The sequence below is a fragment of the Geodermatophilus sp. SYSU D00879 genome, from assembly GCF_054050375.1.
In genome coordinates this window covers 1-112,233 of record NZ_JBJGZF010000004.1, presented here as the reverse complement: position 1 = coordinate 112,233, position 112,233 = coordinate 1, and the positions used below count along the sequence as shown (strand labels likewise).

Here is a 112,233-nt window from a genome sequence, read left to right as displayed (position 1 = left end):
ACGTCCTCCCCGGCGTGGTCACCGGCATCGAGCCGCGCCGGGTCACGTCCTCGGCCGGCAGGGGCGTGCGGTGGACCCGGCGGTCACGACGGCTCCCGGACCGCGAGGCCATCGGGACGGTCACGTCGACCCTCCGGTCCGAGCGGTCCTGCAGCGGGATCTCCACGTCCCAGAGCGCCGCGGCGGTCGCGTGACTGGCCACGGCGCCGGGAGGGGCCGTGAGCAGGACGGCGGCGAGCCGGGACCGCACCTCGCCGGACAGCGCCCGCGGCAGGTAGGTGTCGCGGGAGAGGCGCTCGACGTCGGCGTGCCGCAACTGCCAGTCGCGGATGCCGGCGTCCAGCGCCTGGGCCCGGGTCGCGGGGCCGGTGAGACGGGACCGGACACGTCGGGTGGGCATCCGCGCACTCTGTCCGGGAGGGGGCCCTCCCCGCGCCGGTCGTCCACAGGCCCGCGCGAGATCGGCGTTCTCGTGGCGATCAGCGGCTGATGGCCACGAGACCGCCGATCTCGCGAGGGTGCTCAGGGAGCGAGCAGGCGCCAGACGGCCTCGGGGGCCTCCCAGTGGGCGTTGTGGCCGGCGCCCTCCAGCAGGATCGCGCCGGAGTCGACCCGCCGCATCGCGTCGAGACCGACCATCGGGTCGGCGGAGCCCGCGGCCAGCCGCAGCGGCGCCACCGCGCGCGACAGGACCTCCTCGACCGGCGGGCCGACGGCGCCGAACGCGCGCGGGTCCAGCGCCGGGGCGAACCCGCCGGCGACCTCGCGGACCCCGGCGAGCGCCACCTCGGAGGACGGGTCCACGAGCCCGGTCAGCCCGGCCAGCCGCAGGTGCCGCGCGGCGGCCTCGGCGGCGGTCGGGAACACCTGCGGCGGGCGGGCGGCCATCCGGTGGGCGCCGGCCTCCTCGTCGGGCGTCCAGTCGATCTTCACCCCGACCGCGACGACCCGGACGACGTCGACGCCGTACCAGCCGCCGGCCAGCACCGCGCCGACGACGCCGCCGAACGAGTGCCCCAGCACGGTCACCCGGGTGGCGCCCAGGTCGGCCGCCACCGACGCGGCGTCCGCCGCGTGCACCGCGTACCCGTAGGGCGGCTCGGCCACGGAGCGGCCGTGCCCGCGCAGGTCGGGGACCGCGCAGGACCCGGGCCAGTCGCGCTCGACCAGGGGCACCAGCCGGTCCCACACCGCGCCGGTCGCGCCCAGCCCGTGCAGCAGCAGGAGCAGGTCCCCGCCGGACCCGCCGGCGCGGTACTCGATGCCCGAGCGCGTCCGCATCAGCGGAAGGAGGTGCCGGTCAGCTGCTCGTAGGCGGCGACGTAGCGCTCGCGGGTGGCGGCGACGACGTCGTCGGGGAGCTCCGGCGGCGGGGAGACGCGGTCCCAGCCCGAGGCGGTCAGCCAGTCGCGGACGTACTGCTTGTCGAACGAGGGCTGCGGCGCGCCCGGCGCCCACGACGACGCCGGCCAGAAGCGCGACGAGTCGGGGGTGAGCACCTCGTCGCCCAGGACGAGCCCCTCACCGGAGGGGGCCAGCCCGAACTCGAACTTCGTGTCGGCCAGCAGGATGCCCGCCTCCGCGGCGACCTCCGCGCCCCGCCGGTACAGCGCCAGCGTCAGCTCCCGCAGCTCCTCCGCCCGCGCGGCCCCGACCAGGGACGCCACGCGCGCGAAGTCGATCGCCTCGTCGTGCTCCCCCACCTCGGCCTTCGTCGACGGCGTGAACACGGGGGACGGCAGCCGGGAGCCCTCGACCAGGCCCGGGGGCAGCGCGACGTCGACGATCGCGCCGGTGCGCTCGTACTCCTTGGTCCCCGAGCCGGACAGGTAGCCGCGGGCCACGCACTCCACGGGCAGCATGTCCAGCCGCCGCACGAGCATCGCCCGCCCGGCGACGCCGGCCGGCACGTCGGTGGCCGACACCAGGTGGTGGGTGGCGCCGAACGAGGAGAGCACCGGCGTCAGCTGCTCGAACCACCACACCGACAGCTGGGTGAGCACCCGCCCCTTGTCCGGGATCGGCGTCGGCAGCACGTGGTCGTAGGCCGAGATCCGGTCCGACGCCACGAGCAGCAGCCGGCCGGGCCCGGCGTCGTAGACCTCGCGGACCTTGCCGCGCGCGACGAGGGGCAGGTCGACGGTCACGACAGCGCGGCCAGCCGGTCGAACAGCGGGCCGAGGTTGCGCACGTAGCCCTCGGGGCGGCAGATCTCGTCCAGCCGCGCCTCGTCGAGCGTCACGCCGGAGGCGTCCGCGCGGGACCGCAGCGTCGACCGGAACGGCGTCCCGGAGTTCCACGTCTCCATCGCCGCGCCCTGCACCAGCGCGTAGGCGTCCTCGCGCGAGAGCCCGGTCTCGACCAGCTCCAGCAGGACGGCGGAGGTGTAGATCAGCCCGCCGGTGAGGTCGAGGTTGGCCCGCATCCGGTCGACGTCGACGACCAGGTTCTCCACCAGGCCGGTGGTCAGGTGCAGCAGGTAGTCGGTGGTGATCGCGGCGTCGGGGAGGAACACCCGCTCGGTGGAGGAGTGCGAGATGTCCCGCTCGTGCCACAGCGGGATGCCCTCCATCACCGGGACGACGGCGGCGCGCACCACCCGCGCGAGCCCGGCGATCCGCTCCGAGCGGATCGGGTTCTTCTTGTGCGGCATCGCGCTGGAGCCCTTCTGGCCGGAGCCGAAGGCCTCCGACAGCTCCCGCACCTCGGTGCGCTGCCCGTGCCGGACCTCGAGCGCGATCGTCTCGCAGACGGTGGCGATCACCGCCAGCGCGGCGACCCACTCGCTGATCGAGTCGCGGATGACCACCTGGGTGGAGGCGTCGGCCGGCCGCAGCCCGAGCGCCTCGGCGACGGTGACCTCCACCGACGGGTCGATCAGCGAGTACGTCCCGACGGCGCCGGAGATGGCGACGACGCCGACCCGCTCGCGGGCGGCCCGCAGCCGGTCGCGGGAGCGGGCCATCGCGAACGCGAGGTCGGCGACGCGGTGCCCCCACACCACCGGCTCGGCGTGCACGCCGTGCGTGCGCCCGACCCGGAGGGTCTCCCGGTGCGCCAGCCCGTGGTGGCGCAGCGCGGCGACCAGCCGGTCGGCCTTGGCCAGCAGCACATCGGTGGCCTCGGTGAGCTGCACGGCGAGCGCGGTGTCGAGCAGGTCCGACGACGTCATGCCGTGGTGCACGTAGGCCGCCGCCGAGCGGGGCTCGGTGTTGTCGGCCCACGCGGTGAGGAAGGCGATGACGTCGTGCTGCGTCGTCTCCTCGATCTCCGCGACCCGGGCGGCGGTCGGCGGCGGGGCGTTGCGCACCGGCTCCACGACGTCGGCCGGGACCCGCCCGGCGGCCGCGTGCGCCTCCAGCACCAGCGTCTCGACCCGGCACCACAGCTCGTACTTGTGCTCGTCGCTCCAGACCCGGCCCATCTCGGGGAGCGTGTAGCGGTCGATCACGCGGGTACCCCCGGCAGCCGGTCGAGTCGTCGAAGCACGGGAGCATCCTCCCGCAGCGCTAGCGTGATCGAGAACGGCCCCCACCGACCGCGGAAGGACCCCGATGCTGCGACAGGCCGGCTCCCTGGTCGCCCGCGCGCGCGAGCGCATCCGGGCGGCGGGCGAGCGGGATCCGCACGCGTGGCCCGAGCGGGACGGCGACCGGGCGATCCTCGTGCACGACGACGAGGGGCGCGACGAGGAGGGCGACCCCGCCGACCCGCTCGCCGACGGCGAGCCGCCGCTGGGCAGCCCCGAGCCCGGCGCTCCCGACCTCGACGGGCCGCTGGCCCCGGGCGGGGTGAGCGGCCCCCCGGACGGCGGGCGCCCGCACCGGGCCGCCGAGCGCGGCCGCCGGCTGCTCGGCCCGGGCCGCGAGGCACCGCAGGGCGACGCCGCGGTGCCCGGCGCGCTGCGCACGGCGGCGGCCTGGTCGTGGCGGTTGATCGCCGTCCTCGCGGGGCTGTACGTGCTGCTCTACGCGGCGGCCTACGTCGCGGTGGTGATCGTCCCGGTGATGGTCGCGCTGCTGCTCGCGGCACTGCTGCAGCCGGGTGCGGCCTCGCTCATCCGGCGCGGGTGGCCGCGGTCGCTGGCCGCGATGACGATGCTGCTGGTGGGGCTGGCCGTCGTCGCCGGGATCATCACGCTGGTCGTCGAGCGGTTCAGCGCCGGCTTCTCCGACCTCGCCGACCAGGTCAGCCAGGGCCTGGACCAGATCCGCGACTTCGTCGTCGAGACCTTCCCGGTCACCCAGCGGCAGATCGACGACGCCGTGACCACCGCCCAGGACGCCATCGTGTCCAACCAGGAGACGCTGGCCACCGGCGCGCTGACCACGGCCGCCACGGTCGGCGAGGTGTTCACCGGCATCGTCCTGGCGCTGTTCACGCTCTTCTTCTTCCTCAAGGACGGCCGGTCCATCTGGCTGTGGCTGGTCGGCCTGTTCCCCCGCGACTCCCGCGCCTACCTCGACGAGGCCGCCCGCCGGTCGTGGCGCACGCTCATCTCCTACGTCCGCGCGACGGTCGTCGTGGCCCTGGTCGACGCCGTCGGCATCGGCATCGGCCTGGCGGTCCTCGGCGTGCCACTGGTCATCCCGCTCGCGGCGCTGGTGTTCCTCGGCGCGTTCATCCCGATCATCGGGTCGTTCCTGGCCGGCTCGGTCGCGGTGCTGGTCGCGCTGGTCGCGGTCGGCCCGATCAAGGCGCTGATCGCACTGGCGATCGTCGTCCTGGTCATGCAGCTCGAGGGGCACGTCCTGCAGCCACTGCTGCTGGGCAAGGCGGTGCACGTGCACCCGCTGGCGGTCGTGCTGGCGATCGCCGCGGGCCTGCTGGTCGCCGGGGTCTTCGGCGCGCTGATCGCCGTGCCGGTGGTGGCCTGCACGAACGTCGCCGGCACCTACCTGTCGCGGCGGCACGACGGCCCGCGGCCGCCCGAGCCGCGCCCGGAGCGGGCCCGCCCGGCCGTGGGGGTCCGGGGCTAGAGGGGCGCGTAGGCCCCGGGGGAGCGTCGGAGGTGCTCCCGGAAGGCCCGCTCGATCGTGTCGTCCCACTCGGGCAGCGCGGCGGCGTAGCGGCGGTCCGCGTCGACCTCGAGCCGCTCGGCGGCGTCGAGGTCGTCCTCCCGCAGCCCGGCGGCCTGCCGGGCGACGTCCTCCACGGCGTCCGCGGCCGCCTCCAGCCCGAACAGGCGGAAGCCGGCCACGGCACGCCCGAGCTGTTCGGCCTCCAGGCCCTCCACCGCGTGCAGCAGCCCGCCGTTCACGGCCATCCCGTGGCAGAGGAGGACGGCGGTGAGCGCGGCGTCCCCGGGGTGGGAGGCCGGCGCGGACGGGTCGCAGGCCCGGTTCCACACCGCCTCGGCGGGGTCGGTCACCCCGGCACCGAGATCCGGCCCTCGACGGCGGCCAGGGCGATGTCGGTGCGCCAGTGCGCGCCGGCCAGCCGGACGGCGGCCACCCGCTCGTAGGCGGCCTGCCGCGCGGCGGCGAGGTCGGCGCCGGTCGCGGTCACCGCCAGCACCCGCCCGCCGGCCGAGCGGACGGTCCCCTCGGCGTCGACGGTGGTGCCGGCGTGCAGCACGCCCTCGCCGTCGGCGCCGGTGACCGGGTCGCCCGTGCGCGGCGCCTCGGGGTAGCCGGCCGCGGCGACGACGACCGTGACGGCCGCCCCGGACCGCCAGCGCAGCGGCGGGTGGTCGGCGAGGGAGCCGGTGGCCGCGGCGTGCAGCAGCCCGGCCAGCGGCGTCTCGAGCAGCGGCAGCACCACCTGGGTCTCGGGGTCGCCGAAGCGGGCGTTGAACTCGACCACCCGCACGCCGCGGGAGGTCAGCGCCAGGCCGGCGTAGAGCAGCCCGCTGAACGGCTCGCCGCGGCGGCGCATCTCGTCGACGGTCGGCTGCAGCACGGTGGCCAGCACCTCGTCGACCAGCCCGGGCGGCGCCCAGGGCAGCGGCGCGTAGGCGCCCATCCCGCCGGTGTTGGGGCCCGCGTCGCCGTCGTCGCGGCGCTTGTGGTCCTGGGCGGGCAGCAGCGGCAGCACCGTCGTCCCGTCCGTGACGGCGAACAGCGACACCTCGGGGCCGTCGAGGTACTCCTCGACCAGCACCGCTCCCCCGGCGTCGAGCACCCGGTGGCCGTGGGCGACGGCGGCGTCCCGGTCCGTGGTGACGACGACGCCCTTGCCGGCGGCCAGCCCGTCGTCCTTCACCACGTACGGCGCGCCGGCTTCGTCGAGCGCGGTCTCCAGCTCGGCGGGCCCGCCGACCGGCCACGAGCGGGCGGTCGGCACCCCGGCGGCGGCCATCACGTGCTTGGCGAAGGACTTGCTGCCCTCGATCTGCGCGGCCTGCTCCGACGGGCCGAAGCAGGCGATGCCGGCGTCGCGGACGGCGTCGGCGGCGCCGGCGACCAGCGGTACCTCGGGGCCGACGACGACCAGGTCGGCGGCCCAGCCGGTGGCCAGCGCGGCCACCGCGACCGGGTCGGCGACGTCGACCGCGGCCTGCTCAGCGATGCGGGCGGTGCCGGCGTTGCCCGGCGCGCAGGCCAGCGCGGTCACCGCGGGGTCGGACTGCAGAGCGACGCACAGGGCGTGCTCCCGGGCACCGGAGCCGATCACGAGCACGCGCACGGACCGCGACCCTACCCATGGAGGACCCCGTCCTCCCCACCCCTCGCACGCTCGGGGCGGTGCCCGGGACGGGGCCGGCTACCGCACCCGGTTCGGCTGGGTGCGGTACGCCCGGTGCAGCGCCTTGACCCGCTGGTGCTCGGCGGCGCGGGCGCGGGCGTCGGCCCTCAGCAGCTGGCGGCGCGCCTCGGCCTGCAGCTTGCGCCAGCCGAGCAGGCGGGCCGGGTCGAGCCGGCCGTCGTCGATCGCCGCGGCGACGGCGCACCCGGGCTCGGTGCGGTGCTCGCAGTCCCGGAACCGGCAGTGCGCGGCCAGTTCGGCGACGTCGGCGTAGGCGGTGTCCACGCCCTCGTCGTCGTAGAGGCCGAGCTCGCGCATGCCGGGGGTGTCGACGAGCAGGCCGCCGCCGGGCAGGACGTGCAGCTCGCGGGAGGTGGTGGTGTGCCGGCCGCGGCCGTCGGCCTCCCGGATCTCCCGGGTGGGCGCCACCTCCCGGCCGGCCAGCGCGTTGGCCAGCGAGGACTTCCCGACGCCGGACGGCCCGACCATCGCCGCCGTCACGCCGGGGCCGAGCAGCGCCCGCAGCGCGTCCAGGCCCGCGCCGGTGTGCGCGCTGACGGCCAGCACGTCCGCGCCGACGGCGTCCTCGGCCACCGCCGCGACGGCGGCGGGGACGTCGTCGCACAGGTCGGCCTTGGTGAGGACGACGACCGGCGTCGCCCCGCTCCCCCACGCGACGGCGAGGTAGCGCTCGACGCGGCGGGCCCGAGTGGGGCCGGCGAGCGCGTCGACGACGAGGACCAGGTCCAGGTTCGCGGCGACGACCTGCGCGGCGGAGGTGCGCCCCGCGACCGTGCGGGTGAACGCCGAGGTGCGGGGCAGCAGCGCGACGGCGAGCTCCCCGCGCAGCGCCACCCAGTCGCCGACCGCGGGCGCCGCCACACCGTCGGGGTCGTGCAGCGCGGCGGCGGGGTGCACCCGCCGCTCGCCGTCGGCGGTGAGCACCGTCAGCCGGCCGCGGTCGACCCGCGCCACCCGTCCGGGCTCGGTGCCCGGGGGGAGCTGCCCGAGACGCGCCCGGGACCAGCCGATCCCTGAGAGATGTGTCACGAGGCGGATGGTCCCGCGCAGGTCAGCGCGGTGTCCTCCCAATTCTCAGGGACTCGCCAGTCCGCGTTCGCCATCCCGACACCTCGGTCGGGTGTTCTGGACGGCATGCACGCGATCGAGTCGCTTGCGACTCCCGCCGTGGCCCGGTCCTCCCGTCCTCTCGTGGTGGGGCACCGCGGTGCCTGCGCCTACCGACCGGAGCACACGGCGGCCAGCTACGAGCTGGCCATCGACATGGGTGCCGACCTCATCGAGCCCGACATCGTCGTCACGAAGGACGGCGCGCTGATCGCGCGGCACGAGAACGAGCTGTCGCGCACCACCGACGTCGCCACCCGGCCGGAGTTCGCCGACCGCCGCACCACCCGCCGGGTGGGCCGCAAGCGGCGCACCGGCTGGTTCGCCGAGGACTTCACCCTCACCGAGCTGCGCACCCTGCGCGCCGTCGAGCGGCGGCCGGACCTGCGCCCGCTCAACACCGCCTACGACGGCCAGTTCGGGGTGCTCACCCTGGAGGAGGTCGTCGAGATCGCCCGCCGCCGGTCGACGCCGCTGCGCCCGGTGCGCGTGCTCGCGGAGCTCAAGAAGCCGACCTGGTCGGCCGAGCGCGGGCAGCCGATGATCGAGCTGGTGGCCGCCGAGCTGCGGCGGCTGGACGCCACCGCGCCGGACGGCACCGTCGTCGTGCAGTCCTTCGACGCCGCCGCCCTGCGCCGGCTGCGCGCCGACCTCGGCGACGACGGCCCGACCATGTACCAGCTGGTCGACACCGACGCCGGTGACAAGCACCTGCTCACCAACGCCGGGCTGCGCGCGGTGTCCACCTACGCGCAGGGCATCGCGCCGTGCGTCGACGACGTCCTGCTGCGCGACGCCGAGCAGCGGATGACCGGCGTGTCCGACCTGCTGCCCCGCGCGCACGCCGCCGGGCTCACGGTGGTGCCGTGGACGCTGGCCGCGGAGAACGCGTTCCTCCCGCTGCACCTGCGCAGCAGCGAGGACCCGGCCGCCGCCGGCGACGCGTTCGGCGCCGCGCGGCTGCTGCTCGCCCTCGGGGTCGACGGGATCATCACCGACAACCCCGACGTCGTCGTCGCCGCCCGCGCGGAGCTGGAGCAGGCCCTCCCCGAGGCCGCCTGACCGGAGCCGCCCTGCGGGGCGGCGCGAGGAGCGGGGCCGGAGGCCTCCGCTCCTCGCGTGCCGGGACGGCCCCTGCAGGGGGCCCTCCGTCAGTCGATCAGGTCGTGGACGACGACGTTCTCGTCGCGGCCGGGGCCGACGCCGATGACGCTGATCCGCGCGCCGGAGAGCTCCTCGAGCCGGCGGACGTAGGCCTGCGCGGTGGCCGGCAGCTCGTCGAAGGACCGGCAGTGCCGGATGTCCTCGAACCAGCCCGGCATCTCCTCGTACACCGGCTTGGCGTGGTGGAAGCCGGTCTGGGTCATCGGCATCTCCTCGTGCCGGACGCCGTCGACGTCGTAGGCGACGCAGATCGGCACCGTCTCCAGCCCGGAGAGGACGTCGAGCTTGGTGAGGAAGTAGTCGGTGATCCCGTTGACCCGGCTGGCGTAGCGCGCGACGACGGCGTCGAACCAGCCGCAGCGCCGGTCGCGGCCGGTGGTCACGCCGACCTCGCCGCCCTGCTTGCGCAGGTACTCGCCGTTGGCGTCGAACAGCTCGGTCGGGAACGGGCCCGAGCCCACGCGGGTCGTGTACGCCTTGAGGATCCCGACCACCCGGGAGATGCGGGTGGGGCCGATGCCGCTGCCGGTGGCCGCGCCGCCGGCGGTCGGGTTCGACGACGTCACGAACGGATAGGTGCCGTGGTCGACGTCGAGCAGGGTGCCCTGCGAGCCCTCCAGCAGCACCCACTCGCCGGCGTCGAGCGCGTTCGCGAGCATCAGCCGGGTGTCGGCGATGCGGCCCTTGAGCTGCTCGGCGTAGCCGGCGTACTCCTCGACCACCTCGTCGACGTCGATGGCCTTGCGGTTGTAGACCTTGACCAGGACCTGGTTCTTCTCGACCAGGGTGCCCTCGAGCTTCTGCCGCAGGATCGACAGGTCGAGCAGGTCGGCCACCCGGATGCCGGTGCGGGCCACCTTGTCGCCGTAGGCGGGGCCGATGCCGCGGCCGGTGGTGCCGATCTTGCGCTTGCCGAGGAACCGCTCGGTGACCCGGTCGAGGGCCCGGTGGTGCGGCATGATCAGGTGCGCGTCGGCGGAGATGACCAGCCGCGAGGTGTCGACCCCGCGCTCCTCCAGCCCCGCCAGCTCCCCGATGAGGACCTGCGGGTCGACGACGACGCCGTTGCCGATGACCGGCGTGCAGCCCGGCGTGAGGATCCCCGACGGGATCAGGTGCAGGGCGTAGCGCTCGCCGTCGGGCGTGATGACGGTGTGCCCCGCGTTGTTGCCGCCCTGGTAGCGCACCACGTAGGGGACGCGCCCCCCGAGCAGGTCGGTGGCCTTGCCCTTGCCCTCGTCGCCCCACTGGGCGCCGATCAGCACGACTGCCGGCATCTCGCTGTCGTCTCCCCTGGGACTCGTCACCGGCGGTCGACCGGCTGGCAGGTGGCAGGGTATCGGCATGGCCCTCGTCGAGTTCGACCTGCGCGGTCTCGCGCCCGGACGGGCGCCCGAGCGGGCCGTCCTCGCCGAGGCCCCGGACGCGGACTCCCTGCTGGTGCGCGGGCCCGTGCCGGCGCTCGCGGGCGTGCTGGCCGCGCTGCACGCCGCCGGCCGGACGGCGGAGGTCCCGGTGTCCTGGGACCCCGCCGACGACAGCTCCTCCCGGGGGCTGGCCCGGGACCTGGGCATCGGCAGCGGCGGCGAGCGCGAGCTGTCGCTGGTCCGCGACGACCACGGCGGGGTGCTGCTGCAGCACGGCCGCTACGAGGCGGCCGAGAGGGGCCGGCTGCCGCTGGCCGCGCGGCTGGGCGTGCAGGCCCACCACGACGACGCGAAGGTGGCCAACGGCCTGGTCGCGCGGATCGACGTGCGGCCGGACTGGACCGCCGTCGACACCATCCGCGTGGTCGTCTCCCCGCAGCTGATGCGCCCGCCGCGGCGCAGCTCCGGCCGCGCGCTGCAGCTGGCCAGCGACCCGGCCCAGGTGACCCGCGACGGCGTCCCCTACCCGCGGCCGGTCTCCCGCTGGACCTGGTACGCCGACGACCGGGTGCGCTGGCGGCTGCGCCCGTAGCCGCGCCCGCCTCGCCGGCGTGCCGCCGTCGTGGACACTGGAGGGACTCCAGACCGAGGAGGCCCTCCTGCGACCGTTCCCCCCGGTGGCCCGGTGACCGTCGACCGCCTGCCCGCGTTCCGCGTCGCCCCGCCGCGCCGGCGGCTGCTCGACCGGGCCCTCGCCCGGCCCAGCCTCATCGCGGTCCTCGGGCTGGCGATCGTCCTCGTGCTGTTCGGGCTCCGGACGCCCGACCTGCTCACCCCGGCCGGGCTCGGCGGGGTCCTCGACGCCGCGGCGCTGCTCGGCATCGGCGGCGTGGCGGTGGGCCTGCTCCTGGTCGGCGGCCACTTCGACCTGTCGATCGGCACCGTCACCCTCGGCAGCGCCGTGCTCACCGCGCTGCTCGCCGGCCCCGCCGAGTGGGGCATCTGGCCCGCGCTGGCGACGTCGCTGGCCGCGGCCCTCGCCGTCGGGCTGGTCAACGGCTGGCTGGTGGTGCGCACCGGGCTGCCGAGCTTCCTGGTCACCCTGGCCACCGCGCTGGTGCTGCAGGGCACCACCCTGTCCGCCGTGCCGCTCGTCGTCGGCGCGCCGCGGATCAGCGGCCTGGACGAGGCGCCCGGCTGGTCCTCGGCGTCCGCGGTGTTCGGCGCCACCGCCGAGGTGGGCGGCGGCACCTTCCCGGTGTCGCTACTGTGGTGGCTGGCCGCCACCGCCGGCGCCGGCTGGCTGCTGTGGCGCACCCGGTTCGGCAACGAGGTGCTGGCGATGGGCGGCTCCCGCCGGGCGGCCCGCGAGCTGGGCGTGCCGGTCCGCCGGACGACGCTGGTGCTCTACGCGCTCACCGCGACGGCGGGCTGGCTGCTCGGCACGCTGGCGCTGGTGCCGGCCGCGAGCGTCGGGGCCACCCCGGCGCTGGTGAGCGCGATCGACTACGTGGTGGTCGCGGTGATCGGCGGCTGCCTGCTCACCGGCGGCCAGGGGTCGATGGCCGGCGCCGCGGTGGGCGCGCTGCTCTACGCCGCCGCCCGCGAGGGCGTGGAGCTCGCCGGGTGGGACCCGCGCTGGTCGCAGGCGCTGCTCGGCGTCGTGCTGCTGGTCGCGCTGCTGGTGGGAGGGGTGGTGCGCGGCCGGCTGCGGGCCGCGCCGCGCTCGTGACCGCCGTGCCACCGGTGCTGGAGCTGCGCGGGCTGAGCGTCCGCCACGGCGGCGTGCCGGCGCTGGACCGGGTCGCGGTCGCGCTGGAGGGCGGCTGCATCACCTGCGTGCTCGGCGAGAACGGAGCGGGCAAGTCGACGCTGGTGTCGGTGCTGTCGGGGCTGCGCCGGCACGACGAGGGCGAGCTGCTCCTCGACGGCGTCCCGGTGCACTTCCGCAGCCCCCGGGCGGCGCGGGCGGCCGGGATCGCCACGGTCTGGCAGGACCTCGCCGTCGCGCCGCTGCTGCCGGTGTGGCGCAACCTGTGCCTGGGCGCCGAGCCGACCCGCCGGCCGTGGCCGCTGCGCCGCCTGGACGTCGACGCCGCCCGGGAGACCACCGTGCGCGCCCTGGAGCGGATCGGCGTCACCGGCATCGACCCCGACCAGCCGGTGAACACGCTGCTGCCCGGGTCGCGGCAGAGCCTCGCGATCGCGCGGGCGGTGCACTACGGCTCGCGGGCGCTGGTGATCGACGAGCCGACCGAGCCGATGACCATCGCCCAGCACACGCTGGTCGGGCAGGCGGTGCTCGGCGCGCGGGCGCAGGGTCTCGCCGTCGTCGTCGTCACCCACAACCCGCGCTACGCGCACCTGGTGGGTGACCGCTTCCTGCTGCTGGCGCGCGGGCAGGTGGCCGGGGACCTCACCCGCGCCGACGTCGACGCCGACGACCTGACCCGGCTCATGGCCGGCGGCGAGGAGCTCACCGCGCTGACCACCCGCCTGCAGGAACTGCACCCCGAGCTCGGCGACCGCTAGGCCGCCGAGCCCGGGGCCGGGTCAGGCGAAGATGCTCACCCCGCCGGGTCCCACGAGGAGACCGACGACGATCAGCACGATCCCCCACAGCAGCTGCCCTCGGATGATCGCGAAGATGCCGGCGACCACGAGGACGACGGCGAGGATCCAGAGCAGTGTGGCCACGGCCCACCTCCAGGTGACGGGCGCACCTCACCGGCGCGCTGGTCACGGAGTGTGCTCCCGGTGAGGCCGCCCCGCCCGGTGAACGCAGCGGTGACGGGGCGGCCTCACCCGTCACGGTGACCGTGGGTGAGCCGGGCCGGGTCCCGGGGAAGGAGACCGGGTCAGGGCGCGAGCGAGGGGTCGCAGTCGCGCAGCAGCTGGGTGCAGCGCTCCTGCTCGTCGGTCTCGCCGATCGCCTCGGCGGCCCGGGCGAGCACGGTGACGCAGCGCAGGAAGCCCCGGTTGGGCTCGTGCGACCAGGGCACCGGGCCGTGGCCCCGCCAGCCGTTCTTCCGCAGCGCGTCCAGGCCGCGGTGGTAGCCGGTGCGGGCGTAGGCGTAGGCCTCGACGGTGCGGCCGTCCGCGAGCGCGGCCTCGGCCAGCGCCGCCCACGCCGCGCTGGCCCGCGGGTGGCCGGCGGCGACCTCGGCGGGATCGGTGCCGGCCGCCAGCGCGGCCTCCGCCTCGGGGTCGCCGGGCAGCAGCGTGGCCGGCGGCTCGCCGAGCAGGTTCTGGTGCGCGTGGGTCACGGCTCAGGCGCCCTGCGACTGGCCGGCCGACAGCAGGTCCTCGCACGCGGTGACCACGCGGGCGGCCATCCCGGTCTCGGCGGCCTTGAGGTAGCTGCGCGGGTCGTAGGTCTTCTTGTTGCCGACCTCGCCGTCGATCTTGAGCACGCCGTCGTAGTTGCTGAACATGTGCCCGGCGATCGGACGGGTGAAGGCGTACTGGGTGTCGGTGTCGACGTTCATCTTCACGACGCCGTAGGACAGCGCCTCGCGGATCTCCGACTGCAGCGAGCCCGAGCCGCCGTGGAAGACGAAGTTGAACGGCTTGCCGCCGTCGCCGAGGCCGAACTCCTGCGACACGACCTCCTGGCCCTGCTTGAGGACCTCCGGGCGGAGCTTGACGTTGCCCGGCTTGTAGACGCCGTGGACGTTGCCGAAGGTCGCCGCCAGCAGGTAGACGCCGCGCTCCCCGAGGCCGAGCGCCTTGGCGGTGGCCACGAAGTCGCCGGGGGCGGTGTAGAGCTTCTCGTTGATCTCGTGGGCGACGCCGTCCTCCTCGCCGCCGACGACGCCGATCTCCAGCTCGAGCACGATCTTGGCCGCCGCGGTCTTCTCGAGCAGCTCCTCGGCGATCTGGAGGTTCTCCTCCAGGTCGATCGCCGAGCCGTCCCACATGTGCGACTGGAACAGCGGCGCCTGGCCGGCGTCGACCCGGTCCTTCGACAGCGCGATCAGCGGCCGGACGTAGGAGTCCAGCTTGTCCTTGGGGCAGTGGTCGGTGTGCAGCGCGACGTTGACCGGGTACTTCTCGGCGACGACGTGCGCGAACTCGGCCAGCGCGACGGCGCCGGTGACCATGTCCTTGACCCGGGTGCCGGAGCCGAACTCCGCGCCGCCGGTGGAGAACTGGATGATGCCGTCGCTGCCGGCGTCGGCGAACCCGCGGAGGGCCGCGTTGATCGTCTCCGACGAGGTGCAGTTGATGGCCGGGTAGGCGAAGCCGCCCTCCTTCGCCCGGCTGATCATGTCGGCGTAGACCTCGGGGGTCGCGATGGGCATCGGGGCACTCCTGTCGATCGACGCTGGTCGGCGGTCAGTATCTCCCGGGCGCGGAACCCCCGACAGGCCCCCGTCTCAACCCCTGCGGCGCAGCACCTTGCCGGGGTTGAGCAGGCCGGCCGGGTCGAGGGCGTCCTTGATCCGGCGGTGCACGTCCAGCGACACCTCGCCGATCTCGCGCTCCAGCCACTCGACCTTGATCGAGCCGATGCCGTGCTCGCCGGTGACCGTGCCGCCCAGCGCCAGGCCCAGCTCCAGGATGTCGTCGAAGGCGGCGAACGCGCGCGCCCGCTGGTCGGGGTCGGTGGGGTCGAAGCAGACCGTCGGGTGCATGTTGCCGTCGCCGGCGTGCCCGACGACGCCGATGGTCAGCCCCCGCCGCACGGCGATGCCGTCGCAGCCGTCGAGGAACTCGGCGATCCGCGAGCGGGGCACGGCGACGTCGTCGATGAGCGTGCTGCCCAGCTGCTCGAGCGCGGGCAGCGCCATCCGGCGGGCGGCGAGCAGCAGGTCGCCCTCGGCCGGGTCCGCGGTGGTGTGCACGAGCTCCGCGCCGGCCTCGCGGCACAGCCGCGCCAGCGCCTCGATCTCGGCGAGCGCCGCCTCTCCCCCGGCGTCGGACTGCGCGACGAGCAGGGCGTGCGCGGCCCGGTCGAGGTCGGCGTGCAGCAGGTCGTCGACGGCGCAGATGCAGGTGTTGTCCATGACCTCCAGCAGGCTGGGCACCAGCCCGGAGGTGACCACCCGCTCGACGACCTGGCCGGTCTGCGCGGTGGTCGCGAAGGTGGCCACCAGGGTCACCGGCTGCTGCGGCGCCGGGCGCAGCGCGAGCGTGGCCTCGGTGATGACGCCGAGGGTGCCCTCCGAGCCCACGAACAGCCGGGCGAGGTCGTAGCCGGCGACGCCCTTGACCGTGCGGCGCCCGGTGCGCAGCACCCGCCCGTCGGCGAGGACCACCTCGAGGCCGAGCACGTAGTCGGTGGTGACGCCGTACTTCACGCAGCACAGGCCGCCGGAGTTCTGCGACAGGTTGCCGCCGATCGTGCACCAGTCGTAGCTGGAGGGGTCCGGCGGGTAGAACAGCCCGGACCCGGCGACGGCGTCGCGCAGCTGCTTGTTGACCACGCCGGGCTGGACGACGGCGAGCCGGTCGGCGGCGCTGACCTCCAGGACGGCGTCCATGCGGGTCATGACCATGGTGATCGCGCCGTCGACGGCGTTGCTCGCGCCGGCCAGCCCGGAGCCCGCGCCGCGCGGTACGACCGGGACGCCGTGCCGGGAGGCGACCCGCACGACCGCGGCGACGTCGTCGGTGCACCGGGGGAACACGACCGCGGCGGGGGTGCCGGCCTCGGCGAGCATCGCCTGGTCGCGGGCGTAGGCGGCGGTGACGTCGGGGTCGGTGAGGACGCCGTCGCGGCCGAGTGCGGCGGCCAGCTCGTCGACCCACGCGGTGGCGAGTGTGGTCACCGCCACACCGTACGGCCGATCCCGGGCACGTCCGCGGAGATGTCCCGCGCTTCTCCGCGGGACCGCGCGGCTACGACAGGCCGAGGTCGGACAGCTCGAAGGCGGCGCGGTACTCCAGGCCGGCGGCCTCGACGGCGGCCCGCCCGCCGCGGTCGACGACCACCGCGACGGCGATGACCTCGGCACCGGCCTCCTGCAGCGCCTCGACGGCGGTCAGCGGGCTGCTGCCGGTGGTGGAGACGTCCTCGACGACGAGCACCGCCCGCCCGGCGACGTCGGGCCCCTCGATCCGCCGCTGCAGCCCGTGCGCCTTGCCGGCCTTGCGGACCACGCACGCGTCGAGGAAGCCCTCGCCGTCGGCGGCGGCGTGCAGCATCGCCGTGGCGACCGGGTCGGCGCCGAGGGTGAGCCCGCCGACGACGTCGTAGCGCAGGTCACGGGTGAGCTGGCGCATCACCCGGCCGACCAGCGGCGCGCCCTCGTGGTGGAGGGTCAGCCGGCGCATGTCGATGTACCAGTCGGCCTCGCGACCGGAGGACAGCGTGACCCGCCCGTGGACGACGGCGAGGTCGACGACCAGCTCGAGCAGGCGGTCGCGGTCGGGCTGGGCGGCCCCGTTCCAGGGGCCCGCCCCGAGGGACGAGGGGTGGGGGGGAACGGGGTCCTTCTCCATGAGGGCGACCCTACGCACGGCACCGGCCCGGCTCCCGCGAGGGAACCGGGCCGGTGACCGATCGTCAGGTCGGCCCCGCTGCAGGGGCCCGCGCCGGGCCTGCGCGGCGTGGGGGGCAGCGGAGCCCTCCGTCAGCCGGCGGCGGGCGCCAGGACCTGGTCGACGATGTAGACGGTGGCGTTGGCGGTCTGCACGTTGCCGCAGATCACCGAGGCCGGGGTGCCGGTGACGGTCTGGGCGACGGTGAAGCTCTCGCCCGAGCCCTCGATGGTGACCTCGTCGCCGGCCACGGTGGTGTGCGTGCCGGCCAGCTGGTCGGGCGAGAGCCGGCCCGGGATGACGTGGTGGGTCAGGACCTGGGTCAGCATCGCCTGGTCGGCCAGCACGGCCTGCAGCTGGTCGGCCGGGATGGCCTCGAACGCCGGGTTGGCCGGCGCGATGACGGTGATGTCGTCGGTGGTGTTCAGCGTGTCCACCAGGTTGGCCTGGGTGACCGCCTGCACCAGCGTCGACAGGACCGGGTTGTTGCTGGCCGCGGTGGCCACCGGGTCGTCGGTCATGCCGGCGAAGCTGCCCTCGCCGTCGGCCGGGACCGAGGAGCAGGCGGCGCCGAAGGGCTCGTCGGAGGCCGGCTCGGCCATCGGGCTGCTGCTCTGCGTCGAGTCCGAGCTCTCGGCCGACGACGAGCTGCTGTCGGCGGGCGAGCTGTCGGAGGCCGCACTGGTGTCCTCCGCGCCGCAGGCGCTCAGGGTGACCGCGAGGGTCGAGGCGGAGGCCAGCAGGAGGCCGCGGGTCAGGGTGCTCTTCACGGTGTGTGCTCCTCGGTCGTCGGTCCATGGTCCCCCGGCCCGTTCGAGGGGTCGGGAGAGGCGTCTGCGGCCGGGTGGCCGAGACGGGCTCTGGGGGGTGTGCCGGGTGCCGCCCCGCGGGGCGGGGGCCGCTAGGTCGCGATCACCCGGATCGAGTGCAGGCCGCTGGCCCCGTTCGGGAAGGGCCGGGCGCGTTCCTCGGTCTGCACCTCACCGTCGGCCGTGGTGGCCCGGACGGTGAGCTGGTAGGAGCCGGGGGCGAAGTCGAAGGGCAGCTGCCACTGCCGCCACAGGTCGGCGTCGACCGCCGGGGCGAGCTCGGCCTCCAGCCACTCGCCGTCGTCCACCCGGACCTCGACGCGGGAGATGCCGCGGGTCTGCGCCCAGGCGACGCCGGCGATCGGGCGCCGCCCGGCGGGGAACCGGCGCAGCGGGGCCGGGGTGTCGATCCGGGAGGCCACCTTGATCGGGCCCCGGGCCGCCCAGTCGCGCTCGACCCAGTAGGCGTCGAAGGCGTCGTAGGTGGTGGCCTCGATCGAGGTCATCCACTTGCAGGCCGAGACGTAGCCGTACAGCCCGGGGATGAGCATCCGGACCGGGAAGCCGTGCTCGACCGGCAGCGGCTCGCCGTTCATCCCGAAGGCGATCATCGCGTCCTCGACCTGCAGCGCCGAGCGGGTCGGCGCGCCGATCGTCATGCCGTCGGCGGAGCGGCAGACCAGCTGGTCGGAGCGGTCGGAGACGCCGTTCTCGCGGAGGAAGGCGCCGAGCGGGATGCCGGTCCAGCGCGCGGTGCCGGCCAGGCCGCCGCCGACCTCGTTGGAGACGCAGGTGAGCGTGACGTCGCGCTCGATGACGTCGTCGCGGTCGAACAGGTCGGCCAGCGTGTACGTGCGCGGGGAGTCGAACATCCCGGTCAGCTCGAGCCGGTACTCGGCGGGGCGGATCTGCGGGACGGTGATCGCGGTGTCCACCCGGTAGAAGTCGCGGCCGGGCGTGAACAGCGGCGTCAGCCCCTCGACCCGCTCGGCGAGGTCGGCGCCCGGGGGCAGCGCGGCGGCCGGCGACGACGGCGTCGGCAGGGTGAGGTCGCCGCGGGCGCCGCCGACGTCGAAGCGGCGCTGCAGCAGCCGCCCGCCCCCGCCGGTGACCGCGGCCGCGCCCAGGGCGACGCCGCCGGCGAGGACGAAGCGGCGGCGGTCCAGGCCGGCGCCGTCGCTCCTGGCCGCGGGGGGCTCCGCGGCGACCGGCGGGGTCAGCGGGGCCACCAGCAGGAGGAGGGCGACGACGCCGGCCCCCGCGCCGACGACGGAGGGCAGCGCGTCGAGCGGGCCGCCCGCGGGCCGGGTGGCCGCGGCGAGGGCGCCGATGGCGCCGAACAGCGCGATCCCGGCCACGCCGGCCCGCCGGGAGCGCAGCGACACCAGCCCGACGAGCACCGCGTACAGCGCGACGACGACCAGCGTGCCGACGACGAGGGCGACCTTGTCGTCCTCGCCGAACGTCGCGATGGCGAACTGCTTGACCGGCTCGGGGACCAGGGTGATGACCGTGTCGCCGACCGCCACGACCGGCGAGGACGCCGGCCCCACGAACGCGGCGACCAGCTCGGCCACGCCCAGCGCGACCGCGGCGGCCGACAGCCCGGCGAGCGCGGCGAGCAGCCGGCGCGGGCCGCGGCCGGCGGGGCGGGCAGCCCCGTCCGGTCCGGTGGCCGGCGCGGGGGCCTGCTCGGTGGTGGTCACGTCCGGCGTTCGGCCCGGCCGGGCGAGCGGTTCACCACCGGAGGTAACGAAATGGGAACGACATCAGATCGCGCGCGACGGATCAGCGTCCCTGCGCCCGCCGCCAGCCCTGGTAGCGGTACCAGGCGCTCGCCGGCTTCTGGGCCAGGGCGACGACGGCGACGACCACGAGCAGCGTCTGCGCCAGGTTCAGCAGGGTGGTCAGCCCGCCGACCGACGGCCCGGCCAGCGAGACGAGGCCCCCGACGACGGCCAGGCCACCGAACACCCAGAGCACGACCCGCGCCCAGTTGCGCCCCGTCCAGGCGAACCAGAGGAACAGCGCCTGCAGGCCGAGCAGGACGAGGCTGAAGACGATGCCGACGGTGACCACCGTGGCGCTCGCGACGCCGGAGACACCCTCGTACTCGGCCGGGTCCAGCCCGGCGTCGACCAGCGCCCGGTCGACGATCTCGTCGAACTGCGCGAACGTGACGATCGCGCCGAGCAGGCCGAGGACCAGGCTCGCGACCCAGGCGCCGATGCCGAGCCGGACCGCCGCGGGGCGCTCGACCGGGGCGGGCGCCCCGAAGCCGTCGGGCGCCGCGGGCGCGGGCGCGTACCCGCCGTGGGAGGCCTGCCCGTACACGCCCTGCCCGTACACGCCCTGCCCGTAGGGGCTCTGGCCGTACGGACCCTGGCCGTGCACACCCTGGCCGTGGGGGTCCTGCCCCGGCCGGTCCCAGCCCTGCGGGCCCTGTCCTGCGGTCATGTCCGTCCTCTCCCGTGGCGGTCGCCCGGGGCATGATGATCGACCGGCCGCCGTCCGACCACCCTCGGGCGCGCCGGACGCCCGGCCGGGGGTCAGCGGGCCCGCATGCGCCGGCGCTGCCCCTCGGCCCGGTACCACTCCGAGGCCGGCCGCACGGCGAGCGCGACGAGCCCCACCGCGCTGATCAGGGTGATGAACACCGACAGCGACCCGAGGAAGCCCGATCCGGTCGCCCCGGGACCGGTGAGGCCGGACAGCCCGCCGAGGACGTTGACCGCCCCGAGGACCTGGAGCACCACCCGCGCCCAGTTGCGCCCGGTCCAGGCGAACCGGATGACCAGCGCCTCCAGGACCACCAGCACCGCCCCGAAGCCCGCGCCGACCCAGAACGCGGCCCGCGCCGTGGACTCGGGGACGTCGGCCCCCGACGCGGCCTGCACCTGCGCGACGACCCCGTCGACGTCGGACAGCGTGACCACCGAGGACACCAGGCCGAGGATCAGCGCGGCCATGAACGCGCCGATCCCCACCCGCACCGCCACCGGCCGCTCGGCCGGCGGCGGGGGCTCGGCACCGGGCGCCGACGGCGCGTTCCCGGAGCCCGGGAGTCGTCCTCCTCGTTCCTCGGTCACGTGGTCCCTCTCTTCCCTCGGCGTCCCTGCCGCCATCGTGCCCGTGTCCTGCGCGGCGCCCCGCCGCGTCCCGCCCCGGGGACACGACGGGCCCGCCGCCCCGAGGGGACGGCGGGCCCGGGACGCGGTCCTCCGGCTAGCCGCGGCGGACGGTGAGGCCCTCCTCGGCGAGGTCGTCCGGCGCGTCGACGACGACCTCGTCGCCGTCGCGGATCTCCCCGGCCAGCAGCGCGCGGGCCAGCGGGTCACCGATCGCGGACTGCACCAGCCGGCGCAGCGGGCGGGCGCCGTAGACCGGGTCGAACCCGTTGAGCGCCAGCCACTCGCGGGCGGCCTCGGTGACGGTCAGCGTCAGCCGGCGGGCGGCCAGCCGGCGGGCGAGCACGCCCACCTGGATCTCGACGATCCCGGCCAGCTCCTCGCTGCCCAGCGCCCGGAACACCACGACGTCGTCGAGGCGGTTGAGGAACTCCGGCTTGAAGTGCGACCGGACGACGTCCATGACCGCGGACCGCCGGGCCTCCTCCGGCAGCGACTGGTCGGCGATCATCTGCGAGCCGAGGTTCGACGTCAGGATCAGGATGGTGTTGCGGAAGTCCACCGTCCGCCCCTGGCCGTCGGTGAGCCGGCCGTCGTCGAGGACCTGCAGCAGCACGTCGAAGACGTCGGGGTGGGCCTTCTCCACCTCGTCCAGCAGCACGACGGTGTAGGGCCGCCGCCGGACCGCCTCGGTGAGCTGGCCGCCGGCCTCGTAGCCGACGTAACCGGGAGGGGCGCCGACCAGCCGGGCCACCGAGTGCTTCTCGGAGTACTCGCTCATGTCGATGCGGACCATCGCCCGCTCGTCGTCGAACAGGAACTCCGCCAGCGCCTTGGCCAGCTCGGTCTTGCCGACGCCGGTGGGGCCGAGGAAGAGGAACGAGCCGGTGGGCCGGTCGGGGTCGGCGATGCCCGACCGCGCGCGGCGCACGGCGTCGGAGACGGCGCGGACGGCGTCGGGCTGGCCGACGACCCGCTTGCCGAGCTCGTCCTCCATCCGCAGCAGCTTCGCCGTCTCGCCCTCGAGCAGCCGGCCGGCGGGGATGCCGGTCCAGGCCTGGACGACCTCGGCGATGTCGTCGGGGCCGACCTCCTCCTTGAGCATGGAGGCCTGGGCGGCGACCTCGTCCTCGGCCGCGGCGAGCGCCTTCTCCAGCTGCGGCATCCGGCCGTAGCGCAGCTCGGCGACGCGCGCGAGGTCGCCGTCGCGCTCGGCGCGCTCGGACTCCGTGCGCAGCCGCTCCAGCTCCTCCTTGTGCTGCTGGATCCGGACGATCGCGCTCTTGTCCTGCTGCCAGCGCGCGGTCAGCTCGGCGAGCTCCTGGCGCCGGTCGGCCAGGTCGGCGCGCAGCGCGGCCAGCCGGTCGAGGGACGACGGGTCGTCCTCCTTGGCCAGCGCCATCTCCTCGATCTCCATGCGGCGCACGGCGCGCTCGACCTCGTCGACCTCGACCGGGCGGCTGTCGATCTCCATGCGCAGCCGGCTGGCCGCCTCGTCGACCAGGTCGATCGCCTTGTCGGGGAGGAAGCGGGCCGTGACGTACCGGTCCGACAGCGTGGCGGCGGCGACGATCGCGGCGTCGGTGATCCGGACGCCGTGGTGCACCTCGTAGCGCTCCTTGAGCCCGCGCAGGATGCCGATCGTGTCCTCGACCGAGGGCTCGCCGACGAAGACCTGCTGGAAGCGGCGCTCCAGCGCCGGGTCCTTCTCGATGTGCTCGCGGTACTCGTCGAGCGTGGTCGCGCCGACCATGCGCAGCTCGCCGCGGGCGAGCATCGGCTTGATCATGTTGCCGGCGTCCATGGCCGAGTCGCCGGTGGCCCCGGCGCCGACGATGGTGTGCAGCTCGTCGATGAAGGTGACGACCTGCCCCTCGGACTCGGCGATCTCCTGCAGGACGGCCTTGAGCCGCTCCTCGAACTCGCCGCGGTACTTCGCGCCGGCGACCATGCTCGCGAGGTCCAGCGCCATCAGCCGCTTGCCCTTGAGGCTCTCGGGGACGTCGCCGGCGACGATCCGCTGGGCCAGGCCCTCGACGATCGCCGTCTTGCCGACGCCGGGCTCGCCGATGAGGACCGGGTTGTTCTTGGTGCGGCGGGAGAGCACCTGCACGACGCGGCGGATCTCGGTGTCCCGGCCGATGACCGGGTCGATCTTCCCCTCGCGGGCGCGCTCGGTGAGGTCGACGGCGTACTTCTCCAGCGCCTGGAAGGTGCTCTCGGGGTCGGCCGTGGTGACCTTGCGGTTGCCGCGCACCGTGCGGAAGGCGGCCAGCAGCGCGTCGCGGGTGGCACCGGCACTGGTGAGCACGGTGCCGGCCTCGCCCTCGGAGCCGGCCAGGCCGACCAGCAGGTGCTCGGTGGAGACGTACTCGTCGCCCAGCGCGCTGGCCTGCTCGCCGGCGGCGTTGACCACCCGCAGGAGCTCGCGCGACGGCGACGGCGCGGCGACGGTGGCGCCGCGGACGCTGGGCATGCGGCGCAGGGCGGCCTCGGCCTTGGCCCGGACGTCGGCCGGGTCGGCGCCGACCGCGGTCAGCAGCGGGGCGGCGATGCCGTCGGTCTGCTGCAGGAGCGAGACGAGCAGGTGCAGGGGCTCGAGCGCGGCCTGCCCCCGGTCGACCGCCAGCCGCTGGGCGGCCGCGAACGCCTCCTGCGAACGGGTGGTCAGCTTGCTCTCCATGGTCGGTGCGGTCGGTCCTCTCCTGGGCGCGCCGGGGTTCCCCGGCGGGGGTCGCTGTCGACCGGTCCAACGGACCGGGGGTTGAGTCTGTTCCGCTCAACTTGCGTCATGGTGCAGGAGGTAGCCGAGCAGGTGCACCGGAGGGGTTGACACCCGACACAACTGCATGCCACGCGACCAGGTTGTCCCTACACTCTGGTCATGACGACGACGCACGGGGACTCGCACCTCCCCGCCCCGAGCGTGGCGCTCGACGACCAGCTGTGCTTCGCGCTGTACGCGGCCTCACGCGCGATGACCGCGCGGTACCGCCCGATGCTCGAGGAGCTCGGGCTCACCTATCCGCAGTACCTGGTCATGATGCTGCTCTGGGAAGAGGACCACCAGACCGTCGGCCAGCTCGGCGCCCGCCTGGCGCTCGACAGCGGCACCCTGTCCCCGCTGCTCAAGCGGCTCACCGCGGCCGGGCTGGTCACGCGCCACCGCCGGGTGGAGGACGAGCGGTCGGTGGCCATCGCGCTCACCGACGCGGGCCGGGCCCTGCGCGACAGGGCCTTCGCGATCTCGCAGGACATGATCTGCGCGCTCGACCTGGACGTGGAGTCCTTCTCCGACCTCAAGCAGACGCTCAACGTGCTGACCCAGCGGGTCACCGAGGCGCCGCGCGCGGTGTGACCCGCCCCGGTGGGTTTCCCCCAACCCACCGGGGTAGGGCCGCGGGGTCCCGCGCGCCGGCGAGACGACGCCGTCGCGCCCTCCGACCGGAAGGCAGCCCGATGCCCACCCGCTCCGCCCGCACCGCCTGGAACGGCACCCTCCAGGACGGATCCGGCCAGGTCGAGCTGTCCAGCTCGAAGCTCGGCACCTTCGACGTGAGCTGGCCGAAGCGCACCTCCGACGAGGCCGGTGGCTCCACCAGCCCCGAGGAGCTCGTCGCCGCAGCCCACTCCGCCTGCTTCTCGATGGCCCTGTCGAACGAGATCGCGAAGGCCGGCGGCACGCCGCAGTCGCTCGAGGTCACGGCCGACGTCACGCTCGGCCTCCAGGACGGCGCCACGATCACCGGGATCACGCTGACCGTGCGCGCCGAGGTCGACGGCCTCGACGCCGACGGGTTCGAGAAGGCCGCGCAGGCGGCGAAGGTCGGCTGCCCGGTCAGCAAGGCGCTCGCCGCCGTCGACATCACGCTGGACGCCCGGCTGGAGTCCTGACCCCCAGAGCGCACGACGGCCCGCTCCCCTGCCGGGGAGCGGGCCGTCGTCCGTTCTCTCAGCGGGCGGTGCCGACCGCCGCGTCGTCGGCGAGCGCGGGACGGGACTCGCGGGCCAGCCGCTCCTCGCCGCTCTCGGTGCGCAGGGCCACCTCGCGGATGAGCAGGATGGCCGCCACGGCGACCACCGAGATGACCGCGGAGACGAGGAAGACCCGGCCGGTCGCGTCGCCGTAGGAGACCCGGATGAGCGCCTGGATGGCCGGCGGCGCGTCCTTGAGGCTCGCCAGGCCGACGCTGCCCGAGCCGCCGCCGGCCGCGGCCACCTCCGGCGGGAGGCCGGCGGTGATCAGGGCGGTCACCCGGTTGCTGAGCACCGCGCCGAGCACCGAGACGCCGATCGTGCCCCCGAGGCTGCGGAAGAAGGCCACGGCCGACGAGGCCGCGCCGAGGTCGCTCGCGGCGACGGTGTTCTGCACCGCGAGGACCAGGTTCTGCATGGTCATGCCGATGCCGACGCCGAGGACGAACAGGAAGACGCCGAGCAGCACCATGTCCGTCTCGTGGTCGATGGTCGCCAGCAGGCCGAACCCGGCGACGACGAGCAGCGACCCGGCCACCAGGAACCGCTTCCACCGGCCGTGGCGGGTGATGAGGATGCCCGAGACGGTGGAGGAGACGAGCAGGCCGCCGACCATGGGGATCGTCAGCAGGCCGGCCGCCGTCGGCGAGTAGCCGCGGGAGATCTGCAGGTACTGGCCGAGGAAGACGGTCGACCCGAACATCGCCACACCGATCGCGACGCTGGCCACGATGGCGAGGGTCGTCGTCCGGTCGCGGAACAGCCGCAGCGGGACGATCGGCTCGGCCGCGCGCAGCTCGGTCACCACGAAGGCGACGATCGCCAGCGCGCTGCCGGCGAGGAACAGCGCCGTCTCGACCGAGGCCCACGCGAACCGGTCGCCGGCGAGGGTGACCCAGATGAGCAGCCCGGAGACGCCGGCGGCGAGGAACGCGGCGCCGAGGTAGTCGATGCGGACCCGCCGCCTGGTCACCGGCAGGTGCAGCGTGCGCTGCAGCAGCACCAGCGCCACGGCGGCGAAGGGCACGCCGACGTAGAAGCACCAGCGCCAGCCGAGCCAGCTGGTGTCGACCAGCAGGCCGCCGAGCAGCGGGCCGCCGACGGTGGCCACGGCCATGACGGCGCCGAGCAGGCCGGAGTACCGGCCGCGCTCGCGGGGGCTGATCATCGCGGCCATCGCGATCTGCACCAGCGCCTGCAGGCCGCCGAGGCCCAGGCCCTGGAGCACGCGCCAGCCGATGAGCGTGCCCACCGACTGCGACAGGCCGGCGAGCATCGAGCCGACGATGAAGACCACGATCGACAGCTGGATCAGCAGCTTCTTGCTGAACAGGTCGGCGAGCTTGCCCCAGATCGGCGTGGACGCCGTCGAGGCGAGCAGGGTCGCGGTGACGACCCAGGTGTACTGGCTCTGGCTGCCCCGCAGGTCGGTGATGATCGTGGGCAGGGCGTTGGAGACGACGGTCGAGGACAGGAACGCCACGAACATCGCCAGCAACATCCCCGAGAGGGCCTCGAGGATCTGCCGGTGCGACATGCGGCCCTGCTGCTCGGCGGGCGCCTCCGCCGCCGGGGCGGCGACGGCGGGCTCGCGGGTGGTGGTCACGGTGCTCCTGGTCGGTGCGGGATCGGTCGGTGCGGGATCGGGTGTGGACGGCGGCCCGGAGGGGCGGGTGGTGGTCACGAGGCGGCCCCGACGGCGTGCGGGGAGCCGGCGGAGGAGGACCGGACGGCGGACGGCGGCGCGGCGCGGTCGAGGTCGTCGGCCAGCCGCTCCAGCAGCTCGGTGAGCCGGTGGGCGTCGGCCTCGTCCCAGTCGGCCAGGGCCCGGGTGGCCCACTCCGAGCGCAGCGCGCGGGTCTGCGCCAGGGCTGCGACGCCGGCGGCGGAGACCCGGATGAGGCTGGCGCGGCCGTCGTGCGGGTCGGGCCGGCGCTCGACGAGGCCGGCCCGCTCGAGGGCGGCGACCTGACGGCTGGCGACCGAGACGTCGACGCCGGCCTGCACGGCCAGCGCGCTGCAGCGCTGCTCGCCGTCGCGCTCAAGCGGGACGAGCAGCGCCCAGCCGAAGGAGGGCAGCTCCCCGTAGACGGAGTCCGCGGCCCGGCCGGACACGTGCCGGCCGGCCCGGACGAGGCGCGCGATGCCGGCGGTGAGCCGCTCGCGCGTCCGGGAGGTGATGGGCATGGCGTCCTCGGGGACAGGGTGATTGCAGACCGCAACCATACATCCGGTTGGTTGCTGTCTACAACCGCTCACTCGCCCGGCGTGTTCCCCCGGACACGACGACGGCGCCCGGACCGCAGGGGTCCGGGCGCCGTCGGAGGTGGAGCGGGAGGGCGGGTCAGGTCGGGGTGGCCGCGGCGTCCCCCGCCTCGCGGGCCTCGCCGAGCCGGTTGAACCGGGCCAGCAGCTCGCCGAGCTGGGCGACGTCCTCGGCCGGCCAGCCGGAGAGGTCGGCCTCCCAGCGCTCCCGGCGGGCGTCGCGGATGCGGGCGAGCCGGGCCGCGCCCTCGGGCGACGGGGTGAGCACCTGCGCGCGCCCGTCGGCGGGGTCGGGCTCGCGGTCGACCATGCCGAGCGCGACCAGGGAGGCCACCTGGCGGCTGACCGTGCTCTTGTCCAGGCCGAGCCGGGCGACGAGGTCGCTGGCGCGCAGCGGGCCGGCGTCGGCCAGCAGCGCGAGCAGGCCGTAGGCCGCGCCGTCGAGGTCGGGGTGCAGCTCGCGGGCGAGCCGGGCCGAGATGGCCCGCGACCGGCGCAGCAGCAGGCCGATCTCGCGCTCCAGCCGCACGAAGGACTCGTGCTGCTCCTGGCGCGTGCTGGTCACGTCTCCCTGGACGACGACGGTGCCGCCGGGGTTCCCGCTCACCGCTGCGGCCCCCTCGGGCGCCAGACGACCAGCGCGGCCGTGCTCTGCCGCCGCACCGGCACGAGGTCGGTGCCGACCAGGTCGCGGCCGTAGCCGCTGCGCATCGCCGTCTCCGCGGCGATCCGCCGGTGCTCGGACTCCTCGAGCTCGGCGACCAGCTCGTGCACCCGCTGCTGCAGCGCCTCGACCTGGGACTCCAGGTCGATGATCCGCTTGATGCCGGCCAGGTTGACGCCGTCCTCCTGGGACAGCCGCTGGACCTCGCGCAGCAGCGCGACGTCGCGCGGGCTGTAGCGCCGCCCGCCGCCCGCCGTGCGGCCCGGGGTGACCAGGCCGAGCCGGTCGTACTGGCGCAGCGTCTGGGCGTGCATGCCGGCCAGCTGCGCGGCCACGGAGATGACGAAGACCGGTGCGTCGTCGGCGACGGCGCGGCTCGCGTCGGCGCGGTCGCGGCCCTCGGTCCCCGCGGCGCTCACCGGGTGCTCCCGCGGTCGGCGTTGCGCTGGGTGGCCGCGGTGATCTGCGGGCGCGGGTCACCCAGTTCGGCGTCGAGGGTCTTCACCGCCCGCTCGGCCTCGGCCGAGAGCCGCTGCGGGACGGCGACCTCCACGGTCACCAGCAGGTCGCCGGTGCGGCCGCGGCCGGGCACGCCCCGCCCCCGGACCCGCAGCGTGCGGCCGCTCGCCGTGCCGGCGGGCACCTTGAGCGTGACGTTGCCGTCCAGGGTCGGCACGGTCAGCGTCGTGCCGAGGACCGCCTCCGGGAAGGTGACCGGCACGGTGATGGTGACGTCGTCGCCCTTGCGGCCGAACAGCTCGTGCTCGCTGACGTGCACGACCACGAACAGGTCGCCGGCGGGTCCGCCGCGCCGTCCGGGCGCACCCTTGCCGGCCAGCCGGATGCGCTGCCCGTCCTTGACGCCGGCCGGGATCCGCACGGTGATCGTGCGGGTCTGGGTGGTGACGCCGTCGCCCTGGCAGGTCGGGCACGGGTCGTCGACCACCTGGCCGGTGCCGCGGCAGTTGCGGCACGGCTCGGAGAAGGCGAACGCGCCCTGGCTGCGGCTGGTGACCCCGGCGCCGCCGCACACCTCGCAGGTGTGCGGCGCGGTGCCCGGGCGGGCGCCGCTGCCGGCGCAGGTCGGGCAGGTGCCCGGGCTCTGCATCCGCAGCGGCACGGTGACGCCGAGGACGGCCTCCTCGAAGGAGAGGGTCGCCTCGGTCTCGACGTCCTGTCCGCGGGCCGGACCGGACGCCGCCTGGGAGCGGGCCCGGGCCGAGCCCGGCGCGCCCCCGCCGAAGAGGTTGCCGAACAGGTCGCCGAGCCCGCCGCCCCCGCCGCGCGTCCCGGCGCCCCCGGCGCCGCCGAAGAGGTCGCCCAGGTCGAACGGCTGACCGCCGCCGCCCCCGCCGGGGAAGCCCCCGGGGAACCCGGCGCGCGCCCCGGCGCCGCCGGAGCCGAACAGCCGGCGGGCGTCGTCGTACTCGGCCCGCCGCTTGGGGTCGGACAGCACGTCGTAGGCCTCGGAGACCTCCTTGAAGCGCGCCTCGGCCTGCGTGTTGCCCGGGTTCTTGTCCGGGTGCAGGTCACGGGCGAGCTTGCGGTAGGCCTTCTTGATCTCCGCGGCGTCGGCGCCCTGGGAGACGCCCAGCGCGGCGTAGTAGTCCTTCTCGATGAAGTCCCGGGTGCTCATCGGACGCCTCCTCTCTGCGTCTGGTGGCGACCGGTCAGCCGGCGGCCGGGGTCTCCCCCGGCACGCCGCCGCCGGTCGCCTCCTGCTCGGGGGCGGCCGCGCCGCCCGCCGGCTCGGTCACGGACACCATGGCCGTGCGCAGCACGCGCTCGCCCCGGCGGAAACCCTGCCGCAGGACCGTCGTCGCGGTGGGCACGGTGACCTGGTCGGACGTGTCGTGCAGGACGGCCTCGTGCAGCGCCGGGTCGAACGGGTCGCCCGCGACGCCGAAGGCCTCCACGCCCAGGCCGTCGAGCAGCCCGAGCACGCGGTCGGCGACCACCTTGAAGGCGCCGGTCAGGTCGCCGTGGTCCCGGGCCCGCTCGATGTCGTCGACGATCGGGAACAGCTGGGCGGCGAACCGCTCGGCCGCCTGGTCGACGACGAGCTGCCGGTCCCGGTCGACCCGCCGCCGGTAGTTGGCGTACTCGGCGGTGACCCGCTGCAGGTCCTCGGTGCGCTCGGTCAGCTGGCGCGACAGGTCGCCGCCCGCGGCGCTGTCGCCGACCGGCGCGGCCGGGGCCTCCGGGGCGGCGGTCTGGTTCTCGGTCATCTGCTCCCCTGGCGATGGGTGGGCCGGTGTCTGTGCCGGAGCCGGGCGGGGCGGGGCGCCGGCCGGCTGCTCGCCGGCCGGCGTCCGCACCTCACCGCTGACGGGGTCGATCCGCCGCTTGTCCCGGATCACGACCCGCGGCTGCTCGTCCCCCTGGCTCATCGGCGGTCGGTGTCCTCGTCGACGATCTCGGCGTCGACGACGTCGTCGTCGCCGGACGGGGCCGACGCGCCGAACCCGTCACCGGAGGCACCGGCGGCACCGGCACCGGCGCCGTCACCGGCACCCGCCTGGGCCTGCTGCGCGTAGAGCGCGCCGCCGACCTCCTGCGAGACGCGGGCGACCTTCTCCTGCGCCGACTTGATCGCGGCGATGTCCGAGCCGCCGAGGGCGGAGCGCAGCTCGGTCAGGGCCTCGCCGAGCTCCTCCTTCTTGTCGGCCGGGATGCGCTCGCCGTTCTCCGCGAGGAACTTCTCGGTCTGGTACTGCAGCGACTCCGCCAGGTTGCGGGTCTCGGCCTCCTCGCGGCGGCGCTTGTCCTCCTCGGCGTGGGCCTCGGCGTCGCGCATCATCCGCTCGATGTCCTCCTTGGGGAGGGCCGAGCCGCCGGTGATGGTCATCGACTGCTCCTTGCCCGTGCCCAGGTCCTTGGCGGACACGTGCACGATGCCGTTGGCGTCGATGTCGAAGGCGACCTCGATCTGCGGGACGCCGCGGGGCGCCGGCGGCAGACCGGTCAGCTCGAACATGCCGAGCTTCTTGTTGTACATCGCCATCTCGCGCTCGCCCTGGAACACCTGGATCTGCACGGACGGCTGGTTGTCGTCGGCCGTCGTGAAGATCTCGGAGCGCTTGGTCGGGATCGTGGTGTTGCGCTCGATGAGCTTGGTCATGATCCCGCCCTTGGTCTCGATGCCGAGGGACAGCGGGGTGACGTCGAGCAGCAGGACGTCCTTGACCTCGCCCTTGAGGACGCCGGCCTGCAGGGCGGCGCCGATGGCGACGACCTCGTCCGGGTTGACGCCCTTGTTGGGCTCCTTGCCGCCGGTCAGCTCGCGGACCAGGTCGGTGACGGCCGGCATGCGGGTCGAGCCACCCACCAGGACGACGTGGTCGATCTCGCCGACGGAGACGCCGGCGTCGCGGATCGCCTGGTTGAACGGCGCGCGGGCGCGGTCGAGCAGGTCCTGGGTGAGCCGCTGGAACTCGGCGCGGGTCATCGTGACGTCGAGGTGCAGCGGACCCTCGGCGCCGGCGGTGATGTAGGGCAGGTTGACGTTGGTCGACTGCGCGCCGGACAGCTCGATCTTGGCCTTCTCGGCGGCCTCGCGGAGGCGCTGCATGGCCAGCTTGTCCTTGGACAGGTCGATGCCGTTCTGGGCGTTGAACGTCTGCACCAGGTGCTTGACGATCCGCTCGTCCCAGTCGTCACCGCCGAGGTGGTTGTCACCCGCGGTGGCCTTCACCTCGATGACGCCCTCGCCGATCTCGAGCAGCGAGACGTCGAACGTGCCGCCACCGAGGTCGAAGACGAGGATCGTCTGCTCGGTCTCGCCCTTGTCCAGGCCGTAGGCCAGCGCGGCCGCGGTCGGCTCGTTGACGATGCGCAGGACGTTCAGGCCCGCGATCTCGCCGGCCTCCTTGGTGGCCTGGCGCTGCGCGTCCTCGAAGTAGGCGGGGACGGTGATGACGGCGTCGGTCACCGGCTCGCCCAGGTAGGTCTCGGCGTCCCGCTTGAGCTTCTGCAGGATGCGGGCGCTGATCTCCTGCGGCGTGTACTTCTTGCCGTCGATCTCGCCGGTCTGCCAGTTGGTGCCCATGTGGCGCTTGACCGACCGGATGGTGCGGTCGACGTTGGTGACCGCCTGGTTCTTGGCCGACTGGCCCACCAGGACCTCGCCGTTCTTGGCGAACGCGACGACCGAGGGCGTGGTGCGCGAGCCCTCGCTGTTGGCGATGACCGTCGGCTCGCCGCCCTCCAGGACGGTGACGACGGAGTTGGTGGTGCCGAGGTCGATGCCGACCGCTCGTGCCATGGAGCTGGCTCCTCTTCCGTGTGCTCGGGTGGTGCTGGGTGTCGTGGGGGTCGGTCGAGGGACCGCCTGCCTTGCGCGGGGTCCGCTCAACTTTCCTGCCCACCCTAACGGCAGACCTCCCGGCCGTGTTCCCGAGGGGTGGTCGGCGTCGCGCGGCGCACGATCAGGCGGCCTGATCGTGCTGCGTCCTGACTCAGCGTCGGCGGTGAGCCAGGACGCACGACGGTGAGCTAGGTCGACGACGCCGCGACCGGCCCTGCCCCCTCGGCGGGCTCTATGGTGCGGACGACGCGATACCGGCGCGGCCCGGCCACCGGGGCCGCCAGGAGCCCACCTATCCGGGTCTCGAGCTCGCGCCGCCGTCCGGGCACGAGGTCCTCGTACGCCAGACGCACGACCCGGATGCCCAGCGCGCGCAGGAGGTCCTCGCGCCGCTTCTCCCGCCAGAGCACCTCCCCGGGATGCCGGCCGTCGACGGGGTCGAGGTACTTCACCCGCCCGTCGAACTCGATGGCGACGCCGGCGTCGTCGTACCAGGCGTCGACCCGCGCGACGAAGCCCCGCGGACCGTGCACCTCGACCTGCAGCTCCGGACGGGGCAGTCCGGCCTCGATCAACGCGAGCCGGCCGCGGGACTCGAGCGGGGACTCCGCGCGGCCGTCCGCGAGCCCGAGGGCACGCGCCGCGTCGCCGATGCCGACCCAGTGCACGGCACGGAGGACGGCGGCGCGCAGGTCCTCGCGCCCGACGAGCCGGTCGTGCAGTGCGGCGTCCATCGCCACCACCGAGTCCACGAGGTCCCACTCCCGGGCGCAGTCGACGAGCGTCCGCGCCGGCGCGGTCACGCCGAAGCCGGCGAGTCGCCCGAGATCACCGTCCGGGAGCGAAGCCCGGGCGACGACGTAACCCCGACCGCGTCGCCACTGCCCCGGGTCGGTCAGCCGCACGGCTCCGTCGACGTCCTCGGGCAGCGCGAGGCGGTGCACCCGGGCGGCGGAGGTGTGACTGAGGACCGGACCGGGAGCCAGGGCGAGCAGGACGGCGACGCAGTCGAGGAGGTGCCGGAGCCGGCCGTCCGACTCGGCGGCGGCGAGGTCTCGGGCGCGGACGTAGACGCCTCGCCGCAGCCGGCGCCAGTGGCCGGCGCTCAGCTCGGAGCGGATCTCGTCGGGTCGGTAGCCGAGGCGCACGGCCTCTCGCGCGGTGAAGACGCCGAGTCGGGCGGCCGCGAGGCGGGCGAGTTCCGGGTGCACGTCGGCAGTCTTCGCGGTTGCGGCGACTGCGCCGCGGTCCCCGCGGAACCTGTGGACGACGTCGCGACACCGTCCTGGCTCACCCGGACGCGTCCAAGCTCACCGTCGGCGCCGCACCAGGACGCGGCACGATCAGGCGGCCTGATCGTGCGTCGGCCGCAGCACGGTGACCACGGCGTGACCGGGCGGCGTGAGCCCGGTCACCCCCCGCCCGACCGGAGCCCTCCCGGAAACACGCGGTCGTCGTGTTCCACCGGCACGGGGGCGTCACGAAACCGCACGTCAGGACGCCGGCCGGTGGGCGGGGAGCACCGTCGGGGCGCCCCGGATCGGGGCTCCGCGCCTCTGGTTACTGCCGAGTAACCTGAGCGCACCCCGGCTATCGTGCTGGGCTGCGTGGGCACCGCCGCCCGCGCGTGATCCGCCCCCGGTCCCCAGGGCCGGAGACGGCGGCGGGACCCTTCTCGTCGTCCGGTGCGGACGGAGTCAACCGACGCCGCGTGGCGTGGGGAGAGGGAATCATGACGGGCCCCCTGCAGATCGTGTTCGGCACGATCAGCGTGCTGTTCCTCATCGTCTCGGTCGTCCTCGCCTACCGGGCCGTCCGCGCCATGGTGCGGATCATCCGCACCGGCCAGCCGGACTCGACCCGGAACGGGCCGGTCGGCCCGCGGCTGAAGACGCTCGTGGTCGAGTCGCTCGGCCACACCCGGATGCTCAAGTGGTCGGCCATCGGCGCCGCCCACTGGTTCGTCTTCGTCGGCTTCTACGGCCTGTTCCTCACGCTGGTGGAGGCCTTCGGCGAGGTCTGGAACCCGGCCTTCCACCTGCCGCTCATCGGCGAGTGGAGCCTGTGGAACCTCTTCGCCGACGTCATCGGCACCGGCACGATCGTCGGGATCCTGTACCTGATCTACCGGCGCCAGAAGGACCACCCGCGCCGCCAGGGCCGCACCAGCCGCTTCGCCGGCTCCAACGAGGGCCGCGGCTACTTCGTCGAGGCCGTCGTCCTCACCGTCGGCGTCTGCATCCTGCTGATCCGCGCGCTGAAGATCTCCTCGGACCTCACCGACGCGCCGGCCTGGTCGCACCCGTTCTCCGGCCTGCTGGCCACCGTGCTGCCCGACAGCCCCGACCTGCTCAGCGCCGTCGCCTTCGTGAAGATCGTCGTCTCGCTGACCTGGCTGGTGGTCATCAGCCGGATCCTCAACATGGGCGTGGCCTGGCACCGGTTCAGCGCCTTCTTCAACATCTACTTCAAGCGCGAGGGCACCAGCGGCGCCCCGGCCCTCGGCCCGCTGCAGCCCATGACCTCGAACGGCAAGCCGATCGACTTCGAGGACCCGGGCGAGGACGACGTCTTCGGTCGCGGCAAGATCGAGGACTTCACCTGGAAGGGGATGCTCGACTTCACCACCTGCACCGAGTGCGGGCGGTGCCAGAGCCAGTGCCCTGCCTGGAACACGGGCAAGCCGCTGTCCCCCAAGATGGTGATCATGGACCTGCGGGACCACCTGTACGCCAAGGCCCCGTACCTGCTCGGTGAGAAGACCGCGTCGGAGACCGCGCCCGACTACGACGTCCTGAAGCCCAGCGACGAGCAGGTCTGGGCCTCCGGCTACGCCCGCATCGAGGGCACCAACGACGCGCAGGCGCACCGCCCGCTGGTCGGCACCCTCGAGGAGGGCGGGGTCATCGACCCCGACGTCCTGTGGAGCTGCACCAACTGCGGCGCCTGCGTCGAGCAGTGCCCGGTGGACATCGAGCACATCGACCACATCGACGACATGCGCCGCTACCAGGTGCTCATCGAGTCGAACTTCCCGTCCGAGGCCGGCGTGATGCTGCGCAACCTCGAGAACCGCGGCAACCCCTGGGGCGTCAGCCCGAGCACCCGCGAGGACTGGATCAAGGAGATGGACTTCGAGGTCCGCATGGCCGACGGCCCGCTGCCCTACGAGGTCGAGTACCTGTTCTGGGTCGGCTGCGCCGGCGCCATCGACGACCGCGCCAAGAAGGTCACCAAGGCGGTCGCGGAGCTGCTGCACACCGCCGGCGTCGAGTTCGCCGTCCTGGGCTCCGGGGAGACCTGCTCGGGCGACCCGGCCCGCCGCATGGGCAACGAGTTCGTCTTCCAGATGATGGCCCAGGAGAACGTCGAGACCCTCAACGGCGTCTTCGAGGGCCGCGTGCCGGGCACCCGCAAGATCGTCACGACCTGCCCGCACTGCTTCAACTCGCTCGGCCGGGAGTACCCGCAGGTCGGCGGCGAGTACGAGGTCGTCCACCACACGCAGCTGCTCAACCAGCTGGTCGAGGAGGGCCGGCTCACCCCGGTGACCCCGGTCGACCGCAAGGTCACCTACCACGACCCGTGCTTCCTCGGCCGGCACAACAAGGTCTACACGCCGCCGCGGGAGATCCTCGACAGCGTGCAGGGCCTCTCCACCCAGGAGATGCACCGCTGCAAGGACCGCGGCTTCTGCTGCGGCGCCGGCGGCGCGCGCATGTGGATGGAGGAGAAGATCGGCAAGCGGATCAACGTGGAGCGCACCGAGGAGGCCCTCGGCCTCGACCCGGACGTCATCTCCACCGCGTGCCCGTTCTGCATCACGATGCTGTCGGACGCCCTGACGGCGAAGAAGCAGAACGGCGAGGCCGCCGAGCACGTCGAGGTCCTCGACGTCAGCCAGATCCTGCTGCGCTCGATGGCGCCGGTCGGCGCCCCGGGCACCGAGCACGGCGCCGAGGTCGGCACCGCGGACGACGACGTCGCGGGCACCGGCTCCGCCGCCACCGGCCACGGCCAGGCCTGACCGCCCGGCCCCCGCACCAGCCCGACGGACGCCGTCGGCGACGGAAGGACCCCCTGCAGGGCGCCGTCAGCCGGCGGCGTCCGTCGTCTCACCGGTCAGTGCGGGGTGACCACCACCCGCTGCGGGTCACCCGTCCGCTCGTGCAGGGCCCGGAGCGCCGCGTCGGCGTCCGCGAGGGCGAAGGTGTGGGTGATCGAGCCGCCGAGGTCGAGCCGGCCGGTGGCCAGCAGCTGCAGGACGCGCTGCAGCGTCGCCAGGGTCCCGCCGTAGGAGCCCAGCAGCTGGAGCTGCCGGCGGACGAAGACGGTGGGCGGCAGGACCGTGATCGGATCGGCGCCCAGCCCCGCGACCACCGCGCGTCCGCCGATCCGCAGGCACTCCACCGCCTGGCCGATGGTGGCCTGCGCGCCGACGAACTCCGCGGCGACGTCGACCCCCGCCCCGCCGGTGGCGGCCAGCACGGCGTCGACGACGGGCTCCGTGCGCGCGTCGACGACGACGTCGGCACCGCCCCGGCGCGCCCGCTCGAGCTGTGTCCGGCGGGTGTCGACGGCGATCACGGGCGATGCGCCGGCGAGCCGGGCGATCTGCACGGCGTGGAGCCCGAGGCCGCCGACGCCGATCACCGCGACCGACTCCCCCGGCGCCACGCGGGCCACCTCGGTCAGCGCGTGGAAGGGGGTCATGACGGCATCGGTGCAGATCGCGGCCTGCTCGAGGGGCACCCCGTCGGGGACGGCCGCGAGGTTCGTCGCCGGCACGGCGACGAACTCGGCCAGCCCGCCGTCGGCGTGGATCCCGACGATCCGGCGGCCGACGCAGATCTCGCTGTGCCCGGCCAGGCAGGAGGCGCACGTCCCGTCGAACAGGACCGGGAAGACGGCCACCCGCCGGCCCTCGTCCCAGCCGGTCACCGCCTTCCCGGCCGCGGCGACGGTGCCGGCGATCTCGTGGCCGAGCGTGATCGGGTGGAACGCCGTCGGCGTGATCCCCTCCACCGCGACGTGCACGTCGGACCCGCACAGACCGGTCGCGGCGACCCGGACCAGCACCTCGTCGGGAGCCGGCCGGGGCACGGGGACGTCCTGCACCGCCAGCGGCTCCCCGGGGCCCACGAACCGGGCCGCCCGCATCCTCCCGGAACCGTCCACGGCGCCTCCCCGGGCTCGGCTGGTCCCCGTCGCGCGCGGCGACGCTAGCGGCGGGGAGCCGCCGGACCGCCGCCCGCGGACGGCGGGACCGCCGGTGGACAGCGCGTCCCGACCTCCCGTGGCGGATCACTGCCGCAGGGGGACCCGCGCGGCGGGGTCGTGAGGTAGGAACCCCCGGTGCTGCTGCAGTTGCGGGTGACCGTCCCGCCCGACCGGACCGACGCCGTCCGCGACCTGTTCGCCCGCTGCCCCGGGACCGCGCACCTGGCCGTGCTGCCCGGCGCCTCGGTCGAGCCGCCCGGCGACCTGGTCCTCGCCGACGTCGCCCGCGAGTCCGCCGACGCCCTCGTCGGGGCCCTGCGCGAGCTGCACGTCGACCGCGACGGCGGCATCGCGATCGAGGCCGTGGACACCGCGGTCTCCGCCGTCGCCGAGCGGGCGGAGGAGGCCGCGCCGGGCGACGGCTCGGACGCCGTCGTCTGGGAGCAGGTGGTGCGGACGACGGCGGCGGACTCGTCGCTGTCGGTGGCGTACCTGTCGTTCCTGACGATTGCGACGCTGCTGGCGGGCATCGGGATCGTCAACGACTCGGCGATCCTGGTGATCGGCGCGATGGTGCTCGGCCCGGAGTTCGGCCCGCTGGCGGGGCTGGCCGTCGCGCTGGTGGCCCGCCGGCCCGGGGTCGCCCGGGCGGCGGTCCGCGCGCTGGTCGTCGGCTTCGCCCTGGCGATCGCGGTCACCGCGCTGGCCGCGCTCGCCGCCCGCGGGCTGGGCTGGGTCGGCCCCGAGGTGCTCGCCGCGGACCGCCCGCAGACCGGGTTCATCACCGCGCCGGACCACTGGTCGGTGGTGGTGGCGGTGCTGGCCGGGATCGCCGGCGTGCTGTCCCTGACGTCGGCGAAGAGCGGGGCGCTGGTCGGCGTCTTCATCTCCGTGACGACGGTCCCCGCCGCCGCGGACATGGCCGTGTCGCTGGCCCTGGGCGGCGGCGCCGAGTTCTGGCGCGCGGCCCTGCAGCTGGGGATCAACCTCGCCGGCATCCTGCTGGCCGCCGTGACCACCCTGCTCCTGCAGCGGGTGCTGTGGCGGCGGGTCCCCCAGGTGCTGCCGCGCTTCGAGGCGACGCCGCGCACGGGCCTGCGCACCTGAACGGTTGGCCTGTGCACCCGCCTCGGGGTCGGGCCGGCGCGCGGGGGACCATCGACGGGTGACCCGCACGGCCGACGACGCTCCCCCGATCCCGACGGCCGGCGAGCGACGGCGCGGTCTCGCGCTCGTCGCGGTCGCCATCGTGCTGACCGCCGCGAACCTGCGGACGGCGGTGACCACCGTCGGCCCGGTGCTCGAGGAGCTCGAGCGCGGGCTCGGCGTCTCCAGCGCCGCGGCCGGTGTGGTGACGACGCTGCCGGTGCTGTGCTTCGCCGCCATCGGCTTCGCCGGGCCGCCGCTGGCCGCGCGGTTCCGGGACGCCCACGTGCTGGCCGGCGCGCTTCTCACCATGGCCGCCGGGCTGGTGCTGCGGGCGGTCGTCGACTCGTTCCCCCTGTTCGTCGCCGGCACCGTGCTGGCGATGGTCGGCGGGGCGCTCGGCAACGTGCTGCTGCCCGGCCTGGTCAAGCGCTGGTTCCCCGAGCGCACCGGCCTGCTGGTGGGCGCCTACAGCGCGTCCATGGCCATCGGCGGCGCCGTCGCCGCGATCTCCACCGCGCCGATCGCCGCCGCCGTCGGGCCGGGCGGCTGGCGGTGGGCGATCGGCGTGTGGGCGCTGCTGGCGCTGGTCGCCGCGGTGCCGTGGTTCCTCGCCCCGCGCTCGCCCGGGGCGGGCCGGGGCAGCCACCGCGCGGTGCGGATGGCGCCGCTGGCCCGCAGCCCGCTGGCGCTCACCCTGGCCGCCTTCTTCGGCCTGCAGGCGACGCAGGCCTACGTCGTCATGGGCTGGTCGGCGCAGTACCTGCGCGACTCCGGCCTGAGCGCGGCCACCGCCGGGCTGCTGCTGGGGATCAACTCGGTCGTCGTCATCCCGGTCAACGCGGTCACCCCGTCGCTCACCGTCCGCCAGCGGTGGCAGCGGCCGCTGCTGCTGGGCTTCATGGCCTGCTACGTCGTCGGCTGGGGCGGGCTGTGGCTGGCCCCGCGCACGCTGCCGTGGCTGTGGATGAGCGTGCTCGCCGTCGGCATGGGCACCTTCAGCATGGTGCTGGCGCTGATCGGGCTGCGCGCCCGGACGCCGGAGACGACGGCCGCGCTGTCCACGGTCACCCAGGGCTGGGGCTACGTGCTGGCCGGCGCCGGGCCGCTGCTGGTCGGCGTGCTGCGCGGCGTCACCGGCGGCTACACCGGCATGTTCGCGCTCGTCGCCGTCGCCACCGTCGGGCTCACGGTCACCGGGTGGCTGGTCACCCGGGACCGGTTCGTCGACGACGAGGTGCCCGGCTGGTCGCCGGCGGCGGTCAGCCCTGCGGCCGCCGGGTGTCCGCGCGGGTGAAGTTGCGGAACGAGCGCGACGGCGTCGGCCCACGCTGGTCCTGGTAGCGGGAGCCGTACACCGCCGAGCCGTACGGGTGCTCGGCCGGGCCGGTGAGCCGGAACAGGCACAGCTGGCCGATCTTCATGCCCGGCCACAGCGTGATCGGCAGGTTGGCCACGTTCGACAGCTCCAGCGTGATGTGGCCGGAGAAGCCGGGGTCGACGAAGCCCGCCGTCGAGTGGGTGAGCAGGCCCAGGCGCCCGAGCGAGCTCTTGCCCTCCAGCCGGGCGGCGAGGTCGTCGGGGACGGTGACGACCTCGAGGGTGGAGCCGAGGACGAACTCGCCGGGGTGCAGGACGAACGGCTCGTCGCCGTCGGGCTCGACCAGGGTGGTCAGGTCGTCCTGCTGCTGGGCGGGGTCGATGTGGGTGTAGCGGGCGTTGTTGAACACCCGGAAGTAGCGGTCGAGCCGGACGTCGATGCTCGAGGGCTGCACCAGCTCCGCGTCGTGCGGCTCGATGCCGAGACGCCCCTCGGCGATCGCGGCGCGGATGTCGCGGTCGGACAGCAGCATGGCGCGGAGTCTAGGGAGGCCGCCGGGCGCGCCCTCCGCTTCCCGCGGGACCGAGGTCCCGGAGTCCTCTGCTCGGGTGGTTTCCGGACGGTTCCTGCCGATACCTGCCGGGACGACCCGCCGGACGCAGGAGGACACCGCGTGCTGGACACCCACCCCCGTACCGCCTCGCGCGCCGGCCGCCTCGCCGTGCGGCCGACGGGTGAGGAGCGGACCTTCGCGGCCGAGGAGCTCATCGTCTCCAAGACCGACCCGCGCGGGGTGATCACGTACGCCAACGACGTGTTCCTGCGGGTGGGCGCCTACTCCCTCGACGAGGTCATCGGGCAGCCGCACAACCTCATCCGGCACCCCGAGATGCCGCGCGCGGTGTTCAAGCTGCTGTGGGACACCCTCGCCGCCCGCCAGGAGCTGTTCGCCTACATCAACAACCTGGCCGCCGACGGCGCGCACTACTGGGTGCTGGCGCACGTGACGCCGTCCTACGGCGCCGACGGGTCGGTCGTGGGCTACCACTCCAACCGCCGCCGGCCCTCCCGCCGGGCGGTGGACCGCGTCCGCCCCATCTACGAGCGCCTCCTGGCCGAGGAGCGGCGGCACCCGAACGCCCGCGCGGCCGTCGCGGCGTCGTCCGAGCTGTTCGACCGGCTGATCGCCGAGCACGCGGCGTCCTACGAGGACTTCGTGTGGTCGGTCGTCGCCCAGGAGGAGGACTGAGATGGCCCGCTCCCGCACCCGCACCGACGCCGCGGAGCTCGAGGTCTACCGCGCGTTCGTGCGGCGGCTGACCGAGACCTGCGAGGCGGCCGCGCGCGGCGACCTCGAGGCCCGCGCCGTGCCGGTCGAGGGCTCGGACGCCGTGCCGGAGCTGGTCGCGCTGCGGCACGGCGTCAACCGGGCACTCGACGTCAGCGACGCCTTCGTGCGCGAGTCCCGGGCGGCGCTGGCCGCCGCCGCCGAGGGCCGCTTCCACCGCAGCGTGCTGCGCACCGGGCTGCACGGCGCCTACCGGCACGCGGCCACCGACATCAACACCGCCCGCGACGCCATGCGCGAGACCGCCGGGCGGGTCACCGAGGCGCAGACCTCGCGGCTGCGGCTGGCCGACGCGTTCGAGTCGGTGGTGCTGGCGATGAGCGAGCAGGTCGCGACGGCGGCCACGGAGATGAGCGCGTCCGCCGCCGGGCTGACCAGCGCGGCGTCGGCGGCGTCGGCCGAGGTGGGCAACGCGACCGGCACGCTCGCCTCCCTGACCCGCACCTCGGCCGAGATCCGGGAGGTCATCGCCCTCATCGAGTCGGTGGCCGCGCAGACCCGCCTGCTGGCGCTCAACGCCACCATCGAGGCCGCCCGCGCCGGGGAGGCGGGCAAGGGCTTCGCCGTCGTCGCCTCCGAGGTCAAGGACCTCGCCGACCAGACCGCGCAGGCCACCGAGCGGGTGACCGCGCAGGTCGAGGCGATCCGCGCGGCCTGCGACGACGTCACCGCCGTCATCGGCTCGGTCGGCACCACGGTCACCGACATGAACGGCCTGGTCGACGGGATCGCCGCGGCGGTCGACGGCACGGCGTCGCTGGGCACCGCGGGCACCGACGTCACCGGCCTGTCGCAGATGGCGGAGCGGCTGCGCTCGGAGGCCACCGGGTTCCTGGCCGAGATGCGGCGCTGACCCCCGGCTCCACCGGTGGGGTCCCAGGTCACGGATGTACCGTGCGAGCAGCGGGGAGCAGCTCGGCTCCCGAGGTCCTGACGCGGTGGCGGCGGTCCCGCCCGCGTCCGCACGGCTGTGCCGGGAGGTGTGCGTGGCTGCCGAACCCGTCGTGGGCGGCCGGGTCCGCGACGTCGCGCCGGGTCCCGGCACCGAGGACGTCTTCGCCGGCGGCAGCGAGAACGGGCGGCTGATGGCCGCCTTCGACTGGTCGACGACGCCGCTCGGGCCGGTGGAGACGTGGCCGGCGAGCCTGCGCTACGCCGTCCGCACCGTGCTGGCCTCGCGGTTCCCCATGATCCTGACCTGGGGTCCGGAGTACACGCAGTTCTACAACGACGCCTACGCCACGCTCATCGGCGCGAAGCACCCCGGCGCCATCGGCGACGACCTGCGGATCACCCTCGCCGAGGGCTGGGCCGCGCTGCAGGAGCCGGTCGAGCGGGCCATGGCCACCCGCGAGGCCTCGTGGATCCCCCAGCTCCTGCTGCTGCTCGAGCGCGCCGGCTACCGCGAGGAGACCTACTTCACCGTCTCGCACGCCCCCGCCTTCGGGGACGACGGCGAGGTGGCCGGGATGCACGCGGTGTGCACCGAGGTGACCCGCCAGGTGGTGGCCGAGCGGCGGCAGCGGCTGCTGCACGAGGTGGCCACCGCGGCAGGCCGGCGCGAGGACGAGCGCGACCTCGCCGTCCGGGTGTGCGGGGCGCTGGAGGCCGACCCGCTCGACGTGCCGCTCGCCGCGGTCTACCTGGCCGACGACGAGGGCCGGCTGCACCGGGTGGCCACCGCGGGCGTCGACGCCGCGACGCTCCCGGCCACGGTGGGCGCGGCGGACGAGCTCGGTGCCGTCGACGTCGCCGCCCTGCAGGTGCCCGGCGGGCCGTTCGGCGACGAGGTGGAGCGGGCGGTCGCCCTGCCGCTGTCGGGCGGGGCGGGCCGCGAGACGGTGGGTGCGCTGCTGGTCGGCGTCAGCCCCAACCGGGCGCTGGACGAGGAGCACCGCACCTTCCACCAGCTGCTGGCCGCCCAGGTCGCCGGCGCGGTCACCGACGCGCGGGCCTACGCCGCCGAGCGCGCCCGCGCGGAGGCCCTGGCCGAGCTGGACCGGGCCAAGACGACGTTCTTCTCCGACGTCAGCCACGAGCTGCGCACCCCGCTGACCCTGCTGCTGGCCCCGCTCGCCGACGCGCTCGCCGCGTCCGGCGGGGATCTGCCGGAGCCGGTGCACGAGCAGCTCGCCCTCGCCCTGCGCAACGGTCAGCGGCTCAAGCGCCTGGTCGACGACCTGCTGGAGTTCGTCAGCATCGAGGCCGGGCGCACCGCGGCGGTGCGGGTGGCCACCGACCTCGCCGCCTGCACCACCGAGCTGGCCGGCGTGCTGCGCGCCGCGGCCGAACGGGCCGGCCTGACCCTCGACGTCGACTGCCCGCCGCTGCCCCGCCCCGCCGCGGTGGACCCGGGCATGTGGGAGAAGGTCGTCCTCAACCTGGTCGCCAACGCGGTCAAGTACACCTTCGTCGGCGGCATCACCGTCTCGCTGCGCGCGGAGGACGACGCGGTGGTCCTGCGGGTGGCCGACACCGGCGTGGGGATCCCCGCCGCCGAGCTGCCGGCGCTGTTCGAGCGGTTCCACCGGGTGACCGGCTCCCCCGCCCGCAGCCGCGAGGGCACCGGCCTGGGCCTGGCGATGGTCCGCGAGCTGGTCGCGCTGCACGGCGGCACCGTGTCGGCGGAGAGCGAGCCCGGCACCGGGAGCACCTTCACCGTGCGGCTGCCCTTCGGCGAGCCCGACACCGACACCCCGCCGCCCGCGTCGGCGCCCGCGGTCCGCGCGGCCGCGCTCACCCCGTGGGACGACGACCCGCGCCCGCCCGCCCCGTCGTCCGACCCGCTGGGCACCGTGCTCGTGGTCGACGACAACGCCGACATGCGCGCCTACCTCAGCCGGCTGCTGTCGCCGTCGTGGACGGTGCGGACGGCGGCCGACGGCGAGGCGGCCCTGGACGACGTCGCCCGGGTGCTCCCCGACGTCGTCCTGACCGACGTGATGATGCCGCGCCTGGACGGGTTCGGGCTGCTGCGCGCGCTGCGGGCCGACCCCGGGACGCGCGCCGTCCCGGTGGTCATGCTCACCGCGCGGGCCGGCCAGGAGGCCGCCGTCGAGGGCTTCGACGCCGGCGTCGACGACTACCTGCCCAAGCCCTTCGAGTCCGCGGAGCTGCTCGGCCGGCTGCGCGCGGTCCTCGAGCGCGCGCGGGGACGGCGGGAGCCGGCGCCCCCCGCCGCGCCGTCGCCGCCCGCCCCGGCCGTCCCCGCTCCCGCGCCGCCGCACCCCCGCGCCGCCGACGCCGTCCCGGCCGTCCCCGCGGCGCCGGCCCCGGCGCACCTCCCGGGCGCGACGACGGCCTGGCGGTTCCCCTCGAGCGCGGCGGCGATCCCGCCGCTGCGCCGCCGGCTGCGGGCCCTGCTCACCGACGCCGGCCTGGACGAGGACCGCGTCTACGACCTCGTGCTGGCCGCCTGCGAGGCCGCCACCAACGCGGTGGAGCACGCGCAGGACCCGCGCGAGCCGTACGTGGACGTCCGGGTCGCCGTCGACGACGGCGCGGTGGAGATCGCGGTGCGCGACCACGGGCAGTGGAAGGAGCGGACGTCGAGCATGGACCGCGGCCGCGGGTCGATGCTCATGAGCGCGTTCGCCGACATCACCGCGGTACCGGGCCCGGAGGGGACCACGGTGACCATCCACAGCCCCCGGCCCGCCGGCTGACCCCGGCCTGCCGACCCGTCCCGCCGCCCTTGCTACGCTGGCGTCCGGCCGTCAGGCCGTCGCGGGTGTAGTTCAATGGCAGAACATCAGCTTCCCAAGCTGACAGTGCGGGTTCGATTCCCGTCACCCGCTCCGTGGATCCACAGGTCAGCGGCCGGTGGGTCTCCTGGAGAAGCTCCGGAGGACCACTCGGCGGCCCTCCCTGCACCCCCTCGCTCTCCGCTCGCCGCGTCATGAGCACGTCACGCCCAGGCCGCCACACGTCCAGGTGAGCAACCGGGCCCCTGGCGGTTGCGCCACCCGGTCGGGACGTTGACCACTGGTTCGGCGTGACCTTGGCTCGTAGCGCGGTCGTGCCGCGCCTCGTCACGCTCCTGCCCGACGTGCCGGAGGTGTGCCACATGACGACGACGGAGTCCCCCGCAACGGCCCGACCGGCCGCTCCCGCACCCACGCGGGCCGACGACCTCCGACAGATGGCCGTCGCTGCCGCCGTCTACTCCGGGCTCACGGGCCTGGCGTACTGGCGGCCGCCGGCGGGGCGGCGCGCCCTCGGCGTCTTCTTCGCCGTCACGGGCCTGGCCTGGAACGGGTCACTCACCGTGAAGGCCCCCGAACAGTTCCCGATGCTGGTCGGCCGTGCTCCCTGGCGCTGGTACCGACGGGCGGGCCTGGCGCTGACCGAGCCCGCCCCGCGGGCGTTCGGCGTGGCCATGACCGCGGGAGAGACGGCGGTGGCTGCCGCCATCCTGAGTCCCGACCCGGCCGCCCGCCTGGGCCTGCTCGCCGTGGCCGCCTTCTCTCTGGGCATCATGCCGCTGGGCGCCTACACGCTCGGCAATCCGATCCTCGCCGTGGGAGCCCTGCACCTCGCCCGCCGATCCTGGCCGACGGCGGCGTTCGGCCGTCGGCCGTCGAGGTGAGCCGTCCCGCTGAGAGGCGGCGTGACGCAGCGCGGGTCCGGGTGGCACGGATCGGGGCTGCGCCCGGCGTCCCCCAGTGGGCCGCCCGGGGACAGCGGGCCGTGTCGCGCCCCTCGCGAACGCGCACCTCGATCACGGCCCGGACGACGGGGCCGACCCGCGGCCGGCCCGCACTGCGTCAGGGTCGCGGCCGATGGTGGTGCTGGCGGCCGGAGATCGAGGGGAGCCCTGATGTGCATCCGGTGCGAGATCAACGACCTGGTGACCGACGGTGCCTGGGACCGGCTGGCCGGCCTCGTGGACGACCTGCGCCACGGCCGCCGGACGTACACCCCGGGGGAGGACCTGCACGTGCTGGACCCCGCCGAGGACGAGGGCGTGGTGCTCCCGATCGTGCCGGACCGGGACCCGCCCGAGATCGGCGACCTGTGGAGAGGTCCCGGAGGTCGGACGTTCCGCTGGGACGGATCGGTGTGGGGCCCCTCCGAGTCGCCGCCCTGAGTGGGCCGCTCGAGGACGTCAGCACCCTGGAGCTGGGCTCGGCACGCTGGTGGCCTGCGGTGCTCGTGGTCTCGCCGGCCGGCTCGGACGTGGGCGGCCGACCCGGCACGCCCACGTCCGGTGGCCTCCTGCTGCTCGACGCGTCCGGTCGCGGGTGGTGCGGGTGAGAGCACCTGACGGAGCGTCTCGACGAGGGTCCTCGGTGTCCGGCCGATGAGTCGAGCGAGATCGGTGGAGTCGGTGCCGATCCCCGTCACCCGCGCTCCTCCGGCAACCCGGTGGCCTCCCCGCCCACCGCGTGGGACCGTCCGTCCGTGCCGCTCCCGCCCGCCCTCCGCACCGTGGTGCTGGTCGAGGGGGTCAGTGACCGCGAGGCCGTGCTGGCCGCCGCGCGGGGCCTGGGCCGGGACCTGGCCGCCGAGGGCGTGGACGTCGTCGCGATGGGCGGCGCGCACGCCGTCCGCCGCCACCTCGCCGCGACCGGTCCCGGCATCCCCGTGGCCGGCCTCTACGACCTCGCCGAGCGGGACGTCGTCCGCCGGGCGCTCGGGGTGCCCGACCCGGCGACGGCGGGGTTCTTCGCCTGCGTGGCCGACCTCGAGGACGAGCTGATCCGGGCGGTGGGGACGGCCGGGGTCGAGGCGGCCGTCGCCGAGCACCGCGAGGCCCACGCCCTGGCCACCTTCCGGCGGCAGCCGGCGCAGCGCGGGCGGCCGGCCGAGGCCCAGCTGCGCCGCTTCCTCGGCACCACCAGCGGGCGCAAGGCCCGCTACGCGCGCGCCCTCGTCGAGCGGCTGGAGCCCGGGGCGGTCCCGCCGCCGCTGCGCTCGCTGCTGGACCGCGTCTGAGCTCCCCGGCGCCGCCACGGGCGGCAGCGGACGACCAGCGTCCGCCGCGCGGGCAGCCGCAGCACGAGGCACACGGTCAGGCCCCCAGCAGGACCGGCGTCCGCGCGTCGCCGGGCAGGTACTCGCCCCGCTCGTCGACGCGGTAGCGGGCGCTCTCCTCCGGCGTCGCCGCCACGGCGCGCAGCGCGGCCCCGAGCGCCGCGACGTCGTCCAGGGTCGTCCCGCGGTTGGCACTGGCGCGCACGGCGCCGGGCAGCCGGACCTCGCCTGCCCGGGCCGCGTCGTGGAAGGCGCGGACCTGCTCCTCGCTCAGCTCCAGCAGACGGGCCATGTAGGGGTGGGCGCAGAAGCAGCCGCTGCGCACGCCGATCCCGAACTCCGCGGACAGCCGGGCGGCCACCAGACCGTGCGGGAGGTCGTCGAGGAGGAAGGCCGCCACCGGCAGCCGGTCCCCCGTGGCCGGGCCGAGGCGGCGCAGCCCCGGGACCGTCGCGAGCTCGGCGTCCAGGGCGGCGGTGAGGGCGCGCTCGTGGGCGAGCAGGCCGGGCCAGTCCTCGGCCAGCTCCTCGGCCGCGGCGGCCAGGGCGACCGCGCCGACGACGTTCGGCGAGCCGGCCTCGTCCCGGTCGGGGGTGCCGGCCCAGACGACGTCGTCGAAGGAGACCGCGCGGACCGCGCCGCCGCCGACCAGCAGCGGCTCGCCGCGGCCGAGCAGGCTCCGCGGGGCGACGAGCGCGCCGGCGCCGAAGGGCGCGTACGCCTTGTGCCCCGACAGGGCGAGGGCGTCGACGCCGAGGGCGGTCACGTCGATCGGCCGGTGCGGCGCCAGCTGGGCGGCGTCCACCACGACGAACACGCCGCGCTCCCGGGCGGCGGCGGTGATCGCGGCCAGGTCGGGCAGCCAGCCGGTGACGTTGGAGGCACCTGTGAGGGCCAGGACGCGCGGGGTCGGGCGCTGGTCCAGCGCGGTGACGACGTCCTCGGCCGTGAAGGTGCCCCCGGCGCCGACCTCGACCACCCGCAGCCGCGCGGCGCGCCGCCACGGCAGGAGGTTGGCGTGGTGCTCGACCGCGGTGGTGAGCACCACGTCGTCCGGCTGTAGCCCGAGCCGGAACGCCAGCGTGTTCAGCGCCTCGGTGGTGTTGCGGACGAAGACGGCCTCGTGCGTGGCGGGGTCCGCCCCGACGAAGGAGAGCACGGTCTCGCGGGCGGCCTCGTAGCGGGCGCTGGTGTACCGGGACTTCGCGCCGGCGCCGCGGTGCACGCTCGAGTAGCGGGGCAGGAACTCGTGCACCGCCCGGGCCACCCGGACCGACGACGAGCTGGTGGCCGCGGCGTCGAGGTCGACGTAGCGGGTGAGCCCCCCGCCGGCCGTCGGGACGCGGACGTCCTCGCCGACGAGCCGGCCCGGGGAGGTGTCGGGAACCAGTCGCATGGGATCCCCATCGGCACGGCCCGGCCGAACTCCAGCCCGGCGCCGCGCCTCCTGCCTGCGCACCCCCCTGAGGGTGATCTCCGGGCACCGGCCTCAAGCGCCCGGGCACGGTGACGACGTCCTGGGCATGAGTGCCTTCCAGCTCCGGGTCGACGGCGACCGGCGACGGCCACGGGGCTTCCGTCTCACCTCACGGGTGTTCTGGGACCTCGCGGTGTGGATGGTCGGCCTCGGCATCGCGGTCGGGCTGGTGTTCCCGCCCTTCGCCACGGGCCTGGGGGTCCCGGCCCAGTACGCCGACCGCCCGGTGTTCCGGGCAGCCTGCCTCGGTGCCGGCTTCCTGGTCGGCGGGCTGAGCTACGCGCTGTGCCGGTGCCTGGTCGGCGGGCGGCTGGCCGTCCTCAGCACCCACCTGCACTCGGTGGCGCAGACCATCTCGCACGCCAGCCGGACCGGGGACTGGTCGCACTCGACGTCGCAGCGGATCACCGTGGACTCCGACGACCAGCTCGGCGAGACCGCCCGCGCCTTCAACAGCCTGCTCGACGCCCTCGAGGCGGGGGAGCACTTCCGGTCGCTGGTCCGCAACGCCTCGGACGTCATCACCGTCGTCGATCCCGCGGGCACCGTCACGTACCAGACGCCGTCGGTGGGCTGGGTCCTCGGCTACCCGCCGGGGACGCTGATCGGCACCGGCGTCCACGACCTGGTCCACCCCGAGGACGTGCAGGTCTTCCGCGAGCACCTCGCCCGCGTGGTCGCCGGGGAACCGCCGGCGACCTGGCCGGCCGCCCGCATGCGGCACCGCAACGGCTCCTGGCGCTGGACCGACACCGCCGCCCGCAACCTGCTCGACGACCCCGCCGTCAGCGGCATCGTGCTCACCACGCGCGACACCAGCGACCGCAAGGAGCTCGAGGACCAGCTGCGCGTGCAGGCCTTCCACGACCCCCTGACCGGCCTGCCCAACCGGGCGCTGTTCATGGAGCGCCTGCGCGCCGCGGAGGCACGCGAGCAGGCCACCGGCATCCCCGCGGCGGTGCTGTTCCTGGACCTGGACAACCTCAAGACCGTCAACGACAACCTCGGTCACGACGGCGGCGACGCCCTGCTGCGGGTGGTCGCCCAGCGGGTCGGCGGCTGCCTGCGCCCCGAGGACACGCTCGCCCGCCTGGCCGGCGACGAGTTCGCCGTGCTGATGAGCGGCGCGCGCAGCGGCGAGCTGGCGCCCCTGGTCGCCGAGCGGGTGCTGGCCGCCCTCGCCCAGCCGGTCCACGTCGCCGACCGCGCCGTCCGCGCCAGCGTGAGCATGGGCATCGCCACCTCGGCCAGCTGCGCCGCCAGCGGCCTGGGCCTGCTGCGCGCGGCGGACATCGCCATGTACGTGGCCAAGTCCAGCGGCAAGGGGCGCTACGAGACCTTCCAGCCCAGCCACCACGCCGCCCACCTCGAGCGCGAGCGCCTGCTCGCCGACCTCTACCAGGCGCTGGACCGGCAGGAGCTCGTCCTCCACTACCAGCCGATCGTCGACCTGGCCTCGGCCACCACCTGCGGCTACGAGGCCCTGGTGCGCTGGCAGCACCCCACGCACGGGCTGGTGCCGCCGGCGCGGTTCATCGCGCTGGCCGAGGACAGCGGCCTGATCGTCCCGATCGGCCGCTGGGTGCTCCGGGAGGCCACCCGCCAGGCCGCCGCGTGGCAGCGACCGGACGGCAGCGGCCCGCGGATGAGCGTCAACGTGTCGGTGCGCCAGTTCCAGCACCCCAGCCTCGTCGGTGACGTCGCCGAGGCGCTGGACCGCTCCGGCCTGGACCCGCGGCGGCTGACCCTCGAGATCACCGAGTCGCTGCTCGTGCAGGACGCCGCCGCCACCACCGGCAAGCTGGAGGAGGTCAAGGACCTCGGCGTCCGGCTGGCCCTCGACGACTTCGGCACCGGCTACTCGTCCCTGGGCTACCTGCGCCGGTTCCCCATCGACGTCCTCAAGATCGACAAGTCCTTCGTCGACGGCGTCGCCACGAGCCCGGAGGACCACGCGGTCATCGGCGCGATCGTGCAGCTGGGCCAGACGCTCGGCCTGGACCTCGTCGCCGAGGGCATCGAGACGGCCGACGAGCTGGCCGCGCTCCGCGGGCTCGGCGTCGGGTACGGGCAGGGCTACCACCTCGGCCGCCCCCTGCCCGCCGCGGCGCACGAGGAGGAGGCGGCTCCTGGGGCCGAACGCCGCCGGCCGGACTCCCCCGGCGCCGCCCTGCGGGCCGCCCCGGTGCCCCGCGCCGCCGGGGAGGACGTCCCGGCCGCGTCCCCGCGCTGACCGGCCCGGCACGGCCGCGGACCGGCGGCCGTGCCAGGGTCTGCCCGTGGACCCGTCCCGCGGAGGCCCGGGGTGAGCCCGGAGCCCTCCCCCGCGGCTCCCGACGACCTCGTCGTGCGGCTGCGCGCCGCCGGGTGCGTCTTCGCCGAGGACGAGGCGCGCCTGCTCACCGCCGCCGCGGCCACCCCGGAGCAGCTCGACGCCCTCGCCGGACGGCGGGTGGCCGGGGAGCCGCTGGAGCACGTGCTCGGCGAGGTCGAGTTCTGCGGTCTGCGGGTCTCCGTCGGCCCCGGCGTCTTCGTGCCGCGCCGGCGCACCGCGGCCCTGGTCGCGCGGGCCGTGGAGGTGGCGCGGGCGGCCCGGGACCGGCACGGGCGGGCGCCGGTCGCGGTGGACCTGTGCTGCGGCTGCGGCGCGGTCGGCCTCGCGCTGGCCACCGCCGTCGAGCTGGCCGAGCTGCACGCCGCCGACGTCGACCCCGCCGCGCTGCACCACGCCCGTCGCAACCTCGCGCCGGTGGGCGGGCAGGTGCACGGCGGTGACCTGTTCGGCGCGCTGCCGGAGCCGCTGCGCGGACGGGTCGACGTCCTGGTGGTCAACGCGCCCTACGTGCCCACCGCGGCGCTGCCCCTGCTGCCGCCCGAGGCCCGCCTGCACGAGCCGCGGACGGCGCTCGACGGGGGCGCGGACGGCCTCGCCGTGCACCGCCGCGTGGCCGCGGACGCCCCGGGCTGGCTCGCCGCGGGCGGTGTCCTGCTGGCCGAGGCCGGGGAGGACCAGGCGCCCGTGCTCGCCGCGGTGCTCACCGCCGCCGGGCTGCGGGCCGACGTCCACGGCCCCGGGGAGGACGGCACCGCGGTCGTCACGGGGGTCCGCGGGCACTGACCGGGCCCTTGGTCCCTGTCCGGATGCGCCGCGTATCGCGAGGATCACTACATGGCAGATTCGACCGCTCCAGTTCCGCCCGGGGACCGGTCCGTTCCGCCCGTCGAGCCCGTCCGCCTCGTCCCCCAGCTGTCCCGCCGTCCCGCCCCCTCGCTCGTCGTCCACGTCGACGGCTCGGCCTCCGGCTACGGCGCCCTGGTGTGGGCGCTGCGCGAGGCGGCCCGGCGCGAGGGGACCGTGCTCGCCGTCGACGTCGTCGACGGCGGCGAGAGGGCGCTGAACGGGCAGCGCGCGGCCGCGGAGCACGAACGCGCCGTGACCCTCGAGCGGATCGAGGCCCAGGTCGTCCGCGCCATCGGCGAGACCGGCGTGACCGGCCGCGTCCGCATCGCCACCCTGGAGCGGCCGCTGCTCGAGGCCCTGGTCGGGGCCGGCCGCGGTGGTGACCTGGTGCTGGTGAACGGATCCGGACGGGCCCTCCTGCGGCAGGTCACGCCGCGCTCACCCGCCCGCCGCATCGCCCACGGTGCGTGAGCCCCGTGGCGTGACTCCCCCGGCGGGCGACCAGCCCGGCGCACACCAGGGACCCTCCGGACGGGCCGTGACCCCGCCCGGCCCGGAGGGCGCACCGCCGGCGCTCGCCGCCGGCGTGCGCGCGGCCGCGGCCGGGGAGCACCTCGAGGCCACGCTGCACGCCATCGTCGAGGCGGCGGTCGCGCACGCCGACGCCCGCTACGGGGCGCTCGGCGTCCTCACCCGCGACGGGCGGCGGCTGGACCGGTTCGTCATCGTCGGCATGGACGAGGAGACCCGCGGCGGCATCGACCGCCTGCCGGCCGGCGCCGGCATCCTCGGCCTGCTGGTCGACCACCCCGAGCCGCTGCGCCTCGACGACCTCGGGTCCCACCCCGCCTCCGTCGGCTTCCCGGCCGGCCACCCGCCGATGCAGTCCTTCCTCGGGGTGCCGGTGTGCGTCCGCGACGCCGTCTTCGGCCACCTCTACCTGACCGAGAAGCGCACCGGCGGCCCGTTCACCGAGGCCGACGAGGAGGCGGTGCTGGCGCTGGCCGCGGCCGCGGGCCTGGCGATCGAGAACGCGCGGCTGGCCGAGGCCGCCGAGCGCCGCCGGGCGTGGGTGCAGGCCGGCACCGAGGTGGCGACCGAGCTGCTCTCGGGGGAGGACCCGGCCGAGGTGCTGCTGACGGTGGCCGAACGGGCCGTCGCGCTGAGCGACGCCGAGGCCGGGGCGCTGCTCATCGCGCAGGAGGGCGACCCCGAGGCGCTGACCATCGTGGCCTCGGCCGGCTACATGGCCGGCGAGCTCGACGGGGTGCGGGTCCCGCTGGAGGACACCCACGTCGGCCGGGTGCACCGCACCGGGCTGGGGGAGCTGGTGGAGGACGTCGCGGCGGACCCCGTGCTGGGCCGGCACGCCGAGGTCGCGGTCGAGATCGTCCGCGGCGCCCGCTCCGCGGTCATCGTCCCGCTCGGCCCGGCTCTGGGGACCCTGGTCTGCCTGCGCCGCGCCGACCGCGAGCCGTTCGACGCCGAGGTCCTCGAGGCGCTGTCCGCGTTCGCCGGTCAGGCGGGGCTGGCCCTGGAGCTGGCGCGCAGCCAGCGGCGCGAGCGCCGGCTGCAGGTGCAGGCCGACCGCGACCGGATCGCCCGGGACCTGCACGACCACGTCGTCCAGCGGATCTACGCGACGGCGCTGACGCTGGACCGCATCGGCCGGACGCTGGAGGACGTCGACCCCTACGCCGCCCGCCGCATCGGGCGCAGCGTCGACGAGCTGGACGGGACGCTGGCGCAGATCCGCTCGGCGATCTTCGGCCTCCACGACGACGTCGTCCCCGAGGGCCTGGCCGCGGGGGTGGCCGACGCCGTGCGGCAGGCCACCGAGGGCTCCCCGGTGCAGCCGGGGCTGCGACTGCGCGGGGACCTCGACGGCCTGCCCGCGGGCCTGGCCACCGACCTGCTGGCGGTGGTGCGGGAGCTCGTGACCAACGTCGTCCGGCACGCGGGCGCCAGCCGGGTCGAGGTGTCGGTCGAGGTCGGGGAGGACGGGCCGGGCGCGCCGGTGTCCGTCCGGGTCACCGACGACGGCCGCGGGCTGCCCGAGGTCACTCGCCGCAGCGGGCTGGCCAACCTGGCCGAGCGCGCCGAGCGCCGCGGCGGGCGGCTGACCGCGACCGGGGGTCCGGCGGGCACCGAGGTGAGCTGGACGGTGCCGGGGCGGGCGCAGCGGTCCTGAGCGCCCGGCCCGCCGGTCAGGAGGACCGGCGGCCGCGCAGCTCGGTGGCCAGGATCGCGGCCTGGGTGCGCCGCTCCAGTCCCAGCTTGGCCAGCAGGTGGCTGGTGTAGTTCTTGACCGTCTTCTCGGCCAGGCCCATCCGCTCGCCGATCTGCCGGTTGGTCAGCCCCTCGCCGATGAGCATGAGCACGGTGCGCTCCTGCTCGGTGAGGGCGGCCAGCCGCCGGTCGCCGTCCGGTCCGGTCCCCGGCCGCCGCCCCGGCCAGCCGCCCAGCGTGCCGCCGCCCGCGACCGTGTGCACCGCCGAGACCAGGTCCGCGCCGCGCACCTGCTTGACGACGTAGCCGGCCGCCCCGGCCGACGCGGCCGCGGCGACCGCCGCCTCGTCGGCGTAGCTGGACAGCACCATGCAGCGGACGCCGGGCAGCCGCTCCGCCAGCCGGCGGATCAGCTCGGCGCCGTCGCCGTCGGGCAGCCGCATGTCCACGAGGACGACGTCGGGCCGGACCGCCGGGCAGCGGGCCAGGGCCTCCGCGACGCTCCCCGCCTCGCCGACCACCGCGAGCCCGGGGTCGTCCTCGAGGACCTCGGCCACGCCGCGGCGCACCACCTCGTGGTCGTCGACCAGGAACACGCGGACGGACGCACTGGTGACCATGACCGACCCCCTCCTCGATCGTGATCGCGATCACAGAGGGTAGTGCGGAAACAGGGTGTCTTGGGAGGTCAGGTCGGCAGGAGCAACGCTGCGTACAGGGTCAACCCCGGACCGAAGGCCATCGCGACCACCGGGCCGTCGACGTCGGCCAGTTCCTGCAGCACCAGCAGCACGGTCGCCGAGGAGCAGTTGCCGTGCTCGGCCAGCACCCGGCGGGACGCGGCGACCTGCCACTCGGCGAGACCGAGCTCGTCGCGGACGACGTCGATGATCCGCGGGCCCCCGGGGTGCACCGCCCACCCGGCGACGTCCTCGGCCCGCAGTCCCGCGCCGTCGAGCAGCTCCGCGACGACGTCGCCCACGTACCGGGACAGCACGTCGGGCACCCGCGGGGACAGCCCCATGCGGAAGCCGAGGTCGGTGACGTCCCAGGTCATGTGGTCGGCGGTCGAGGGGTCGGTGCGCGCGACCACGCCGGCCAGCCGCCGCCCGCGCCCGGCGCCGGGCTCGACGACGACGGCGGCCGCGGCGTCGGAGAACAGCGCGTGCGCGACCACCTGGTCCAGGTCCCGCTGGGCCGGCTGCACGTGCAGGCTGGTCAGCTCGCAGCACAGCAGCACCGCCGGGCGCGAGCGCGCGGTCACGAAGTCGCCGACGGCGGCCAGCCCGGGCAGCGCGGCGTAGCAGCCCATGTGCCCCACCAGCAGCCGCTGCAGGCCCGCGGGCATGCCCAGGTCGCTGGCCAGCCGGATGTCCAGCCCGGGGGTGGCGTACCCGGTGCAGGTGGCGACGGCGAACAGGCCGACGTCACCCGGCGCGAGGCCGGCGTCGTCGAGCGCCCCGGCGACCGCCTGCTTCCCCAGCGGCAGCGCCTCCTCCACGTAGCGGGCCATGCGGGCGCCGGTGCTCCACCGGCTGAGGTCCTCGTCGACCGGGTTGGCCACCGCGTGCCGGGTGCGCACGCCGGCGCTCCTCCAGATCCGCCGGGCGGCGCGGACGCCCTCGTAGTGCCGGGCGAAGAAGCCCTCCCACGCCGCGTCCTGGTCGAGGGTCGCCGGGAGGGCGGCCCCGGCGCCGGTCAGCACGGCGGCGCTCACCCGCGGGGCTCCCGGGGGAACGGGCTGCTCAGCGAGGTGATCACGCCCCGACCGTACGGGCGGAGGCGGTGCCGCGCTCCTCGGGTGGCGTGCCGTCACCCGGCGGACGCGCGGCGTCGCGCTTGCGGCCGTAGCCGACGAACAGCACCGCCGTCGTGGGCAGCTCCCGCATGCGGACGACGTCGCGCCGGCCGAGCCGCCAGGCGACCAGGTCGCGCACCGACGGGCGCCACCCCACCAGCCGCAGGTCGAGGCCCAGCCGGTCGGCCGCGGCGAGCAGCCGGCGCCGGTCGACGAACAGCGCGGGGTCGTGGATGCCCGGCGGCGGCCCGCCGGGGACCCGCTCCATGAGCCGGACGGCGATGATCTCGGCCAGCCGGGTGGCGGCGATCGCGTCGATGACCAGCGTCCCGCCGGGGCGCAGCAGCCGGGCGGCCTCGGCGAGGACCGCGACGTCGTCGTCGACGTGCTCGAGGATCTCCCCGGCCACGACCACGTCGGCGCACCCGTCCCGCAGCGGCACCGCGAGCACCGAGCCGCGCACCGCCAGGACGCCGTGCCGCGCGGCCACCGCGAGCCCGGCGGCGCCGAGGTCGACGCCGACGTGCCGGTACCCCAGGCGCGCGGCGTGCGGGGCCATCAGCCCGCCGCCGCAGGCGAGGTCGACCAGCAGCGCGCCGGGACCCGGTGCGGGCGGGATGTGCTCGGCGCGCGAGGCGGCGAACCAGTGCAGCATCGCGAACCCGCCCGTCGCCTCCCACCACTGGTCGGCCAGGTCGTCGTACTGGGCCGGGTCGTTGCGGCGGGGGTCGTCGATGCGCACGGGGCGGGGTCAGCCCTTCTTCAGCGGGTCGTGGCCCCAGTTCATCAGCGAGTACCGCCACCTGGAGTCCTCGACGTCCTCCTCGTTCGGCTCCTGGGCGAGGTGCCGCTGGACGTAGCCGTGGACCTTCCGCATGTGCGCGTAGTCGTCGTCGGTGAGGTCGCCCCTCTTCTTGTGCAGGAGCTCGACGATCCGCCGGCCGGACTCGTGCCCGGTGGACTCCCCCGACCCGCCGCTCTTCTGCCCCACCGACCGCGACTCGTCGGTGTCCAGCCACCTCTGCAGCTCCGAGGCGCTCATGTTGACCGCCTCGCCGAAGTCCTTCCTGATCGCGTCCCGGTCCTCGTCGGCCACGGCCCCTCCTCGCTCGGTCCTCCCCGGGCGGTACCGCGGGCCCGACCTCGGGAAACGGCGCACGGGCACGAGTCCGGGTAGGCGGCCGCCGTCCCGGGTACCCGGGGGGCGTGGGGCCGGGCGAGGACGGCAACGGGAGGACGACGACGCGCGGGCGCGCCGGCGGCTTCGACGTCTCCACCGCGACCCAGAACGCCGAGGCGCGCGGGGAGAGCCTCGACCAGGTCCTCGACCGCAACCTCGCCGAGCTGCTGCAGGAGCTGCGGGTCGCCATCACCGGCGTGCAGGTGCTGTTCGCCTTCCTGCTCGGTCTGGCCTTCACGCAGCGGTTCACCGAGCTCGACGGCTTCCAGCTCACCGTCTACACCGTGACGCTGCTGGCCTCGGCGCTGGCGACGGTCGCCCTCATCGCCCCGGTCGCCTTCCACCGGCTGGTGTTCCGCCGGCGGCGCAAGGCGGTGCTCGTCGTGGTCGGCGACCGGCTGCTCCTGGTCGGCCTGGCGCTGCTGGTGCTGGCGATCAGCTCCGGCGTGCTGCTCGTCCTCGACGTCGTCCTGGGCCGCGGGCCCGGCGTCGTCGCCGGGGTGGGCGTCCTGCTCGTCGGGACGGCGACCTGGTACGGGCTGCCCCTGTGGGCGCGGCGCCCGGACAGCGCGCACGAGCCCGGCCCGCGGTACGACGGGGAGCGGCCCGCAGACTGAGCGCCGTCGTCGCCGCGCTCCCGGAGGTCGCCCGTGTCCGTCACCGTCGTCGGCAGCCTGAACGAGGACGTGCTGGTCGCGGTCGGGCGGCTGCCCGGGCGGGGCGAGACCGTCGTCGGGCGGGAGGCGGTGCGCGCCCCGGGCGGCAAGGGCGCCAACCAGGCGGCGGCCGCGGGGCGTCTGGCCGGGTCCGGGGTGGTGATGGTCGGCCGGGTGGGCGACGACCCGGCCGGGGAGCGGCAGCGGGCGGCGCTGACCGACGCCGGGGTGGACACGGCGCCGGTCCTCCCGACGCCGGGGCAGCCGACCGGCTCGGCGACGATCCCGGTCGAGGACGGCAGCGGGGAGAACCTCATCGTCGTCGTCCCGGGGGCCAACGGGGAGCTGACGCCGGACGACGTCGACGTGCCGGCCGTGCACCGGGCCGCGGTGGTGCTGCTGCAGCTCGAGGTGCCGCTGGCCACCGTGCAGGCGGCCGCGGACGCGGCGTCGGGCACCGTCGTGCTCACCCCCGCGCCGCCGCAGCCCCTGCCGCCGGAGCTGCTGCGGCGGGTGGCGGTGCTGGTGCCCAACGAGCACGAGCTGGTGCAGCTGGCCGGCGCGGACCCCGAGCCGCGGACGCCGGCGGAGCTGGCCGCCCTCGCCCGCACCCTCGGCGCGGCGGCCACCGTGGTGACCCTGGGCGCCCGGGGCGCGCTCGTGGTGCCGGAGGACGGTCCGGTGCTGCTGCAGGGGCCGCCGCCGGTCGAGCCCGTGGACACCACCGGCGCGGGCGACTGCCTGTGCGGCGCGCTCGGCGCCGCCCTGGCGCGGGGCGCGGACCTGGCCGGCGCGGTGCGCGAGGCAGTCGCGGCCGCGGCGCTGTCGACGACCGGGCCTGGGGCGCGGGGCGCCCTGCCCGACGCCGCCGCCGTCCGGGCGGTGCTGCCGCGGGTGCCCGCGGCGACCCGCGTGGACTGAGCCGGGGTTGGCGGGCGCGCAGGTGGGCAAGGCCTCCCCGACCGCACCGCCGCATCCCGAGGAGGAGCCGTGACCGAGCCCGAACGGCCGCCGCGCACGCCCGAGCGCGCGGAGGGCGACCCGCCCGGCGACGAGGGTGACGCCGGGCGCACCCCGCGCTCCGAGGAGCCCGCCGAGGGCCAGCCGCTGGGCGACGGCCCCGCCGAGAGCCCCGACGTCTGACCGGACGGACCCGTCCCACCCGGGGGCGCGGCACGGTCCGGCGGCCTGGCCGTGCCGCGCCCCTGGAGTGACGCACCTCTCACCGCCCGGGAGGACGCGGCCCCCGCCCGGGACTGTCTCCGCAGGCCGGGAGGGGGCAGGCTGGCCCGCATGGACCAGGTACAGCCCGAGGACCGGACCCCCGACGACACCCCCGACGACGCCCCCGGCACCCCGCCGGCCCCGGGGTCAGGCGCCGACCGGACGGCCGCCGAGCGCGTCGTCCGGTTGCTGGCCAACCCGCGCCGCACCCGCCGCGCCTGACGTCGCGCCGGACGCGTCGTCACAGCGGTCCCACCGTTCACCACCGCCCCGACCTGCGCGTTCGCCCCTCGGCACCCACGAGCGCGCAGCCGTGCCGGGTGCCCGGCGTGCCGCGAACTGATCCGTCACGGCAGGCGGCACGATCCCCCGTGTGACCGCCGCCGCCCTCTCCTTCGCCGACGCCGACGCCGACAGCCCCTCCCCGGTCCGCCGCAGCCGCGCGGAGCGGGAGGCGATCGTCCTCGACACCGCGGAGCGGCTGTTCTCCGCCCGCAGCTCGCGCAGCGTCGGCATGGACGAGCTCGTCCGCGAGACGGGCCTGGGGAAGATGACCGTCTACCGGCTCTTCAAGAGCAAGGACGAGCTGGTCGGCGCCTACCTGGCCCGCAAGGCCGCCACGGTGCTCGGCCACATCGACGAGCTCCTGCTGCTGCACGAGGACGACCCGCGCGCCGCGCTGCTCGCCGTCGTCGAGTACGTCGACGCCGACGTCACCCGCGCCGGCTTCCGCGGCTGCCCGTTCACCAACGTCAGCAGCGAGTACGACGACCCGGCGCACCCGGCCCGCAGCGCGGCCGCCGACTACAAGTTCGAGCTGCACGCCCGCCTCGAGCGGCTGGCCGAGCAGGTCGCGCCCGGCTTCGGCGAGGACCTCGCCGCCCAGGTCCACCTGGTCATCGACGGCATGTACCTCTCCGGCGGCCTGCTCGGCCCCGACGGCCCCGCCGCCCACGGGCGCGCGCTGGCCGAGCAGCTGACCGACGTCGCGGTCGCCACCTCCGCCGCGCTCGCCGCCGGGCCGGTCGCCGTCCCCGCCTGACCCCGGCGCCCGGCGGGTGGCCGCACCGCTCGCCGGGCGGGCCCGGTCCCGCGCCCGCAGGATGGGCCGGTGACCGTGGACCGCAGCCGCCCCGACCTGGACGACACGACCGTCGAGGGCCTCGGCAGGCTCTCCGAGGCCCTGGAGACGATCGAGCAGGCCCGCGGCCAGCTCTACGGCTTCCACCAGCACTCCGGCAAGGCGGACCTGCTCCTGCAGGAGGCGGTGGAGCTGTTCCGCAAGGCCGGGCACACCGAGCTCGCCGACGACCTCGACCGCGACCTCGTCGGCCGCAACGTCATCGCCGACCGGTGGACCTTCCAGATCGTCGAGGACTACGACGCGAACTACTGGTCGGTGTTCCGCGCCTTCGACGAGCGGGCCCGCGAGGAGCTGGCCGACGGCGACCGGCACGTGTTCGAGGCCCGCATGAAGCAGCGCGAGCGCACCGCGGGGCACCCCGCGCACGAGGCCGGCCCCGCGCTCGACGACTGACGCCGTCCGGTCGCCGCCCGCCCGCCGGGGCCGCAGACTCGGGCGGGTGAGCACCCGCGAGCAGAAGATGCCCGAGCCGGACGAGCCGCGCTCCGTCGGCCCGCTGGGCAGCAGCGAGTCCGGCCCGCCGGCGCCCGACTCCGACGGCCCCGAGGCGACCGGCCCGGCCGACGGCGCCGCCGGGCCGTCCTGGCCGCCCGCGGAGACCGAGCCGGCCGCGCACCGGGACTGACGCCCCGCCCGCGGGCGGAACCCGGGGGTCCGCGGTTTGAGGGAGCCGCCCCGCGGACAGTCCGTGATCATGACTGCTCCCGGTTCGCCCGCCGACCCCCGGTACCCGACGTCCGGCACGTCCGCGCCCGGCAGCGACCCGCTCGCCGGCGGCTACGGCACCCCGTCGACGTCCGCCGGTACCACCCCCGCCGGCACCACCTCCGGCACCTCCCCCGCGGCGACGCGCCCCTCCGCGCCCTCGCGCGCCGGGGCCGCCGGCCGCACCGTCGGCCGCGGCCTCGCCCTCGGCCTGCTGCTGTTCGTCACCGTCCTCCTGGTGCTGTTCGTCGTGTTCAACGGCCAGACGGTGCAGATCAGCCTCGTCTTCGGCGACGTGCAGGCGCCGCTGGTGGTGGCGCTGCTCATCGCCGCGGCGCTCGGGGCGCTGGTCGCCTCGTTCGCCGGCCTCGTGCTGCGGGCCCGCCGCCGCAACCGCTGACCCCTCCCGGCCCGGGACGCGCCTGACCCCTGAGGGCGTGTCCCGGGCCGCGGCCTTGCTCCTGGTTACCCGCCGGTAATAACGTTCGTTACCGGCGAGTAGGTAGCTGCTCGCCGTCCCGACGGCACGGAGCAACGGAGCCTGACCGCATGAGCCACTACACCGCGAACCTGCGGGACCTCGAGTTCAACCTCTTCGAGTTCCTCGACACCAAGGACCGGTTCGGCACCGGCCCGTTCGCGCAGATGGACGCCGAGACCGCGCGCGGTGTGCTCGCCGAGATCCGGCGGCTGGCCGAGGGGCCGGTCGCCGAGAGCTTCGCCGACGCCGACCGCAACCCGCCGGTGTTCGACCCCGCCACGCACTCGGTGACGCTGCCCGAGTCGTTCAAGCGCTCCGTGCGCGCCCTCGAGGACGGCGAGTGGTACCGCCTGGACCTGCCCGAGGAGCTCGGCGGCTTCGGCGCTCCGCACGCCCTGACCTGGGGCGCGTTCGAGATGGTGCTGGGCGCCAACCCCGCCGTCTTCATGTACGGCGCGTGGGCCGCCTTCGCCGCCGTCCTGCACGAGCTCGGCACCGCCGACCAGAAGCGGCTCGCCGAGCTGATGATCGAGCACAGGTGGGGCGCCACGATGGTGCTCACCGAGCCCGACGCCGGCTCCGACGTCGGCGCCGGCCGCACGAAGGCGGTGCAGCAGGAGGACGGCTCCTGGCACATCACCGGGGTGAAGCGGTTCATCACCTCCGCCGAGCACGACCTGTCCGACAACATCGTCCACCTGGTGCTGGCCCGCCCCGAGGGCGCGAAGCCCGGCACCAAGGGCCTGTCGCTGTTCGTCGTCCCCAAGTTCCACGTCGACCTCGGGACCGGCGCGCTCGGCGAGCGCAACGGCGTGTACGTCACCAACGTCGAGAAGAAGATGGGCCTCAAGGTCTCCACGACCTGCGAGCTCACCTTCGGCGACGGCCCGGTCCCGGCCAGGGGCTGGCTGGTCGGCGAGGTGCACGACGGCATCGCCCAGATGTTCAAGGTCATCGAGCACGCCCGGATGTTCGTGGGCACCAAGGCGATCGCCACCCTGTCGGCGGGCTACCAGCAGGCGCTGGCGTTCGCCAAGGAGCGGGTGCAGGGCGCCGACCTCACCGCGACGTCGAAGGACGCCCCCCGGGTGACCATCACCCACCACCCCGACGTCCGCCGCTCGCTGATGCTGCAGAAGTCCTACGCCGAGGGCATGCGGGCGATGTACCTCTACGCGGCGAGCTTCCGCGACCGGGTCACCGAGGCCGAGGCCGCCGGCACCGCCGACAGCGAGGAGGCGCGGCTCGCCGCCCGCGTCAACGACCTGCTGCTGCCGGTGGTCAAGGGCTTCGGCTCGGAGCGGGCCACCCAGCTGCTCACGCAGGAGTCGCTGCAGACCCTGGGCGGCTCGGGCTACCTGCAGGACTACCCGATCGAGCAGTACATCCGGGACTCCAAGATCGACACCCTCTACGAGGGCACGACGGCGATCCAGGGCCAGGACTTCTTCTTCCGGAAGATCGTCAAGGACGGCGGCGTCGCGCTGACCTGGCTGGCCTCGCAGATCCAGGCCACCATCGACGCCGAGGCCGGCAACGGCCGGCTCAAGGAGGAGCGGGCGCACCTCGCGACCGCCCTCGGCGAGGTCCAGGCCATGCTCACCGCCATGTTCGGGCAGCTCACCGGCGCCCAGCAGGACACGACCAGGCTCTACGAGGTCGGCCAGAACACCAGCCGGCTGCTGCTGGCCGTCGGTGACCTGGTCACCGCGTGGCTGCTGGTCCGCCAGTCCGAGGTGGCGCTGGCCGCCCTGGCCGGCGAGGTGGGCGAGAAGGACCGCCTGTTCTACGAGGGCAAGCTCGCCGCCACCCGGTTCTTCACCACCCAGGTGCTGCCGCGTCTGGCCGGCGAGCGGGCGATCGTCGAGGCCACCGACAACGCGCTGATGGAGGTCCCCGAGGGCGCGTTCTGACGACGGACCACCCTCCTCCCCACGGCTGTCGGCCGTCGTCCCCTCGGGGGGACGGCGGCCGTCGTCGTCTCGGCACCTCGACGGCGGCCGTTTCGCGGGGACGACGGCGGGCATGGCCTCCCGCGACAGCGCCGTCGGACAGGAGGCACCATGACCGACCCGCAGGGCAGTGACCGCATCCAGCAGGGCGTCCCGACCGCGTCGGGCTCCGGCGACAACAGCAGCACCGGGACCGGCTTCGACGACGTCCCCCTCACCCGCGACGAGGCCCTCGAGCGGGACGCCGCCTCCGGCGACGACCTGCCGGCAGGCGCTGACAGCGACATCGCCCGGGCCCGGACGGACGGCCCGTCCGGCGAGGTCCCGGGACCCACGCCCCGTTCCGGAGGGAGATCGGACTGATGAGCGAGACGGACCACACCGGCTACCGCGAGTCCCCGGACACCACCGACGGCCCGGCCGCGAGCAACATGGTCGACGGCGTCACCGGCGAGGACCGGTCCGACGGCGGTGAGCAGGACACGACCCTCACCACCGACGACGACGCCCAGCGCGACGACTCCGTGGTGCGCGGCGGCAACGAGGCCAGCTAGACCGGCACACGCCACGGGGCGCCCCCGATCCCGGATCGGAGGCGCCCCGTGGCGTGTGCGCTGCGGTCAGACCCGGGCGGCCGCCCGGTCCGCCGTCTCGACGGCGTCGTCCGCGGCGAGGTCGCGGACGCGGGTCTCGCCGTAGGCGAGGACCGCCACGAGCGTGACGACGGCGCAGACGGCCAGGTAGACGGCCACGCGGGTCGGGCTCGGGTCCTCGAAGCTGCCGAGCAGGGCGACCGCGATGAGCGGTGCGGGCGCGCCGGCGACCAGCGAGGCCAGCTGGGCGCCGATGGAGACGCCGGTGTAGCGGGCCTTGGTGCCGAACAGCTCGGCGAAGAACGCCGCCTGCGGGCCGTACATGGCGCCGTGGAAGAGCAGGCCCACGATCAGCGCCAGCACGACGAGGGCGAAGCTCCCGGTGTCGAACAGGCCGAACAGGGCGAAGCCCCAGATGCCGGTGCCGGCGGCGCCGAGGAGGTAGACCGGCCGGCGGCCGACGCGGTCGGAGAGCGCGCCCCACAGCGGGATGGTCACCAGGTGCACCGCGGACGCGATCAGCAGCGCGTTCAGGGCGAACGAGGCGTCCAGGCCGAGCGCCTTGGTGAGGTAGGCCGTGGTGAACGCCGTGAGGATGTAGAAGGCGACGTTCTCGGCGATGCGGGCGCCCATGGCGACGAGCACCTCGCGCTTGTAGCGCTTGAGGACGACGGCGATCGGCGCCTGCTCGGCCGCGCCGGTCTCCCGGGCCTTCGCCTCGGCGACGCGCTGCGCCTCGAGGAACACCGGCGACTCGCTGACCGCCAGCCGCACCCACAGGCCGACCAGGATGAGCACGGCCGAGAGCAGGAACGGGATGCGCCAGCCCCAGGACTCGAAGGCCGCGTCGGACTGGAACGCGGCCAGCAGCGCGAGCACGGCGGTGGAGAGGAGCTGGCCGGCGGGCGCCCCGGCCTGCGGCCAGGAGGCCCAGAAGCCGCGGTTCTCGGGCCGGCCGTGCTCGGAGACGATGAGGACGGCGCCGCCCCACTCGCCGCCGAGGGCGAAGCCCTGCACCAGGCGGAGGAACACCAGCAGCAGCGGGGCGAGCGCGCCGACGGTCGCGTAGGTCGGCAGCAGGCCGATGGCGAAGGTGGCGCCGCCCATCATGAGCAGCGAGACGACCAGCAGCTTCTTGCGGCCGACCCGGTCGCCGAAGTGGCCGAAGACCAGCGCGCCGATGGGGCGGGCCGCGAAGCCGATGGCGTAGGTGCCGAAGGCCAGCAGCACGGCGGCGAAGTCGGAGGAGTCGGGGAAGAACAGCGGGCCGAAGACGAGCGCGGCGGCCGAGCCGTAGAGGAAGAAGTCGTACCACTCGACGGTGGTGCCGATGATGCTCGCACCGACGACGCGGCCGAAGCTCCGTCTCTGGTGGGTCTGGGTGGGTGCGGACACGCGGTTCTCCTCGGTGGACGGATCCGGACCCGGTCGACGCTAGGAAGCGCCCGGGGGTCTGCCCATGTGCCGGAGGCCAGTTCTGTGAACCAGGTCATGTGGTCCGCGGACATGTCCCGGCCCCGACCGGTGCCCCGACGGGCGGGAACCCCCGGTGTGGGCGGCACCCACCCCCGAGGCCGGAGGTGTGTGGGCCGCCGCCGTGGGAGGGGCCGCACCCGCGGCCTAGCGTCGCCGCCATGAGCGCGGAGGACCTCGAGGGACGGCGGGCGATGGTGACCGGCGGGGGGTCGGGCATCGGCCGCGCGGTCGCCGCCCGGCTGGCCGAGGCCGGCGCCGCGGTGGTCGTCGTCGACCGGGACGGCGCGGCGGCCGAGGAGGTGGCCCGCACCGTGGGCGGCAGCGCCGTCGCCGTCGACCTGTCCGACCTGGCCGCCGTCGACGCGCTCGACCTCGACGTCGACGTGCTGGTCAACAACGCCGGCTTCCAGCACGTCGCGCCGCTGCACGAGTTCCCCGTCGAGGTGTTCTCCACCATCCAGCGGCTCATGGTCGAGGCGCCGTTCCGCCTGGTCCGCGGCGCGCTGCCGCACATGTACCGGCGCGGCTGGGGCCGGGTGGTCAACGTCAGCTCGGTGCACGGGCACCGGGCGTCGGCGTTCAAGTCCGCCTACGTCACCGCCAAGCACGCGCTCGAGGGCCTGTCGAAGGTGGTCGCGCTCGAGGGCGCCCCGCACGGGGTCACCTCCAACTGCGTGGCCCCGGCCTACGTGCGGACGCCGCTGGTCGAGGGGCAGATCGCCGACCAGGCCCGCAGCCACGGGATCTCCGAGGACGAGGTCGTCGAGCAGGTGATGCTCGCGCCGGCGGCGCTCAAGCGGCTGATCGAGCCGGCCGAGGTCGCCGACGCCGTCGCCTGGCTGTGCTCCCCCGCCGCGGCCTCGGTCACCGGCACCTCGCTGCTCATGGACGGCGGGTGGACCGCCCACTGATGGCCCGGCCGGTGACAATGCCGGTCGTGGCCCGGACCGCAGCGCTGCCCGCCGACGGCCCCGGCCGCGCGCCCCGGGTCCCCTCGGCGGCCGCCGAGTACCTGCAGATGGTCCTCGACGACGCCGCGGCCATCGAGTACGAGGGCCCGCTGGTGCGCGCCCGGGCCGCGGGCGCCGACCCGGCCACGCTCGCCGAGCTGGAGCAGGTCCGGCTGCTGGCCCTGCAGGTACGCGCCGCCTTCGCCGCGCGCCGCCGGCGGGAGTCGGAGCTGTCGGCGCTGTTCGACACCGCCAGCGACCTCGCCACGCTGCGCGGCGTCGACTCGGTGCTCACCGCGATCGTCCGCCGCGCCCGCCAGCTGCTGGGCACCGACGTCTCGTACCTGACGCTCAACGACGACGCCCACGGCGACACCTACATGCGGGTGACCGACGGCTCGGTGTCCGCGCGCTTCCAGGCGCTGCGGCTGCCGATGGGCGAGGGGCTGGGCGGGCTGGTCGCCCAGACGGCCGCGCCCTACGCGACGGCGAGCTACTTCACCGACGCCCGGTTCCACCACACCGACGACATCAACGGCGGCGTCCGCGAGGAGGGCCTGGTCGCCATCCTCGGCGTGCCGCTGATCCGCGGGTCGCAGGTCATCGGGGTGCTCTACGCCGCCGACCGCGCCGAGCGGACCTTCGACCGGTCCGAGGTGGCGCTGCTCGGCTCGCTGGCCGCGCACGCCGCGATCGCACTGGACAACGCGCGGCTGCTGGAGGAGACCCGGGCCGCCCTGGAGGAGCTGTCGGCGGCCACCCGGGAGCTGCGGGAGCACACCGAGTCGGTGGAGCGGGCGGCGGGCGCGCACGACCGGTTCATCGACGTCGTGCTGCGCGGGGGCGGCGTCGAGGGTGTGGCCGCGGCCGTGACCGACGCGCTGGGCGGGCGGATCACCGTGATCGACGAGGAGGGCCGCCCGTCCCCCGCGGCCGACGGCGGCGGCGCGCTCCCGCCGGACCCCGCCGGTGCGCTGGCGCTGGCCCGCTCCACCGGCCGCACCGTGCGCGACGGCGACTGGTGGACCGCGGCGGTGACCGTGGGCAGCGACCTGCTCGGCGGGCTGGTGCTGCAGCGCGAGGGCGACCTGTCCGACGCCGACCAGCGCATCCTCGAGCGCGCCGCGCTGGTCACCGCGCTGCTGCTGCTCATCCGGCGCACCGCCGGCGAGGCCGAGGGGCGGGTGCGCGGGGAGCTGCTCGACGAGCTGCTGACCGTGCCGCTGCGCGACCCCGACGGCCTGCGCGAGCGCGCCCGCCGGCTGGGCACCGACCTGGACCGGCCGGCGTCGGTCGTCGTCGTCCGGGTGGAGGAGCGCTGCCGCGGCCGGGCGCTGGCCGCCGCCGCGCACCTGGCCGCGACCCGCGGCGGGCTCGCCGGGGTCCGCGACGGCCGCGTCGTCCTGTGCCTGCCCGACCTCGCGCCGGGAGGGGCGGCCGCGCTGGTGCGCCGGGAGGTCGCCGCGGCGGTCGGGCGGCCGGTCACCGCCGGCGGCGCCGGGCCCGCGCCCGGCCCGGCCGCGGTGGCCGGCGCGTGGGCCGAGGCCGCGCGGTGCGCCTCGACGCTGGAGGCGCTGGGCCGCACCGGGGAGTCGGCGAGCGCGGACGAGCTGGGCTTCGTCGGCCTGCTGGTGGGCGAGGGCCGCGACGTGCCCGGCTTCGTGCAGGCCACGCTGGCGCCGGTGCTCGACTACGACGCCCGCCGGGGCACCGACCTGGTGGCCACGCTGCGGGCCTGGTTCGACACCGGCGGCTCCCCCGCGCGGGCGGCCGAGGTGCTCAACGTGCACGTCAACACGGTCACCCAGCGGCTGGACCGGGTCGGCCGGCTGCTGGGCCGCGACTGGTCGGCGCCGGAGCGGGCGCTGGAGGTGCAGCTGGCGCTGCGGCTGCACCGGCTGACCACCACCGAAGGCGCGGACGTCTGACCGGTCAGCCCGGGGAGAAGCCGCCCGGGATGATGGTGTTCACGACGTCCCGCCGCCTGCCGCAGCGCCGGCACACCTTCTGGTCGGGGCCGCGCAGCCGCTCGTCGTCGGGGTGGCGCTGGACGTAGGCGTGCATCCCCAGGCGGCACCGCAGGGGCTTCGGAGTGGTCCGCGCGTCGCCGGCCATGGCGGTCGCCTCCCTCGTCGCAGACCCCCAGGCTGGCACCGTCCCGTCCCGTCCCGTCCCCGGCCGGTGGGCCGGAGGACCCTCCTACCCTGGTCCGGTGACCGCCGTCCTCCCCTGTCTGCCGGCGGCCGCGTGGACGGCGCGGGCGGCCGCGCACGACGCGCGGGTGGAGCGGTGGACCGCGCCGCACCGCGACCGCCGTCGCCGGGGCGAGAAGCACCCCGTGCTGGACTTCCTGTTCACCTACTACTCGGAGACGCCGTCGCGGCTGCGCCGGTGGCACCCGGGCCCGGGCGTCGCGCTGGCGCCGTCGGCGGAGGGCCCGGCGCCGCACGCGGCCTGGCGCTGGTACGCGACCGGCTACGACGGCACCGTGCGGCTCGACGTCGCGGCCTACCTGGCCGACCGCGCGCCGACCGTCCGCTTCGTGCGGGACCTGCTCGCCGCCACCGCGTCCCGGCCGGCGCAGACCGGCTGCTTCGGGCTGCACGAGTGGGCGATGGTGCACCGCGCCGACGAGCGGCGGCACGCGGTCCCGCTGCGGCTGGGGCGGGCGGGCACCGACGCCGTCGTGGAGGCGCACGCGATCCGGTGCAGCCACTTCGACGCGTTCCGGTTCTTCACGCCGTCCGCCGTCGGGCTCAACCGGCTGCGGCCGACGCGGGAGACCCAGGTCGCGATGGAGCAGCCGGGCTGCCTGCACGCGACGATGGACCTCTACAAGTGGGCCTACAAGCTCTCCCCCGCGGTGCCCGGCGAGCTGGTGGCGGACTGCTTCGAGCTCGCCGTCGAGGTGCGCGAGCTGGACATGCGGGCCTCGCCCTACGACCTCGCCGACCGCGGCTACGCGCCGGTGCGGATCGAGACCGCCGAGGGCAAGGCGGAGTACGTCGCCGCGCAGCGGGGCTTCGCCGAGCGCGCCGCCCCGCTGCGCCGGCGGCTGGTCGAGGTCTGCGACGCGCTGCTGGCGTCCTAGCTCACCGCAGAGCGTCCTGGCTCACGGTCGACGGTGAGCCAGGACGCAGCACGATCAGCCCGGCTGATCGTGCTGCGGTGCCCGCGTCAGACGCCGTCGCGGGGGCCGGCCGCGCCGACGCCCACCCCCCGGGACGCCGTCTCCCGCAGCTGCTCGACCACCCGGCCCGGCGGCGGGGTCTCCCCGCCGGCGGGCGCCGAGGGACGGCGGCCCGAACGGCGCTCGCGCAGCCGGGCGACCAGGCCGGCGATGCCGCCGGGCACGAAGAAGACGACCACCACGAACAGCGAGCCGAGCAGGAACAGCGGCTCCGACAGCGGCACCCGCAGCCAGGCCGGCAGGTCCTGCACGGCGGGCGAGGAGGCGAGGTCGGTGAGCCGGCTGTCGAGGTAGGTGTAGAGGACGCCGCCGAGCACCGCGCCCCACCGGCTGCCCGCGCCGCCGAGCACCACCATGACCAGCAGGCCGAGGGTGAAGTCGGCGGTCGTCGTGCGGGGCGTGGAGCCGCCGAGCAGCAGCAGGTGCACCACCCCGCCGAACGCGGCCAGCAGGCCGGCGAGGACGAAGACGACCAGCTTGAACGAGTAGGGGCGCAGGCCCAGCACCTCGACGCGGCGCTCGTTCTCCCGGATCGCCTGCCACACCCGCCCGGCCCGCGAGCCGGTCACCCACGCCACGACGACGTAGACGACGGCGAGGTAGGCCAGCGCCAGCCAGTACAGGTTGACGGTGTTGAGCACGCCGACGAACGCGTCGGGCACGTTCGAGCGGTCCAGCGCCAGGCCCTCCTCGCCGCCGGTCAGGCCGCCGGGGTCGCGCAGGACGACGATCGACCCGACCTGCGCCATGGCCAGCGTGACCATCGAGAAGGCGATGCCCGACACCCGCAGCGCCACCCCGCCGACCAGCAGCGGCAGCGCGATGCCGACGACGGTGGTCAGCGCGAGCGCCGCGCCCAGGCCCCAGCCGAGCTCGGTGAGCGCCAGGTTGGCCACGTACGTGCCGCCGGCGAAGTAGAGCGCGTGCCCGAACGACAGCAGCCCGGTGAACCCGAACAGCAGGTCGTAGGACAGCGCCACCCCGCCGAACACCAGGCACAGCGCCAGCAGCTGGAGCGTGCCGGGGCTGTTGAGGACGCCGTCGAACAGGCCGGGGACCTGCAGCGTGGAGTAGGGCAGGACCGCCAGGACGACGAGGACGACCAGCGGCGCCAGCCGCGTCAGCTTCCGGCTCATGCCACCCTCGCGGTCAGCCCGCCGGGGCGGGTCAGCAGGACGACGGCGAGCAGCAGGACGACCGACAGGTCCCCCACCCCACTGGCCGCGTAGTAGTTGGCGAACTGCTGCACCAGCCCGACGAGGACCGCGGCCACCGCGGCGCCGGTGATCGAGCTCATCCCGCCGATGACGACGACGATGAAGGCGAAGATCAGCAGCGAGGTGCCCTGACCCGGCGAGATCGAGCCGAGGTAGACGCCGCCGAGCGCGCCGGCCAGCGCGGCGAACGCGCCGCCGATGGCGAAGACCAGCGTGAACGCCCGCCGCACGTCGATGCCGAGCGCGGTCACCATCGAGCGGTTCTCCACGCCGGCGCGGATGACCAGGCCGAAGCGGGTGTAGCGGAGGAAGGCCAGCACGGCCAGCAGCACGACGACGGCGCTGCCGATGAGCAGGAAGCGGTCGTTGGGCACGCTGGCGCCGAGGACGGACGTCGTGGCCTTGGCCCAGGCGGGCGCCGGGAACGGCCGCGGGTCGGCACCCCAGATCGCCCGCACCAGCGCGACCAGCGCCAGGCTCAGCCCCACGGTGACCAGTACCTGCTCGATGTGCCGCTCGTAGAGCGGGCGGATGAGCAGCAGCTCGATCAGCGCGGCGACTCCCGTGCCGACGGCGACGCCGAAGGCGACGGCGAGCGCGAAGCCCCACCCGCCGGACCCGGCGCCGGGCAGGTTCTCCGACGCCCACCAGGTGCCGTAGGCGCCGATGGTGAGGAAGGCACCGTGGGCGAAGTTGAGCACGCCCATGAGCCCGAAGATCAGCGAGAGGCCGGAGGCGACGAGGAAGTACAGCGCCGCCAGGCCGAGGCCCGTGACGGTCAGGAGCACCACGGTGCTCATGCGCCGGCCTCGCTGGCGCTCGTCCGGTGCATGCGCACCCGTGGCCCCGTCTCCGGTGGGCTCGCGAGCTCGCCCACTGCGTGCGCACCCCCGCTCGTGGCCACGCCGAGCAGCTCGCGGGTGCGGTCGGCGTCGGCGAGCAGCTCCGGTGCCGACCCGCTCCACACCGCGCGCCCCTGGTCGACGACGACGGCGTCGGTGGCCATGCGGCGCACCACGGACAGGTTCTGCTCGACGAGCAGCACCGTCACCTCCTCGGCGGCGCGGGCGAGCACGTCGGCGACCTCGGCGACCAGCAGCGGCGCCAGGCCCTTGGTCGGCTCGTCGACGAGCAGCAGCTGGTTGTCGTTGAGCAGCAGCCGGGCGATCGCCACCATCTGCTGCTGGCCGCCCGAGAGGGTCCCGGCCAGCTGCCGGCTGCGCTTCGCGAGCTCCGGGAAGAGCTCGTACACGCGGTCGTGGTGGTGGGCGCGGTCGCGCCGCTCGGCCAGCGTGAGGTTCTCGGCGACGGTCAGCCCGCCGAAGACCTCGCGGTCCTCGGGGGCGTAGCCGACGCCGAGCCGGACGACGTCGTGGGTGCGCCGGCCCGACAGCCGGTGCACGCGGCCGGCGGCGTCGGTGAGCTCGATGCGGCCGGTCGAGGGCACCAGGCCGAGCACCGACCTGACCGTCGTCGTCTTGCCCGCGCCGTTGCGGCCGAGCAGCGCGGTCACCCCGCCGCGGCGGACGGTGAGGTCGACCCCCTGCAGGATGTGCGACCCCGAGAGCCGGACGTGCACGTCGGAGAGCCGGAGCAGCACCGGCCGGTCGGCGGCGGTCACAGCTGGTCCCCCAGGTAGGCCTCCTGGACGACGGGGTCGGCGGTCACCCGCGCCGGGGTGTCCAGCGCGAGCAGCGAGCCGTGGTGCATGACGGCGACCCGGTCGGCGAGGCCGAGCAGGACGTCCATGTGGTGCTCGACCATGAGCACCGTCCGGCCCTCCTCGCGGTGCACGTCGGCGATGACCTGCGTGAGGCCGGCGACCTCCCCGGTGCTGACGCCGGCCATCGGCTCGTCGAGCAGCACGACGGCGGGGTCGGTGGCCAGCAGGATCGCCAGCTCCAGCTTGCGCTTGTCGCCGTGGGAGAGGGACCCGGCGAGCGCGTCGCCACGGGCGGCCAGGTCCACCCGGGTCAGCGCCCGCTCGGCCACCTCGAACGCCGGGTCGGAGGCGCGGACCCGCTGCCAGGGCCGCAGGCTGCCGCCGAGCCGGGCCTGCGCCGCCAGGCGCACGTTCTCCCGGACGCCCAGGCCCGCGAACACCGACGAGGACTGGAAGGTCCGGCCCAGGCCCCGGCGGGCCCGCGCGGCGGGGCTCGCGCCCGTGATGTCCGCGCCGTCGAGGGTGATCGTCCCGGCGGTGACCGGCAGCAGGCCCGAGAGCAGGTTGAACAGCGAGGTCTTGCCCGCTCCGTTGGGCCCGATGACGGCGACGAACTCACCGGGGGCGACGTCGAGGGAGACGTCGGAGACGATGACCGCGCCGCCGATCGCGCAGGTCAGGCCGGCCACCCGGAGCACCGGCTCGCCCGCGGGGCGGGCGGCCGGTGCCGGGGCGGGGAGGGACGTGGTCACTGCCCGGTCCTCGCAGGGGCGTCCGGGTCAGGAGGTGGCGACCGGCGGCGCGGTGGCCTCCGGGTCGAGGGTCTCGACGAGCACCGGGACCAGCTGGTCGCCCTGCTGCTCCAGGCGGGCCTGGAACATCGGCTGCAGGAGCGCGTGGTCCTCCTCGCGGATGGTCAGCTCGCCCTTGACGCCGTCGAACTGCCAGCCCTCGAGCGCGTCGACCATGGCGCCGACGTCGTCGCCGCCCTCCTGGAGCGCGTGCACCACCATCTGCGCGGCGGTGAAGCCGTCCGGGGTGAACAGGTCGACCGTGCCGCCGGCCTCCTCGACCCGCTCGGTCATCGCCTGGCTGACCTCGTTGTCGACGGCCTCGGCGAAGAAGTGCGACAGGTAGTCGATCTGCGTGGCCTGCGCGCCGTAGGTGGCGTAGCTGGCGCGGATGTCCAGGCCGGTGACGACGGTGGTGGAGTCGAGCACGCCCTGCTGGCCCATCGCCTGCCACATGGCCGGCGCGGTCTCCCCGGCCCAGGCGACGAAGACCAGGTCGGCACCGGCGTCGCGGGCCTGGGAGGCGAACGGGGTGAAGTCGGTGGCGCTGGCCGGCACCAGCAGCGGGGTGACGGTGGCCCCGGCCTCGCCGAGCACGGCGGTCACGGCGCCGACGTTGGCCTGGCCGAAGGCGCTGTCCTGGGCGAAGACCAGCACGGTCTTGCCCTGCGCGTCCCCGATGAACGACTGCGCGGTGAGGATGTCCTGGTAGGTCTGCCGGCCCGACCGGAAGGTGTTGTCGTTGACGCCGGTGACCGCGTCGGTGGCGGCGGGCCCGGAGATGAACAGCACGTCGTTCTGCTCGGCCAGCGGCGCGACCTGGGTGGCCACGCCCGAGGCGGTGGACCCGGCGAGCACCTGCACGCCCTGGCCGATGAGGTCGGTGGCCTCGGCGACGGCCTTGGCCGGGTCGCCGGCGTCGTCGCGCTGGACGACCTCGATCGGCCGGCCGTCGACCTCGCCGGTGCCGTCGGTGGCGTAGTCCAGGCCGGCCTCGAAGCCCTGCAGGTACTGCCCGCCGTAGGTGGCCAGCGGCCCGGTGGAGGAGAAGACGAGCCCGACCCGGATCGGCTCGCCCTCGCCGCCGCCGTCCCCGCCGCTCCCGCCCGAGGAGGCGGCGGTGGGGCTGCCGCAGGCGGCGACCGACAGGGCCAGCGCGGCGCCCGTGGCGAGGACGGCGGTCCGGGACCGGTGGCGGGGACGCGACATGGCGAGCTCCTCGATGTGTGCGACGGTGCGCGGTTGCTGCTCCGGACGGTCCCGTCCGGCGTGGTCTGGACCACACCGTAGGGAGACGGTCACGGGCTGCCCATGTCGCGATCCCCCACAGCCACACCCGCACCTGTGGTGACGCAGCACACGTCCCCGGCCGGCACGGGCCGTCCACCGGGGGGCCGTACCGTCGGAGGGGTGACCTCGACCTCCGGTGACGTGCGCACCGACCGCTGGCTGCGGCTCGACGGGACGACCAACACGCGCGACCTGGGCGGCCTGCCCACCACCGACGGCGGCGTGACGGCGTTCGGCCGCGTGCTGCGCAGCGACAACCTGCAGACCCTCAGCGACGACGACGTCCGGCGGCTGGTGGAGGACCTGCGGCTGCGCGAGGTGATCGACCTGCGCACCACCGCCGAGGTGCTGCTCGAGGGCCGCGGCCCGCTGCGCGCGGTCCCGGAGGTCACGCACCGGCACTTCAGCCTGCTGCCCGAGCGGGGCCACCACACCGACGTGTTCGCCGTCGAGGAGGACGAGGTCCCCGACCTGCCGGCCGACTGGGCCGAGACGGTGCTGCCGCGGCAGACCACCGAGGCCGACGAGGTCGAGCCGCCGGCGGTGCGCTCCTACCTCGGCTACCTGCACCACCGCCCCGAGAACGTGCTGGCGGCACTGCGGGCGATCGTCGCGAGCGACGGCGCCGCGGTCGTGCACTGCGCGGCGGGCAAGGACCGCACGGGCGTCGTCGCGATGTTCTCCCTGGCCGTGGCCGGGGTGCCCGACGAGGAGATCGTCGCCGACTACGCGCTGACCGCCGAGGTCATCGAGGCCCTGGTGGCGAAGCTGCGGCAGTCGCCGACGTACGCCGACGACATGACCCGCCGCGACGTCGCCAGCCACACGCCGCGGGCGGCGACCATGCGCCGGCTGCTGGAGATCCTGGGCGAGCGGCACGGCGGGCCGCTGGGCTGGCTCGACGAGCACGGCTTCGGCGCCGCCGAGCAGGCCGCGCTGCGGGCCCGCCTCCGGGACTAGTCCGCCGTCCGCGGGGCCGGGGCCGACGGGCGGTCGCGGTGCTTGTGCCGGTACATGGCCGCGTCGGCCTCCCGCAGCAGCCGCTCGGCGTCCCCGCCGGGGCCGGTGTGCACGGCGACGCCGGTGCTCGTGCCGACCGCCGCGGGGACGCCGTCGAGACGGAACGGCTCGGTGAAGGCCGCCGCCACCCGGCCGACGACCGCCTCGGCGTCGGCCGGTGCGGCCAGCCGGGGCAGCAGGACGGCGAACTCGTCGCCGCTGAGCCGGCCGACGGTGTCGCCGGGGCGCACCGCGGCGCGCAGGCGGGCCGACACCTGGCGCAGCAGCTCGTCGCCGGCGGCGTGGCCGAGGCTGTCGTTGACCGCCTTGAACTGGTCGAGGTCGCAGAAGAGCACGCCGACGGAGCCGGTGGGCGCGACGGCGGCCAGCGCGGCGGCCAGCCGGTCGCGGAACAGCACCCGGTTGGGCAGCCCGGTGAGCGCGTCGTGGGTGGCCTGGTGCCGGACGGTCTCCAGCAGCCGGGCCTTCTGCAGCGCGGTGGAGGCCTGGTCGCCGACGCCGCGCAGCCGGGCGAGGACGTCGGCGTCGAGGGCCTGGCTGACCTCGCCGTCGGCCCAGCTGGCGGTGACCACGCCGAGGAAGGCGGTGCCCGCGAGCAGCGGGACGGCGACGACGTCGGTGAGGTGCAGGGCGGCGAGCAGGTCGCGCATCGGGGCGCTGGCGCCGGTCGCGCTGACCACCCGGGGCTCGCGGTCGGTGAGGATGCCGAAGACCTCGGGCACGTCCCCGGCCCGCAGGGCCGCCGACCGCAGGACCTCCTCCTGCTCCGGGGACAGCCCGGCACAGGACTCCGCCCGCAGCACGCCCGCGGCCGGGTCCCAGAGCAGGACACCGGAGCTGCCGCAGCCGACGATGCCGGGCAGCGCCCGGGCGACGACGGCGCAGACCTCCGCCGCCTCGCCCGCCTGGGCCAGGCCGTGCGCCAGCTCCAGGAGGGCGCCGGCCCGGCGGGCCTCCAGCCGGCTGTCCTCGAGGGCCAGCACGAGGTCGAGGGCGGCCGCGGCGTGCCCGGCGTAGGCGGCGAGCATGGCCCGCTCGTCGCCGAGCCCGCCTTCGCCGGCGCGGTGCAGGGCGGCCAGCCGGCCGTGGGTCCGGCGGGCGGAGGCGACGTCGACGGTCACCGCTCCCGGGCCCAGGTCGTCGCCGGCGAGCAGCCGGGCGACCAGCGGCGGGACCTCGTCGGGGGCCAGGCCCGAGCTGTGCACGAGCGGGGCGCCGCCGCGCGGGGAGGAGACGGCGAGCAGGTAGGCGGGGGCGAGGACGGCGGCGGCCGCGCGGTCCACGATCCGCCGCAGGACCGTCTCGAGGTCCCCGCCCTCGACCAGATCGGTGGCCGCCGACTGCAGGCTGCGGACCTGCTGGCGCAGCGCCACCAGCTCGGGATCGGTCGCGTCCGTGCCGCGGCGGCGGCGCGGCCACCGGCCGCGGCGCTCCCAGGTCAGGTGGTAGACGCAGGCCGCGGCCCCCGAGGACTCGCACTCCTCGTGGACGACGGTGGCCGGGGCCAGGCCGAAGATGGTCGGCACCATGCTGATGAGCCCGCGCGCGTAGTCGCAGTCCAGCCGCGAGTGCACGTAGCCCGCGTGCAGCCGGTAGCGCAGGGTCGCGGACGTGGCGTCGGACCGCAGCACCTCCATCGTGGAGGTGGTGGTGAAGTTGGCGACCGCGCGCGGCAGCCGGGCGAACACCTGCCGCGGTGAGCCCATGGCCCGCACGAGGACGACCAGGCTGGGGTTCATCCCGGTCCGCAGGGACTCCGCGCCGATGCGGTACATGGCGCCGGGGTCGCCGAGCACCTCGGTGGCCGCGGTGAACAGGCGGATCCGGGTGTCGTAGCTGGTCCACGTCGCGGGCCGGGACAGCTCGGCGGCCGTGTACGGCACGCCCGCGCGGCGCAGCACCTCCTCGACCGCCTCGTCGCCGCCGTGCTGGCGGACGGAGGCGAGGACCAGCCCGGTGGTGGCACCCGACGTCTCACGGGCCTCCACCGGGGGGACGGCCCCGTCCGCGGGCCCTGCTGTGCTCACGCGGGGACGATCGGCACGCGGGGCCGCCGGGTTGAGCGGGGCGACGCGGTCCGGGGCGCCACTCCCCCGTGCGGGGGACCGCCCCCGGACAGCAGTCGGCCCCGGGCTGCGGGAGCAGACCGGGGCCGTGCAGTCACGCCGCAGGTGAGCTGCGAGGGCGGCCTCCCTGCAGGGGCCCGCCGCGAGGTGCGAGCGGTGGGGGGGCAGGGAGGTCCTTCGTCAGAACCCGCGCGTGTAGAACGAGTTGCTGTTGGCCATGGTGAGCAGCTCGTCGCGCATCGCGGGGCTGCTGCTGCGGGCGAGGGCCCGGTCGATGGCCCGCCGCGTGCGAGCCGCCTGCCGACGCTGCCGCCAGGTGGTCCCGATGGACATGTCCGTGTCTCCTCTTCGGTGCTCTCGTCGTCGTGCACCTGTAGTAAAGCAGGTGACAACCTGAGTATTCCGAAGGATCGCAGGGTGTGTCACGAACTACCCGACGATCGTTCACCCAGGAGGGTGGGATCGGTCAGGATCCGACGGCGTGGCGGGCACGCCGGCAGGAGTCGCGTCAGGCGCGGGCGAGGACCGCCCGCGCGGCGGCCCGGCCGGCCCGCGGGTCGTCGGCGGCCAGCGCGGCGGCCGCGGCCTCCCGGCAGGCGGCGAGGTCGACCGTGGCCAGCCGCGCCCCGACCCCGGCGACGGCGGAGCCGGCGCAGGACAGCGACGTGATGCCCAGGCCGACGAGGACGCAGGCGAGCAGCGGGTCGGCCGCCGCCTCGCCGCAGACGCCGACCGGCTTGCCGGCCCGCCGGCCCGCGGCCGCGGTCAGCTCCACCAGGGCCAGCAACGCCGGCTGCCACGGGTCGGTGAGGTCGGCCAGGTCGGCGGAGAGCCGGTCGGCGGCCAGCGCGTACTGCGACAGGTCGTTGGTGCCGATGGACAGGAAGTCGACGTGCCGGAGCACCCGGTCGGCCAACAGGGCCGCCGAGGGCACCTCGACCATGACGCCGGGCACCAGGCCGCGCTCGCGCACCCGGGCGGCGAAGTCCGCGGCCTCGGCCTCGGTGGCGACCATCGGCGCCATCACCCAGGGCGTGGCGCCGGTGCGGCGGGCGGCCTCGGCGACGGCGTCGAGCTGGCGGTCGAGCAGGCCGGGGTCGCGGCGGGCCACCCGCAGGCCGCGGACGCCGAGCGCGGGGTTGGCCTCCTCGGGCGGCGTCGCGAACTCCAGCGGCTTGTCCGAGCCGGCGTCGAGGGTGCGCAGCACCACCCGGCGGCCGGCCGCGGCCTCGAGGACGTCGGCGTAGCCGCGCGCCTGCTCCTCGACGGTCGGCTCGGCGGCCCGGCCGAGGAAGGCGAGCTCGGTGCGGAACAGGCCGACCCCCTCGGCGTGCGCGGCCAGCGCCGCGCGGGTGCCGTCGCCGTCCTGCACGTTGGCCAGCACGGGGACCGCGACGCCGTCGCGCGTGGCGGCCGGCCCCTGGTAGCCGGCCAGCGCCTCGGCCGCGCGGCGGGCGGCGTCGAGCTGGCCGGCGGCCACCGCCGGGTCGGGGTCGACGGTGACGGTGCCCTCCTCGGCGTCGAGCAGCACGGTCGCGCCGGCGGGGACGGCGTCCAGCCCCTCCACCGCGACGACGAGGGGCAGGCCCAGCTGCCGGGCGATGATCGCGGTGTGGCTGGTGGTCCCGCCCAGGCGGGTGGCCAGCCCGACGATGCGGGCGGGGTCGAGGCCGGCGGTGTCGGCGGGCGCGAGGTCGTCGGCGAGGAGCACCGAGGGCCGCTCGGGCGCGGGGACGCCGGGCTCGCCCTGGCCGGTCAGCTCGGCGACGACGCGGTCGCGGACGTCGCGCACGTCGGTCACCCGCTCGGCCATGACGCCGCCCAGGGAGGTGAAGACGTCGACGAACTGCTGCGCCGCCTGCACCGTCGCCACCGCGGCGGGGACGCCGGCGCCGATCCGCTGCTCCACCGCGCCGAGCAGCCCCCGGTCGCGGGCCATGCCGGCGGTCGCCGACAGCACCTCGGCGGTCATCCCGGTCGCCGCGGCGGCGCGGTCGGCCAGGCGGCCCGCGACGGTCTCGGCGGCCGCTGTGAAGCGCGCCCGCTCCTCCTCCCGCGCGGGCTCCGGCAGCTCGTCGAACGCCTCGACGGGCAGCCGGACGGCGCCGGAGGGACGGACCACGGGACCGAGGACCACGCCGGGGACGACCGGGGTCCCGGTGAGCACGGTGCTGGCGGCGGTGGTGGTGGACATGCGGACCTCGCGTCGGTCGGAGGGATGTCGGTCGGGGACCTCGTCGTCCGTCGGTGACCACAATCACGAAAACGTGTTGACTTGTCAACGTAATCAACGTACAACCACAGAGACACAAGCCCGTTCCCACATGTTCGGGCACTGCCGCCGGCCTCCCGAGGATGCCGGGGACGACGACCGAGGGGGTCGACGGGTGTACGCCGAGGAGCGCCAGCAGGCCATCGCCACGCTGGTCGCCGAGCAGGGGCGGATCGCGGTCACCGCGGTGGCCGAGCAGTTCGGCGTCACCACCGAGACGGTGCGCCGGGACCTCGCCGTCCTCGAGCGGGCCGGTGTCCTGCGGCGGGTGCACGGCGGCGCCGTCCCCGCCGGGTCGCTGACGCTCATGGAGACGGCACTGGCCGAGCGCAACGCCACCCGCGCCGAGGCCAAGCGGAAGATCGCCTCGGCGGCGCTGGACCTGCTGCCCGGCCGCGGCGGCAGCCTGCTGCTCGACGGCGGCAGCACCACCGCCGCGCTGGCCGAGGCGCTGCCGCTGGACCGGTCGCTGTTCGTGGCCACCAACGCGGTGCCGATCGCCGCCCGGCTGGCCAACGCGCCGGGCGTGACCCTGCACCTGCTCGGCGGCCGCGTCCGCGGGCTCACCCAGTGCGCGGTCGGCGAGACGCCGGTGCGGGCGCTGGCCGAGCTGCGGGTCGACGTCGCCTTCCTCGGCACCAACGGCATCACCCCCGGCCACGGCCTGACCACCCCGGACGAGGCCGAGGCCTCGGTGAAGCGGGCGATGGTGCGCGCCGGGCAGCGGGTGGTCGTGCTCGCCGACAGCAGCAAGCTCGGCCGGGAACACCTGGTCCGTTTCGCCTCCCTCGACGACGTCGACGTCGTGGTCACCGACGACGGCGCCGACCCCGCGGCCCTCGACGAGCTGGACGCCGCGGGCGTCGAGGTCGTGGTCGCGTGAGCGGGGGACGGGTCGTCACCCTCACGGCGAACCCCAGCCTGGACCGGACGCTGGCCCTCCCCGGCCCGCTGGCGCGCGGCGAGGTGGCCCGCCTGGGCGCGAGCTCCACCGAGCCGGGCGGCAAGGGCGTCAACGTCGCCCGCGCGCTGACCGCCGCCGGCGCCGACGTCCTCGCCGTCGTGCCCGCCGACCCCACCGACCCGCTGGTCGCCGCGCTGCACGCGCTGCACCTGCCGCTGGTCACCGTCCCCACCGGCGCCCCGGTGCGCACCAACTACTCGCTCACCGAGCCCGACGGCACCACCACCAAGCTCAACGAGCCCGGCACCCCGCTCGACGCCGGCCTGCGCGCCGCGCTCGCCGCCGCCGTGGCCGCGGCCGCCGCGGGCGCCGACTGGGTGGTGCTGTCCGGCTCGCTGCCGCCCGGCACGCCCGAGGACTGGTACGCCGAGCTGGTCCGCGCCGTTCGCGGCACCGGGGCGCGGGTCGCCGTCGACACCTCCGAGGCGCCGCTGCGGGCGCTGCTCGCCGCGGGCCCGGCGTCCGCGCCGGACCTGCTCAAGCCCAACGCCGAGGAGCTGGCCCAGGTCGCCGGCACGACCGAGGCCGCGCTGCTCGCCGACCCCGCCGTCCTCCTCGCGGCGGTGCGGGCGCTGCACGCCGGCGGCGTCGGTGAGGTGCTGCTGACCCTGGGCGGTGCCGGCGCGGTGCTGTCCACGGCCGACGGCGTGTGGTCGGCGCGCGCGCCGCGGATCGCCGTCCGCAGCACCGTCGGCGCCGGCGACTCCAGCCTGGCCGGCCACCTGCTGGCCGACCTGGCCGGTACCCCGCCCGCCGAGCGGCTGCGCCGCGCGGTGGCCACCGGCTCGGCCGCCGCCGCGCTGCCGGGCTCCGCCGTCCCCACGCCGCAGCAGGTCCACCCGGACGCCGTCGAGGTGTCCCCCGGCCTGCCCGGCACCCCTCCCCTCCCCCAGCCCGTCCCGGCCGCCGGCCGCGACGTCCCCTGACGCCCCGGAAGGTCCGTCATGTCCGCACTCATCACGCCCGAGCTGGTCGTCCTCGACGCCGACCTCGGCTCCGACAAGGCCGCGGTCGTCCGCCGGCTGGCCGGCCTGGTGGCCGACGCCGGCCGGGCGACCGGCGCCGAGGCGCTCGCCGGTGACGCGCTCGCCCGCGAGGCGCAGGCCGCCACGGGCCTGCCCGGCGGCATCGCCATCCCGCACTGCCGGTCGGCCGCGGTCACCCAGGCGTCGCTGGCGTTTGCCCGGCTGGCCCCCGGGGTCGACTTCGGCGCCGCGGACGGCCCGGCCGACCTGGTCTTCCTCATCGCCGCGCCCGCCGCCGGCGACGCCGACCACCTCACCCTGCTCTCCGCGCTGGCCCGCGCGCTGGTCCGGCCGGACTTCGTGGCCTCGCTGCGGGCCGCGGGCTCGGCGGAGGACGTCGTCCGGCTGGTCGAGGAGGTCGTCGCCCCGCAGCCGGCGGCCGGCGCGACCGCGGCCGCCTCGGTCCCGGCCCCCGCCACCGCCCCGGCCGCCGCGGCACCGTCGGCCGCCCCCGCCGACGCTCCTGCCGCCGCCCCGGCCGCGCGGCGCAAGCTGGTCGCCGTCAGCGCCTGCCCGACCGGGATCGCGCACACCTACATGGCCGCCGACAAGCTCACCGCCGCGGCGCAGGCCGCCGGCGTCGACCTGGTGGTCGAGACCCAGGGCTCCTCGGGCGCCACCCCGCTGGACCCGGCGGTCATCCGCGACGCCGAGGCGGTCGTGTTCGCCGTCGACGTCGGCGTGCGGGACCGCGACCGGTTCGCCGGCAAGCCGGTCGTCCAGGCCGGCACCAAGCGCGCCATCAACGACCCCGACGGCATGATCCGCGAGGCGCTGGCCGCCGCCGACGACCCGAACGCCCGCCGCGTGCCCGGCGGCACCGGCGGTGAGGCCGCCGCGGCCGCCCCGGCCGGCCGGCCGAGCACCGGCGCGGAGATCCGCCGCTGGCTGCTCACCGGCGTCAGCTACATGATCCCGTTCGTCGCGGCCGGCGGTCTGCTCATCGCGCTGGGCTTCCTCTTCGGCGGCTACCAGATCGTCAGCACCGACCCCTCCACCGTCACGAGCGCGCCCGTGGAAGAGGGCAGCAGCTACGCCCTGAACTGGGTGCTCAACAACTCGTTCTTCGACCTGCCCAGCGCCTCCGGCGTCGAGGGCCTCAACGACGGCTTCTGGGGTTACCTCGGCGCGGTCTGCACCGTGCTGGGCCAGGCCGCGTTCGGCTTCCTCGTCCCCGCGCTCGCCGGGTTCATCGCGTTCGCCATCGCCGACCGCCCGGGCATCGTCCCCGGCTTCGTCGTCGGCGCCGTGTCGGTGACCGTGGGCGCCGGCTTCATCGGCGGCCTGGTCGGCGGCATCATCGCGGGCTTCGCGGCGAAGTGGATCGCCTCGTGGCGGCTGCCCGCCGGCGTCCGCGGCCTGCAGCCGGTCGTGATCATCCCGCTGCTGGCCACGCTGATCTCCAGCGGCCTCATGGCCGTCGTCCTCGGCCGGCCGCTGGCGCTCGCGCTGGAGGGCCTGGGCGACTGGCTCAACGGCCTGACCGGCAGCGCGGCGATCCTGCTCGGGATCATCCTCGGCCTGATGATGTGCTTCGACCTGGGCGGCCCGGTGAACAAGGCGGCCTACGTCTTCGCCACCACCGGCCTCACCGCCGCGATCTCCGGCGAGGGCGGCCAGCAGGAGCTGGTCATCATGGCGACCGTCATGGCCGCCGGCATGGTCCCGCCGCTGGCGATGGCGCTGAGCACCGTCATCCGGCCGAAGCTCTACACCCCCGCCGAGCGCGACAACGGCAAGGCGGCCTGGCTGCTGGGCCTGTCCTTCATCTCCGAGGGCGCCATCCCGTTCGCCGCGGCCGACCCGCTGCGGGTCATCCCGTCGATGATGCTCGGCGGCGCCACCACCGGCGCGATCGTCGCGGCCGCCGGCGTGGAGCTGCGCGCCCCGCACGGCGGCATCTTCGTGTTCTTCGCGATGAGCGGGGTGCTGGTGTTCCTGCTCGCCCTGGTGGTCGGCACCGTGGTCGGCGCGCTGGCGGTCACCATCGCCAAGAGCATCGGCCGGCCGAAGGCCGAGGCGGTCCCCGAGGACGCCGTCGACCTGGCCCACGCGCACACCGCGACGACCGTCAGCGCGCCCGCACGCGTCTGACACGGCAGGCTCGACCCCACCACCCACTCCGAGCAGCGAGGACACCCACCCCATGCCCAGTCAGACCGTCACCGTCGGCTCCCGGGTCGGCCTGCACGCCCGCCCCGCCGCGCTCATCGCGGAGGCCGTGGGCAAGGCCGGCGTCCCGGTCACCCTGGCCACCCCCGGAGGTAACCCGGTCGACGCCGGCTCGCCGCTGATGATCATGACGCTCGGTGCCCAGAAGGGCGCCGAGGTCACCGTGACCAGCGACGACGCCTCGGTGGTCGAGCACATCGCCGGCCTGGTGGCCCAGGACCTCGACGCCGAGTAGCCGACCGGCACACGCGACGGCGCCCGTCCCCTCCGGCCGGAGGGGACGGGCGCCGTCGTTCGTCCCTACTGCTGGTCCGGGCGCGGGACGTCGCCGCGCCAGGCACCGGTCTCGGTGCCGCGGCTCTCGATGAACTCCTTGAACCGCTGGGCGTCGGCCTTGACCTGACGGTCGTCGAAGCCGAGGGCGGCGCCGGCCTTCTCCACGATGCCCTGCGGCTCCCAGTCGATCTGGATCATGACCCGGGTCTTGCTGTCGTCGAGGCGGTGGAAGGTCACGACGCCGGCGTGCTTGGCCTCGCCGCCGGTGCTCGCCCAGGCCACCCGCTCCTCGGGGTGCTGCTCGGTGATCTCGGCGTCGAACTCGCGCTTGACGCCGTCGATGTTGGTGACCCAGTGGGTGAGCGTGTCGTTCACCTGCGTGATGCGCTCGACGCCGCCCATGAACTGCGGGAAGGACTCGAACTGCGTCCACTGGTCGTAGGCGACCCGGATGGGGACGTCGACGTCGATGGATTCCTGCACGCTGGCCACGGGAACGCTCCTCGTTGCTCGGGATTCGTTGCGGACGACCGACCCCTACCCACGGGTGCTGGAGCGGACACACCGACCGGCGTGGTCAGCGCAGCGCCGCGGCCACGCTCCCCCGCACCGGGGCGCCCTCGAGCAGCAGCATCTGCGCCAGGTGGTAGGCGTCCGGCTGCCCCGCCCAGGTGCCGGTGGCCACCTCGCCCGACGGCGTGAGCTCGTGGTGCCAGTTGCCGGTGGCGGGGTCGGCGAAGCGCTCCTCGCCGTGCGCCCGCCAGGCCGCGGCCAGGTCGGCGTAGCGGTCCTCGCCGGTGACCGCGCCGAGCACGGTGGCCGCCGCCACCGCCTCGCACAGCACCCAGTGCATCCGTGCGGTCACCACCGGCCGGTCGTCCCAGTCCAGCGTGTAGGGGAAGCCCGGCTCCCCGTCGGCGGCCCAGCCCCGGCCGGCGGCGGCGTCGAACAGCCCGACCGCGTCGTCGAGCAGCCATGCGGGTGCGGCGTCGCCCAGCGCCGCGCGCAGGTGCAGGCACAGCCGCGACCACTCGAACTGGTGCCCGACGGTGACGCCGTAGGGCCGGAACGGGTCGGCCGGCCGGTCCCGGTTGTGCTCGGGCAGCGGCGTCCAGGCGGCGTCGTAGTGCTCGGGCAGCCGCCAGTCCCGCTCGCGGGCCCAGCCGTGCACGATCCGCTCCGTGCTGCGCAGCGCGTGCTGCCGCAGCCGGGGAGCGTGCTGCCCGCCGAGCGCGTCGGCCGCGGCGAGGGTCGCCTCGACGCCGTGCATGTTCGCGTTGGCGCCGCGGTAGTCCGACAGCCGGGACCAGTCCGCGGTCCACTCCTCGACGGCGAGGCCCGCGTCGTCGTCCCAGAAGTGCCGGTCCCACACGGCCAGCGCCTCGTCGAGCAGCGCCGGGCCCCCGTCGACGCCGGCGGCGGTGGAGGTCGCCCCCGCCAGGACGGCGAAGGCGTGCACGTACGCGCTCTTCGTGTCGTCGTCCTCCGCCGCCCGCCAGCCGCCGTCCGTGCCGTCGTGCAGCGGCCCCCCGCGCAGCGCCGCGAGCCCGTGACGGACCAGTTCCTCCGCGCCCGGCCGGCCGAGCAGGTGCGCCAGCGCGAAGACGTGGGTCATCCGCGCGACGATCCAGGTCTGCTGCGGGCGGCCGGGCACGAGGGCGCCGTCGGCGCCGAGGTAGCCGAACCCGCCCTCGGGCACCCGGGCGCGGGCGGCGGCGGCGAGCAGCCGGTCGAGGTCGGTCACGCCGCCAGCCTGCCCGCGATCACGGCGCCGTGACCACCCGGCGGACCGGATCGGTGGTCACGGCGCCGTGATCGCCGACGAGCGGACGGGAGGAGCAGCAGTGGACGCGTACGTGGTGACCGGCGGCGGGCGGGGTGTCGGGCGGGCGGTGGCCGAGCGGCTCGTCGCCGGAGGGGCCGCCGTGGTGGTCGTCGACCTCGACCCGGACGCCGTCGGCTGGGTGGCGGACCATGCTGCCGCGGGACGGGTGGCCGCGGTCGTCGGCAGCGCCGCCGACGAGGAGGTGGCCGGGCGCGCCGCGGACCGGGCACAGGAGCTCGGGCGGCTGACCGGGTGGGTGAACAACGCGGCGGTCTTCCGCGACGCCGGCCTCGGCACCGCGCCGGCCGGTGAGGTCCTGGACCTGGTGACCGCCAACCTGGCGCCTGCGGTGGTCGGTTGCGCGGTCGCGGTGCGCCGGTTCCGCGCCGCCGGCACCGGCGGGTCGATCGTCAACGTCTCCAGCCACCAGGCACAGCGTCCGGTGCGGGGCGCGCTGCCCTACGCGACGGCCAAGGCCGCCGTCGAGGGGCTGACCCGGGCGGCCGCCGTCGACCACGGCCCGGACGGCATCCGGGTCAACGCCGTGGCGCTCGGCTCCATCCGGACCGAGCGCTACGACGCCGCGCTCGCCGCACAGGACGCGCGGGCGGCCGAGCGCACACGCCGGCAGATGGCCGCCGTGCACCCGCTCGGACGGGTGGGCCGGGCCGAGGAGGTCGCGGACGTGGTGGCCTGGCTGCTGTCCGACGCGGCGGGTTTCGTCACCGGTGCCGTGGTCCCCGTCGACGGAGGACGGGCCGCGTACGGCCCCGACCCCGAGGAGCGCTGACCCCGGGGCCGGGCCGCCACGCGTCAGAACGCCAGCGCCAGGCCCGGGTCGGCCAGGAGCGCGCCGACGTCGGCGAGGAACCGGCTGCCGAGCTCGCCGTCGATGATCCGGTGGTCGAACGACAGCGCCAGCTGCGTCACCTGCCGGACGGCGACCTTCCCCTTGTGCACCCAGGGCATCTCGCGGACCGCGCCGAAGGCCAGGATCGCCGACTCGCCGGGGTTGAGGATCGGCGTCCCGGTGTCGACGCCGAACACCCCGACGTTGGTGATGGTGATCGTCCCGCCGGTCATGTCCGCCGGCGCCGTCCGCCCCGCGCGCGCCGTCTCGGTGAGCTCGGTGAGCGCCCCGGCGAGCTCGGCCAGCGACAGCCGCCCGGCGTCCTTGACGTTGGGCACGACCAGCCCGCGCGGGGTGGCCGCGGCGATGCCGAGGTTGACCTGCCCGTGGACGACGATCTCCTGCGCCGCCTCGTCCCACGAGCTGTTGACCACCGGGTGCCGCTGCGCCGCGAGCAGCAGCGCCTTCGCCACGAACAGCAGCGGGCTCACCTTGACGCCGGCGAACTCCGGCCGCGCCGCGACCCGCGCGCGCAGCTTCATCATCCGGGTGACGTCGACGGTCAGGAACTCGGTCACGTGCGGCGCGGTGAACGCGCTGGCCACCATCGCCGCCGCCGTGGCCTTCCGCACGCCCTTGACCGGGATCCGCTGCCCGCCCACGGGAGCGACCTCGGTCGCCGGCGCCGCGGCGGGGGCCGACGGCGCGCTCGCGGCCGCGGTCACGTCCTCGCGCGTGATGACCCCGCCGGCGCCGCTGCCGGTGAGTGCGGTGAGGTCGACGCCGAGGTCGCGGGCGAGCTTGCGCACCGGCGGCTTGGCCAGCGGGCGCACCGTGCCCCGCCCGGGCGCGGCCGGCCGGGAGGGGGCGGCCGCCTCGGCGCGGGCGTGCGCCTCGGCCTGCCGGCCCACCTCGAGGCCGCCGTGCCGCACCGGCTTGACCGTGGCGTCGGGGGCGGTGGCCAGCAGCGGCGGCCGCTCGGAGCCGCCGGACCCGTAGTCCGCGCCCGCCGGAGCCGGCGCCGCGTGCACGGCGGGGGCCGACCGGCGCGGCCGCCGGCGGGCCTCGGTGTTCCGCGGCCCGTAGCCCACGAGCACCGCCGTCCGCCCGCCCGGGGCGGCCCCGCCGATCAGCCCGGCCCCGGCCTCCCCGCCGTCCGCGGGAGCGGCGGGAGCGGCCGGGGCGGGGGCGTCCTCGCCGCCGACGTCGATCGTGATGATCGGCGTGCCGACGTCGACGGTCGTGCCCGCCTCGTGCAGCAGCTCGGTGACCGTGCCGGCGTACGGCGAGGGCAGCTCGACGGCGGCCTTGGCGGTCTCCACCTCGCACAGCGGCTGGTTGACCGTGACGGTGTCGCCCACCGCCACCAGCCACTGCAGGATCTCGCCGTCGGTCAGCCCCTCCCCGACGTCGGGGAGCTTGAACTGGCGCAGCTGCCCCATCAGGACGCCACCACCCGGTCGACGGCGTCGAGCACGCGGTCGAGGTCGGGGAGGTACTCCTCCTCCAGCTTCGACGGCGGGTAGGGGGTGTCGTAGCCGCCGACCCGCAGCACCGGCGCCTCCAGCGAGAAGAAGCACTCCTCGGTGATCCGCGCGGCGATCTCCGCGCCGAGGCCGAGGGTCACCGGCGCCTCGTGGACGACGACGCAGCGGCCGGTGCGGCGCACCGACTCGACCACCGGGTCCAGGTCCAGCGGCGAGAGGGTGCGCAGGTCGACGACCTCCAGCGACCGGCCCTCCTCGGCGGCGGCGTCGGCGGCCTGCAGCGCCGTCTTCACCATCGGGCCGTAGGCCAGCACCGTGACGTCGTCGCCGCCGCGGACCACGCGGGAGGCGAACAGCGGGTCGGGCGTGGCGTCCGTGTCGACCTCGGCCTTCTCCCAGTACCGCCGCTTCGGTTCGAGGAAGACGATCGGGTCGGGGTGCGCGATCGCCTGCTGGATGCCCCAGTAGGCGTCGACCGGGTTGCTGACCGCGACCACCTTGAGCCCGGGGGTGTGCGCGAAGTACGCCTCGGGGCTCTCGCTGTGGTGCTCGACCGCGCCGATGCCGCCGCCGAACGGGATGCGGATGACGATCGGCATGGCCAGCTTGCCGCGGGAGCGGGCGTGGATCTTGGCGACCTGGGTGACGATCTGGTTGTAGGCGGGGAAGACGAACCCGTCGAACTGGATCTCGCACACCGGCCGGTAGCCGCGCATGGCCAGGCCGACGGCGGTGCCGAGGATGCCGGCCTCGGCCAGCGGGGTGTCGACGACGCGGTCCTCGCCGAAGTCCTTCTGCAGGCCGTCGGTGATCCGGAAGACGCCGCCGAGGCGGCCGATGTCCTCCCCCATGAGCACGACCTTGGCGTCGTCCTCCATGGCGCGGCGCAGGCCGAGGTTGAGGGCCTTGCCGATGGTGAGCGTCTCGGTGCCCATCAGTGACCCGCCCCCTCGAAGCTCGCCTGGTAGGCCTCGAAGGCCGCCTGCTGCGCCGCCAGGTGCGGCGTCTGCTCCGCGTACACCCGGTCGAACATCGCCGTGCCCGGCGGGTCGGGCATCTCCAGCGTGCCCTTCCGGATCCGCGCGGCCAGCTCGTCGGCCTCGCCCTCGACGGCGTCGAAGAACGCCTGGCCGGCGATGCCGCTGCGGGACAGGTGCGCCTTCACCCGCGCGATCGGGTCGCGCAGCTTCCACTCCTCCAGCTCGCTGGCCAGCCGGTAGCGGGTGGGGTCGTCGGAGGTGGTGTGCGCGCCCATCCGGTAGGTGAACGCCTCGACGAACGTCGGGCCCTGGCCCTCGCGGGCGGCGGCCAGCGCCGCCCGGGTGACGGCGAGGACGGCGAGGACGTCGTTGCCGTCGACCCGCACGCCGGGGAAGCCGAAGCCGGCCGCGCGCTGGTACAGCGGCACCCGCGACTGCCGCTCGAGCGGCACGCTGATCGCGTACTGGTTGTTCTGGCAGAAGAAGACGACCGGCGCCGAGAAGCTCGCCGCCCAGATCATCGCCTCGTTGACCTCGCCCTGGCTGGTCGCGCCGTCGCCGAGGAAGGCCAGCGTCGCGCTCTCCGCGCCGTCGCGCTGCAGCCCCATCGCGTAGCCGGTGGCGTGCAGGGTCTGCGCGCCGATGACGACGGTGTAGAGGTTGAACCCCGTCTCCACCGGGTCCCAGCCGCCGTTGTCGACGCCGCGGAACAGGCTGATGACGTGCAGCGGGTCGACGCCGCGCACCCAGGCGACCCCGTGCTCGCGGTAGGTGGGGAAGGCCGTGTCGTCGGCGGCCATCGCGCGGCCGGCGCCGATCTGGGCGGCCTCCTGGCCCAGCAGCGAGGCCCAGATGCCGAGCTCGCCCTGCCGCTGCAGGGCGGTGGCCTCGACGTCCCAGCGGCGGACCAGCATGAGGTCGCGGTACAGCCCGCGCAGTTCCTCGTCGCCGATCTCGAGGGAGTACTCGGGGTGCTCGACCCGCTCCCCCTCCGGGGTCAGCAGCTGCACCAGGTCCGGTTGCTGCGGCAGGTGGGGCGCCGCCGCACCGGGTACGGGGTCCACCGCCTCCGTCGTTCCGCTCGGCACGCTCACGCGCTCCTCCTCGCCGTCGGCCGCGCCGCCGGGGTCACCGGCCGGTCGCGGTGCTGGACGTCCTGTGTGCGCCGGGGTGTGGCGGCACTCACACATCGTGGCACGACCGACCCCCTGCGGAGCACATCACCCCCCTCCCGGATTGCGCAAGGTCACGACGGCGGACTGCGCAGGATGACAACTGGTAGGACGTCCGAACGTGTCAGACTGAGCAGATGCCGCCCGGTCCGGACCGTCTGGACGCCACCGACGCCCGCCTGGTGCAGGCGCTGACCGACGACCCCCGCGCCACGGTCATGGCCCTGTCCCAGCGGCTCGGGCTGGCGCGCAACACCGTGCAGGCGCGGCTGGCCCGGCTGGAGTCCGGCGGCCTCCTCGCGCCGTTCGACGCCCGGGTGCGGCCCGAGGCGCTCGGCTACCGGCTCGGCGCCTACGTGACCGTGCAGGTCGTGCAGCGCAGCCTCGAGGAGGTCGCGGCCGCGCTCGCCGCGCTGCCCGAGGTGCTCGAGGTGACGGCGCTGTCGGGGGCCGCCGACCTGCTCGTGCGCGTGGTCGCGGTCGACGCCGACGACCTGTGGCGGCTCACCGAGCAGGTGCTCGCCGTCCCCGGCGTGGAGCGCACCGACACCGCGCTGGCGCTGCGCCGCTACGTCGACCACCGGGTCGCCCCGCTGCTGGAGCGGGCCGCGGGGGCGGACCCGGCGCCCGGCGGGTAGGACGGGTCGGGACGCCGTCGCCGACCCGAGGAGCCCCGTGGCCACCCCGCTGCCCGACCTGCTCGACGAACTGCTGCGCACCTACGGCCCCTGCGGGGAGGAGCAGGCGGTGCGCGATGTCGTCCGCCGGGAGCTCGAGCCGCTGGCCGACGAGGTGTCGGTGGACGCCGCCGGCAACCTGGTCGCCCTCCTGCAGGGGCGGGACCGGTCGGCCCCGGCCGTCCGCGTGATGGCGCACCTCGACGAGCTGTCCATGATGGTCAAGCGGGTCGAGCCGGACGGCACGCTGCGGGTCAGCTCGCTGGGCGTCATGTACCCGGGCAACTTCGGCCTCGGCCCGGTCGCCGTCCTCGGCCGGCGGGAGGCGCTGACCGGCGTGCTGACCCTCGGCTCGGAGCACACGACCACCGACAGCCCGCGGATCTGGGAGACCAAGCCGGACCAGGGCGACAAGGCCATGGACTGGTCGCACGTCTACGTCTTCACCGGGCGCCCGGCCGACGAGCTGGCCGCGGCCGGCGTGCACCCCGGCACCCGGGTGTGCGTGCACGCCGACCGGCGCGGGCTCACCCGCTTCGGCGACTTCGTCGGCGGCTACTTCCTCGACGACCGCGCCGCGCTGACCGCCCTCGTCGGCGCCGCCCGGCTGCTGCGCGGGCGGCCGCACGGCGACGTGTACCTCGTGGCCACCACCAGCGAGGAGATGGGCGGCATCGGCGCCTCCTACGCCGCGAGGACCCTGCCCGGCGACCTCACCGTCGCCCTCGACGTCGGCCCGGCCGAGGCCGAGTACCAGGTCACCGTCGACGGCGGCCCCGTGGTCGCCTACGCCGACGACGCCGTCGCCTACGACCGGGCGGTCGCCGACGCGCTGGTGGACACCGGCCGCGAGCTCGGCGTGGACCCGCAGACGGCGGTGTGGCAGTCCTTCGACTCCGACGCCTCGCAGGCGAAGGCCTCGGGCCAGACGGCGCGGGCGGCGCTGCTCAGCCTGCCCACGCTCAGCACGCACGGGTACGAGGTGCTGCACACCGGCACCGTCGACCGGACCGCCCGGCTGCTCGCCGCCTTCCTCGCCCACCCGCTGCCGGTCAGCTGACCCGGCGGACGCGTACCGGGCCGCGGGCGGTGGCGACGTCGACCACCGCGCCGCGCTGGGTCACCTCCACCGCACCCCGCCGCGCGAGCCGTCCGGCGGCGGCGCGGGCGGCCGGCACGAGCTCCCGCCAGCCCTCGGGGTCGACCGCGCGGGCCGCCTCCGACGGGCAGATCGTGGCGCCCGGTGCGCGGGCGTCCAGCAGCGCGTCGATGGCCCGCTCGAGGGCCGCGCCGGCGTCGTCCACTCCCCCAGGATGCGCCCGTTTGCCCTGGTGAGCGCGGCGGGTACCGCGGACGGCATGGCGAGACGCACCCCCGTGGGGACGTTCGGCAAGGGCAAGCGGGGCATCAGCACGCTGGGCTGGGCGGTGCGGGGCGCCGCGGCCGGCGCGGCGGGCACCACCGCGCTCAACGCCGTCACCTACCTCGACATGACCGTCCGCGGCCGCGGCACCAGCTCCACGCCCGAGCAGACCGTGGAGAAGCTCGCCGAGAAGGCGCACGTGCCGATCCCCGGCGACGAGGAGCACCGGCAGAACCGGATCCAGGGGCTCGGGCCGCTGACCGGCCTGGTCGCGGGCATCGGCGTCGGCGTCGTCGTCGGGCTGGCCCGCGCCTCGGGCTTCCGCTCGCAGCCGCTGGTCGGGACGCTGCTCACCACGCTCGGCGTCCTGGTGGCGGCCAACGGCCCGATGACGGCGCTGGGGATCACCGACCCGCGCAGCTGGTCGGCCACCGACTGGGTGAGCGACCTCGTGCCGCACCTGGCCTACGGCGCCGTCGTCAAGACCACGATGGACGCCTTCGACCGATGAAGGACCACCCTTCCCCCCACGCCTCGCACGCTCGGCGCGGGCCCCTGAAGGGTGGCCGTTCCATCACGTCGCCGACCAGCCGCGGGGGTCGACGTCGCCGGGGACGGGGGCGGCGGGGTCGTAGGGCGTGCGGGTGAAGACGAACGTGCCCAGGTCCAGGTGGTCCTCGGCGATCCGCAGCGGCTCGCCGGCGTAGTAGCCGTCCAGGCCCACCCAGGTGCCGTCGGCGTCGCGGCGGAAGCGGCTGGCCCGCCCCGACCGGCCGGGCAGCGGACCGAGGTGCAGCAGGCCGCCGTCCACCGCGCGCAGCGCGTGCGGCGCCGGGCCCCAGTACCAGATGCCCAGCTGGTCCAGCGGGACCGGCGGCTGCGCCGGGCGCCACGGCCCGGCCACCCGCGGCTCGGCGGCGCGCAGGTCGGCCAGCAGGCCGGGGACGAGCACGTCCAGGCCGCTGGTGGTGTTGGCCAGCGAGACGCCGCCGGTCCCCTCCTCGCGGTCGACGAACACGCCGGCCAGGAAGCCGGGCATCGAGCCGCCGTGGCCGGTGAGCGTGCGGCCGTCGACCCGCAGCACCTGCAGCCCCAGCCCGTAGGCCGACCAGGCCGGGGAGGAGCCGTCGACGCCGGCCGGCACGGCCATCTCCTCGAGCGTCGCCGGGGACAGCACGTCGCCGGTGTCGCCGAGCAGGAAGGCGGCGAAGCGGGCGAGGTCGGTCAGCGTCGCCCACAGCTGCCCGGCGGCGGCCATCACGCCGGCGTCGTGCTCGGGCTCGGGCAGGACGACGTCGGCCCACGGGTGGACGGCGTACCCCTGCGCGGCGCGGCCGGAGGGGCGCGGCGTCGTCCGGGTCATGCCCAGCGGCGCGAGCACCTCGGCGGCCACGACGTCCTCCCACGACCGCCCGCGCAGCCGGGCCACGAGCTCCCCGAGCAGGCCGAAGCCGAGGTTGGAGTAGTGGAAGCGCCGGGCCTCGCCCAGGACGGCGTGCTCCCCGGACAGCTCCAGGTCGGCCAGCGGGCCGCCGGGCACCCGCTCCCACCAGCCGCCCGGGCTCTCCGCGGCGGCGCCGGCCAGGTGCGAGAGCAGCTGCCCGACCGAGCGGTTCCCGAACGGCGTGCCGGGCACGTGCCGGTCCAGCGGGTCGTCCAGCCCCAGCCGGCCCTCGTCGCGCAGCCGCATGACCGCGACGGCGGTGACGGTCTTGCTGATCGACCCCAGCCGGTACTGCACGTCGGTGTGCGGCTCGGCGACGTCGCCCCGGCCGGCCGACCAGGCGAGCCCGCCGTCCCGGACCACCCCGGCGACCAGGCTGGGTGCCCGGCCCTCGTGCTGCACCCGGGCGGTGCGGGCCAGCAGCGTGCGGGCGGTCGAGGGCAGCACGGGCTCCGGCATGACCGGAACGGTAGGTCAGGCCCGGACGGGCGCCGCCAGCCGCCCGGTGCGCCCGGCCCAGCGCTCGAACACGACGGTGACCAGCGGCGGGACCGAGGCGGCCAGCGCGAGCAGCGTCGTCCACCGGGACCAGCCGAGCACCCGCGCGGCGACCAGGGCCACGACCACGTAGGCGACGAACACCGCACCGTGGACCGGCCCGAACACCTGGACGCCGACCTCGGAGGTCTCCGGCACGTACTTGACGTACATCCCGGCGAGCAGGCCGATCCAGGACAGGGCCTCGGCGACGGCGACGGCGCGGAAGGCCAGGGCGACGGTGCGGGGGTTCATCGGTGCGCGGTCCTCGGGTCGGGGGCGGGTCCGCAGGGTCAACGCGGCAGCGGACGCCGACGTCCCGGTCGGGGGGTGTGACGTGCGTGGCAGGGTCGGGCCGTGCGGGGTCCGGCGCGGCGCGAGTTCTGCCTGGTCCTGCTGCGCCGGATGGCCGACCTGCGCTGGGAGGTGCTCTGCCCCGGCGGCAGCGTGCTGCACGAGCACCTGGTGCGGGCCCGGGCTCCCCGGTCCCGCCGGCGGCCGACGGGCGGCTGCGGGTGTGGGAGCACGTGGTGGCCGACGTGAGCGGCCTGCCCGGGGCCCGGGGTGGACCCGCGGGTGGTCACCCGCCGGGAGGTGCGGCTGCCCTCCGGCGCGACGGCCGCCTTCGTCTGGGGCCTGCTGCAGCAGGTCCGGACGGACAGAGCCCCGGCACCCGAGGATGGGGTGCCGGGGCTCCCGAGCGGCTGACTCCGCGCGTCAGCCGATGCGGCGGGCGCCGGCGTAGCCGCCCATCGCGTCGATGCTCGCGACCTTGACGACGTCGCCCGACGTCGGCGCGTGCACCATCTGGCCGTTGCCGATGTAGATGCCGACGTGGCTCACCGGGCTGTAGAAGAAGACCAGGTCCCCGGGCTGCAGGTTGGCGCGGGAGACCGCGGTGCCCATCGTCGACTGCATCCTGCTGGAGTGCGGGAGGCTGATCCCCGCGGCCTTGAACGCGTACTGGGTGAGGCCGGAGCAGTCGAAGGCGTCCGGGCCGGCGGCCGCCCAGACGTAGGGGTCGCCGCGCTGGGCCATGGCGGTGGAGACGACGATGCCGGCGACGCCGCTGGCCGGCGCGGCGGCCGTGGCGGGCTCCTCCGCGGCGGTCGCGGGCTCCTCGCGGTCCTCGTCGCGGCTGGCGCGGGAGTCCTCGGAGGCGTGCGCCGCGGCGGCGGCGTCGAGGGCGGCGCGCCGCTCCTCGGCGCTCAGCTGGGCGTAGTCGGCCTGGTAGGCGGCGATCTGGGCCTCGAGGTCGGCCTGCTGGGCGGCGACGGCGTCGTACTGGCGCTGCGCCTCGGCGGCGGCCTCGGCGGCCGCGGTCTGCGCGGCGGTGGCGGTGTCGGTGGCGGTCACGGCCTGGCCGAGCAGTTCGCCCTGGTAGCCGGCGACGCCCTGCAGCAGCGTGACGCGGTTGACGAACTCGTCGGCGTCCTCGCTGGTCATGAGCGCCTGCAGCGAGCCCATGCTGTCGCCGGTGTAGGCCGACCGGGCGATGCCGATGACCTGCTGACGCGCGGTGTCCACGGCGGCCTGGGCGGTGGCCAGCTGCGCGGCGGCGGCGTCGGCGGCGGCCTGCTGGGCGGCGAGCGCCTCGCGCGCCTCGTTGAACTGCTCGGTGACGACCTCGAGGTCGTGGCCCCGGGCGGCGACCAGCTGCGCGGCCTCGGCGGCCGTCGCCGGCTCCTCCGCCCCGGCCGGCGCGGGGACGGCGCCCAGCCCGAGGCCGATGCCGAGGGCGCCGGCGAGGGCGAGGGCGGCGCGGCGGCCGCGGCCGGTCGCGGGCGTGCCGGGGACGGACGTGCGCAGGGACGCCACGCGGCGGTCTCTCCTTCTCCCAGGCCGCCTACCGGGTTAGCTGACGGGTTCGGGCGTGGAGTCGCCCGGCGCGTACGGACACGCGCTACACCCCAGGACTGCGATGGGTCCCCGGCCCGGTCCCCACGGGAGAAGGACCGGCTCGACGGCGTCCGCGGGGTGTCACCCGGACTGGTGACGGAACGCCCCGTTGGACGTACAGAGCGTAAGGTCCGCGACCGGCGTGTGACAATCACCCCGGTGTAATTACATCGCTCACACAAGGTGACCGGGCGACTGCGGGAGGTTGCCGACCCCCGCCGGTTTGCACACCCGTGGGGACGTGTACCGATTGCTGCATGTCCTCCTCCACGCGGATGCGCGCCACCCGGACACGGATCGCCCGGCCGCTCGTCGCGCTCGCCCTGTTCGGCTCCCTGGTCGCCTGCGGTGACAACACCGACTTCTCGCGCGGCCCGACCAACTGCGACTCCGCCGGCGGCAACGCCAGCAACGAGAACGACGCCAGCTGCCAGGAGACCGGTCAGAACCCCGGCAACGACGCCCCGACCACCGACGACGCGAGCACCGACGACTGAGCGGCGCCCGGCCCCGGCGGGACGCCCGGTCTGGTGGCATGAGCGGGTGAGCCCGGCACGCAGGTGGACGGCGGCCCGGGTGCGGGCCGAGACACGGACGCTGTTGGCCGGTGCCCGCCGTCTGCTGCACGGGCGTGACCTCGCGCTCATCGGCGCGGGGCTCACCTTCTACGCCGGCATCGCGGTGGTGCCGCTGGTGCTGGTCTCCGTCCGGCTGACCGCGCTGGCCACCTCGGCCGAGGAGGTCCGCGCGCGCAGCGAGCGGCTGACCGAGCTGCTGCCGGGGTCGCTGGGCGCGCCGGGCGCGGTGGACCGGCTGGTCGACGCCGGCGTCCGGCTGGACCTGCTGGGCTTCGCCCTGGCGCTGCTGCCCCTGTCGCTGTACGGCGAGGGGCTGCGGCGGGCACTGATGCGGTTCAGCCGGCGACGGGAGAACCTCACCGGCTGGCGGGGCCGGCTGCTCACGCTGCCCCTGGTCGTGGTCACGCCGCTGCTGCTGTACCCGCTGCTGCTGGCCGCCACAGTCATGGCCGACCTGGCCCGCGAGGACGGCGCCGGGCCTCTGATCGGGCGGTTCGCCGTCGGCTACTACTCGGTGCTGTTCGTGCTCACCGTGCCCATCCTGTGGGGCTACGGCGTGGTGGCCGGCGGCCGGCACCGGTGGGGCGCGCTGGTCAGCGGCGCCCTGTTCACCGCCGCCTGTCTGTCCGGCTTCCTGCAGGGCTTCGTGCTGTTCCTGTCCCTGCCACTGGACCTGGGCGCGCCCTTCGGCGGCCTGGTCGTCGTCGGCGCGGTGGTCGCCATCGGCCTGTGGCTGTTCCTGCTGCACCTGGTCCTGCTGGCCGGGTGGCTGCTCACCCAGTCCCTCGACGAGCGGCTGGGCCGGCGTCAGGCGGTCGGCCGCCAGGGGGAGCCGGGCGGCGGCTCGGGTGCCGGGGTCGCCGGCGCGGGCGGCGGCTCGGGTGCCGGGGTCGCCGGCGCGGGCGGCGGCTCGGGTGCCGGGGCCGCCGGCGCAGGAGGCGGCTCGGGTGCCGGGGCCGCCGGCGCGGGCGGCGGCTCCGTGGCCGGTGGCGGCGGCTCCGGGGACGGCGGGGGCGGCGACGGCGCCTGGGGTGGCGAGGACGGCGACCCGGGCGCGGGCGCCGGCCGGGGTGCGGGGTCGGCCGGGGGCGCGGGCTCGGGCGCCGGCTCCACGTAGTCGCTGCCGTTGCTCACCAGGATCGACACCACCTGGCCGGGCACGGCGCGGCCGCCGCGCGGCGGGCTGGTGCCCACGAGGGCGCCGGGCTGCTCGTCGCTGTCGACGCGCACCGTCCGCGGGGTGAACCCGGCGTCGGCGAGGGTCCGCTCGCAGCCCCGGACGGTGGAGCAGCCGGGCACCGGGCGGGTGTTGCCGTTCTGCACGGTCTCGTCGGCCGGCGCGAACTCGCCGCTGCCGCGCGCGGTGAGGACCGGCTCCATCGCGTCGTGCCAGATGGTGGCGCCCTTGCCGCCGCCGAAGCCGCCGACGTCCTCGTTGCGCTTGGGGTTGAGGACCATGACGCTCGCGGTGATCTCGGGCGTGTAGCCCACGAACGCCACCGAGTAGTTGTCCTGCGAGGTGCCGGTCTTGCCGGCGATCTGGTGGCCGCGGACGTAGGCGCGCGCCCCGGTCTGTCCCGGGTTCCCCGGCTCGACGTCCCTGCGCAGCATCTGGTTCATCGTGTTCGCCACGCCCGGCGGGATCGCCTCGGGCGTGCACCGGTCGCCGACCGCGAGCGGCTCGCCGTCGGCGCCGACCGCCGGCTCCCCGTTCTGGTCGAGGACGGCGGTCACGGGGACGACGTCGCACTGCGTGCCGCCGGCGGCGAACGTCGAGTACGCGCTGGCCAGCGCCAGCGGGCTGGTCGCCTCGGCGCCGAAGGTGAACGACCCGCGGTTCTCGTCGATGATCTGCTGCGCCAGGCCCGGCGGGCTGAACTGGAACAACCCCGCCGCCTCGGCCATCCGCACCGGCTCCTCGACGCTGCCGAGGGCGTCCTCGAGCGCGAGGAAGTAGGTGTTGGAGGACTGGTACAGCGCCGTCGTCAGGTCCAGCGTCGGGCGGTAGCCCGACCCGGCGTTGCGGACGCAGTACCGGCCGTCGGTGTCCCGGCCCTCGCACGGGCCGCTGTAGACCCGGGAGACGTAGGGGTCGGGAGCGGTGAGCGTGTAGTAGGAGGAGTAGCCCCGGGCCAGGGCCGCGGCGGCGACGAAGACCTTGTACGTGGAGCCCGAGCCCTGGCTGGGTGCCACGTTGAGGTTGAACGACTCCTGGGTGCGGTCGGCGAGGTCGTAGCCGAAGGTCCGGTTGACGCTCATCGCCAGCAGGTGCCCGGTGCCGGGCTCGACGGCGGTGAACATCGCGGCCAGCGAGTCCTCCCGCGGCAGGGTCTCGAGCACCGCGGCGTCGCCGGAGCGCTGCAGCTCGGGGTCCAGCGTGGTCTGGACGGTGTAGCCGCCGTTGTCCAGCTGCTCCTGGCTGAGCCCCAGCTCCTGGATCAGGTACCGCTGCACGAAGTCGCAGACGAACGCGCCGACGCTGGCCTGGACGCAGCCCCGGGGCGGCGCCGGCGCGGGCGCCAGCCCGAGCGGTGCGGCCGCGGCCGCGGCCGCCTCGTCGGCGGTCACCAGGCCCTGCTCGGCCATCCGGGACAGCACCTCGTTGCGCCGCGTGGTGGCCGCCTCGGGGTCGGTGAACGGGTCGTCGTTCACCGGGCTCTGCACGAGGCCGGCCAGCAGGGCCGCCTGCGGCAGGGTGAGCGCGGCGGCGTCGACGCCGAAGTAGGCGCGGGCGGCCGGCTGCACGCCGTAGGCGTTCTGGCCGAAGTAGACGATGTTGAGGTAGCGGGCGAGGATCTCGTCCTTGCTGTAGAGGTCCTCCAGCGCCAGGGCCAGGCGCGCCTCGCGCAGCTTGCGGCCCACCGTCTGCTCGGTGGCGGCGGTCCGCTCCTCGGGGGTGTCGGCGGTCTGCAGCAGCGTCTGCTTGACCAGCTGCTGGGTGAGCGTCGAGCCGCCCTCGGCCACCTCCCCGGCGGCGATGTTGGTGACCAGCGCGCGCAGCGTGCCCTGCACGTCCAGGCCGCGGTGGCCGTAGAACCGGGCGTCCTCGATGGCCACCATCGCGTCCTTCATGACGTCCGCGATCTCGGCGGGCTCCACGGGGTCGCGGTTCTCGTCGTAGAAGTACGTGATCGGCTCGCCGTCGGCGGCGAGCAGCACGGTGTTGCCCGGCGGCGGGGCGTCCGTGAACTCGGTGGGCAGGTCGCCGAGCAGCCCGGTGGACTGCTGGGCGGCGATCGCGGGCCCCCCGACCCACGGGAGGAGCAGGCCCGCCACCAGAGCCCCGGCGACCACGATCGTCGCGGCCAACCGGAGCAGCGTGCCGGCCCGGCCGTCCTGCCGGTCCATGGGCCTCCCTCCCGTGCGCGCACACTGCAACAGAGATCACCTCCGGCCACAACGACCCGCGCCGTGCGGTCGCGCGGTCGGAGGACGCTCAGCCCTCCAGCAGCGTGGGCAGGTCGTCGCGGTGCAGCACGACCAGGGTGCTGACCGCCCGGGTGAGCACGACGTAGAGCCGGGACAGCCCGCGCGGCTCGGCGGCCACGATCGCCGCCGGGTCGGCCACCACGACCGCGTCGAACTCCAGTCCCTTGGCCAGCGCGGCGGGCACGACGGCGATCCGCCCGGCCGCCGCGCCGTCGTCGGCGAGCACCACCGCCGGCAGGCCCGCACCGGCCAGCAGCCGCGCCACCTCGGGCACCGCGGCGTCGGCGCAGACGACGCCGACCGAGCCGGGACCGGCCGCGAGGTCGGCGACCACCTCGGCCAGCGGCCCGGCGAGGTCGGCGACGGGGCGGACGGCGAGCGCGCCGGGCTCCCGGCGCACGGCGGTGGCCGCGGGCAGGCCGGGCGCGATCGCCGGCAGCAGCCGGTTGGCGTAGTCGAGGACCTCCCCCGGCACCCGGTAGCCGCGGGTCAGCGGCCGGACGGCGGTGTCCGGCCGGCCCAGCTCGGCGAGCGTCGGCGCCCAGTCCGCCGGCGACCACGGGGCGGTGGCCTGGGCGAGGTCACCGAGCACGGTGAGCGACCCGGCGGCCAGCCGGCGGGCCACCGCGCGGCACTGCATGGGCGAGAGGTCCTGCGCCTCGTCGACGACGACGTGGCCGTAGCCCGCCGTCCGCTCGAGCAGCCCGGCCACCTCGTCGACCAGGGCGGCGTCGGCGGCGGTCCACGGCGCGGTGCGGACCGAGCGCGGCGCGGGGCGGTGCAGCAGCGCCTGCTCGTCGTCGGTGAGCACGCCGCGGGCGGCGCGGGCCAGGACGGCGGGATCGCCGAGCAGCTCCGCCACCAGTCCGGCCGGGTCGCGGGCGGGCCAGACGGCGTCGCAGAACGCGCGGACCTCGAGGCTGCGCGCGGCCCGGCGGGTCTCGGCGTCGGTCGGGCTGCCGCCGGCCTCCTCCTGCTGCCGCCGGGCGTCCTCGGCGAGCAGCAGCGCCAGCCGCTCCCGCCCGGCGGTGTGGTGCAGCCGCTGCTGGTCGTCGGGCGCCCGGCCGCGCCGCCGCAGGTCGTCGACGTACCGCTTGAGCCGCTCCACCGGCACCCGGTGGCGGCGGCCGGCCAGTGGCACCAGGACGTCGTCGGCGGGCTTGGTGATCGCGCCCCACAGCGCCCGCTCCAGCACCTGCGCCATGCGGGCGTCGCCCTTGAGGACGGCGACCTCCGGGGCGTCCTGCGCCCGCACCGGCACCCGGCCGGTGAGCTCGGCGACCGTCGCCTGCTCGACGTCGACCTCGCCGAGGGTGGGCAGCACCTGCTCGATGTAGCGCAGGAACGCGCGGTTGGGCCCGACGACGAGGACGCCGGTGCGGGCCAGCTGCCCGCCGTGCGTGTAGAGCAGGTAGGCGGCGCGGTGCAGGCCGACGGCGGTCTTCCCGGTGCCCGGCGCGCCCTGCACGCACACCGACTCGGCCAGCGGGGCGCGGACGATCTCGTCCTGCTCGGGCTGGATGGTGGCGACGATGTCGCGCATCGGGCCGCTGCGCGGGCGCTGGATCTCGGCCCGCAGCAGGGCGCCGTCACCCTCCTCGCCGAGCGCGAGCAGCTCGTCCTCGTAGCTGGTGAGCTCGCCGCCGGAGAAGCCGAACCGGCGGCGGCGGACCAGGCCCTGCGGATCGGCGGCGCCGGCCCGGTAGAACGGCCGGCTCATCGGCGCCCGCCAGTCGATGACCACCGGCCGGCCGGCGGCGTCGCGGACGTGCCGGCGGCCGATGTGGAAGGTCTCCTCGGCGCCGTCGGTGCGGCCGAAGAAGGGCGGGACGCCGGGGTCGGCGGCCAGCGAGCGCAGCCGCTCGGCGCGGGCGGCGCCGAGTCGCTCGGAGGCCCAGGCGTCGACGCCGGCGTCCACGACGGCGGAGGCGGCGGTGCGCATCCCGGCGAGGCAGTCCTCGGCGAGGGCCAGGTGGGCGCGCTCGGCGGTGAGGACGGGGTCGGTCACGGTCGTGTCGGTCGGTGTCGCTGACACGGCCGGTGGACGTTACGCCGTCGTGTGCCGTCCGTCACGTCCGCCCCGGGAGCGTGCGACTCCGCGGAAGTGCACGGGGCGACTCCGCGGAAGTGCGCCGGAGGCGGCGGTGTGGTCCCCCGGGCGGGCGGGGAGGATGCGGGACATGCCCGACTCGATGCTCGCCGGCCGGCTCAACGTGCGCACCAAGCAGTTCGAGGTCAAGGAGGTGCCGCGCCCGGCGCCCGGACCGGGGCAGGTGCTGGTCGAGGTCCGCGCGGCCGGCATCTGCCTGTCCGACGTCCACCTCGTCGACGGCACGCTCAACCCGCTGTTCCTGCAGGGCGAGGAGGTCACGCTCGGGCACGAGGTGGCCGGCGTCGTCGCCGAGCTCGGGGAGGGCGTGACCGGCTGGCAGCCCGGGCAGCGGGTCCTCCTGCAGGCCGGCGAGGAGGTCGACGGCTGGATCCACACCCGCGGCGTCGACTACGACGGCGGGTGGGCGCAGTACGCGCTGGCCACCGTGGAGACCCTCGTGCCCATCCCCGACGAGCTGCCCTTCGAGCAGGCGTGCATCGTGCCCGACGCGGTGTCGACGCCGTGGGCCTCGATCGTGAAGACCGCCGGCGTGCGCGCCGGGGAGCCGGTGGGCGTGTGGGGCATCGGCGGGCTCGGGGCGCACGCGGTGCAACTGCTGCGGCTGGCCGGCGCGGCGCCGATCGTCGCCGTCGACCCGGTGGAGTCCGCCCGGCAGCGGGCGCTGGACTTCGGCGCCGACCTCGCCCTGGACCCGTCCGAGGACGTCGCCGGCCGGGTGCGGCAGCTCACCGGCGGCGCGGGCCTGTCCCACGCGTTCGACTTCGCCGGCGTGGCCGCGGTGCGCGAGCAGGCGGTGCGCTGCCTGGAGCGCGAGGGCGGGCTGGTGCTCGTCGGGCTCACCGACCAGCCGCTGACCATCCGCAACGGCACGCAGTTCAGCTACTTCTCCCAGCAGATCCTCGGCCACTACGGCTCCGAGCCCGGGCACGTGGAGCAGCTGGTCGGCCTCGTCCGGCACGGCCGGCTGGACCTGTCCCGTTCCGTCTCCGGCACCCTGCCGCTCGAGGACGCGGCGAAGGGCGTCGAGATGCTCGAGCGCAAGGAGGGCAACCCGATCCGGCTGGTCCTGCTGCCGAACGGCTGAGCTCAGGGACGGTCGCCGGGTTCCACGACGTGCGCCCGCACGGCGCGGAACTGGGCAGGGGTGGCCAGCAGGACCTCCTTCGTCGGCTCGCCGACCTCCAGCGCCGGCTCCCGGCGCAGCGCCGCCAGCGGGGCGAGCCGGGGGTCGGCGAGCACGGCGTCGGCCATCCCCCGGTCCCCGCCGGTGAACAGCGCGTCGACGTCGCCGGCGTGCGGCAGCAGCACCCGGGCGGCGGTGTCGGCGGCCGCGGCGACCACGGCGTCGGCCTGGTTGCCGCGGCGCCGGGCGAAGCGCTGCTGGCTCCAGCCGCCGGCCGCGCTGCGGCCCTGCACCAGCCGGCTGTCGACCTTGGAGACGACGAGGTCCGCGCCGTCGAAGACGCCGGTGGCCCAGCGGCCGCGGCGCACCAGCAGGACGGCGGCCCGCCGCGGCCGGCGGGCGGCGGCGGTGAAGGTGGCGAGCGGCGCCGGGCCCGGGGTCCAGCCGAACGGCGCGCGCAGGGTCACGGTCGTGCCGTCGGCGCAGGTGACCCGCAGGGTGCCGTCGTCGTCGACGGCCGTGTCGAAGGCGCCGTGGCGGGCGGCGACGCCGTCCAGCCACCGGCCGAGCCGCTCGGGCGCGACGCCGAGGACCCGGCCGCCGCCCGCGGCGGGACGCGGCCGGGTCAGCGCGCCATCGCCGGCTCGGCGGCGTGCTCGGCCGGCACGTGCAGCAGCCGCTGCGCGGCGAGCACGACGACGGCGGCGATCCCGGCCGAGGCCGTGGCGACGAGGAACGCGGCGTTGGCGCTGACGGTGTCGACGACCTTCCCGGCGATCGAGGTGCCGACGGCGACGCCGAGGCCGAGCGCGGTGCCGATCCAGGTGAACGCCTCGGTCACCGCCACCCGCGGCACGATGAGCTCGGCGAGGGTGAACGAGCTGATCAGCGACGGCGACACGGCCACCCCGGCCACGACGACGAACGGGATCATCACCCAGACGTTGCCGATGAGGACCAGCGGCACGGTGAGCACGGTCAGGGCCGCGAGCACGACGAGCAGCCGGTGCCGCAGCGGGTGCCGCCAGTGCACGGCGCCCCAGCCGATCCCGCTGATCATCGAGCCGAGCGCGAGGCCCGCGATGAGCACGCCGGACAGGCCCATCGCGCCGACCTCGTCGGCGAAGGCGACCAGCGCGATCTCCAGCGTGCCGAGGATGGACCCGACGGCGGCGCCCACGACGAACAGCACCCGCAGCCCCGGCGTGCGGATGGCCGAGGGCCCCTTGCGCGCCTCGTGCCCGTGCGGCGGCGGCTCGGTGCGCCCCTGCGCGGCGAACAGCAGCGCGCCGACGACGGCGAGGGTGAAGGCGGTGACGACGCCCGAGGTCGAGTGCCCGGTGGTGGACAGGAAGGTCACGAGCACCGGCCCCACGATGAACACCAGCTCGTCGACGACGGACTCCATCGCCAGCGCCGTGTGCAGGCGGTGGGTGCCGCGCAGCAGGTGGGTCCAGCGCACCCGGATCATCGAGGCGACCGGCGGGATGCACGCCCCCGCGATGCCCGCGGTGACGAAGAAGGTCCACCGCGGCCAGTCGTCCTTGACCGCGGTGAGGAACAGCGCGCCGGCCGCCGCGAACACCGCGACGACGGGCAGCAGCGTCCGGCGCTGGCCGAAGGTGTCCGCCAGCCGGCCGATGACCGGGCCGGCCAGGGCGGTGGTGACCGCGCCCGCGGCGGCGACCGTGCCGCCCAGGCCGTAGGAGCCGGTCTCGTCGGCGACGAGCAGGACGCACCCCAGGCCGACCATCGACAGGGGCAGCCGGCCGATGAAGGCGGCGAGCACCATGGGCAGCGCGTGCGGCGTGCGCAGCACGTGCAGGTAGGGATTGGGCACCGGGGAGCGAACCTGTCGTCAGGGGGACGCGGGACCGCCAGCCACGCTAACCGACGTCCGCACGCTCGGCTGGCAGACGGCTCCGTTGCGTGCACGGCACGGACAGAGCACGGGCCCCGCCCCGGACGACGTTGTCCGGGGCGGGGCCCGAGCCGGGGGCCCGCCGACTAGGCGAGCCGGCTCTTGAGGATCTCCAGCTCGTCCCACATGGTGCTGGGCAGCTTGTCCCCGAACTTCTCGAACCACTCGGTGATCTGCGGGATCTCCGCGCGCCACTCGTCCTTGTCGACGGCGAGCGCCTTGCGCACCTGGTCCTCGGTCATGTCCAGGCCGGAGACGTCGAGCGAGTCGGGCGTGGGCACGTGGCCGACGGCGGTCTCCTCGGCGGCCGCGGTGCCCTCGATGCGCTCGACGACCCACTTGAGCACCCGGCTGTTCTCGCCGAAGCCCGGCCACAGGAAGCCGCCGTCCTCGTCACGGCGGAACCAGTTCACGTAGAAGATCCGCGGCAGCTTGGTCGCGTCGTGCGCCTTGCCGGTCTCGACCCAGTGCCGGAAGTAGTCCCCGGCGTTGTAGCCGATGAACGGCAGCATGGCGAACGGGTCGCGGCGGACGACGCCGACCGCACCGGTGGCCGCGGCCGTCGTCTCCGAGGACAGCGTCGCGCCCATGAAGACGCCGTGGTTCCAGTCCCGCGCCTCGGTCACCAGCGGGATCGTCGTCTTGCGGCGGCCGCCGAAGAGGATCGCCGAGATCGGCACGCCCTTCGGGTCGTCGTACTCCGGCGCGAGGATCGGGCACTGCTCGATCGGGGTGCAGAACCGCGAGTTCGGGTGCGAGGAGGGCTCGTCGGAGTCCGGCGTCCAGTCCTGCTTCTTCCAGCTGGTGAGGTGCGCCGGCGGCTCCTCGGTCATGCCCTCCCACCAGACGTCGCCGTCGTCGGTGAGCGCGACGTTGGTGAACACCGAGTTGCCCTTGTCGATGGTGCGCATCGCGTTGGGGTTGGTGTCCCAGCCGGTGCCCGGCGCGACGCCGAACAGGCCGAACTCGGGGTTGAGCGCGTAGAGCCGGCCGTCCTCGCCGAACCGCATCCAGGCGATGTCGTCGCCGAGGGTCTCGACCTTCCAGCCGGGGATGGTCGGCTCGAGCATCGCCAGGTTGGTCTTGCCGCAGGCGCTGGGGAAGGCCGCCGCGACGTAGTACGTCTTCTGCTGCGGGCTGGTCAGCTTGAGGATCAGCATGTGCTCGGCGAGCCAGCCCTCGTCGCGGGCCATCGCCGAGGCGATCCGCAGCGAGTAGCACTTCTTGCCCAGCAGGGCGTTGCCGCCGTAGCCCGAGCCGTAGGACCAGATGGCCCGCTCCTCGGGGAAGTGCACGATGTACTTGGTCTGGCTGCACGGCCAGGGCACGTCCTCCTGGCCCGGCTCGAGCGGGGCGCCCAGGGAGTGCATGGCCGGCACGAACGGCCGGTCGGTGCCCATCGCCTCGAGGATCCGCGAGCCGATGCGCGCCATGACCCGCATCGAGACGACGACGTACTCGGAGTCGGTGAGCTCGACGCCGAACATCGGGTTCTCGGCCTCGACCGGGCCCATGCAGAACGGGATGACGTACATCGTCCGGCCGCGCATGGAGCCCCGGTACAGCTCGGTCATGATCGACTTCATCTCGTCGGGGGCCATCCAGTTGTTGGTCGGCCCCGCGTCGGCCTCGTCGACCGAGCAGATGAAGGTGCGGTCCTCGACGCGCGCGACGTCGGTGGGGTCGGACGCGGCCCAGAACGAGTTGGGCTTCTTCGCCAGGCGGGTGAAGGTGCCGGCGTCGACCAGCCTCTGGGTGAGCCGCTCCCACTCCTCGTCGCTGCCGTCGACCCACACGACCTCGTCCGGGGTGGTCAGCTCCGCCATCTCGCGCACCCAGGCGAGCAGCCGTGCGTGCGTGGTGGGGGCGTTGTCGAGACCGGGGGTGGTCACGGAGGTCACGGCGTCTCCATCCTCTGGGCACGCCGGGTGTCGGGGACACCGGCGCCGGTGCGTGCTGTCTCCCCGGGGCCGGCGGAACGGGTCCGGCCGTCGGGTTCGGGAAGCGTACAAGCGGGGACACCCGCCTGTAACGGTGAGAGATGTTACGTCTAGGACGTCTACGTCGGCGCAGGGTGGGCGCCGGGAACACCGCAGGTCGGAGCGGTGTTGGCTCTCGGGCGTGACCAGTCTCACGAACGGCTCCGCGCCCTCCCCGGCCCTGTTCACCCCCCTGACGCTGCGCGGGGTGACCCTCCCGAACCGGCTCGTCGTCGCCCCGATGTGCCAGTACTCGGTGACCGACGGGCTGGTCGGCGACTACCACCTCGTGCACCTCGGCCGGTTCGCGCTCGGCGGCTTCGGCACGGTCGTCGTCGAGGCGACGGCGGTGACGCCGGAGGGGCGGATCAGCCACGGCGACGTCGGCCTGTGGTCCGACGCGCACGTGCCCGGGCTGGCCCGGATCGCCGGGTTCCTGCGCGCCTCGGGAGCGGTCGCCGGCATCCAGCTCGCCCACGCCGGCGCCAAGGCGAGCAGCCACAGACCGTGGGAGGGCGGGGCCCCGGTCACCCCGGAGGACGCGCTCCCGGGCGAGCAGCCCTGGCAGACCGTCTCGGCCAGCCCGGTGCCCGCCGTCCCGGGAGGGCCGGTGCCCCACGAGCTGACCGTCGCCGAGCTCGGGGAGCTGCGCGAGGCGTTCGCCGCGGCCACCCGGCGGTCGGTCGAGGCCGGGTTCGACGTCGTCGAGGTGCACGCCGCGCACGGCTACCTGCTGCACCAGTTCCTCTCGCCGCTGTCCAACCGGCGCACCGACGCCTACGGCGGCTCGCGGGAGGCCCGCCGGCGGTTCCCGCTGGAGGTGGTCGAGGCCGTCCGCGCCGCGTGGCCGGAGGACCGGCCGCTGTTCGTGCGGGTCTCCGCCGTCGACGGCACGCCCGACGGCATCACCCTCGACGACACGATCGCGTTCGCCCGCGAGCTGCGCGCCCGCGGGGTCGACGTCGTCGACGCCTCCGGCGGCGGCCTGGGCGGCTGGGAGCACCCGCTCGGCTACGGCTACCAGGTGCCCTTCGCCGCCGGCATCCGCGACGGGGCGGACGTCGCCACGATGGCGGTGGGGCTGATCGTCGACGCGCGGCAGGCCGACGCCGTCGTCGCCGGGGGCCTGGCCGACCTGGTCGCCGTCGCGCGCGAGGCGCAGGAGGACCCGAACTTCGCCGTCCACGCCGCGCGGGACCTCACCGGCGCCTACGACGCCTACCCGGTGCAGGCCGGCCCGCGGCTGGGCCGGCGCAACGCCCTCCTCGGCACGCTGGGGCCGTGGACCGGGCCGGCGCCCGTGCAGGTGCCCGAGCGCGCCCGGTGACGCGCCGCCGCGGGGCGCTGCTCGCCGCCTCCGCCGTCCAGCTGGCGGCGGGCCTGGCCGGGACGGCGCTGTCGCTGCGCCGGCGGCACGCGTTCGACACGCCGGTGCTGTCCGGGCGCGCGGCGACGGTCGGCCGCGACGCCTGGTGGGCCGGGACGGCGCTCGGCCCGCCGGCGTGGACCCTGGCCGTCCACGGCTGGGCGCTGGCCCGCCTCGCCGCCGGCGACGACCGGCGCGCCCGGCGGGTCCTCGCCGCCACCGGCGCGGCCCTCGTGCCCGGCTACCTCGCCGAGCGGCTGGTGCGGCGGCGGCTGACCCCGGCCGGCGCCGAGCCCGTCGAGACCGCGGTGGCCGCCGCCGGGCTGGTCGCCGCCGCCGTCATGGCCGCGCTCGGTGCTCAGCCCTCCGGCGCCCGGCCGTAGTCGGGGCCGACCCGGGCGAGGAAGGAGTCCCAGTCGCCGGGGTCGGGGTGCCCGCCCATCTCGGCGTCGAGCTTGTCGAGGTACCAGTGCCAGCCGAGCGCGTAGTCGGTGACGTCGGTGCCGGCGGCGAAGTCCTGGCTGAGGTGCAGCGTCGTCCGGCCGCTCTCCACGACCACGGCGAGCCCGACCCGCCAGTCCTCCTGGTCCGGCCACTCGACGACGAGCCGCCGCGGCGGGTCGCACTCGGCGATGCGGGCCTCCATCGCCGCCGGCTCCGTCTCGTGGGTCATCGTCAGCGTCCCCCGGCCGCCGGGGGCCCGCTCGCCCTCGTAGGTGCCGAACCAGCGGGCCAGCCGGTCGGGCTCGGTGAGCGCGGCCCAGACGGCGTCGGGCCCGTCGCCCCAGGAGCGGCGGAACTCCAGCCGGAGGCGCCCGTCGGGCAGCTCGGCGACCGCGCCGGTGCGGTGGGTCGGCGGGTCGGCGGGGGTCGCGGGGTCGGTCACGGGGCGTCTCCGTCCGTCGGGGGACCCGTCGCGCCGACCCTGCCGCACGCCGCGCGGGGTTGCCAGCCCGCCGCCCCGGGCAGGGACCGGCCATGACCGTCACCGACCCGGACGCCCCGGACCCCCTCAACGACCCCCGGACGACGCAGGCCGACCCCGGCGCCTACGCCGAGGGCGCGGACCTGGCCTCGACCGACGACGACCCGGCGTCCACCGGCGAGGAGGAGCTCGCGGCCGACGACGCGGGGACGACGGCCGGGCAGACGCTCGCCGACGACGCCGGCGGCGGGGACGTCACGGGAGGCGCGGTCTCCGGCGCGTCGTGACGGGCCGGTCCGTTTCCGCTGCTGGCCTGCGGGGAACCCGTGCCGACGTCCCTCTCCGACGACGAGGAGGTCCGACATGGCCACGGGTGAGACCGGATTCGAGGACGTCGCCTACGACCTGATCTCGGTGCAGTACCACTCGCTGAAGGCCGGGCACGACTACGGCCAGTACGTGCGGGACGCGGAGAACGCAGGCCTGGACGACATCGCCGGCTTCTTCCGCGAGGTGATGGAGCAGGACTCGGCGCGCGCCAGGCGCTGCCACGAGTTCCTGAAGAACCTGTCGGGCACCGAGCAGGGCGGCCCCGCGATGGGCTGACCGCACGACGCAGGAGGGCCCCTCCCCGGCGGCAGGAGTGACCACTTCTGCCGCCGGGGAGGGGCCCTCCGTCGTCCGGGGTCTCAGACCGCGCAGGAGCCGTCCTCGCAACCCTCGGCCGCGGGGACGGTGACCAGCGGGTGGGCGTCGGCCCAGGCCCGCTCCAGCACCTGCAGCAGCAGCTCGGCCGGCTGGGCGCCCGCGGCGCCGTACTTCCGGTCGACGACGAAGAACGGCACCCCGGTGGCGCCGAGTGCCTGGGCGGTGGCGCCGTCGGTGAGGACGGCGGGACGGAAGCGGTGGTCGGCGAGCGCCGCCCGCACCTCGGCCTCGTCCAGGCCCACCTCGACGGCCAGGGCGGCCAGCGAGTCGACGTCGAAGACCGAGCGGCCCTCCTCGAAGTGGGCGTGCAGCAGCCGCTCCTTCATCGCGCCCTGCACACCGCGCTCGGCGGCCAGGTGGATGAGCTCGTGGGCGAGCAACGTGTTGCCGCTGACGCCGTCGGCCAGGTGGTACTCGAGGCCCTCACCGGCGGCGGTCTCCTCGACGTGCCGCATCATCGCGCGCATGTCCTCGACCGGGCGGCCGTACTTGGCGGCCAGCGCCGGGAGGGTCGCGTGGGTCTCGCCCTCGGGGATCGTGGGGTCGAGCTGGAAGGACCGCCAGACCACCTCGACCTGGTCGCGGTGGGGGAACCGCTCCAGCGCGGTCTCCAACCGGCGCTTGCCGATGTAGCACCACGGACAGACGACGTCGGACCAGACCTCGATGCGCACGGCATCCCCCAACCACGGTCCGGCGGCCGTCATTCCGCGCGGTGGACCTCCGCGCGGGCGCGCCCGTCGCCGGGGGTCGGGTCGAGGAAGACGAAGCGGACGCCCTCGTGGCGGGCGACCAGCCGCCGCTCGGCCTCGTCGGAGGCCCGCTCGATGTCGGCCACGGTCGCGGTGTCGGCGAAGTCGACCTTGGCCATGACGGCCAGCTGCCCGGGACCGATGACCGTGGTGAGCAGGACCGGGACGTCGTCGACCTGGGGCAGCCCGGCGATCTCCTCGCGCAGCTGGTCCTGCAGCCGGCGCGGGATCGACTGGCCGATGAGCAGCGAGACGTTGGCCCGCGCCAGCGACCCGGCCACCAGGAGCAGCAGCACGCCGATGAGGATCGCGGCGACGCCGTCCCACACCGGGTCGCCGGTCACCTGCTCGAGGAACAGGCCCAGCGCGGCGAGGACGAGGCCGACCAGCGCGGCGCTGTCCTCGAACGTCACGGCCTTGACCGTGGTGTCGGTGGTCTCGGCCAGGTAGCGGCGGGGCGTCGTCCCCCACCTGCGGGCTGCCCCGCGGACCTGCCGCACCGCCTTGAGCCAGGAGGCGCCCTCGAGGACGAAGGAGACGGCCAGGACGACGTAGGCGATCAGCGGCGAGCCCTGCTCCTCGCCCTCGAGGATCGTCTCGATCCCCTGGTAGAAGGAGAAGCCGGCGCCGAGGGTGAAGGTCGCGAGGCAGGCCAGCAGCGCCCAGAAGTAGGTCTCCCGGCCGTAGCCGACCGGGTGGCGGGCGTCGGGCGCCTTGCTGCCGCGCTTGAGCGCGACGAACAGCAGCACCTCGGTGATCGTGTCGGCCAGCGAGTGCGCGGCCTCGGACAGCATCGCCGAGGAGTGGCTGACCAGCCCGCCGACCAGCTTGGCGACGGCGATGCCGAGGTTGGCCAGGCCGGCGACGACGACGGTGCCGGTGGACTCCCCGCCCGACTCCCCGCCGGTGCCCTCCTTCGCGCGGACGTGCTCACGGGTGGGGACCGGCTCGCTCATGGCCGCACCGGTGCCCCACGGTTGCCCGGCGCAACCACGTGCCGGTCAGCGGCGCGGGGGGGGGGGGGGGGGGGGGGGGGGGGGGGGGGGGGGGGGGGGGGGGGGGGGGGGGGGGGGGGGGGGGGGGGGGCGGGGGGGGGGGGCGTGGGCGCCGGCGGGGGGGCGGC

The 112,233-nt window shown here is 75.8% G+C and carries 110 protein-coding genes, 1 tRNA gene, 1 pseudogene and 1 riboswitch (1 of these 113 only partly in view); of the genes and pseudogenes, 52 read left to right on the top strand and 60 right to left on the bottom strand.

Annotation, left to right across the window (positions count from 1 at the left end; all coding sequences use genetic code 11):
• The 4 genes from ACI79B_RS07765 to purB form a co-directional block, all read right to left on the bottom strand.
• On the bottom strand, positions 1-400 hold the 5' end (the start) of the coding sequence (locus ACI79B_RS07765) for an endonuclease domain-containing protein (RefSeq protein WP_456927471.1). 479 nt of this gene lie to the left of the window's left edge; only the first 400 of its 879 coding nucleotides appear in the window; the start codon lies at positions 398-400; the stop codon falls past the left edge of the window.
• 122 nt (positions 401-522) lie between these two features.
• Positions 523-1,281 carry an alpha/beta fold hydrolase gene (locus ACI79B_RS07760; RefSeq protein WP_456927470.1) on the bottom strand — a complete coding sequence of 253 codons (759 nt, stop codon included), beginning with the start codon at positions 1,279-1,281 and terminating at the stop codon, positions 523-525.
• The gene (locus tag ACI79B_RS07755) at positions 1,281-2,147 is read right to left on the bottom strand and encodes a phosphoribosylaminoimidazolesuccinocarboxamide synthase (protein ID WP_456927469.1); all 867 of its coding nucleotides are present in this window, start codon (positions 2,145-2,147) and stop codon (positions 1,281-1,283) included. The genes ACI79B_RS07760 and ACI79B_RS07755 overlap by 1 nt, the downstream gene beginning before the upstream one ends.
• Entirely contained in the window at positions 2,144-3,451 is a 1,308-nt protein-coding gene (gene purB / locus ACI79B_RS07750) for an adenylosuccinate lyase (RefSeq protein ID WP_456927468.1), read from the bottom strand. The genes ACI79B_RS07755 and purB overlap by 4 nt, the downstream gene beginning before the upstream one ends.
• A gap of 103 nt (positions 3,452-3,554) precedes the next feature.
• On the opposite strand from purB, the gene ACI79B_RS07745 reads away from it, so the two are divergent.
• On the top strand, positions 3,555-4,979 hold the full coding sequence (locus ACI79B_RS07745) for an AI-2E family transporter (RefSeq protein ID WP_456927467.1): 1,425 nt from the start codon (positions 3,555-3,557) through the stop codon (positions 4,977-4,979).
• Here the strand turns inward: ACI79B_RS07745 and ACI79B_RS07740 are convergent.
• The 3 genes from ACI79B_RS07740 to rsgA all read right to left on the bottom strand — a co-directional run bounded on the left by ACI79B_RS07740 (position 4,976) and on the right by rsgA (position 7,737).
• Positions 4,976-5,371, bottom strand: a complete 396-nt coding sequence (locus tag ACI79B_RS07740; protein WP_456927466.1) for a DMP19 family protein — start codon at positions 5,369-5,371, stop codon at positions 4,976-4,978. The two genes, ACI79B_RS07745 and ACI79B_RS07740, sit on opposite strands and share 4 nt — an antisense overlap.
• Positions 5,368-6,627 (bottom strand): phosphoribosylamine--glycine ligase, encoded by a 1,260-nt coding sequence (gene purD / locus ACI79B_RS07735; protein WP_456927464.1) that lies wholly within the window; start codon positions 6,625-6,627, stop codon positions 5,368-5,370. Before purD ends, ACI79B_RS07740 begins: the two co-directional genes overlap by 4 nt.
• A 78-nt stretch (positions 6,628-6,705) precedes the next feature.
• A complete protein-coding gene (rsgA, locus tag ACI79B_RS07730; RefSeq protein WP_456927463.1) occupies positions 6,706-7,737 on the bottom strand; it encodes a ribosome small subunit-dependent GTPase A in 1,032 nt (343 codons plus the stop codon).
• A gap of 162 nt (positions 7,738-7,899) precedes the next feature.
• On the opposite strand from rsgA, the gene ACI79B_RS07725 reads away from it, so the two are divergent.
• Complete coding sequence (locus tag ACI79B_RS07725; protein ID WP_456927462.1) at positions 7,900-8,877, top strand: glycerophosphodiester phosphodiesterase family protein; 978 nt, start codon at positions 7,900-7,902, stop codon at positions 8,875-8,877.
• A gap of 89 nt (positions 8,878-8,966) precedes the next feature.
• Here the strand turns inward: ACI79B_RS07725 and ACI79B_RS07720 are convergent, their stop codons facing one another.
• Entirely contained in the window at positions 8,967-10,256 is a 1,290-nt protein-coding gene (locus ACI79B_RS07720) for an adenylosuccinate synthase (protein ID WP_456927461.1), read from the bottom strand.
• Between the two features lie 67 nt (positions 10,257-10,323).
• Between ACI79B_RS07720 and ACI79B_RS07715 the strand changes: the two genes are divergently transcribed.
• The 3 genes from ACI79B_RS07715 to ACI79B_RS07705 all read left to right on the top strand — a co-directional run bounded on the left by ACI79B_RS07715 (position 10,324) and on the right by ACI79B_RS07705 (position 12,878).
• On the top strand, positions 10,324-10,938 hold the full coding sequence (locus tag ACI79B_RS07715) for a hypothetical protein (RefSeq protein WP_456927460.1): 615 nt from the start codon (positions 10,324-10,326) through the stop codon (positions 10,936-10,938).
• A 93-nt stretch (positions 10,939-11,031) separates the two neighbouring features.
• A complete protein-coding gene (locus ACI79B_RS07710; protein WP_456927459.1) occupies positions 11,032-12,078 on the top strand; it encodes an ABC transporter permease in 1,047 nt (348 codons plus the stop codon).
• Positions 12,075-12,878 carry an ATP-binding cassette domain-containing protein gene (locus ACI79B_RS07705; RefSeq protein ID WP_456927458.1) on the top strand — a complete coding sequence of 268 codons (804 nt, stop codon included), beginning with the start codon at positions 12,075-12,077 and terminating at the stop codon, positions 12,876-12,878. Before ACI79B_RS07710 ends, ACI79B_RS07705 begins: the two co-directional genes overlap by 4 nt.
• Positions 12,879-12,899: 21 nt before the next feature.
• Here the strand turns inward: ACI79B_RS07705 and ACI79B_RS07700 are convergent, their stop codons facing one another.
• The 10 genes from ACI79B_RS07700 to clpB form a co-directional block, all read right to left on the bottom strand.
• The gene (locus ACI79B_RS07700; protein ID WP_456927457.1) at positions 12,900-13,043 is read right to left on the bottom strand and encodes a GPGG-motif small membrane protein; all 144 of its coding nucleotides are present in this window, start codon (positions 13,041-13,043) and stop codon (positions 12,900-12,902) included.
• Between the two features lie 161 nt (positions 13,044-13,204).
• Positions 13,205-13,612: a DUF3151 domain-containing protein gene (locus tag ACI79B_RS07695; RefSeq protein WP_456927456.1), complete on the bottom strand. Its 408-nt coding sequence runs from the start codon at positions 13,610-13,612 to the stop codon at positions 13,205-13,207.
• Positions 13,613-13,615: 3 nt separating this feature from the next.
• Positions 13,616-14,650 carry a class II fructose-bisphosphate aldolase gene (fbaA, locus tag ACI79B_RS07690; protein WP_387992097.1) on the bottom strand — a complete coding sequence of 345 codons (1,035 nt, stop codon included), beginning with the start codon at positions 14,648-14,650 and terminating at the stop codon, positions 13,616-13,618.
• Positions 14,651-14,725: 75 nt separating this feature from the next.
• On the bottom strand, positions 14,726-16,120 hold the full coding sequence (locus ACI79B_RS07685; protein WP_456927455.1) for an FAD-binding oxidoreductase: 1,395 nt from the start codon (positions 16,118-16,120) through the stop codon (positions 14,726-14,728).
• Between the two features lie 70 nt (positions 16,121-16,190).
• Complete coding sequence (gene pyrE / locus ACI79B_RS07680) at positions 16,191-16,793, bottom strand: orotate phosphoribosyltransferase (RefSeq protein WP_456927454.1); 603 nt, start codon at positions 16,791-16,793, stop codon at positions 16,191-16,193.
• A 131-nt stretch (positions 16,794-16,924) separates the two neighbouring features.
• Positions 16,925-17,602 carry a fasciclin domain-containing protein gene (locus ACI79B_RS07675; RefSeq protein ID WP_456927453.1) on the bottom strand — a complete coding sequence of 226 codons (678 nt, stop codon included), beginning with the start codon at positions 17,600-17,602 and terminating at the stop codon, positions 16,925-16,927.
• Positions 17,603-17,733: 131 nt separating this feature from the next.
• Positions 17,734-19,347: a molybdopterin-dependent oxidoreductase gene (locus ACI79B_RS07670; protein ID WP_456927452.1), complete on the bottom strand. Its 1,614-nt coding sequence runs from the start codon at positions 19,345-19,347 to the stop codon at positions 17,734-17,736.
• An 82-nt stretch (positions 19,348-19,429) separates the two neighbouring features.
• Positions 19,430-20,098, bottom strand: a complete 669-nt coding sequence (locus ACI79B_RS07665) for a hypothetical protein (RefSeq protein WP_456927451.1) — start codon at positions 20,096-20,098, stop codon at positions 19,430-19,432.
• A 92-nt stretch (positions 20,099-20,190) separates the two neighbouring features.
• Positions 20,191-20,730 carry a hypothetical protein gene (locus ACI79B_RS07660; protein WP_456927450.1) on the bottom strand — a complete coding sequence of 180 codons (540 nt, stop codon included), beginning with the start codon at positions 20,728-20,730 and terminating at the stop codon, positions 20,191-20,193.
• A 136-nt stretch (positions 20,731-20,866) separates the two neighbouring features.
• Positions 20,867-23,452 carry an ATP-dependent chaperone ClpB gene (gene clpB / locus ACI79B_RS07655; protein ID WP_456927449.1) on the bottom strand — a complete coding sequence of 862 codons (2,586 nt, stop codon included), beginning with the start codon at positions 23,450-23,452 and terminating at the stop codon, positions 20,867-20,869.
• A gap of 201 nt (positions 23,453-23,653) precedes the next feature.
• Between clpB and ACI79B_RS07650 the strand changes: the two genes are divergently transcribed.
• Entirely contained in the window at positions 23,654-24,127 is a 474-nt protein-coding gene (locus ACI79B_RS07650; protein WP_456927448.1) for a MarR family winged helix-turn-helix transcriptional regulator, read from the top strand.
• 101 nt (positions 24,128-24,228) lie between these two features.
• Positions 24,229-24,663 (top strand): OsmC family protein, encoded by a 435-nt coding sequence (locus tag ACI79B_RS07645; protein ID WP_456927447.1) that lies wholly within the window; start codon positions 24,229-24,231, stop codon positions 24,661-24,663.
• A gap of 58 nt (positions 24,664-24,721) precedes the next feature.
• On the opposite strand, the gene ACI79B_RS07640 is transcribed toward ACI79B_RS07645, so the two are convergent.
• The 8 genes from ACI79B_RS07640 to ACI79B_RS07605 all read right to left on the bottom strand — a co-directional run bounded on the left by ACI79B_RS07640 (position 24,722) and on the right by ACI79B_RS07605 (position 33,190).
• Entirely contained in the window at positions 24,722-26,350 is a 1,629-nt protein-coding gene (locus ACI79B_RS07640; RefSeq protein WP_456927446.1) for a DHA2 family efflux MFS transporter permease subunit, read from the bottom strand.
• Between the two features lie 74 nt (positions 26,351-26,424).
• A complete protein-coding gene (locus tag ACI79B_RS07635) occupies positions 26,425-26,931 on the bottom strand; it encodes a MarR family winged helix-turn-helix transcriptional regulator (RefSeq protein ID WP_456927445.1) in 507 nt (168 codons plus the stop codon).
• A 157-nt stretch (positions 26,932-27,088) separates the two neighbouring features.
• Positions 27,089-27,574, bottom strand: coding sequence for a MarR family winged helix-turn-helix transcriptional regulator (locus tag ACI79B_RS07630; RefSeq protein WP_457000095.1), 486 nt, complete (start codon positions 27,572-27,574; stop codon positions 27,089-27,091).
• Positions 27,575-27,612: 38 nt separating this feature from the next.
• On the bottom strand, positions 27,613-28,092 hold the full coding sequence (locus ACI79B_RS07625) for a heat shock protein transcriptional repressor HspR (protein WP_456927443.1): 480 nt from the start codon (positions 28,090-28,092) through the stop codon (positions 27,613-27,615).
• Positions 28,089-29,309 carry a molecular chaperone DnaJ gene (gene dnaJ, locus ACI79B_RS07620; RefSeq protein ID WP_456927442.1) on the bottom strand — a complete coding sequence of 407 codons (1,221 nt, stop codon included), beginning with the start codon at positions 29,307-29,309 and terminating at the stop codon, positions 28,089-28,091. Before dnaJ ends, ACI79B_RS07625 begins: the two co-directional genes overlap by 4 nt.
• 34 nt (positions 29,310-29,343) lie before the next feature.
• Positions 29,344-30,063, bottom strand: coding sequence for a nucleotide exchange factor GrpE (gene grpE, locus ACI79B_RS07615; RefSeq protein WP_456927441.1), 720 nt, complete (start codon positions 30,061-30,063; stop codon positions 29,344-29,346).
• The gene (gene dnaK, locus ACI79B_RS07610; RefSeq protein ID WP_456927440.1) at positions 30,060-31,937 is read right to left on the bottom strand and encodes a molecular chaperone DnaK; all 1,878 of its coding nucleotides are present in this window, start codon (positions 31,935-31,937) and stop codon (positions 30,060-30,062) included. Before dnaK ends, grpE begins: the two co-directional genes overlap by 4 nt.
• Before the next feature lie 230 nt (positions 31,938-32,167).
• Positions 32,168-33,190, bottom strand: a complete 1,023-nt coding sequence (locus ACI79B_RS07605; protein ID WP_456927439.1) for a type IV toxin-antitoxin system AbiEi family antitoxin domain-containing protein — start codon at positions 33,188-33,190, stop codon at positions 32,168-32,170.
• A gap of 521 nt (positions 33,191-33,711) precedes the next feature.
• Between ACI79B_RS07605 and ACI79B_RS07600 the strand changes: the two genes are divergently transcribed.
• Positions 33,712-36,006 (top strand): heterodisulfide reductase-related iron-sulfur binding cluster, encoded by a 2,295-nt coding sequence (locus tag ACI79B_RS07600; RefSeq protein WP_456927438.1) that lies wholly within the window; start codon positions 33,712-33,714, stop codon positions 36,004-36,006.
• Between the two features lie 95 nt (positions 36,007-36,101).
• Here ACI79B_RS07600 and ACI79B_RS07595 read toward each other — a convergent pair whose 3' ends face one another.
• On the bottom strand, positions 36,102-37,157 hold the full coding sequence (locus ACI79B_RS07595) for an alcohol dehydrogenase catalytic domain-containing protein (RefSeq protein ID WP_456927437.1): 1,056 nt from the start codon (positions 37,155-37,157) through the stop codon (positions 36,102-36,104).
• A 177-nt stretch (positions 37,158-37,334) separates the two neighbouring features.
• Between ACI79B_RS07595 and ACI79B_RS07590 the strand changes: the two genes are divergently transcribed.
• Together ACI79B_RS07590 and ACI79B_RS07585 are read left to right on the top strand one after the other, a co-directional pair.
• On the top strand, positions 37,335-38,306 hold the full coding sequence (locus ACI79B_RS07590; RefSeq protein ID WP_456927436.1) for a DUF389 domain-containing protein: 972 nt from the start codon (positions 37,335-37,337) through the stop codon (positions 38,304-38,306).
• A gap of 58 nt (positions 38,307-38,364) precedes the next feature.
• Positions 38,365-39,642 carry a CynX/NimT family MFS transporter gene (locus ACI79B_RS07585; RefSeq protein ID WP_456927435.1) on the top strand — a complete coding sequence of 426 codons (1,278 nt, stop codon included), beginning with the start codon at positions 38,365-38,367 and terminating at the stop codon, positions 39,640-39,642.
• Here the strand turns inward: ACI79B_RS07585 and dcd are convergent.
• Positions 39,608-40,198, bottom strand: coding sequence for a dCTP deaminase (dcd, locus tag ACI79B_RS07580; RefSeq protein ID WP_456927434.1), 591 nt, complete (start codon positions 40,196-40,198; stop codon positions 39,608-39,610). The genes ACI79B_RS07585 and dcd overlap by 35 nt on opposite strands.
• A gap of 141 nt (positions 40,199-40,339) precedes the next feature.
• Between dcd and ACI79B_RS07575 the strand changes: the two genes are divergently transcribed.
• The 7 genes from ACI79B_RS07575 to ACI79B_RS07545 all read left to right on the top strand — a co-directional run bounded on the left by ACI79B_RS07575 (position 40,340) and on the right by ACI79B_RS07545 (position 46,951).
• Positions 40,340-40,915: a PAS domain-containing protein gene (locus tag ACI79B_RS07575; protein ID WP_456927433.1), complete on the top strand. Its 576-nt coding sequence runs from the start codon at positions 40,340-40,342 to the stop codon at positions 40,913-40,915.
• A 1-nt stretch (position 40,916) separates the two neighbouring features.
• Positions 40,917-41,867, top strand: a complete 951-nt coding sequence (locus ACI79B_RS07570; protein ID WP_456927432.1) for a methyl-accepting chemotaxis protein — start codon at positions 40,917-40,919, stop codon at positions 41,865-41,867.
• 133 nt (positions 41,868-42,000) lie between these two features.
• The gene (locus ACI79B_RS07565) at positions 42,001-44,679 is read left to right on the top strand and encodes an ATP-binding protein (RefSeq protein WP_456927431.1); all 2,679 of its coding nucleotides are present in this window, start codon (positions 42,001-42,003) and stop codon (positions 44,677-44,679) included.
• Positions 44,680-44,740: 61 nt separating this feature from the next.
• A tRNA-Gly gene (locus ACI79B_RS07560) sits at positions 44,741-44,811 on the top strand.
• Between the two features lie 344 nt (positions 44,812-45,155).
• A complete protein-coding gene (locus ACI79B_RS07555) occupies positions 45,156-45,602 on the top strand; it encodes a hypothetical protein (RefSeq protein WP_456927430.1) in 447 nt (148 codons plus the stop codon).
• A gap of 231 nt (positions 45,603-45,833) precedes the next feature.
• On the top strand, positions 45,834-46,103 hold the full coding sequence (locus ACI79B_RS07550) for a hypothetical protein (protein ID WP_456927429.1): 270 nt from the start codon (positions 45,834-45,836) through the stop codon (positions 46,101-46,103).
• Positions 46,104-46,417: 314 nt separating this feature from the next.
• Positions 46,418-46,951 (top strand): TOPRIM nucleotidyl transferase/hydrolase domain-containing protein, encoded by a 534-nt coding sequence (locus ACI79B_RS07545; RefSeq protein ID WP_456927428.1) that lies wholly within the window; start codon positions 46,418-46,420, stop codon positions 46,949-46,951.
• Between the two features lie 76 nt (positions 46,952-47,027).
• Here the strand turns inward: ACI79B_RS07545 and ACI79B_RS07540 are convergent, their stop codons facing one another.
• Positions 47,028-48,386 (bottom strand): aminotransferase class V-fold PLP-dependent enzyme, encoded by a 1,359-nt coding sequence (locus tag ACI79B_RS07540; protein WP_456927427.1) that lies wholly within the window; start codon positions 48,384-48,386, stop codon positions 47,028-47,030.
• A gap of 127 nt (positions 48,387-48,513) precedes the next feature.
• Here ACI79B_RS07540 and ACI79B_RS07535 point away from each other — a divergent pair, with 127 nt between their 5' ends.
• The 4 genes from ACI79B_RS07535 (at position 48,514) to ACI79B_RS07520 (ending at position 53,839) form a co-directional block, all read left to right on the top strand.
• Positions 48,514-50,700, top strand: coding sequence for a putative bifunctional diguanylate cyclase/phosphodiesterase (locus ACI79B_RS07535; protein WP_456927426.1), 2,187 nt, complete (start codon positions 48,514-48,516; stop codon positions 50,698-50,700).
• A 72-nt stretch (positions 50,701-50,772) separates the two neighbouring features.
• On the top strand, positions 50,773-51,585 hold the full coding sequence (locus tag ACI79B_RS07530; protein ID WP_456927425.1) for a putative protein N(5)-glutamine methyltransferase: 813 nt from the start codon (positions 50,773-50,775) through the stop codon (positions 51,583-51,585).
• 51 nt (positions 51,586-51,636) lie between these two features.
• Complete coding sequence (locus ACI79B_RS07525) at positions 51,637-52,119, top strand: universal stress protein (RefSeq protein ID WP_456927424.1); 483 nt, start codon at positions 51,637-51,639, stop codon at positions 52,117-52,119.
• A gap of 67 nt (positions 52,120-52,186) precedes the next feature.
• Positions 52,187-53,839 (top strand): GAF domain-containing protein, encoded by a 1,653-nt coding sequence (locus ACI79B_RS07520; protein WP_456927423.1) that lies wholly within the window; start codon positions 52,187-52,189, stop codon positions 53,837-53,839.
• 16 nt (positions 53,840-53,855) lie between these two features.
• On the opposite strand, the gene ACI79B_RS07515 is transcribed toward ACI79B_RS07520, so the two are convergent.
• From ACI79B_RS07515 to ACI79B_RS07500, 4 genes are all read right to left on the bottom strand, one after another.
• Positions 53,856-54,497: a response regulator transcription factor gene (locus tag ACI79B_RS07515; protein WP_456927422.1), complete on the bottom strand. Its 642-nt coding sequence runs from the start codon at positions 54,495-54,497 to the stop codon at positions 53,856-53,858.
• Positions 54,498-54,565: 68 nt separating this feature from the next.
• Positions 54,566-55,594, bottom strand: a complete 1,029-nt coding sequence (locus ACI79B_RS07510) for a type III polyketide synthase (protein ID WP_456927421.1) — start codon at positions 55,592-55,594, stop codon at positions 54,566-54,568.
• Between the two features lie 40 nt (positions 55,595-55,634).
• Positions 55,635-56,417 carry a methyltransferase domain-containing protein gene (locus tag ACI79B_RS07505; RefSeq protein WP_456927420.1) on the bottom strand — a complete coding sequence of 261 codons (783 nt, stop codon included), beginning with the start codon at positions 56,415-56,417 and terminating at the stop codon, positions 55,635-55,637.
• Positions 56,418-56,426: 9 nt separating this feature from the next.
• Positions 56,427-56,771, bottom strand: coding sequence for a DUF3140 domain-containing protein (locus ACI79B_RS07500; protein WP_456927419.1), 345 nt, complete (start codon positions 56,769-56,771; stop codon positions 56,427-56,429).
• Positions 56,772-56,881: 110 nt separating this feature from the next.
• Here ACI79B_RS07500 and ACI79B_RS07495 point away from each other — a divergent pair, with 110 nt between their 5' ends.
• From ACI79B_RS07495 to ACI79B_RS07445, 11 genes are all read left to right on the top strand, one after another.
• Positions 56,882-57,472 (top strand): DUF6328 family protein, encoded by a 591-nt coding sequence (locus ACI79B_RS07495; RefSeq protein WP_456927418.1) that lies wholly within the window; start codon positions 56,882-56,884, stop codon positions 57,470-57,472.
• Between the two features lie 33 nt (positions 57,473-57,505).
• Positions 57,506-58,432 carry a PfkB family carbohydrate kinase gene (locus tag ACI79B_RS07490; RefSeq protein WP_456927417.1) on the top strand — a complete coding sequence of 309 codons (927 nt, stop codon included), beginning with the start codon at positions 57,506-57,508 and terminating at the stop codon, positions 58,430-58,432.
• 69 nt (positions 58,433-58,501) lie between these two features.
• Entirely contained in the window at positions 58,502-58,654 is a 153-nt protein-coding gene (locus tag ACI79B_RS07485) for a hypothetical protein (RefSeq protein ID WP_456903129.1), read from the top strand.
• 150 nt (positions 58,655-58,804) lie between these two features.
• A complete protein-coding gene (locus tag ACI79B_RS07480) occupies positions 58,805-58,957 on the top strand; it encodes a hypothetical protein (RefSeq protein WP_456927416.1) in 153 nt (50 codons plus the stop codon).
• A gap of 151 nt (positions 58,958-59,108) precedes the next feature.
• On the top strand, positions 59,109-59,777 hold the full coding sequence (locus tag ACI79B_RS07475) for a TetR/AcrR family transcriptional regulator (RefSeq protein WP_456927415.1): 669 nt from the start codon (positions 59,109-59,111) through the stop codon (positions 59,775-59,777).
• Between the two features lie 69 nt (positions 59,778-59,846).
• Entirely contained in the window at positions 59,847-60,272 is a 426-nt protein-coding gene (locus ACI79B_RS07470; protein ID WP_456903131.1) for a hypothetical protein, read from the top strand.
• A 46-nt stretch (positions 60,273-60,318) separates the two neighbouring features.
• Positions 60,319-60,504, top strand: a complete 186-nt coding sequence (locus ACI79B_RS07465) for a hypothetical protein (protein WP_456927414.1) — start codon at positions 60,319-60,321, stop codon at positions 60,502-60,504.
• Between the two features lie 69 nt (positions 60,505-60,573).
• A complete protein-coding gene (locus ACI79B_RS07460) occupies positions 60,574-60,984 on the top strand; it encodes a lipopolysaccharide assembly protein LapA domain-containing protein (protein ID WP_456927413.1) in 411 nt (136 codons plus the stop codon).
• 149 nt (positions 60,985-61,133) lie between these two features.
• A complete protein-coding gene (locus ACI79B_RS07455; RefSeq protein WP_456927412.1) occupies positions 61,134-62,978 on the top strand; it encodes an acyl-CoA dehydrogenase in 1,845 nt (614 codons plus the stop codon).
• Positions 62,979-63,128: 150 nt separating this feature from the next.
• Positions 63,129-63,380, top strand: a complete 252-nt coding sequence (locus tag ACI79B_RS07450; protein WP_456927411.1) for a hypothetical protein — start codon at positions 63,129-63,131, stop codon at positions 63,378-63,380.
• Positions 63,380-63,571, top strand: coding sequence for a hypothetical protein (locus tag ACI79B_RS07445; protein ID WP_456927410.1), 192 nt, complete (start codon positions 63,380-63,382; stop codon positions 63,569-63,571). The genes ACI79B_RS07450 and ACI79B_RS07445 overlap by 1 nt, the downstream gene beginning before the upstream one ends.
• Before the next feature lie 66 nt (positions 63,572-63,637).
• Here ACI79B_RS07445 and ACI79B_RS07440 read toward each other — a convergent pair whose 3' ends face one another.
• A complete protein-coding gene (locus ACI79B_RS07440) occupies positions 63,638-65,005 on the bottom strand; it encodes an MFS transporter (protein ID WP_456927409.1) in 1,368 nt (455 codons plus the stop codon).
• A gap of 239 nt (positions 65,006-65,244) precedes the next feature.
• Between ACI79B_RS07440 and ACI79B_RS07435 the strand changes: the two genes are divergently transcribed.
• Positions 65,245-65,997, top strand: coding sequence for a 3-hydroxybutyrate dehydrogenase (locus ACI79B_RS07435; RefSeq protein WP_456927408.1), 753 nt, complete (start codon positions 65,245-65,247; stop codon positions 65,995-65,997).
• A gap of 17 nt (positions 65,998-66,014) precedes the next feature.
• Entirely contained in the window at positions 66,015-67,964 is a 1,950-nt protein-coding gene (locus ACI79B_RS07430; protein ID WP_456927591.1) for a helix-turn-helix domain-containing protein, read from the top strand.
• A gap of 4 nt (positions 67,965-67,968) precedes the next feature.
• Here the strand turns inward: ACI79B_RS07430 and ACI79B_RS07425 are convergent, their stop codons facing one another.
• A complete protein-coding gene (locus ACI79B_RS07425) occupies positions 67,969-68,100 on the bottom strand; it encodes a hypothetical protein (protein WP_457000092.1) in 132 nt (43 codons plus the stop codon).
• A gap of 148 nt (positions 68,101-68,248) precedes the next feature.
• Between ACI79B_RS07425 and ACI79B_RS07420 the strand changes: the two genes are divergently transcribed.
• Entirely contained in the window at positions 68,249-69,127 is an 879-nt protein-coding gene (locus ACI79B_RS07420; protein WP_456927406.1) for a 3-methyladenine DNA glycosylase, read from the top strand.
• Positions 69,128-69,213: 86 nt separating this feature from the next.
• On the opposite strand, the gene ACI79B_RS07415 is transcribed toward ACI79B_RS07420, so the two are convergent.
• From ACI79B_RS07415 to ACI79B_RS07395, 5 genes are read right to left on the bottom strand one after another with little or no spacing between them, the layout of a single operon-like run.
• Positions 69,214-70,362 carry a branched-chain amino acid ABC transporter permease gene (locus ACI79B_RS07415; protein WP_456927405.1) on the bottom strand — a complete coding sequence of 383 codons (1,149 nt, stop codon included), beginning with the start codon at positions 70,360-70,362 and terminating at the stop codon, positions 69,214-69,216.
• Positions 70,359-71,243, bottom strand: a complete 885-nt coding sequence (locus tag ACI79B_RS07410; RefSeq protein WP_456927404.1) for a branched-chain amino acid ABC transporter permease — start codon at positions 71,241-71,243, stop codon at positions 70,359-70,361. Before ACI79B_RS07410 ends, ACI79B_RS07415 begins: the two co-directional genes overlap by 4 nt.
• Complete coding sequence (locus ACI79B_RS07405) at positions 71,240-72,064, bottom strand: ABC transporter ATP-binding protein (protein WP_456927403.1); 825 nt, start codon at positions 72,062-72,064, stop codon at positions 71,240-71,242. Before ACI79B_RS07405 ends, ACI79B_RS07410 begins: the two co-directional genes overlap by 4 nt.
• Positions 72,061-72,858 (bottom strand): ABC transporter ATP-binding protein, encoded by a 798-nt coding sequence (locus ACI79B_RS07400; RefSeq protein WP_456927402.1) that lies wholly within the window; start codon positions 72,856-72,858, stop codon positions 72,061-72,063. The genes ACI79B_RS07405 and ACI79B_RS07400 overlap by 4 nt, the downstream gene beginning before the upstream one ends.
• Before the next feature lie 27 nt (positions 72,859-72,885).
• On the bottom strand, positions 72,886-74,106 hold the full coding sequence (locus ACI79B_RS07395; RefSeq protein WP_456927401.1) for a substrate-binding domain-containing protein: 1,221 nt from the start codon (positions 74,104-74,106) through the stop codon (positions 72,886-72,888).
• A gap of 201 nt (positions 74,107-74,307) precedes the next feature.
• Here ACI79B_RS07395 and ACI79B_RS07390 point away from each other — a divergent pair, with 201 nt between their 5' ends.
• The gene (locus ACI79B_RS07390; protein ID WP_456927400.1) at positions 74,308-75,147 is read left to right on the top strand and encodes a tyrosine-protein phosphatase; all 840 of its coding nucleotides are present in this window, start codon (positions 74,308-74,310) and stop codon (positions 75,145-75,147) included.
• Here the strand turns inward: ACI79B_RS07390 and ACI79B_RS07385 are convergent.
• The 3 genes from ACI79B_RS07385 to ACI79B_RS07375 form a co-directional block, all read right to left on the bottom strand.
• Complete coding sequence (locus ACI79B_RS07385; RefSeq protein WP_456927399.1) at positions 75,144-77,234, bottom strand: diguanylate cyclase domain-containing protein; 2,091 nt, start codon at positions 77,232-77,234, stop codon at positions 75,144-75,146. The two genes, ACI79B_RS07390 and ACI79B_RS07385, sit on opposite strands and share 4 nt — an antisense overlap.
• A gap of 219 nt (positions 77,235-77,453) precedes the next feature.
• Entirely contained in the window at positions 77,454-77,606 is a 153-nt protein-coding gene (locus ACI79B_RS07380; RefSeq protein WP_456927398.1) for a hypothetical protein, read from the bottom strand.
• A gap of 175 nt (positions 77,607-77,781) precedes the next feature.
• Positions 77,782-79,467, bottom strand: coding sequence for a putative PEP-binding protein (locus ACI79B_RS07375; RefSeq protein WP_456927397.1), 1,686 nt, complete (start codon positions 79,465-79,467; stop codon positions 77,782-77,784).
• Between the two features lie 193 nt (positions 79,468-79,660).
• Between ACI79B_RS07375 and ACI79B_RS07370 the strand changes: the two genes are divergently transcribed.
• Genes ACI79B_RS07370 through ACI79B_RS07355 form a run of 4 tightly spaced genes read left to right on the top strand, consistent with a single transcriptional unit; the run spans position 79,661 to position 83,941 of the window.
• Complete coding sequence (locus ACI79B_RS07370) at positions 79,661-80,428, top strand: DeoR/GlpR family DNA-binding transcription regulator (protein WP_456927396.1); 768 nt, start codon at positions 79,661-79,663, stop codon at positions 80,426-80,428.
• Positions 80,425-81,435, top strand: coding sequence for a 1-phosphofructokinase family hexose kinase (locus tag ACI79B_RS07365; protein WP_456927395.1), 1,011 nt, complete (start codon positions 80,425-80,427; stop codon positions 81,433-81,435). The genes ACI79B_RS07370 and ACI79B_RS07365 overlap by 4 nt, the downstream gene beginning before the upstream one ends.
• Before the next feature lie 18 nt (positions 81,436-81,453).
• Entirely contained in the window at positions 81,454-83,628 is a 2,175-nt protein-coding gene (locus tag ACI79B_RS07360) for a PTS fructose transporter subunit IIABC (protein ID WP_456927394.1), read from the top strand.
• A 52-nt stretch (positions 83,629-83,680) separates the two neighbouring features.
• Complete coding sequence (locus tag ACI79B_RS07355; protein WP_387991904.1) at positions 83,681-83,941, top strand: HPr family phosphocarrier protein; 261 nt, start codon at positions 83,681-83,683, stop codon at positions 83,939-83,941.
• A gap of 65 nt (positions 83,942-84,006) precedes the next feature.
• Here ACI79B_RS07355 and ACI79B_RS07350 read toward each other — a convergent pair whose 3' ends face one another.
• Together ACI79B_RS07350 and ACI79B_RS07345 are read right to left on the bottom strand one after the other, a co-directional pair.
• Positions 84,007-84,474: an SRPBCC family protein gene (locus tag ACI79B_RS07350; RefSeq protein ID WP_456927393.1), complete on the bottom strand. Its 468-nt coding sequence runs from the start codon at positions 84,472-84,474 to the stop codon at positions 84,007-84,009.
• A gap of 85 nt (positions 84,475-84,559) precedes the next feature.
• On the bottom strand, positions 84,560-85,726 hold the full coding sequence (locus tag ACI79B_RS07345; protein ID WP_456927392.1) for an AGE family epimerase/isomerase: 1,167 nt from the start codon (positions 85,724-85,726) through the stop codon (positions 84,560-84,562).
• Positions 85,727-85,826: 100 nt separating this feature from the next.
• On the opposite strand from ACI79B_RS07345, the gene ACI79B_RS07340 reads away from it, so the two are divergent.
• The gene (locus ACI79B_RS07340) at positions 85,827-86,597 is read left to right on the top strand and encodes an SDR family NAD(P)-dependent oxidoreductase (protein WP_456927391.1); all 771 of its coding nucleotides are present in this window, start codon (positions 85,827-85,829) and stop codon (positions 86,595-86,597) included.
• A 23-nt stretch (positions 86,598-86,620) separates the two neighbouring features.
• On the opposite strand, the gene ACI79B_RS07335 is transcribed toward ACI79B_RS07340, so the two are convergent.
• Genes ACI79B_RS07335 through pdhA form a run of 3 tightly spaced genes read right to left on the bottom strand, consistent with a single transcriptional unit; the run spans position 86,621 to position 90,218 of the window.
• Positions 86,621-88,099 carry a dihydrolipoamide acetyltransferase family protein gene (locus tag ACI79B_RS07335; protein WP_456927390.1) on the bottom strand — a complete coding sequence of 493 codons (1,479 nt, stop codon included), beginning with the start codon at positions 88,097-88,099 and terminating at the stop codon, positions 86,621-86,623.
• Positions 88,099-89,079, bottom strand: a complete 981-nt coding sequence (locus ACI79B_RS07330; protein ID WP_456927389.1) for an alpha-ketoacid dehydrogenase subunit beta — start codon at positions 89,077-89,079, stop codon at positions 88,099-88,101. Before ACI79B_RS07330 ends, ACI79B_RS07335 begins: the two co-directional genes overlap by 1 nt.
• Positions 89,079-90,218: a pyruvate dehydrogenase (acetyl-transferring) E1 component subunit alpha gene (gene pdhA / locus ACI79B_RS07325; RefSeq protein WP_456927388.1), complete on the bottom strand. Its 1,140-nt coding sequence runs from the start codon at positions 90,216-90,218 to the stop codon at positions 89,079-89,081. The genes ACI79B_RS07330 and pdhA overlap by 1 nt, the downstream gene beginning before the upstream one ends.
• A 215-nt stretch (positions 90,219-90,433) precedes the next feature.
• Here pdhA and ACI79B_RS07320 point away from each other — a divergent pair, with 215 nt between their 5' ends.
• Together ACI79B_RS07320 and ACI79B_RS07315 are read left to right on the top strand one after the other, a co-directional pair.
• Complete coding sequence (locus ACI79B_RS07320) at positions 90,434-90,934, top strand: Lrp/AsnC family transcriptional regulator (RefSeq protein ID WP_456927387.1); 501 nt, start codon at positions 90,434-90,436, stop codon at positions 90,932-90,934.
• A 37-nt stretch (positions 90,935-90,971) separates the two neighbouring features.
• The gene (locus tag ACI79B_RS07315) at positions 90,972-92,033 is read left to right on the top strand and encodes a M42 family metallopeptidase (protein WP_456927386.1); all 1,062 of its coding nucleotides are present in this window, start codon (positions 90,972-90,974) and stop codon (positions 92,031-92,033) included.
• Here ACI79B_RS07315 and ACI79B_RS07310 read toward each other — a convergent pair.
• Positions 92,026-92,277, bottom strand: a complete 252-nt coding sequence (locus ACI79B_RS07310; RefSeq protein WP_456927385.1) for a DUF3253 domain-containing protein — start codon at positions 92,275-92,277, stop codon at positions 92,026-92,028. The two genes, ACI79B_RS07315 and ACI79B_RS07310, sit on opposite strands and share 8 nt — an antisense overlap.
• A 54-nt stretch (positions 92,278-92,331) precedes the next feature.
• Here ACI79B_RS07310 and ACI79B_RS07305 point away from each other — a divergent pair, with 54 nt between their 5' ends.
• The gene (locus tag ACI79B_RS07305; RefSeq protein WP_456927384.1) at positions 92,332-92,847 is read left to right on the top strand and encodes a hypothetical protein; all 516 of its coding nucleotides are present in this window, start codon (positions 92,332-92,334) and stop codon (positions 92,845-92,847) included.
• Positions 92,848-92,910: 63 nt separating this feature from the next.
• On the opposite strand, the gene ACI79B_RS07300 is transcribed toward ACI79B_RS07305, so the two are convergent.
• Together ACI79B_RS07300 and ACI79B_RS07295 are read right to left on the bottom strand one after the other, a co-directional pair.
• Positions 92,911-94,239 carry a serine hydrolase domain-containing protein gene (locus ACI79B_RS07300; RefSeq protein ID WP_456927383.1) on the bottom strand — a complete coding sequence of 443 codons (1,329 nt, stop codon included), beginning with the start codon at positions 94,237-94,239 and terminating at the stop codon, positions 92,911-92,913.
• Between the two features lie 15 nt (positions 94,240-94,254).
• Entirely contained in the window at positions 94,255-94,572 is a 318-nt protein-coding gene (locus ACI79B_RS07295; RefSeq protein ID WP_456927382.1) for a DUF3817 domain-containing protein, read from the bottom strand.
• A 102-nt stretch (positions 94,573-94,674) separates the two neighbouring features.
• Between ACI79B_RS07295 and ACI79B_RS07290 the strand changes: the two genes are divergently transcribed.
• On the top strand, positions 94,675-94,860 hold the full coding sequence (locus tag ACI79B_RS07290; protein ID WP_456927381.1) for a hypothetical protein: 186 nt from the start codon (positions 94,675-94,677) through the stop codon (positions 94,858-94,860).
• Between the two features lie 174 nt (positions 94,861-95,034).
• On the opposite strand, the gene ACI79B_RS07285 is transcribed toward ACI79B_RS07290, so the two are convergent.
• Entirely contained in the window at positions 95,035-96,135 is a 1,101-nt protein-coding gene (locus ACI79B_RS07285; protein ID WP_456927380.1) for an NlpC/P60 family protein, read from the bottom strand.
• An 11-nt stretch (positions 96,136-96,146) separates the two neighbouring features.
• A riboswitch (cyclic di-AMP (ydaO/yuaA leader) is annotated at positions 96,147-96,287 on the bottom strand.
• A 186-nt stretch (positions 96,288-96,473) separates the two neighbouring features.
• Here ACI79B_RS07285 and ACI79B_RS07280 point away from each other — a divergent pair.
• Together ACI79B_RS07280 and ACI79B_RS07275 are read left to right on the top strand one after the other, a co-directional pair.
• A complete protein-coding gene (locus ACI79B_RS07280; RefSeq protein WP_456927379.1) occupies positions 96,474-96,713 on the top strand; it encodes a hypothetical protein in 240 nt (79 codons plus the stop codon).
• Between the two features lie 46 nt (positions 96,714-96,759).
• Positions 96,760-97,578, top strand: a pseudogene (locus ACI79B_RS07275) (YhjD/YihY/BrkB family envelope integrity protein); the annotation flags it as partial.
• A gap of 23 nt (positions 97,579-97,601) precedes the next feature.
• Here ACI79B_RS07275 and ACI79B_RS07270 read toward each other — a convergent pair.
• Together ACI79B_RS07270 and ACI79B_RS07265 are read right to left on the bottom strand one after the other, a co-directional pair.
• Positions 97,602-100,142, bottom strand: coding sequence for a transglycosylase domain-containing protein (locus ACI79B_RS07270; protein WP_456927378.1), 2,541 nt, complete (start codon positions 100,140-100,142; stop codon positions 97,602-97,604).
• Positions 100,143-100,230: 88 nt separating this feature from the next.
• The gene (locus tag ACI79B_RS07265) at positions 100,231-102,231 is read right to left on the bottom strand and encodes a HelD family protein (protein ID WP_456927377.1); all 2,001 of its coding nucleotides are present in this window, start codon (positions 102,229-102,231) and stop codon (positions 100,231-100,233) included.
• 172 nt (positions 102,232-102,403) lie between these two features.
• Here ACI79B_RS07265 and ACI79B_RS07260 point away from each other — a divergent pair, with 172 nt between their 5' ends.
• A complete protein-coding gene (locus tag ACI79B_RS07260; protein WP_456927376.1) occupies positions 102,404-103,420 on the top strand; it encodes a zinc-binding dehydrogenase in 1,017 nt (338 codons plus the stop codon).
• Between the two features lie 2 nt (positions 103,421-103,422).
• Here ACI79B_RS07260 and ACI79B_RS07255 read toward each other — a convergent pair whose 3' ends face one another.
• From ACI79B_RS07255 to ACI79B_RS07245, 3 genes are all read right to left on the bottom strand, one after another.
• Entirely contained in the window at positions 103,423-104,088 is a 666-nt protein-coding gene (locus tag ACI79B_RS07255; protein ID WP_456927590.1) for an acVLRF1 family peptidyl-tRNA hydrolase, read from the bottom strand.
• Positions 104,085-105,299, bottom strand: a complete 1,215-nt coding sequence (locus ACI79B_RS07250) for an MFS transporter (RefSeq protein WP_456927375.1) — start codon at positions 105,297-105,299, stop codon at positions 104,085-104,087. The genes ACI79B_RS07255 and ACI79B_RS07250 overlap by 4 nt, the downstream gene beginning before the upstream one ends.
• Positions 105,300-105,466: 167 nt before the next feature.
• On the bottom strand, positions 105,467-107,281 hold the full coding sequence (locus tag ACI79B_RS07245) for a phosphoenolpyruvate carboxykinase (GTP) (protein ID WP_456927374.1): 1,815 nt from the start codon (positions 107,279-107,281) through the stop codon (positions 105,467-105,469).
• Positions 107,282-107,501: 220 nt separating this feature from the next.
• On the opposite strand from ACI79B_RS07245, the gene ACI79B_RS07240 reads away from it, so the two are divergent.
• Both ACI79B_RS07240 and ACI79B_RS07235 read left to right on the top strand, forming a co-directional pair.
• Positions 107,502-108,686 (top strand): NADH:flavin oxidoreductase/NADH oxidase, encoded by a 1,185-nt coding sequence (locus ACI79B_RS07240; RefSeq protein ID WP_456927373.1) that lies wholly within the window; start codon positions 107,502-107,504, stop codon positions 108,684-108,686.
• On the top strand, positions 108,683-109,108 hold the full coding sequence (locus ACI79B_RS07235; protein ID WP_456927372.1) for a hypothetical protein: 426 nt from the start codon (positions 108,683-108,685) through the stop codon (positions 109,106-109,108). The genes ACI79B_RS07240 and ACI79B_RS07235 overlap by 4 nt, the downstream gene beginning before the upstream one ends.
• Here ACI79B_RS07235 and ACI79B_RS07230 read toward each other — a convergent pair.
• On the bottom strand, positions 109,084-109,611 hold the full coding sequence (locus ACI79B_RS07230) for an SRPBCC domain-containing protein (protein WP_456927371.1): 528 nt from the start codon (positions 109,609-109,611) through the stop codon (positions 109,084-109,086). The genes ACI79B_RS07235 and ACI79B_RS07230 overlap by 25 nt on opposite strands.
• 92 nt (positions 109,612-109,703) lie before the next feature.
• Between ACI79B_RS07230 and ACI79B_RS07225 the strand changes: the two genes are divergently transcribed.
• Positions 109,704-109,937, top strand: a complete 234-nt coding sequence (locus ACI79B_RS07225) for a hypothetical protein (RefSeq protein ID WP_456927370.1) — start codon at positions 109,704-109,706, stop codon at positions 109,935-109,937.
• Positions 109,938-110,013: 76 nt separating this feature from the next.
• Positions 110,014-110,256 (top strand): acyl carrier protein, encoded by a 243-nt coding sequence (locus ACI79B_RS07220; protein ID WP_456927369.1) that lies wholly within the window; start codon positions 110,014-110,016, stop codon positions 110,254-110,256.
• Positions 110,257-110,339: 83 nt separating this feature from the next.
• On the opposite strand, the gene ACI79B_RS07215 is transcribed toward ACI79B_RS07220, so the two are convergent.
• Positions 110,340-111,032, bottom strand: coding sequence for a DsbA family oxidoreductase (locus ACI79B_RS07215; RefSeq protein ID WP_456927367.1), 693 nt, complete (start codon positions 111,030-111,032; stop codon positions 110,340-110,342).
• Between the two features lie 29 nt (positions 111,033-111,061).
• Positions 111,062-112,066 carry a cation diffusion facilitator family transporter gene (locus ACI79B_RS07210; protein WP_456927365.1) on the bottom strand — a complete coding sequence of 335 codons (1,005 nt, stop codon included), beginning with the start codon at positions 112,064-112,066 and terminating at the stop codon, positions 111,062-111,064.
• Between the last annotated feature and the right edge of the window lie 167 nt (positions 112,067-112,233).

Coding starts and splice junctions, on each gene's coding strand:
- ACI79B_RS07760 (WP_456927470.1), bottom strand. CDS start 1,281: ATGCGGACGCGCTCGGGCATCGAGTACCGCGCCGGCGGGTCCGGCGGG.
- ACI79B_RS07745 (WP_456927467.1), top strand. CDS start 3,555: ATGCTGCGACAGGCCGGCTCCCTGGTCGCCCGCGCGCGCGAGCGCATC.
- ACI79B_RS07720 (WP_456927461.1), bottom strand. CDS start 10,256: ATGCCGGCAGTCGTGCTGATCGGCGCCCAGTGGGGCGACGAGGGCAAG.
- ACI79B_RS07715 (WP_456927460.1), top strand. CDS start 10,324: ATGGCCCTCGTCGAGTTCGACCTGCGCGGTCTCGCGCCCGGACGGGCG.
- fbaA (WP_387992097.1), bottom strand. CDS start 14,650: ATGCCCATCGCGACCCCCGAGGTCTACGCCGACATGATCAGCCGGGCG.
- pyrE (WP_456927454.1), bottom strand. CDS start 16,793: ATGGAGAAGGACCCCGTTCCCCCCCACCCCTCGTCCCTCGGGGCGGGC.
- ACI79B_RS07665 (WP_456927451.1), bottom strand. CDS start 20,098: ATGACCGCAGGACAGGGCCCGCAGGGCTGGGACCGGCCGGGGCAGGAC.
- clpB (WP_456927449.1), bottom strand. CDS start 23,452: ATGGAGAGCAAGCTGACCACCCGTTCGCAGGAGGCGTTCGCGGCCGCC.
- ACI79B_RS07650 (WP_456927448.1), top strand. CDS start 23,654: ATGACGACGACGCACGGGGACTCGCACCTCCCCGCCCCGAGCGTGGCG.
- ACI79B_RS07645 (WP_456927447.1), top strand. CDS start 24,229: ATGCCCACCCGCTCCGCCCGCACCGCCTGGAACGGCACCCTCCAGGAC.
- ACI79B_RS07635 (WP_456927445.1), bottom strand. CDS start 26,931: ATGCCCATCACCTCCCGGACGCGCGAGCGGCTCACCGCCGGCATCGCG.
- dnaJ (WP_456927442.1), bottom strand. CDS start 29,309: ATGAGCACCCGGGACTTCATCGAGAAGGACTACTACGCCGCGCTGGGC.
- grpE (WP_456927441.1), bottom strand. CDS start 30,063: ATGAGCCAGGGGGACGAGCAGCCGCGGGTCGTGATCCGGGACAAGCGG.
- dnaK (WP_456927440.1), bottom strand. CDS start 31,937: ATGGCACGAGCGGTCGGCATCGACCTCGGCACCACCAACTCCGTCGTC.
- ACI79B_RS07600 (WP_456927438.1), top strand. CDS start 33,712: ATGACGGGCCCCCTGCAGATCGTGTTCGGCACGATCAGCGTGCTGTTC.
- dcd (WP_456927434.1), bottom strand. CDS start 40,198: ATGCTGCTGTCCGACCGCGACATCCGCGCCGCGATCGCCGAGGGGCGT.
- ACI79B_RS07570 (WP_456927432.1), top strand. CDS start 40,917: ATGGCCCGCTCCCGCACCCGCACCGACGCCGCGGAGCTCGAGGTCTAC.
- ACI79B_RS07555 (WP_456927430.1), top strand. CDS start 45,156: ATGGCCGTCGCTGCCGCCGTCTACTCCGGGCTCACGGGCCTGGCGTAC.
- ACI79B_RS07550 (WP_456927429.1), top strand. CDS start 45,834: ATGTGCATCCGGTGCGAGATCAACGACCTGGTGACCGACGGTGCCTGG.
- ACI79B_RS07540 (WP_456927427.1), bottom strand. CDS start 48,386: ATGCGACTGGTTCCCGACACCTCCCCGGGCCGGCTCGTCGGCGAGGAC.
- ACI79B_RS07535 (WP_456927426.1), top strand. CDS start 48,514: ATGAGTGCCTTCCAGCTCCGGGTCGACGGCGACCGGCGACGGCCACGG.
- ACI79B_RS07525 (WP_456927424.1), top strand. CDS start 51,637: ATGGCAGATTCGACCGCTCCAGTTCCGCCCGGGGACCGGTCCGTTCCG.
- ACI79B_RS07515 (WP_456927422.1), bottom strand. CDS start 54,497: ATGGTCACCAGTGCGTCCGTCCGCGTGTTCCTGGTCGACGACCACGAG.
- ACI79B_RS07480 (WP_456927416.1), top strand. CDS start 58,805: ATGGACCAGGTACAGCCCGAGGACCGGACCCCCGACGACACCCCCGAC.
- ACI79B_RS07460 (WP_456927413.1), top strand. CDS start 60,574: ATGACTGCTCCCGGTTCGCCCGCCGACCCCCGGTACCCGACGTCCGGC.
- ACI79B_RS07455 (WP_456927412.1), top strand. CDS start 61,134: ATGAGCCACTACACCGCGAACCTGCGGGACCTCGAGTTCAACCTCTTC.
- ACI79B_RS07450 (WP_456927411.1), top strand. CDS start 63,129: ATGACCGACCCGCAGGGCAGTGACCGCATCCAGCAGGGCGTCCCGACC.
- ACI79B_RS07445 (WP_456927410.1), top strand. CDS start 63,380: ATGAGCGAGACGGACCACACCGGCTACCGCGAGTCCCCGGACACCACC.
- ACI79B_RS07435 (WP_456927408.1), top strand. CDS start 65,245: ATGAGCGCGGAGGACCTCGAGGGACGGCGGGCGATGGTGACCGGCGGG.
- ACI79B_RS07430 (WP_456927591.1), top strand. CDS start 66,015: ATGCCGGTCGTGGCCCGGACCGCAGCGCTGCCCGCCGACGGCCCCGGC.
- ACI79B_RS07425 (WP_457000092.1), bottom strand. CDS start 68,100: ATGCACGCCTACGTCCAGCGCCACCCCGACGACGAGCGGCTGCGCGGC.
- ACI79B_RS07415 (WP_456927405.1), bottom strand. CDS start 70,362: ATGAGCCGGAAGCTGACGCGGCTGGCGCCGCTGGTCGTCCTCGTCGTC.
- ACI79B_RS07410 (WP_456927404.1), bottom strand. CDS start 71,243: ATGAGCACCGTGGTGCTCCTGACCGTCACGGGCCTCGGCCTGGCGGCG.
- ACI79B_RS07395 (WP_456927401.1), bottom strand. CDS start 74,106: ATGTCGCGTCCCCGCCACCGGTCCCGGACCGCCGTCCTCGCCACGGGC.
- ACI79B_RS07380 (WP_456927398.1), bottom strand. CDS start 77,606: ATGTCCATCGGGACCACCTGGCGGCAGCGTCGGCAGGCGGCTCGCACG.
- ACI79B_RS07375 (WP_456927397.1), bottom strand. CDS start 79,467: ATGTCCACCACCACCGCCGCCAGCACCGTGCTCACCGGGACCCCGGTC.
- ACI79B_RS07360 (WP_456927394.1), top strand. CDS start 81,454: ATGTCCGCACTCATCACGCCCGAGCTGGTCGTCCTCGACGCCGACCTC.
- ACI79B_RS07355 (WP_387991904.1), top strand. CDS start 83,681: ATGCCCAGTCAGACCGTCACCGTCGGCTCCCGGGTCGGCCTGCACGCC.
- ACI79B_RS07335 (WP_456927390.1), bottom strand. CDS start 88,099: ATGGGGCAGCTGCGCCAGTTCAAGCTCCCCGACGTCGGGGAGGGGCTG.
- ACI79B_RS07330 (WP_456927389.1), bottom strand. CDS start 89,079: ATGGGCACCGAGACGCTCACCATCGGCAAGGCCCTCAACCTCGGCCTG.
- ACI79B_RS07320 (WP_456927387.1), top strand. CDS start 90,434: ATGCCGCCCGGTCCGGACCGTCTGGACGCCACCGACGCCCGCCTGGTG.
- ACI79B_RS07305 (WP_456927384.1), top strand. CDS start 92,332: ATGGCGAGACGCACCCCCGTGGGGACGTTCGGCAAGGGCAAGCGGGGC.
- ACI79B_RS07300 (WP_456927383.1), bottom strand. CDS start 94,239: ATGCCGGAGCCCGTGCTGCCCTCGACCGCCCGCACGCTGCTGGCCCGC.
- ACI79B_RS07295 (WP_456927382.1), bottom strand. CDS start 94,572: ATGAACCCCCGCACCGTCGCCCTGGCCTTCCGCGCCGTCGCCGTCGCC.
- ACI79B_RS07280 (WP_456927379.1), top strand. CDS start 96,474: ATGTCCTCCTCCACGCGGATGCGCGCCACCCGGACACGGATCGCCCGG.
- ACI79B_RS07270 (WP_456927378.1), bottom strand. CDS start 100,142: ATGGACCGGCAGGACGGCCGGGCCGGCACGCTGCTCCGGTTGGCCGCG.
- ACI79B_RS07260 (WP_456927376.1), top strand. CDS start 102,404: ATGCCCGACTCGATGCTCGCCGGCCGGCTCAACGTGCGCACCAAGCAG.
- ACI79B_RS07225 (WP_456927370.1), top strand. CDS start 109,704: ATGACCGTCACCGACCCGGACGCCCCGGACCCCCTCAACGACCCCCGG.
- ACI79B_RS07220 (WP_456927369.1), top strand. CDS start 110,014: ATGGCCACGGGTGAGACCGGATTCGAGGACGTCGCCTACGACCTGATC.
- ACI79B_RS07210 (WP_456927365.1), bottom strand. CDS start 112,066: ATGAGCGAGCCGGTCCCCACCCGTGAGCACGTCCGCGCGAAGGAGGGC.